This is a genomic window from Agaribacterium haliotis, assembly GCF_002312815.1.
GTDB classification, from domain to species: Bacteria; Pseudomonadota; Gammaproteobacteria; order Pseudomonadales; family Cellvibrionaceae; genus Agaribacterium; species Agaribacterium haliotis.
The window spans coordinates 1-115,343 of sequence record NZ_NKQJ01000013.1 but is presented as its reverse complement, the minus strand read 5'-3'; the positions used below and the strand labels follow the sequence as shown (position 1 = coordinate 115,343).

General features: G+C 51.3%; 110 protein-coding genes and 1 pseudogene (1 of these 111 running past the window's edge). 42 read left to right on the top strand and 69 right to left on the bottom strand.

Going from position 1 to position 115,343, the window contains the following annotated elements; genetic code table 11:
- The 5 genes from CFK45_RS15345 to CFK45_RS15320 all read right to left on the bottom strand — a co-directional run.
- Positions 1–361: the 5' portion of a type IV pilin protein gene (locus CFK45_RS15345; RefSeq protein ID WP_096087353.1), read on the bottom strand. It extends 89 nt beyond the left edge of the window; only the first 361 of its 450 coding nucleotides appear in the window; its start codon is at positions 359–361; its stop codon lies beyond the left edge, outside the window.
- A 4,420-nt stretch (positions 362–4,781) separates the two neighbouring features.
- Complete coding sequence (locus CFK45_RS15335) at positions 4,782–5,444, bottom strand: pilus assembly PilX family protein (protein ID WP_096087318.1); 663 nt, start codon at positions 5,442–5,444, stop codon at positions 4,782–4,784.
- A complete protein-coding gene (locus CFK45_RS15330; RefSeq protein ID WP_096087317.1) occupies positions 5,441–6,583 on the bottom strand; it encodes a PilW family protein in 1,143 nt (380 codons plus the stop codon). Before CFK45_RS15330 ends, CFK45_RS15335 begins: the two co-directional genes overlap by 4 nt.
- On the bottom strand, positions 6,580–7,056 hold the full coding sequence (gene pilV, locus CFK45_RS15325) for a type IV pilus modification protein PilV (protein ID WP_096087316.1): 477 nt from the start codon (positions 7,054–7,056) through the stop codon (positions 6,580–6,582). Before pilV ends, CFK45_RS15330 begins: the two co-directional genes overlap by 4 nt.
- Positions 7,050–7,667, bottom strand: a complete 618-nt coding sequence (locus tag CFK45_RS15320; protein ID WP_158224727.1) for a GspH/FimT family pseudopilin — start codon at positions 7,665–7,667, stop codon at positions 7,050–7,052. Before CFK45_RS15320 ends, pilV begins: the two co-directional genes overlap by 7 nt.
- 211 nt (positions 7,668–7,878) lie before the next feature.
- Here CFK45_RS15320 and CFK45_RS18370 point away from each other — a divergent pair, with 211 nt between their 5' ends.
- Positions 7,879–8,082 carry a hypothetical protein gene (locus CFK45_RS18370; protein ID WP_143247613.1) on the top strand — a complete coding sequence of 68 codons (204 nt, stop codon included), beginning with the start codon at positions 7,879–7,881 and terminating at the stop codon, positions 8,080–8,082.
- On the opposite strand, the gene lspA is transcribed toward CFK45_RS18370, so the two are convergent.
- The 5 genes from lspA to CFK45_RS15290 all read right to left on the bottom strand — a co-directional run bounded on the left by lspA (position 8,068) and on the right by CFK45_RS15290 (position 16,331).
- Positions 8,068–8,637, bottom strand: coding sequence for a signal peptidase II (lspA, locus tag CFK45_RS15310; RefSeq protein WP_096087313.1), 570 nt, complete (start codon positions 8,635–8,637; stop codon positions 8,068–8,070). The two genes, CFK45_RS18370 and lspA, sit on opposite strands and share 15 nt — an antisense overlap.
- On the bottom strand, positions 8,630–11,431 hold the full coding sequence (gene ileS, locus CFK45_RS15305; protein WP_096087312.1) for an isoleucine--tRNA ligase: 2,802 nt from the start codon (positions 11,429–11,431) through the stop codon (positions 8,630–8,632). The genes lspA and ileS overlap by 8 nt, the downstream gene beginning before the upstream one ends.
- A 36-nt stretch (positions 11,432–11,467) precedes the next feature.
- Entirely contained in the window at positions 11,468–12,427 is a 960-nt protein-coding gene (gene ribF, locus CFK45_RS15300) for a bifunctional riboflavin kinase/FAD synthetase (protein WP_096087311.1), read from the bottom strand.
- Between the two features lie 111 nt (positions 12,428–12,538).
- On the bottom strand, positions 12,539–14,161 hold the full coding sequence (murJ, locus tag CFK45_RS15295) for a murein biosynthesis integral membrane protein MurJ (protein ID WP_204378492.1): 1,623 nt from the start codon (positions 14,159–14,161) through the stop codon (positions 12,539–12,541).
- Between the two features lie 121 nt (positions 14,162–14,282).
- Positions 14,283–16,331: a hypothetical protein gene (locus tag CFK45_RS15290; protein ID WP_096087310.1), complete on the bottom strand. Its 2,049-nt coding sequence runs from the start codon at positions 16,329–16,331 to the stop codon at positions 14,283–14,285.
- A gap of 77 nt (positions 16,332–16,408) precedes the next feature.
- Here CFK45_RS15290 and CFK45_RS15285 point away from each other — a divergent pair, with 77 nt between their 5' ends.
- On the top strand, positions 16,409–16,768 hold the full coding sequence (locus tag CFK45_RS15285; protein WP_096087309.1) for a group I truncated hemoglobin: 360 nt from the start codon (positions 16,409–16,411) through the stop codon (positions 16,766–16,768).
- Between the two features lie 857 nt (positions 16,769–17,625).
- Here CFK45_RS15285 and aceF read toward each other — a convergent pair.
- From aceF to CFK45_RS15265, 3 genes are all read right to left on the bottom strand, one after another.
- Complete coding sequence (aceF, locus tag CFK45_RS15280) at positions 17,626–19,530, bottom strand: pyruvate dehydrogenase complex dihydrolipoyllysine-residue acetyltransferase (protein WP_096087308.1); 1,905 nt, start codon at positions 19,528–19,530, stop codon at positions 17,626–17,628.
- 10 nt (positions 19,531–19,540) lie between these two features.
- A complete protein-coding gene (gene aceE / locus CFK45_RS15275; RefSeq protein WP_096087307.1) occupies positions 19,541–22,195 on the bottom strand; it encodes a pyruvate dehydrogenase (acetyl-transferring), homodimeric type in 2,655 nt (884 codons plus the stop codon).
- A 376-nt stretch (positions 22,196–22,571) separates the two neighbouring features.
- Complete coding sequence (locus tag CFK45_RS15265; protein WP_096087305.1) at positions 22,572–23,672, bottom strand: AI-2E family transporter; 1,101 nt, start codon at positions 23,670–23,672, stop codon at positions 22,572–22,574.
- Between the two features lie 241 nt (positions 23,673–23,913).
- Between CFK45_RS15265 and CFK45_RS15260 the strand changes: the two genes are divergently transcribed.
- Positions 23,914–25,359, top strand: coding sequence for a M48 family metalloprotease (locus tag CFK45_RS15260; protein ID WP_096087304.1), 1,446 nt, complete (start codon positions 23,914–23,916; stop codon positions 25,357–25,359).
- A 154-nt stretch (positions 25,360–25,513) separates the two neighbouring features.
- Complete coding sequence (locus CFK45_RS15255; protein ID WP_096087351.1) at positions 25,514–26,374, top strand: UDP-2,3-diacylglucosamine diphosphatase; 861 nt, start codon at positions 25,514–25,516, stop codon at positions 26,372–26,374.
- A 28-nt stretch (positions 26,375–26,402) separates the two neighbouring features.
- Here the strand turns inward: CFK45_RS15255 and CFK45_RS15250 are convergent, their stop codons facing one another.
- The gene (locus tag CFK45_RS15250) at positions 26,403–27,209 is read right to left on the bottom strand and encodes an ion transporter (RefSeq protein WP_096087303.1); all 807 of its coding nucleotides are present in this window, start codon (positions 27,207–27,209) and stop codon (positions 26,403–26,405) included.
- Positions 27,210–27,295: 86 nt separating this feature from the next.
- On the opposite strand from CFK45_RS15250, the gene yciH reads away from it, so the two are divergent.
- Positions 27,296–27,622, top strand: a complete 327-nt coding sequence (yciH, locus tag CFK45_RS15245; RefSeq protein ID WP_096087302.1) for a stress response translation initiation inhibitor YciH — start codon at positions 27,296–27,298, stop codon at positions 27,620–27,622.
- 98 nt (positions 27,623–27,720) lie between these two features.
- Entirely contained in the window at positions 27,721–28,260 is a 540-nt protein-coding gene (locus CFK45_RS15240) for an energy transducer TonB (RefSeq protein ID WP_096087350.1), read from the top strand.
- Positions 28,261–28,272: 12 nt separating this feature from the next.
- On the opposite strand, the gene CFK45_RS15235 is transcribed toward CFK45_RS15240, so the two are convergent.
- From CFK45_RS15235 to CFK45_RS15160, 16 genes are all read right to left on the bottom strand, one after another.
- Positions 28,273–28,758 carry a PilZ domain-containing protein gene (locus CFK45_RS15235; protein ID WP_204378491.1) on the bottom strand — a complete coding sequence of 162 codons (486 nt, stop codon included), beginning with the start codon at positions 28,756–28,758 and terminating at the stop codon, positions 28,273–28,275.
- Between the two features lie 100 nt (positions 28,759–28,858).
- Positions 28,859–29,431, bottom strand: coding sequence for a ribonuclease HII (rnhB, locus tag CFK45_RS15230; protein WP_096087301.1), 573 nt, complete (start codon positions 29,429–29,431; stop codon positions 28,859–28,861).
- Positions 29,432–30,577, bottom strand: a complete 1,146-nt coding sequence (lpxB, locus tag CFK45_RS15225) for a lipid-A-disaccharide synthase (protein WP_096087300.1) — start codon at positions 30,575–30,577, stop codon at positions 29,432–29,434. It lies immediately after the preceding gene.
- Between the two features lie 6 nt (positions 30,578–30,583).
- On the bottom strand, positions 30,584–31,366 hold the full coding sequence (gene lpxA, locus CFK45_RS15220) for an acyl-ACP--UDP-N-acetylglucosamine O-acyltransferase (protein WP_096087299.1): 783 nt from the start codon (positions 31,364–31,366) through the stop codon (positions 30,584–30,586).
- 9 nt (positions 31,367–31,375) lie between these two features.
- Positions 31,376–31,813: a 3-hydroxyacyl-ACP dehydratase FabZ gene (fabZ, locus tag CFK45_RS15215; protein ID WP_096087298.1), complete on the bottom strand. Its 438-nt coding sequence runs from the start codon at positions 31,811–31,813 to the stop codon at positions 31,376–31,378.
- Between the two features lie 47 nt (positions 31,814–31,860).
- Positions 31,861–32,886 (bottom strand): UDP-3-O-(3-hydroxymyristoyl)glucosamine N-acyltransferase, encoded by a 1,026-nt coding sequence (lpxD, locus tag CFK45_RS15210; protein WP_096087297.1) that lies wholly within the window; start codon positions 32,884–32,886, stop codon positions 31,861–31,863.
- A gap of 11 nt (positions 32,887–32,897) precedes the next feature.
- Entirely contained in the window at positions 32,898–33,410 is a 513-nt protein-coding gene (locus tag CFK45_RS15205; RefSeq protein ID WP_096087296.1) for an OmpH/Skp family outer membrane protein, read from the bottom strand.
- Between the two features lie 24 nt (positions 33,411–33,434).
- Positions 33,435–36,098 (bottom strand): outer membrane protein assembly factor BamA, encoded by a 2,664-nt coding sequence (bamA, locus tag CFK45_RS15200; RefSeq protein ID WP_096087295.1) that lies wholly within the window; start codon positions 36,096–36,098, stop codon positions 33,435–33,437.
- A gap of 34 nt (positions 36,099–36,132) precedes the next feature.
- Positions 36,133–37,488: an RIP metalloprotease RseP gene (gene rseP, locus CFK45_RS15195; RefSeq protein WP_096087294.1), complete on the bottom strand. Its 1,356-nt coding sequence runs from the start codon at positions 37,486–37,488 to the stop codon at positions 36,133–36,135.
- A 91-nt stretch (positions 37,489–37,579) separates the two neighbouring features.
- A complete protein-coding gene (locus CFK45_RS15190; RefSeq protein WP_239923713.1) occupies positions 37,580–38,395 on the bottom strand; it encodes a phosphatidate cytidylyltransferase in 816 nt (271 codons plus the stop codon).
- Entirely contained in the window at positions 38,388–39,122 is a 735-nt protein-coding gene (gene uppS / locus CFK45_RS15185; protein WP_096087292.1) for a polyprenyl diphosphate synthase, read from the bottom strand. Before uppS ends, CFK45_RS15190 begins: the two co-directional genes overlap by 8 nt.
- 8 nt (positions 39,123–39,130) lie before the next feature.
- Entirely contained in the window at positions 39,131–39,688 is a 558-nt protein-coding gene (frr, locus tag CFK45_RS15180) for a ribosome recycling factor (protein WP_096087291.1), read from the bottom strand.
- Entirely contained in the window at positions 39,688–40,437 is a 750-nt protein-coding gene (pyrH, locus tag CFK45_RS15175) for a UMP kinase (protein ID WP_096087290.1), read from the bottom strand. Before pyrH ends, frr begins: the two co-directional genes overlap by 1 nt.
- Positions 40,438–40,577: 140 nt before the next feature.
- On the bottom strand, positions 40,578–41,450 hold the full coding sequence (gene tsf / locus CFK45_RS15170; RefSeq protein WP_096087289.1) for a translation elongation factor Ts: 873 nt from the start codon (positions 41,448–41,450) through the stop codon (positions 40,578–40,580).
- An 85-nt stretch (positions 41,451–41,535) separates the two neighbouring features.
- On the bottom strand, positions 41,536–42,285 hold the full coding sequence (gene rpsB, locus CFK45_RS15165; RefSeq protein WP_096087288.1) for a 30S ribosomal protein S2: 750 nt from the start codon (positions 42,283–42,285) through the stop codon (positions 41,536–41,538).
- Positions 42,286–42,578: 293 nt separating this feature from the next.
- Positions 42,579–43,502, bottom strand: a complete 924-nt coding sequence (locus CFK45_RS15160; protein ID WP_158224723.1) for a lysophospholipid acyltransferase family protein — start codon at positions 43,500–43,502, stop codon at positions 42,579–42,581.
- Positions 43,503–43,841: 339 nt separating this feature from the next.
- On the opposite strand from CFK45_RS15160, the pseudogene map reads away from it, so the two are divergent.
- The 17 genes and pseudogenes from map to CFK45_RS15070 all read left to right on the top strand — a co-directional run.
- Positions 43,842–44,627 (top strand): annotated as a pseudogene (gene map / locus CFK45_RS15155) (type I methionyl aminopeptidase); the annotation flags it as partial.
- A complete protein-coding gene (locus tag CFK45_RS15150) occupies positions 44,627–47,323 on the top strand; it encodes a [protein-PII] uridylyltransferase (RefSeq protein WP_096087285.1) in 2,697 nt (898 codons plus the stop codon). The pseudogene map and the gene CFK45_RS15150, both read left to right, overlap by 1 nt.
- A complete protein-coding gene (dapC, locus tag CFK45_RS15145) occupies positions 47,323–48,516 on the top strand; it encodes a succinyldiaminopimelate transaminase (protein WP_096087284.1) in 1,194 nt (397 codons plus the stop codon). Before CFK45_RS15150 ends, dapC begins: the two co-directional genes overlap by 1 nt.
- On the top strand, positions 48,516–49,187 hold the full coding sequence (nth, locus tag CFK45_RS15140) for an endonuclease III (protein ID WP_239923712.1): 672 nt from the start codon (positions 48,516–48,518) through the stop codon (positions 49,185–49,187). The genes dapC and nth overlap by 1 nt, the downstream gene beginning before the upstream one ends.
- A 311-nt stretch (positions 49,188–49,498) precedes the next feature.
- Positions 49,499–50,302 (top strand): gluconate 5-dehydrogenase, encoded by an 804-nt coding sequence (locus CFK45_RS15130; RefSeq protein ID WP_096087282.1) that lies wholly within the window; start codon positions 49,499–49,501, stop codon positions 50,300–50,302.
- A 117-nt stretch (positions 50,303–50,419) separates the two neighbouring features.
- Positions 50,420–51,766 carry an ABC transporter substrate-binding protein gene (locus tag CFK45_RS15125; RefSeq protein ID WP_096087281.1) on the top strand — a complete coding sequence of 449 codons (1,347 nt, stop codon included), beginning with the start codon at positions 50,420–50,422 and terminating at the stop codon, positions 51,764–51,766.
- A gap of 73 nt (positions 51,767–51,839) precedes the next feature.
- The gene (locus tag CFK45_RS15120) at positions 51,840–52,184 is read left to right on the top strand and encodes an ArsC family reductase (protein WP_096087280.1); all 345 of its coding nucleotides are present in this window, start codon (positions 51,840–51,842) and stop codon (positions 52,182–52,184) included.
- A 20-nt stretch (positions 52,185–52,204) separates the two neighbouring features.
- Positions 52,205–53,230, top strand: a complete 1,026-nt coding sequence (dapD, locus tag CFK45_RS15115) for a 2,3,4,5-tetrahydropyridine-2,6-dicarboxylate N-succinyltransferase (protein WP_096087279.1) — start codon at positions 52,205–52,207, stop codon at positions 53,228–53,230.
- Between the two features lie 176 nt (positions 53,231–53,406).
- Positions 53,407–54,543: a succinyl-diaminopimelate desuccinylase gene (dapE, locus tag CFK45_RS15110; protein ID WP_096087278.1), complete on the top strand. Its 1,137-nt coding sequence runs from the start codon at positions 53,407–53,409 to the stop codon at positions 54,541–54,543.
- On the top strand, positions 54,540–55,019 hold the full coding sequence (gene moaC, locus CFK45_RS15105) for a cyclic pyranopterin monophosphate synthase MoaC (RefSeq protein ID WP_096087277.1): 480 nt from the start codon (positions 54,540–54,542) through the stop codon (positions 55,017–55,019). The genes dapE and moaC overlap by 4 nt, the downstream gene beginning before the upstream one ends.
- Position 55,020: 1 nt before the next feature.
- Positions 55,021–55,272 (top strand): molybdopterin converting factor subunit 1, encoded by a 252-nt coding sequence (moaD, locus tag CFK45_RS15100; protein WP_096087276.1) that lies wholly within the window; start codon positions 55,021–55,023, stop codon positions 55,270–55,272.
- Position 55,273: 1 nt separating this feature from the next.
- The gene (locus CFK45_RS15095) at positions 55,274–55,720 is read left to right on the top strand and encodes a molybdenum cofactor biosynthesis protein MoaE (protein ID WP_096087275.1); all 447 of its coding nucleotides are present in this window, start codon (positions 55,274–55,276) and stop codon (positions 55,718–55,720) included.
- Entirely contained in the window at positions 55,721–55,987 is a 267-nt protein-coding gene (locus CFK45_RS15090) for a hypothetical protein (RefSeq protein ID WP_096087274.1), read from the top strand.
- A gap of 126 nt (positions 55,988–56,113) precedes the next feature.
- Complete coding sequence (locus tag CFK45_RS15085; protein WP_096087273.1) at positions 56,114–57,223, top strand: EAL domain-containing protein; 1,110 nt, start codon at positions 56,114–56,116, stop codon at positions 57,221–57,223.
- Between the two features lie 154 nt (positions 57,224–57,377).
- The gene (locus CFK45_RS15080; RefSeq protein ID WP_158224722.1) at positions 57,378–58,445 is read left to right on the top strand and encodes a polyamine ABC transporter substrate-binding protein; all 1,068 of its coding nucleotides are present in this window, start codon (positions 57,378–57,380) and stop codon (positions 58,443–58,445) included.
- Positions 58,446–58,451: 6 nt separating this feature from the next.
- Positions 58,452–60,833 (top strand): putative bifunctional diguanylate cyclase/phosphodiesterase, encoded by a 2,382-nt coding sequence (locus CFK45_RS15075; protein ID WP_096087271.1) that lies wholly within the window; start codon positions 58,452–58,454, stop codon positions 60,831–60,833.
- A gap of 55 nt (positions 60,834–60,888) precedes the next feature.
- A complete protein-coding gene (locus tag CFK45_RS15070) occupies positions 60,889–61,224 on the top strand; it encodes a type 1 pili tip component (RefSeq protein ID WP_096087270.1) in 336 nt (111 codons plus the stop codon).
- A gap of 42 nt (positions 61,225–61,266) precedes the next feature.
- Here CFK45_RS15070 and mazG read toward each other — a convergent pair whose 3' ends face one another.
- Genes mazG through cysM form a run of 3 tightly spaced genes read right to left on the bottom strand, consistent with a single transcriptional unit; the run spans position 61,267 to position 65,273 of the window.
- Complete coding sequence (mazG, locus tag CFK45_RS15065) at positions 61,267–62,091, bottom strand: nucleoside triphosphate pyrophosphohydrolase (RefSeq protein ID WP_349677402.1); 825 nt, start codon at positions 62,089–62,091, stop codon at positions 61,267–61,269.
- Between the two features lie 2 nt (positions 62,092–62,093).
- On the bottom strand, positions 62,094–64,337 hold the full coding sequence (relA, locus tag CFK45_RS15060) for a GTP diphosphokinase (RefSeq protein WP_096087268.1): 2,244 nt from the start codon (positions 64,335–64,337) through the stop codon (positions 62,094–62,096).
- Positions 64,338–64,379: 42 nt separating this feature from the next.
- The gene (gene cysM, locus CFK45_RS15055; RefSeq protein WP_096087267.1) at positions 64,380–65,273 is read right to left on the bottom strand and encodes a cysteine synthase CysM; all 894 of its coding nucleotides are present in this window, start codon (positions 65,271–65,273) and stop codon (positions 64,380–64,382) included.
- Between the two features lie 118 nt (positions 65,274–65,391).
- On the opposite strand from cysM, the gene CFK45_RS15050 reads away from it, so the two are divergent.
- Entirely contained in the window at positions 65,392–68,205 is a 2,814-nt protein-coding gene (locus tag CFK45_RS15050) for a response regulator (RefSeq protein ID WP_096087266.1), read from the top strand.
- Between the two features lie 2 nt (positions 68,206–68,207).
- On the opposite strand, the gene recO is transcribed toward CFK45_RS15050, so the two are convergent.
- From recO to rpoE, 9 genes are all read right to left on the bottom strand, one after another.
- On the bottom strand, positions 68,208–68,906 hold the full coding sequence (gene recO, locus CFK45_RS15045) for a DNA repair protein RecO (protein ID WP_096087265.1): 699 nt from the start codon (positions 68,904–68,906) through the stop codon (positions 68,208–68,210).
- 2 nt (positions 68,907–68,908) lie between these two features.
- Entirely contained in the window at positions 68,909–69,808 is a 900-nt protein-coding gene (gene era, locus CFK45_RS15040; RefSeq protein ID WP_096087347.1) for a GTPase Era, read from the bottom strand.
- A complete protein-coding gene (gene rnc / locus CFK45_RS15035; protein WP_096087264.1) occupies positions 69,795–70,502 on the bottom strand; it encodes a ribonuclease III in 708 nt (235 codons plus the stop codon). Before rnc ends, era begins: the two co-directional genes overlap by 14 nt.
- Positions 70,474–70,899, bottom strand: coding sequence for a DUF4845 domain-containing protein (locus CFK45_RS15030; protein ID WP_096087263.1), 426 nt, complete (start codon positions 70,897–70,899; stop codon positions 70,474–70,476). The genes rnc and CFK45_RS15030 overlap by 29 nt, the downstream gene beginning before the upstream one ends.
- A 117-nt stretch (positions 70,900–71,016) precedes the next feature.
- Entirely contained in the window at positions 71,017–71,880 is an 864-nt protein-coding gene (gene lepB, locus CFK45_RS15025) for a signal peptidase I (RefSeq protein ID WP_096087262.1), read from the bottom strand.
- A gap of 43 nt (positions 71,881–71,923) precedes the next feature.
- Complete coding sequence (gene lepA, locus CFK45_RS15020) at positions 71,924–73,723, bottom strand: translation elongation factor 4 (RefSeq protein ID WP_096087346.1); 1,800 nt, start codon at positions 73,721–73,723, stop codon at positions 71,924–71,926.
- 118 nt (positions 73,724–73,841) lie between these two features.
- Complete coding sequence (locus CFK45_RS15015; RefSeq protein WP_096087261.1) at positions 73,842–74,273, bottom strand: SoxR reducing system RseC family protein; 432 nt, start codon at positions 74,271–74,273, stop codon at positions 73,842–73,844.
- A gap of 12 nt (positions 74,274–74,285) precedes the next feature.
- Positions 74,286–74,900, bottom strand: coding sequence for a sigma-E factor negative regulatory protein (locus CFK45_RS15010; RefSeq protein ID WP_096087260.1), 615 nt, complete (start codon positions 74,898–74,900; stop codon positions 74,286–74,288).
- Between the two features lie 138 nt (positions 74,901–75,038).
- Positions 75,039–75,623, bottom strand: coding sequence for an RNA polymerase sigma factor RpoE (gene rpoE, locus CFK45_RS15005; RefSeq protein WP_096087259.1), 585 nt, complete (start codon positions 75,621–75,623; stop codon positions 75,039–75,041).
- A gap of 210 nt (positions 75,624–75,833) precedes the next feature.
- Between rpoE and nadB the strand changes: the two genes are divergently transcribed.
- Positions 75,834–77,450 (top strand): L-aspartate oxidase, encoded by a 1,617-nt coding sequence (gene nadB / locus CFK45_RS15000; protein WP_239923708.1) that lies wholly within the window; start codon positions 75,834–75,836, stop codon positions 77,448–77,450.
- 26 nt (positions 77,451–77,476) lie between these two features.
- On the opposite strand, the gene CFK45_RS14995 is transcribed toward nadB, so the two are convergent.
- On the bottom strand, positions 77,477–77,821 hold the full coding sequence (locus tag CFK45_RS14995; protein WP_349677401.1) for a protein YgfX: 345 nt from the start codon (positions 77,819–77,821) through the stop codon (positions 77,477–77,479).
- A 75-nt stretch (positions 77,822–77,896) separates the two neighbouring features.
- Positions 77,897–78,151, bottom strand: a complete 255-nt coding sequence (locus CFK45_RS14990; protein ID WP_096087256.1) for an FAD assembly factor SdhE — start codon at positions 78,149–78,151, stop codon at positions 77,897–77,899.
- Between the two features lie 121 nt (positions 78,152–78,272).
- Here CFK45_RS14990 and ygfZ point away from each other — a divergent pair, with 121 nt between their 5' ends.
- Positions 78,273–79,181, top strand: a complete 909-nt coding sequence (gene ygfZ / locus CFK45_RS14985; protein ID WP_096087255.1) for a CAF17-like 4Fe-4S cluster assembly/insertion protein YgfZ — start codon at positions 78,273–78,275, stop codon at positions 79,179–79,181.
- Between the two features lie 64 nt (positions 79,182–79,245).
- On the top strand, positions 79,246–80,079 hold the full coding sequence (locus CFK45_RS14980; protein ID WP_096087254.1) for an HDOD domain-containing protein: 834 nt from the start codon (positions 79,246–79,248) through the stop codon (positions 80,077–80,079).
- Between the two features lie 62 nt (positions 80,080–80,141).
- Here the strand turns inward: CFK45_RS14980 and ung are convergent, their stop codons facing one another.
- The 3 genes from ung to prfB form a co-directional block, all read right to left on the bottom strand.
- Positions 80,142–80,840, bottom strand: a complete 699-nt coding sequence (gene ung / locus CFK45_RS14975) for a uracil-DNA glycosylase (RefSeq protein ID WP_414630757.1) — start codon at positions 80,838–80,840, stop codon at positions 80,142–80,144.
- Positions 80,837–82,339, bottom strand: a complete 1,503-nt coding sequence (gene lysS, locus CFK45_RS14970) for a lysine--tRNA ligase (RefSeq protein WP_096087345.1) — start codon at positions 82,337–82,339, stop codon at positions 80,837–80,839. Before lysS ends, ung begins: the two co-directional genes overlap by 4 nt.
- Before the next feature lie 177 nt (positions 82,340–82,516).
- Positions 82,517–83,612 (bottom strand): peptide chain release factor 2 gene (prfB, locus tag CFK45_RS14965; protein WP_096087252.1). Its coding sequence is split into 2 segments (ribosomal slippage): positions 82,517–83,539 and positions 83,541–83,612, totalling 1,095 coding nucleotides; the frame shifts between segments, so codons are not numbered across the junction.
- Positions 83,613–83,768: 156 nt separating this feature from the next.
- Here prfB and CFK45_RS14960 point away from each other — a divergent pair.
- Positions 83,769–84,545, top strand: coding sequence for a response regulator (locus tag CFK45_RS14960; RefSeq protein WP_096087251.1), 777 nt, complete (start codon positions 83,769–83,771; stop codon positions 84,543–84,545).
- Between the two features lie 97 nt (positions 84,546–84,642).
- On the top strand, positions 84,643–84,870 hold the full coding sequence (locus CFK45_RS14955; RefSeq protein WP_096087250.1) for a 4-diphosphocytidyl-2C-methyl-D-erythritol kinase: 228 nt from the start codon (positions 84,643–84,645) through the stop codon (positions 84,868–84,870).
- Between the two features lie 46 nt (positions 84,871–84,916).
- On the opposite strand, the gene recJ is transcribed toward CFK45_RS14955, so the two are convergent.
- The 10 genes from recJ to ffh form a co-directional block, all read right to left on the bottom strand.
- Positions 84,917–86,653 (bottom strand): single-stranded-DNA-specific exonuclease RecJ, encoded by a 1,737-nt coding sequence (gene recJ / locus CFK45_RS14950; RefSeq protein WP_096087249.1) that lies wholly within the window; start codon positions 86,651–86,653, stop codon positions 84,917–84,919.
- A gap of 340 nt (positions 86,654–86,993) precedes the next feature.
- Positions 86,994–88,391, bottom strand: coding sequence for a threonine synthase (gene thrC / locus CFK45_RS14945; protein WP_096087248.1), 1,398 nt, complete (start codon positions 88,389–88,391; stop codon positions 86,994–86,996).
- Between the two features lie 15 nt (positions 88,392–88,406).
- Complete coding sequence (locus CFK45_RS14940; RefSeq protein WP_096087247.1) at positions 88,407–89,720, bottom strand: homoserine dehydrogenase; 1,314 nt, start codon at positions 89,718–89,720, stop codon at positions 88,407–88,409.
- A gap of 145 nt (positions 89,721–89,865) precedes the next feature.
- Positions 89,866–90,633: a DsbC family protein gene (locus CFK45_RS14935; RefSeq protein ID WP_096087246.1), complete on the bottom strand. Its 768-nt coding sequence runs from the start codon at positions 90,631–90,633 to the stop codon at positions 89,866–89,868.
- A 42-nt stretch (positions 90,634–90,675) separates the two neighbouring features.
- A complete protein-coding gene (gene xerD, locus CFK45_RS14930; protein WP_239923706.1) occupies positions 90,676–91,599 on the bottom strand; it encodes a site-specific tyrosine recombinase XerD in 924 nt (307 codons plus the stop codon).
- Positions 91,600–91,691: 92 nt separating this feature from the next.
- Positions 91,692–92,048 (bottom strand): 50S ribosomal protein L19, encoded by a 357-nt coding sequence (gene rplS / locus CFK45_RS14925; RefSeq protein WP_096087245.1) that lies wholly within the window; start codon positions 92,046–92,048, stop codon positions 91,692–91,694.
- Positions 92,049–92,092: 44 nt separating this feature from the next.
- Positions 92,093–92,869 (bottom strand): tRNA (guanosine(37)-N1)-methyltransferase TrmD, encoded by a 777-nt coding sequence (gene trmD, locus CFK45_RS14920; protein WP_096087244.1) that lies wholly within the window; start codon positions 92,867–92,869, stop codon positions 92,093–92,095.
- A complete protein-coding gene (gene rimM / locus CFK45_RS14915; RefSeq protein ID WP_096087243.1) occupies positions 92,862–93,416 on the bottom strand; it encodes a ribosome maturation factor RimM in 555 nt (184 codons plus the stop codon). The genes trmD and rimM overlap by 8 nt, the downstream gene beginning before the upstream one ends.
- Before the next feature lie 12 nt (positions 93,417–93,428).
- A complete protein-coding gene (rpsP, locus tag CFK45_RS14910; RefSeq protein WP_096087242.1) occupies positions 93,429–93,677 on the bottom strand; it encodes a 30S ribosomal protein S16 in 249 nt (82 codons plus the stop codon).
- Between the two features lie 236 nt (positions 93,678–93,913).
- Positions 93,914–95,314 (bottom strand): signal recognition particle protein, encoded by a 1,401-nt coding sequence (gene ffh, locus CFK45_RS14905; RefSeq protein ID WP_096087241.1) that lies wholly within the window; start codon positions 95,312–95,314, stop codon positions 93,914–93,916.
- A 164-nt stretch (positions 95,315–95,478) separates the two neighbouring features.
- On the opposite strand from ffh, the gene CFK45_RS14900 reads away from it, so the two are divergent.
- Together CFK45_RS14900 and CFK45_RS14895 are read left to right on the top strand one after the other, a co-directional pair.
- Positions 95,479–96,261 (top strand): cytochrome C assembly family protein, encoded by a 783-nt coding sequence (locus CFK45_RS14900; RefSeq protein WP_096087240.1) that lies wholly within the window; start codon positions 95,479–95,481, stop codon positions 96,259–96,261.
- A 69-nt stretch (positions 96,262–96,330) separates the two neighbouring features.
- Complete coding sequence (locus CFK45_RS14895; RefSeq protein ID WP_096087239.1) at positions 96,331–97,641, top strand: HlyC/CorC family transporter; 1,311 nt, start codon at positions 96,331–96,333, stop codon at positions 97,639–97,641.
- Positions 97,642–97,666: 25 nt separating this feature from the next.
- On the opposite strand, the gene CFK45_RS14890 is transcribed toward CFK45_RS14895, so the two are convergent.
- Entirely contained in the window at positions 97,667–98,221 is a 555-nt protein-coding gene (locus CFK45_RS14890) for an NUDIX hydrolase (protein ID WP_096087238.1), read from the bottom strand.
- Positions 98,222–98,499: 278 nt separating this feature from the next.
- On the opposite strand from CFK45_RS14890, the gene CFK45_RS14885 reads away from it, so the two are divergent.
- The gene (locus CFK45_RS14885) at positions 98,500–98,832 is read left to right on the top strand and encodes a DUF3135 domain-containing protein (protein ID WP_096087237.1); all 333 of its coding nucleotides are present in this window, start codon (positions 98,500–98,502) and stop codon (positions 98,830–98,832) included.
- 24 nt (positions 98,833–98,856) lie between these two features.
- Here CFK45_RS14885 and CFK45_RS14880 read toward each other — a convergent pair whose 3' ends face one another.
- Positions 98,857–99,168, bottom strand: coding sequence for a YqfO family protein (locus tag CFK45_RS14880; RefSeq protein WP_096087236.1), 312 nt, complete (start codon positions 99,166–99,168; stop codon positions 98,857–98,859).
- A 64-nt stretch (positions 99,169–99,232) separates the two neighbouring features.
- Here CFK45_RS14880 and CFK45_RS14875 point away from each other — a divergent pair, with 64 nt between their 5' ends.
- A complete protein-coding gene (locus tag CFK45_RS14875; protein WP_096087343.1) occupies positions 99,233–100,072 on the top strand; it encodes a 6-carboxytetrahydropterin synthase in 840 nt (279 codons plus the stop codon).
- A 50-nt stretch (positions 100,073–100,122) separates the two neighbouring features.
- Here the strand turns inward: CFK45_RS14875 and CFK45_RS14870 are convergent, their stop codons facing one another.
- Positions 100,123–101,853, bottom strand: coding sequence for a bifunctional protein-serine/threonine kinase/phosphatase (locus tag CFK45_RS14870; RefSeq protein WP_096087235.1), 1,731 nt, complete (start codon positions 101,851–101,853; stop codon positions 100,123–100,125).
- 92 nt (positions 101,854–101,945) lie between these two features.
- Positions 101,946–102,782 (bottom strand): formate/nitrite transporter family protein, encoded by an 837-nt coding sequence (locus CFK45_RS14865; protein ID WP_096087234.1) that lies wholly within the window; start codon positions 102,780–102,782, stop codon positions 101,946–101,948.
- 493 nt (positions 102,783–103,275) lie between these two features.
- On the opposite strand from CFK45_RS14865, the gene CFK45_RS14860 reads away from it, so the two are divergent.
- From CFK45_RS14860 to CFK45_RS14850, 3 genes are all read left to right on the top strand, one after another.
- Entirely contained in the window at positions 103,276–103,635 is a 360-nt protein-coding gene (locus CFK45_RS14860) for a hypothetical protein (protein WP_096087233.1), read from the top strand.
- Between the two features lie 423 nt (positions 103,636–104,058).
- On the top strand, positions 104,059–104,427 hold the full coding sequence (locus CFK45_RS14855) for a Tse2 family ADP-ribosyltransferase toxin (RefSeq protein ID WP_096087232.1): 369 nt from the start codon (positions 104,059–104,061) through the stop codon (positions 104,425–104,427).
- 8 nt (positions 104,428–104,435) lie between these two features.
- Entirely contained in the window at positions 104,436–104,705 is a 270-nt protein-coding gene (locus CFK45_RS14850) for a hypothetical protein (RefSeq protein WP_096087231.1), read from the top strand.
- 94 nt (positions 104,706–104,799) lie between these two features.
- Here the strand turns inward: CFK45_RS14850 and CFK45_RS14845 are convergent, their stop codons facing one another.
- Positions 104,800–105,120, bottom strand: coding sequence for a hypothetical protein (locus tag CFK45_RS14845; protein ID WP_096087230.1), 321 nt, complete (start codon positions 105,118–105,120; stop codon positions 104,800–104,802).
- A 107-nt stretch (positions 105,121–105,227) separates the two neighbouring features.
- Positions 105,228–105,551: a helix-turn-helix domain-containing protein gene (locus tag CFK45_RS14840; protein ID WP_096087229.1), complete on the bottom strand. Its 324-nt coding sequence runs from the start codon at positions 105,549–105,551 to the stop codon at positions 105,228–105,230.
- 93 nt (positions 105,552–105,644) lie between these two features.
- Between CFK45_RS14840 and CFK45_RS14835 the strand changes: the two genes are divergently transcribed.
- Genes CFK45_RS14835 through CFK45_RS14825 form a run of 3 tightly spaced genes read left to right on the top strand, consistent with a single transcriptional unit; the run spans position 105,645 to position 107,190 of the window.
- A complete protein-coding gene (locus CFK45_RS14835) occupies positions 105,645–106,079 on the top strand; it encodes a hypothetical protein (RefSeq protein ID WP_143247612.1) in 435 nt (144 codons plus the stop codon).
- A gap of 20 nt (positions 106,080–106,099) precedes the next feature.
- Positions 106,100–106,753 (top strand): hypothetical protein, encoded by a 654-nt coding sequence (locus CFK45_RS14830; protein ID WP_096087227.1) that lies wholly within the window; start codon positions 106,100–106,102, stop codon positions 106,751–106,753.
- The gene (locus CFK45_RS14825) at positions 106,753–107,190 is read left to right on the top strand and encodes a hypothetical protein (protein WP_096087226.1); all 438 of its coding nucleotides are present in this window, start codon (positions 106,753–106,755) and stop codon (positions 107,188–107,190) included. The genes CFK45_RS14830 and CFK45_RS14825 overlap by 1 nt, the downstream gene beginning before the upstream one ends.
- Positions 107,191–107,213: 23 nt before the next feature.
- Here CFK45_RS14825 and CFK45_RS14820 read toward each other — a convergent pair whose 3' ends face one another.
- The 5 genes from CFK45_RS14820 to CFK45_RS14800 all read right to left on the bottom strand — a co-directional run bounded on the left by CFK45_RS14820 (position 107,214) and on the right by CFK45_RS14800 (position 112,030).
- On the bottom strand, positions 107,214–107,540 hold the full coding sequence (locus tag CFK45_RS14820; protein ID WP_096087225.1) for a hypothetical protein: 327 nt from the start codon (positions 107,538–107,540) through the stop codon (positions 107,214–107,216).
- On the bottom strand, positions 107,540–107,803 hold the full coding sequence (locus CFK45_RS14815; RefSeq protein WP_096087224.1) for a hypothetical protein: 264 nt from the start codon (positions 107,801–107,803) through the stop codon (positions 107,540–107,542). Before CFK45_RS14815 ends, CFK45_RS14820 begins: the two co-directional genes overlap by 1 nt.
- A gap of 254 nt (positions 107,804–108,057) precedes the next feature.
- Positions 108,058–110,931 (bottom strand): BT4734/BF3469 family protein, encoded by a 2,874-nt coding sequence (locus tag CFK45_RS14810; RefSeq protein WP_143247611.1) that lies wholly within the window; start codon positions 110,929–110,931, stop codon positions 108,058–108,060.
- Between the two features lie 366 nt (positions 110,932–111,297).
- Positions 111,298–111,513 (bottom strand): hypothetical protein, encoded by a 216-nt coding sequence (locus tag CFK45_RS14805; protein WP_096087222.1) that lies wholly within the window; start codon positions 111,511–111,513, stop codon positions 111,298–111,300.
- A gap of 145 nt (positions 111,514–111,658) precedes the next feature.
- Entirely contained in the window at positions 111,659–112,030 is a 372-nt protein-coding gene (locus CFK45_RS14800; RefSeq protein ID WP_096087221.1) for a hypothetical protein, read from the bottom strand.
- Positions 112,031–112,505: 475 nt separating this feature from the next.
- On the opposite strand from CFK45_RS14800, the gene CFK45_RS14795 reads away from it, so the two are divergent.
- Positions 112,506–113,054: a recombinase family protein gene (locus CFK45_RS14795; RefSeq protein ID WP_096087220.1), complete on the top strand. Its 549-nt coding sequence runs from the start codon at positions 112,506–112,508 to the stop codon at positions 113,052–113,054.
- Between the two features lie 3 nt (positions 113,055–113,057).
- Here CFK45_RS14795 and CFK45_RS14790 read toward each other — a convergent pair whose 3' ends face one another.
- A complete protein-coding gene (locus tag CFK45_RS14790; protein WP_143247610.1) occupies positions 113,058–114,017 on the bottom strand; it encodes a hypothetical protein in 960 nt (319 codons plus the stop codon).
- A gap of 414 nt (positions 114,018–114,431) precedes the next feature.
- Between CFK45_RS14790 and CFK45_RS14785 the strand changes: the two genes are divergently transcribed.
- Together CFK45_RS14785 and CFK45_RS18365 are read left to right on the top strand one after the other, a co-directional pair.
- Positions 114,432–114,896, top strand: coding sequence for a hypothetical protein (locus CFK45_RS14785; RefSeq protein ID WP_096087218.1), 465 nt, complete (start codon positions 114,432–114,434; stop codon positions 114,894–114,896).
- Between the two features lie 205 nt (positions 114,897–115,101).
- Positions 115,102–115,335 (top strand): hypothetical protein, encoded by a 234-nt coding sequence (locus CFK45_RS18365; RefSeq protein WP_143247609.1) that lies wholly within the window; start codon positions 115,102–115,104, stop codon positions 115,333–115,335.
- Positions 115,336–115,343: the final 8 nt, after the last annotated feature.

Genomic DNA, 115,343 nt, shown 5'->3' with positions numbered 1-115,343 from the left:
TGCTGTCGTCAAACTGCGCTTTGCCGCTTGTCGCTGTTGCTGTTAACACAAAACACGCCCCAGCATTGGCGCAACCGGTCGCCCCCGTCGCCGTGCTGGCGCTTAAGGTGTAATAACCTTCGCTTGAGCTGGTCGACGCATTGAGATTGGCTAAGTTATCGGTGTACTGTTTCTCGCGAAAATAGTACTTTTCCTGCTCAGCCGCGAGCTCGGTCAGGCTCGCTTTGGCATCGGCGCGGCGGGCCTTTTGGCTAGAGCCGCTAAACGCACCGAGCGCCAATGACGCGAGTATTGCAATCATCGCCACAACAATCATGACTTCAATCAGGGTAAAGCCCGAGTTCTTTTGATATTTATCCATGCCAATTACCAGTTAATTATAATTTCTCGCCACGATACCCTGCCTGTCGCCGCCCCGGCCGTATCGGGCTGAACCACTTTCAGATCGCCCAGGCCCCCTTGAACAACCGACTTGCCTTTTAAGAAACTCACATCTCGTACCAGGCCCATCGCGATAACATCGCGACGGCTCGCAAGTTCATGCCCGGCAAGGGTTGTTGTATCGGTTGTCCCGGTTGCTGCGAATGGCGCAGCCGTGCCGGTGCCAAAGTGCACCAGGTTTAAAAACGAGTCGCCAAAAGGCGTGCAACTATCACCAGTACCAACGTATTCGGTAAAACCGACGCTGACCCCAGTACTATCTGAACGGCCAACATGCTTGGCTTTGGTATCGGCAAAATCCAAAGCCCAACCCGGACCGTTTTTAATCGCGTTTCTAAGTTCAACAAAATTGCCTGGGCTATAGGTCGTACCAGAGACTGAAATATTTGGCGTGCCGCCTGCACCATCGTAAATAGGCCCATTTGTCTTGCCTTCAACAAACTCAACGTGAATATCGCTGACATCGGCCATATGTGTCGCATCAACACTCGTACGAATTTCAGGATCATAAATACCGAAATAAGATTGCTGTGTTGCACTTAAATTATCATCCGGCACATAAAATCGGCCGGTACCGGTAAATAGCCATTTCTCACCGGCAATGTTTAGGGCGTGAGCTTGACCAGAAAAAGGTTTGCTGACATTGGCCAATATACGTGTCGCACTTGCAGCGCTCACAATGCTTGAACCTGTGCCAAGGCTAAGCTTCATTAAGCTGCCCGTTGGGTTTTCTTTGGTACCAGAGACTGTGCCAAAATAAACTTCGTCATCTTCAAAATCACCGTCCCAATCGGCCGAGGTAAAGTCGCCGGTAAACGCAGTGACTTCTGAACTGAGATCTAAATACTCGGCGCCGCTAAAGCTGACCAATTCTTTTTTGTTTAAATCAAAGGCGAATATTTTTGCACTCTGATCGCTGACAGCGTCTTTGAGTGCAAGCTCCTGGGCACTGGCATCACTGCCATAGGGGCCACTGCCCAACACCAAAAACCAACCGCGATTTTGAAAAACACCGTTATCGTCTTCAATACGTGATTTAACTAAAGCCGGCCGGGTTGTCGCAAAGCCCATCTTAGGGTGGGTAAATTCTGCAAGTAACGACGGCTCTTTTTCTGGGTTAGTTACGTCAAAAACTAAGTAAGAGGAGCCCGAAGTAAAGTCATCGCTGGTATCTACATCCGTATCGCTATCGGGGTCAAGCGTAAATGGTGCACCGCCAAAACGCAGGCCGACAACTAAAATCGTCCCCCAGCCGCCGGGGTGATCGGCGTCATCGCTAAAAATATTGACATCAAATGCTTGCGGTATGCCATCGACATAATAAACATGGGGGTAATTGGGGTTCGGCAACCACTGTAAGTGCGGCAATACATTGGCTGGCACATAGGCCCATAGCTCTGAACCAAGCGGATGCGCCGTCGCAGAACTGCCGCTTAACGACTTAACATAACCGTTGCCCGTACCTGTTGAGCTGCGGCTTAAAAAGCCGGCATTAATCGCGTGCAGCATGCCATCGTTGGCACCGACATAAACAACCTGACGGCGATTCTGATACTGCTGAACATAATCAACATAACTATCATCGCCATATAAGTTGTAATAATTATTTTCAAAGCCGGGCGTTCCGACAACAAGTGGCGATGAGGTAACAATATCGCCAATTAACCAAGGCCTCAACACACCATCACCTTGGTAATCAAGTGTACGCGAACGAGCGCCAGTTAAACCCTCTTCACCGCGAATGTAGTTAACTAAATCCTGAGCGCGGGCACCGGTGCTGCTGTCCAAACCCAATAGACGAAAATGATCGCTGGCACCGCCGACATTGGTAAAGACAGTTTCATCAAAGTCTGCGACTTCAGATGCTAAAATAACACCGTCTTTATCGGCATCAATGCCAGTGATAATATGCCGGCCGGTATTCGCCAACGCACCGTAAGCGCGCTGAGTTTTCACATCTGAAATCACCGCAAGCTGATCGCGAACATTCCATATTGTTTTTAAATCTTCGAGGCTAACGTCGGTTTCAACGGCTGTTGTAGCAACCGTTTTACCGTTGTCGGAAGTGGTATAGAGATCGGCTGTTGCGTAATTTTCAACTTCGTGAATAACAAAACGTACAACTCGATCGGCGGTGGTCAGCAAGCCATTGCCATCCGTGTCTTCGCGAATATTGTCGTGAGCATCAACAAACAAAGAATGTAAAATGCCCAACCACTTGGCTTGATTGCCGTTGGAGTCCATCGCCTCGGCTTTATACATCGCCTGTACAACCATGGCTTCACCACTTGAGGTATTGGCAATTACCCCGGCAGCAGAACTTGCGCGCAGGTGCGCCGCAACGGAGTTAAAGGTATCTTCCAAACCTTTTACTAACAGCGCGGGCTGATTTGCCAATGTATAGGTGTCGGGCTCACAGTCTTCGTTGGCATCCCACTCATCGGTTGAGCCACAGTAGTTTGAACTGGACGGGTCGGCGCTGTCGCGGTTGCCGGTCGGTGCATTGCCATCGTGCGGATCGCCATCACCATTTTCATCAATAAAACCACCGTATTTTGCCGCCATCCACAGCGGGTTGTTTTCGCGCATAGGCGGGCTGCTGGTATATTCTTGCGTATCGACAAAGAAGGTTCGCACCGTTTGATCGCCGTCAAAATCGTCGCGCACATCATTCATATTGGCGTAATACGCAAGGCCGCCAACATACCAGCCGTTGCCGCTGCGCCCGCGAGTTTGATCACCTAAATTGCCCGCATAAAAATTTTCGAGCGTGCCGATGCTATCGGTTTCATCTGCCACCTTAATATCGGAATCGGCATTGCTCGGCTCGTTGCTTTCACCATCGCCAAGCAGAGAGCTTGAATTTAGTTTAATGCTTGAGCCCGGCAAGGTATTGTCGGCGTGGGCAAACTGATCGCCCACCGCAACCATATAGTTTGGCTGACAGGCATCGAGCACCGGATCATCCCAATCTGCAGCATCATTTATAACCGGAAAATTATCTTTTTCCGCATTACTTAAACCCGAGCTGTATTCCGGCGTCGGACCTAGATTTTTAATATAACGAAGGCCCTCATAAAATAGCTCGCCAACCGGGTCATTGCCTTTATATTTTTCGGAGCCGAGGCCAAAGCTGTTAATGTAATTTAATATACCGCTGTTATTTACGCCCTGGCCAACATTCTGCAAAGCATCCGGATCAAAGACTAGTTGGCCATACTCATTCACTTCGGCAGCCGGGTTAGTGACCAAGTCACCGTTGTCATTGGGCATCTGATAACCGATGTACTTTGCGTTCGCACGCAGCACACCGCCATCAATAGCCGTACCATTTTTAGCACTGTAACTGGTTAAAGCAAAGCGCATATTTTCGGCGTTGCGCTGCATAACCCCTTCGGGCTTGTACCAGGTGTTAGAGCCGTCTGTATATTCACGGCAGTTGTCTTCAATGCCAACACTGCTATCACACACTTCAACAACAACATTGTAGGTGCCTATTGTTGAACCATCACCGCTGTAAAAACGCACTCGGTTGGCATAGTTGCCACCGTTGTACACACTTAGAACGTCTGTATCAAAGGGTGTTACCGTGCGCGGGTCGATAGCAAACACACGGCTGCCTTCGCTATTACTGTTGGTATAACCATCTTTACTGATGGCTTTTTTGCGGAATTTCCAGTCACCGTAGCGATGCGTGCGAGTCAATAAGGTCATCGCATTCGCACCGACGGTATCGGTTAGACGTGCGCCGCCGGTCATCGCCCGGCGAAACTGATCAAGCGCCGTCATCGTTGACCAGTTTAAAAAGTTACCGCTGAATAACCCCGAACATTCATGTTTATCATTGGTTGCACTAACTGGCTCAAAAAAGTGCGGTTGCGGTTGAGTTGACAGGCCGTGACCATCGCCGCGATAGGGCCCGGTAGCCTCTTGCTCGCTATTGCTATCGGAAGCAAAGGTCGTGCTGTTGTAAACGTAACATTTTTTCGGATCAAAATAACCGATATAACTAAAGTCCGGGTCGTAACAAAGGCCGATCGATTCCGTACTGCCGCTATTATTTACATCCAAATTTTCCAGGTCATAACAGGGTGTATGATTTAAATCCGCATCAAAATACCCAACCGCACTATCGGTATAAGCATTTTCTTGCTGAGTCAGCTCAACCGACAAGCTGATCNTCACAAATGGGTCTGTGGTATCGACCAAAAAAGGCGGGATAACAGAAAAATCGGAGGCACTGTAGGAGGCGCTGTGTACCATCACAGGCTGCAGCATAAACACACTTAATACAAAAGCGCTGGCATTAATTTTCAATTTGCTAAACATTCTCAGCCTCCTTAAATTGCATTGACACGTGCAACAGATTGCACCATAACGCGAGATTTACCATCCTTGCTCTCAGCGAGCACGGTATAACGATAAAGCGCCACACAGTTATTTGGTGAAGCACTTTCACACACCAAACTATCGTTGGCATCCATATCGGTATAACAGAGGAATTCGGCTATGTATTTGGGCTGCTCAAAACCGGGGTAGCCCGAAATCGCTACGGTTTGATGGCGGCTGCTTGTCTCCCACACAGCCAAATCGCTGCGCACCCAAAATGGAAGCGGCGGATCTGTCGGCACCGGGTTTGGTATCACACTGCAGTCGGGAGCTTGATGGCCGGCCGTTGTTGAATAATAACCGTTAAAACACAAGCCTCCTGTGCAACTGCTGTCAAAACAATCGGCAGAACCGGAGCTGCAGTCGCGCACTTTATTGGCCAGATGACCGTTCTGACTAAAATCATCTTCTATCCATTCCAGTGCAGATTCAGCCAGCTTAAAAGCCTGCTGTCGGTTCTGGCTATATGTCGCCATTTTTAATTGAGTATTGCTTGAGCGCACACTTGAAAGCCCAAGCAAAGTCATAACTAATAAAATAATGAGCGCAACAACAAGGGTTGCGCCTTGCTGTTGCGACAAAACCGGAAGCTGTAAAGACGTTGATGTTTTCATGAACAGGCCTCCGTACGATTGCGAAGCGCAACAGTGGACGTAACACGCTGGCGCAAATAACGATCGTTATAGGTAAAACCCCCGCCCAGATCGACAGAGGTATTACTTGGATACACCTCGGATTTAGAGCGCAAAATAAGTGAGACTCTCGCCGCCATCACTCGATTCCAGCCTATCCAGCTCGAAGCGGCGTCAGCCTCACTTTTAGTAATCTGATCGGCGCTGTAATACCTGTCGATTTCACAATCGCTGTCGGTTGCATTGGTATCCACCCCATAAATCACCTGCATATCTTCAACACCAGGCAAAAAAGCCTGAGCCTGCGTTGTTGCGCTCGAACTTGTTGACTGCAGCACCACACGGAATAGTGTTGGCATGCCATTTAAATCTGAGTTTGCAACAAAAAAACCGGAAGACTTAAATTTCATAATGGCCGAACCCGGCCCGTACTCTAAACCGTGTACATTATTGGCAGGTTCATTTGGCCCACCGCAACTGTAGTTGCCGCCGGTGCTGCTCGCCGACAGCGCTTTTTTACAGTTGCCCGGCACCATGGAGTTACTTTTTGAGTGATTCAGATGTGCAGGATTATTTGAATTGGGCCCGGTCATTTGAAATGCGGCCATATGGCTGCAGTCGGCATTGGCGATCACTAAAACCTCACCTTTGTTAAAAGGCTGGCTACCGTTTAAATGTATTGTCGCCGACGCCGGCACGTGTGAGCTGACCTGAGTACTGTCGTCGCGCTCACCGCGATTGACAATCAGCGCATCGGTGCCACTTAAGATCGAAGAAAATTCAGACGGTAAGTTGGGCGCCGACGATTCATAACCACGAATACCGTTGGTTTGAAACATCCAATCATCGTCGTCATCGGTTGCATTGAGTGTGTTTGTCATCGAGCCTTGCTGATTGCAACCAAAATAACCCGCCTGACGCAGCTCATAACCAAGTTCGTCGACAGCAAAACGTGCGTTTTCCTGTAGGTACGCAACTTCCTGCTCAAATAAAAAGGCATCTTTGCTATCGACCATGACTTTGACCACACCGCCGAGGATAAACACCCCGATGGCCATAGCCACCAGTAACTCAACCAGCGACAAACCGGCACTGCGCGTAAACGTTAACTGAGTTTTCATAGTCTAAACCCCACATCAACCTGCTCAAGATCGCCATCGCCGTCGCGCTCAATATCCACACGAATGGAAATTAAGTACTCCCTGGTCGCACCCGAACGGCTAATTTGCGCATCGGCCTGAGGTAGGGATTTTTTTAAGTCATCCAGCCACAAGTTCAGATCCCAGGCGGCGAGCTGCTCGGCCGTACAAGCCTGGGTTGAGCAATCTGTCGCCGAGCTAACGGAAGTGCCAAAGTCCGTTAAATAACTGTCGGCGACATCTTCATTAGCCGTCATACGCTCCATTAAATCCCAGGCTAGATTTGTCGCCTGGCTGTAGGCGTAAGCCTGTTGATTTAATTGCAGTGTCGAGTTTTGCAAGTTCAACAAACCGAGCATGCCTATGCCCAGCACCAACACGGCCACCATTACTTCAATCAGGCCAACACCGCACTGCTGTTTAACTAAGGGAGAAGGGGGCGTAGCTATCAGCATGAGATATCTGCTCCATTTATGGCTTCGTGAATTCCGTTACTGTCCTTGTCTCGCGACCCAACTGCGCGCCCAGTTAGCTCCACAAAAATAGCGCGAGCAAATTTGGCATCGTCGTCCGGCTCACAAAAAAGAATGCTCGCCTGCTCATCATTTTTGCTTGAAAGCAGATAGCCGCGCTGAGAAAAGCTCACACTAACAATGTTGTCGCCACTCGGTTCGTCTTGCAGATCAATGGAATTATTAGACTTAGCGTCAAATATCAGTACGAGCTCTTCACTCCCCTCTAAACTGCCGTTGGCGGCATTGTCAGATGTTGTACCGCTGGCATCATCGACAAAAATCAACCAGCCGTTAGACCAGTCATCGCTGTCGGCGCAGGTTTCCGTATTGGCAGCTTTGGCGCATACACTGACAACGGTATTGCCCTCGATTGCCTTGTTTCTTGCGACACTTAAATCCGCAAGCAGGCTGCGCTGATCGGCCTGGATGCGATTTTTCTTTAAGAACTGACTAAAAGAAGGCACGGCGATACCGAGCAAGATCGCTGCCATACTCATCACTACCAGCAGCTCTATCAATGAAAAGCCGCCCTGCCGAGTTTTAATTATCATTATTGCCTCTCCTCCTGAGGTGATCGCCACAGCAAATACCATTAGGCTTAAAGCAAGCCTAGCCCGCGCGAGGAGAACAGCTAGGCAATGTAGATTAGCGGTGACTTAACAAGAGTGAGCGGTACAACCAACAAATGTGCGCATACACAGCTAGCACTATTTGTTTTAAGAAAATTTATTAGCCCAATGAATACGCTATTTATAAGCGGTATTGGCAGCTGACAAAAAAGAGCCTTCAGCAGAAAGAGAGCCTTCAGCAGAAAAAGAGCCTTCAGCAGAAAGAGGGCCATCAGCAAAAAAAGAGCCTTCAACAGAAATAGAAGGAAAGAGAAAAACTAAAAAGAGGGGGGAAAGCCCCTTGAATACAGCAAGAGGCTTAGAAGAATGGGAATTAAAGCCCTTAGCTCTTAGCTGATTTAGATAAGAACAAACCGTCAATCAGCAACAAAGCCGCACCAACACAGATGGCTGAATCGGCAATATTAAACGCCGGCCAGTAATAACTGCGCCAGTAGACTTCAATAAAATCGACAACATAACCGAGCAATACTCGATCGTACAAATTGCCGATTGCCCCGCCGAGCACCAAAGCCAAACCGAGCACTTCCAAACTTTTTTGGCGGCCGATGCGCCAGATCCATATGCACAAAGCAATACTGATCACAAAAGCCAAAGCAGACAGCGGCCAGCGCTGACCGCCGTCAATATTGTCAAAGATACTGAAAGCCACACCGTAGTTGTAGCGCAGGGTAATATTAAAACCCGGCGTAACAGCGATGCGCTCTGCGTACTCCAGCCCGGCAACAGCCAGGTGTTTTGTCCACTGATCCAGCAAAATAATAATCAGCGCAATAACAAACCACAGCCACGGCAGATACTTGTGTAAAGCGGGAGAGGGCTGAGACAAACTCAAACCGGGCCCCGCTGCACTTGCGCTGGCCTGCGTTTTTGCATCGGCATGTTTAGGCATAATTTCGTTTCTCACCTTCACCGTCGATATTTTCTACACAGCGGCCACATATCTCTTCGTGCCCCGCGTGTGTACCTACGTCATCGCGATGGTGCCAACAGCGCACACATTTGGGCGCCTCGGTTTTGTTGATCTTAAGCTTAAGCCCGTCAAGCTCCGTCGCATCAGCATCAACCGCGTCAGCTAAAGGCTTAACGACGGCGCGAGAGGTAATTAAAACAAAGCGCAGCTCATCGCCAACTTTATTTAAACTCTCTGCCAAAGCCTCATCACAATACAACTCAACTTCCGCTTCGAGTGACTTGCCAACATCGCCGGCATTTCGCTTTTCTTCGAGCGCTTTGTTTACCGCTGTTTTTACATCGGCAAGTTTTGCCCAAAACGCATCGTTAAGTTCATCGTTTGTGTCTAGCTCAGGTAAATCGAGCCACTGCTGAACAAACACTTCATCACCACTATAACCCGGTAGTGCCTGCCAAATTTCATCGGCGGTAAAACTTAAGATCGGTGCGATCCAGCGCACAAAAGCCTGGCAGATATGATACAGAGCCGTCTGCGCTGAACGGCGCGCATGGCCATCGGCTTTGGCCGTGTACTGCCTGTCTTTGATAATATCGAGATAAAAACCACCCATGTCGACAATACAGAAGTTGTGCAGCTTCTGGTAAATCAGATGCAAGTTGTAGTTGTCGTAACACTCGAGAATTTCTTTTTGCAACTTCGCCGCACGGCCAACCGCCCAGCGATCCAGAGCCACCAACTGATCGTTGGCAACAAGATCCGTTTGCGGGTCAAAGCCACTCATATTGCTCAGCATAAAACGCGCAGTATTGCGTATGCGGCGATACGAGTCGGCCGTGCGCTTTAAAATTTCGTCGCTGACACTCATATCGTTGCTAAAGTCGGTCGCAGATACCCACAGGCGCAACACATCGGCACCGAGCTCGTTGCAGATTTTCTGTGGGCTAACGGTATTGCCCAGCGACTTCGACATTTTTTTACCGTCGGCGTCAACAGTAAAGCCGTGCGTCAATACCTGTTTATACGGCGCACTGCCATTGATGGCCATCGCTGTTTTTAGCGAGCTTTGGAACCAGCCGCGATGCTGGTCCGAACCTTCGAGATACAAGTCAGCCGGATACGCCAAATAATCGCGCTGCTTTAATACACTAAAGTGCGTAACACCGGAGTCAAACCAAACGTCGAGGGTATCAGTTACTTTGTCGTAGTTCTCAGCCTCAGCGCCGAGCAGGGCCTCGGGCTCAAGATCAAACCACGCATCCATGCCCTCTTTTTCAATTAAGAGTGCAACTTTTTCAATCAACTCAGCCGTCTGCGGGTGCAGTTCCTGAGTTTCTTTGTGCACAAATAAACAAATCGGCACACCCCAGGTTCGCTGACGAGAGATACACCAATCAGGGCTCGCATCAAGCATCGAACGTATGCGCATTTCACCCCAGTCGGGGATCCACTGCACGTTATCGACACTGTTTTTAACGCTGTTCAACAGGCCATTTTTTTCCATACTGACAAACCACTGCGGAGTCGCACGGAAAATCAACGGCGTCTTGGTTCGCCAACAGTGGGGAAAGCTGTGCTGGAATTTTTCCTGGTGCAAAAGTGCGCCTTTTTCTTCAAGCAAGGCAATCACTTTTTCATCAACTTTGTAAACGTGCTCACCGGCAAAGATTTCTACACTGTCGCGGTACTGGCCGCCTTCATCGACGTAGTTCAGCGTGCCGATACCGTATTTACTGCCGACGACAAAGTCATCCATGCCGTGATCGGGCGCGGTGTGCACACAGCCGGTACCGGCGTCGGTCGTGACGTGCTCACCGAGTATCACTGGGACCTGACGCTGGTAAAATGGGTGCTGCAGAACAAGCTGTTCTAATTTGGCGCCGACAACTCGGCCAACGACTTCGGCGCTGTCGATCTCACTGCGCTTGAGCACACTTTCGTACAGCGCTTCGGCCATCAGCAGGCGCTCGTCGCCAACTTGAACAACAACGTAGTCGATCTCGGGGTTAACACTGACCGCCTGGTTGGAAGGCAAGGTCCACGGCGTGGTTGTCCAAATCACAACACTAACCGTGCCGTGGCCATCGAGGCCGTCAATACGGCTAGCTAAGTCGGCTTGATCCACCGCGGCAAATTTTACATCGATGCTAAACGATGTTTTATCCTGGTATTCAACTTCCGCCTCAGCCAGAGCTGAACGGCCGACCACCGACCAGTAGACCGGCTTAAAACCTTTGTGCAAATGACCGTTTTCGGCAATTTTGCCGAGCGAGCGCACGATATCGGCTTCGGTTTTAAAATCCATCGTTAAATACGGATTTTCCCACTCACCCAAAACACCGAGGCGAATAAAGTCCTTCTTCTGACCGGCCACTTGTTTGCTGGCGTAGTCGCGACATTTATTGCGGAAAGTTTTGTGATCAACTTTAACACCGGCCTTGCCGACCTTTTTCTCGACATTGTGTTCGATAGGCAGGCCGTGACAATCCCAGCCGGGCACATAAGGCGCATCAAAACCACTTAAAGTGCGAGCTTTAACAATAATGTCTTTGAGAATTTTATTAACCGCGTGACCGATATGAATATCACCGTTCGCGTACGGAGGGCCGTCGTGCAAAATAAATTTTTCGCGACCGGCACGGGCCTTGCGAATGCTCTCGTAGAGTTTTTTCTGATCCCAGGCCTTGAGCATTTGCGGCTCGCGCTGGGCGAGATTGGCCTTCATCGCAAAAGATGTGGTTGGCAGATTCAGCGTCGCTTTGTAATCGCTCATAATTTGACGTTCTAATTTCAGGTTAATACGTAGTTTTTATATCGTGCGCCGGGCAAAAAATGCTCTCGCGGCGTCGGCATCGAGGCTTATCTGTTTTTTTAAGCTTTCGATACCATCAAATTTTTGTTCGTCGCGTATTTTGTACAGATAATTCACTTTGACAAACGCGCCGTATAAATCGAGCTTGTGATCCAACACGTGCACCTCGAGTCGGGCCTTGCTTTTGCCGTCGACAGTCGGCCTTGTGCCGACATTGGCAACGGCGTTGTAATATGTTCCCGCAAACTCAAGCTCTACGGCAAAAACACCCTGCAAGGCAATTTTGCGTCTGGCCAGAGCGACATTCGCGGTTGGAAAACCAATGCTTCTGCCGAGCTGCTGACCGTAACTTACGCGGCCACAGTTGCTGTAAGCTCGGCCGAGCATCAAGCTGGCCTGCTCAAGCTCGCCGTTGGCCAACAGTGCTCGCAAACGAGTCGAGCTTATGCGTTCGGCCTCGTGTTCGTGTGTCTGGGTATCACTGACACTAAAACCAAGTTCGCGGCCACGGGCCTGTAAAAACGCAAAGTCACCACTGCGATCACAGCCAAAGCGAAAGTCATCACCGACAATCAAAGCTCGGCACTGTGCGGCCTCAAGTAAAACTTTCTGCACAAAATCTTCCGCGCTCAGGGCGCGCAAGCTCGCATCAAACTTCAGACACAACACTCTGTCTATGCCCTGCTCTGCGAGCGCCGCTACTTTTTCGCGCAGGCGCATCAATCGGGCCGGCGCCAGCTCCTTCTGAAAAAACTCATTTGGCTGGGGCTCAAAGATAATGGCCAAACTCGGCAGCGCCAGGGCTTGAGCTTCGGCCTTCACCCCTGCCAGCAACTGCTGGTGCCCCAAGTGTACGCCGTCAAAGGCGCCTACCGTAACCACGTGAGCGCCGAGCGCCGAGCTGGTTAAGGCTCGAACACCGCGGTAAAAATCGATTTTTGCTTGTGGGCGCTGCATGCTGTGGCCGTATCAAAAAGCCGCCAAGTATACAGCAGATGGGGCCTGGAAGTGCACAACACAAGCTCAGCAAAGGCAAAATTGCACACGCCGAGCGTGCAAACTAAGTACTCAGGCAAGCGGGCGCAAATGTCGGGGCCTCATGCCACTTAAAAACAGCGCCGCGCCGTAGCAAGCGAGACCAACAACAACCAACAGGGCAAGCTGGGAACTGCGCTGCAGCCAACTGAGCAACTCGTAGTCACTTTGCTGCTCAAGCACTAACAACAACGCCGCAGCCATCGCCAACGCAGCAAACAGCAAGCGCGCCCCAAATACCGGCCAGTGCGCGCCCATTGTTAAAACACCGGCTTTTTTCAGGCCGCGATAGAGCAAGAATGCATTGAGCATTGCCGAGCCGCTTGTCGCGAGCGCAAGGCCAACGTGGCCAACATTCCACAACCACAACAAGGGCAATACAAAAGCAAAATTCATAAACATGTTGGCCACCATCGCAATAATGCCTATGCGCACCGGGCTCTTCATATCCTGGCGACTGTAGTAAGCACTTGCCAACACCTTGATCAGCATAAATGCACACAAACCCAGCGCGTAGGCCTGCAAGCTCAGCGCAGCCATATTCATATCGTGGGCCTGCATACTGTTGTATTGAAACAAGGTAAAAAGCAGCGGCTTGGCCAGTAGCACCAGCGCCAGCGTTGCCGGCACGGCGATTAACAAGACCATTTGCATGGCCCACTCCAAGGTCGGCCCAAAACGGCCGTCATCGGCGCTGTGCTGGCGGCTCAGGTTCGGCAAAATAACGGTTGCGATGCCTACCGCAAATACACCTAGAGGCAGCTCGATCAGGCGGTCAGAAAAATACAGCCAACTGATACTGCCATCGACCAAAAACGACGCCAAAATCGTATCGAGCGTCAGGTTAATTTGACTCACCGACACGCCAAACATCGCCGGCGCCATCAATTTAAGTACTTTTACCACCTGCTTGTCTTTCCAGTCGACCTTGGGCCTTGGCAACAGCGACAGCCGAGCTAAAAACGGCAACTGCAGACTCAACTGCAATACACCAGCAACAAACACGCCCCAGGCCAGAGCGTAGACGGGGCGCTCAAGGTGAGGACTTACCAACGCTGCAGCAGCGATTAGGGCGACATTCAGAAATATGGGTGTCAGTGCCGGAACGGCAAAGCGGTCGTAGCTATTGAGAATACCGCCGGCAAAACCCGTCATAGAGATCAAAAACAAATACGGGAAGGTAATTTTTAACAAATCGGAGGTCAGCCAAAACTTATCCCACTCAGCTTTGGCAATAAAACCCGTTCCAAAAATCGCCGCTACGCCAGGCGATGCCACTACCACCAAAAGTGTCAGCGCCAACAGGCTCAGCCCCAAGCAGCCAGCCACCCTATCGACAAAATGCTGCACGGCCGCGTGCGTACCGTTTTGTCTAAGCTCGCTGAGCACCGGCACAAAAGCCTGAGAAAAAGCGCCTTCGGCAAATAGCCGGCGCAGGAAATTTGGCACTTTAAAAGCGACATAAAAAGCATCCGCATCACCGCCAGCACCGATAAAGCGCGCCAGCAGAATATCGCGCACAAGCCCAAGCACGCGCGAGAGCATGGTCATGCTAGAAACGATTGCGCTGGATTTAAGCAAGCCGCGCTTGGGCTTAGCCGGCCTGCTCGCGGCAGGCTTTGAATCGGGCTTGGGGGCGGACGGTGTATCAGACAAAGGGCGTACTCACAGGCCAGGAGGGCTCACTAGTTCAGCCAGTGAGCGGGGCAAAAATTTGCTCGCTATTGTGCTTAGCTACAGCGGCATTAGCAACGCCGGATTAAAAACAGCAAGCGCCTTAAGGCGGCAGACCCGCCGTACCAAGAGCCCAAGACAAGCGCTCGATCTGGGCTTGAGAACTGTTCGGAAAGGCCTGAAAAAAATCTCGCTGACGATAATTAAGATGCTGTTTTTTTGCCTCAGCCATATAACGCCGAGCTTCAGCATCGCGCCCGGCAAGTGACAGCGCCGCTGCAGCGATCGCATAGATATGGAAGTGGGCATTCGGCTCCAAAGTCGCCGCCACCGCGACGTCTGCAGCCTCACGGTATTGAACAAGAGACATTAAAGCCAGCGCCCGACTCGCAACCATTGCAAACTTCAAAGGGTCAAAGGGGCTCAGCCGCTGAGCTCGCGCCAATTGTTGTAGAGCCTTTTCGGGCTCATTGGCGTGAACCTGGATAAAGCCCTTGGTGTAATAACCTTGAGCAAAACTGCTGTTTAAGTCCAGAGCCCGCTCGATACCGAGCAAAGCTGACTTGTGCTCCGAGCTCAAAAACAACGTGCGAGCCAAAGACCAGTAAGCAAAATAATCCTGCCCATCACAGCAGATCGCCTGCTTAGCGCTCGACATCGCAGCACTAACAGCAGGGCTTCTTAGCGAAGCCTTCTGTTTGGCATTAGCCTCAGATTTTTCCAGCGCAAGAAAAGCCTGCTCAAAGTGGATTAAGGACATACCGGCATGAGCCCGCGCAAAATCAGGCTCCAAGCTCAAAGCTCGACTCAAATAAGCCTGAGCCATTGCCAGGTGCTGAGGCTCGAAACGAAAAGCGTGCCACAGGCCAACATGGTAGAGCTGCCATGCGTTCAGATCGCCCAAGGCATAGGACTTCAGTTTTTCATATTCACAAGCGCCCAGTTCGGGCTCCAGACGACTGACTACCATCGATACCAGCTCATCCAAAGCAGTAAAAAACTCACAACAATCCAGGCCGTAACTATCAGACCACACCAGCCGCCCACTTTGAGCATGCACCAGATTAACCTGAAGACTGATTTCGGCCGCATAACAACAGAGCTCGCCGCTCAGCAAATAATCGGCATTTAATAACTTACCCAGATGAGCGGGGCTTAAATCGGAACCTAAAAACCGCAAAGAAGAAGCGGTAGAAATAACTTCAAGCGACTTTAAGTGCGACAGCTTTGAGGCCAAATCACTCGCCAAACCTTTGGCAAGCACAGCAGCGGGCTCATCGCCGCTGCTGGAAAACCCGAGCAAGGCCAAAGAAGGCTTAGCGGTTTCATGTACCGAAATATCGGGGGCAATAATCGTAGGCTCAAGCTCAATGGCTCTTAGGTCCTGCCGCTGCTCTTGCGGCTCTCCATCCTCCACTTTTTCCAGCCCCAACCAAAGCGCATCGAGCTTAACAATGTCTCCACCCTGCCCCGCGCAAAAGCTCCTTAGCCGCTCAAACTCCTGCCGTGCAGCCTTGCGCCCCCGATGTAACAACAGACAACGCAGCAGCTTAAGTATTAGTTCGTAGGCAAAGGGTTCCAAAGCCAGATACTGACGAGCGTAGAGCTCAAGCATCGGATTCTTGTCAGTGAGCTCGCTGCAAATGGCCTGCAGAACCTGCAGGCGAAACTGGCGCAAGCGACTGCGCTCTGACTCCAGCCAAAGCTGGTAAACATAGGCTTTTTCGAGGTCAAACTCAGAAAGCTGGGCGAAACTCAGGTCGAGATTCAGTTCAATAAGCTGCGCTAGATTTAGACCCTTGAGATCGCTCGGAAGCTGGCAAATATCAATGCCCACCATCTCGCGAGCAAGGCCGATGCGCTCACCCTCGACGATAAAGGCATCACTCAACACGGACTTCAACTTCGAAAGCGCCCAGCGCAACTCGGCCCGAGGATCCTTAGCTCCCTCCCAAAACACATTGGCCAGTAACTCGCGCCGCTGAGGCTTGGAATTAAGCGCTAGGTAAACCAGCAGCGCCCGAGCCTTGCGACTTTTCGGAAGCTCTAAAGCGCGGCCGCTCTGCTCCAGAGCCACAGGCCCGAGCAAACAAAGCTTATAAGCACCGTCTTCCGCCAAGTCAAACTCTCCAGGCTCAATTCCCACGCCCATTACAACGCTCGTTACAACGCCTATTTCAACGCTTCAGATCTAAGCTGCCACATATCAAACAAGCAGAGGGCAAACTCATGACCGCCAGCTTATATGAACGCCTTGGAGGCAGCGAAGGCATCACCCGCATTGCCAGTGATGTAGTAGACCTCCACCTCGACAATCCAGCTGTATCCCCGCGCTACTCTGCTTCAAATATAGAAAAACTGAAGCACGGCGCCGCAACTTTTTTCATCACCGCCACCGGTGGCCCCGCCGTCTACGAAGGCAAAGACATGCTCGCCACCCACAAGGGCATGAACATCAATGCAACCGAATATATGGCCGTCCTCGATGACTGCCTTGCAGGGCTTGAGCGCAACAACATTGGCCAACGAGAGCAAGAAGAGGTTTTATTTGCTCTATACGGGTTGAGAAAAGAGATCTTGGCGGTTTAGCCCAAACCTCAAGGCGAACACTTATTTAGAGCCCGCTTTGGTGGTGGCAGCAGGGCATCAGGGCACGCTCTAGACTCCCTGTGCGCTATGCGGTCGCTCCCGGCGACCGAATACCCTTCAACCCTACTCCCACCACCAAAGCTAAGTGCCAAGCCCAAGCATCCACCACGCCCCACCTCATCAATACACCTATTGCGCGCGGGACAATGAAAAGAACTCAGCGAAAGAGCTGGGCCTAACAGATCTATAAAAATCTGTTCCACTGGCATACCCGAGGCAAACCACAACTCTCACAGAACCACCAAACCCTCTTCTACATACTCTGCAGAAATAATTCAGACAAACACTCTCCGAAGAGGAAAGTAGTAACAACTAGCTGTATAGCACTGAGCCCCGGACCAGAGAAAGGTGTGAGGGGTAGTTTGCCGCCGGGAGCGGCAAGACACAAAGCTCTCGGAGAGTTTTGATCCGCAATAGCGTCCGTAAGAGTGAGGGCAGGAAGCCCGAGAGATAACCGCATAGGGATATCCCGAGCGTGCCCCGAGGGCCTTTCCTTGGGCTTGGGCGATCAGGTCAAATAAACACGAAGGTAAGATTAGGGCAGGCCGCCGTTCCCGCGCATCCATGCGCTACACGGCATACAACCGCCATGGACGGCGGAAGTGCAAATATTGCATGGAGCAAATACTTGCCCTACATCCTGTAGGCGAGCCAAATTTCGCTCCCGGCGAATTTGACATGCGTGCTTCCATGCACACCGCCGCTCCCGCGCTTCCATGCGCTACACGGCATACCCACATCCTGTAGGCAAAAAAAACGGGCCAAGCGGCCCGTTTCGATTCTTTAGCGTGTTGCGATTAGAGCAACAAGCGGCGTACGTCACCCAGTACCGTGCTGAGGAAGGTCAGGAAGCGACCTGCGTCAGAACCGTTTACTGCACGGTGATCGTAGCTCAGGCTCAGAGGCAAGGTCAGGCGAGGCTCAAACTCTTTGCCGTTCCAGACCGGCTTCATCGCCGCTTTACTTACACCGAGGATGCCGGCTTCAGTGGTACTTACCATTGGCGTAAAGCCAGTACCGCCAATTGGGCCGAGGCTTGAAATGGTGAAACAACCGCCCTGCATTTCGTTAGGCTTGAGTTTGCCGTCGCGCGCTTTACCAGCCAGCTCAATCACTTCCTGAGCGATCTGGTAAATGCCTTTCTGGTCGACGTCACGAATAACAGGAACCATCAGACCGCGAGGCGTATCCACTGCAATAGCGATGTGGATAAACTTCTTCTGAATGATGTGCTCACCGTCGTTGTGCATCGCAACATTAAAGCTAGGCTCAGCTTGCAGAGCAGCGGCAGCCGCTTTAATGATGAACGGCAGAGGCGTCAACTTAACACCGGCTTTCTCTGCTTCAGCTTTCATGCCCTTACGGAAGGCTTCAACTTCAGTAATGTCAGCGTCGTCGAACTGAGTTACGCGAGGAATGTTGAGCCAGTTGCGGGTCATCGCTTCAGCGGTGAGCTGCTTGATCTTGCTCATCTTCTGCAGTTCGATTTCACCGAACTGAGAGTAGTCAACCTCTGGAGGCGTCGGGATACCCGAGCCGCCAGTAACTGCAGCAGAACCGGCAACTTTCACGTCGCCCTGCATAACGCTCTTAACAAAGGCTTTAATATCGTCTTTGGAGATACGACTGCGAGGACCAGTGCCAACAACCTTGCTCAGATCTACGCCCATTTCACGAGCGAGCTTACGAGAAGCAGGGCCTGCGTAAACTTCAGAACCGGCAGAGCTGATCTCTTGTGGCGAGCTCTCTACAGTGCGGTCGTGACGCACGGCTTGTGGCGCAGCATGACCAACCTGAGGCGCGGGTGTCGCACCGGCCGTGACAGGCGCGGGCGCCGCAGCAGGGGCCTGTCCTTCGGCCATCATTGAGCAAATACGATCGCCCATTGAGACCTTGTCACCCTCTTTGATCTGCAGAGACAGAACCTTACCCGAAGCAGGCGCAGGCACTTCCATAGACGCCTTGTCGCTCTCGAGAACAATCAGAGAGTCGCCTTCAGCAACTTCGTCACCTTCGGCAACACAAACCTCAATAACATCAACAGCTTCGGCGCCACCGATATCGGGAACGTCGACAGCGAGCTCGGCACTGGCGGCGGCCGGAGCTGGTGCAGCGGCGGCTGGCGCTTCGGCAGCAGGAGCCGGTGCTGCGTCTCCACTTTCCAGAAGCAATACTGCATCACCCATAGATACTTTATCGCCTTCTTTCAGTGCGATGCTGACAACTTTGCCGCTCGCAGGAGAAGGAATATCCATAGACGCTTTATCAGACTCGAGCACAACAAGTGAGTCGCCTTCGGCAACTTCGTCGCCAACAGCAACACAGATCTCGATAACGTCAACACCTTCAGCGCCGCCGATATCGGGAACACTAACAGGCAGCTCAGCACTGGCTGCAGCCGGGGCAGCGGCAGGCGCTGGAGCGGCGGCCGGAGCTTCCGCTGCAGGCGCTTCTTCAGCAGCAGCGCCAGTCTCAACTTCGAGGATCAGGTCACCTTCGTTTACTTTGTCGCCCTCTTTAATGCTAAGGCCAACAACCTTGCCCGCTGCCGGGCTAGGAATATCCATCGAAGCTTTGTCGCTTTCGAGTACGGCGATGGCGTCATCAACCGCAATCTCATCACCAACAGCAACACAAACTTCAATGACATCTACGTTTTCCGCGCCGCCAATATCGGGCACGGTAATTTTTTCAATTGCCACAATGTGCTCCTTATACGCTCAGCGGGTTGGCTTTCTCTGGGTTCAGGCCGTATTTCTTAATAGCCTCTTCAACAACATCCGCTTTGATATCACCCTGTTTAACCAGCGCGTTCAATGCGGCAACAACAACGTAAAAGCGGTTAACTTCAAAGAAACCACGCAGTTGCGCACGCGTGTCAGAGCGACCAAAACCATCGGTACCGAGAACGGTGTAGTCACCCGGAACGTACGGGCGAAGCTGCTCTGAGTGAACCTTCATGTAGTCAGTAGAGATAATGAACGGGCCGTTGGCCTTTTCCAAAGCAGTCGTCAAGTAAGGTACTTTCTGCTCTGCCGTTGGGTTCAAACGGTTCCAGCGATCACACTGCTGACCATCGCGAGCCAGCTCGTTGGTCGAAGTTACAGACCACACGTCACTTTCCACACCGAAGTCTTCGCGCAGAAGCTCGGCAGCGGCTTCAACTTCACGCAGAATGGAACCTGCGCCCAGCAGCTGTACTTTCTTCTTCTTGACGTTTTTCTTGCCTTCAACAAGCTTGTAAATACCCTTGATAATGCCCTCTTCGGCGCCAGCAGGCATTTCGTGATGCTTGTAGTTTTCGTTCATCGTAGTGATGTAGTAGAAAACATTGTCTTTATCGGCGTACATGCGCTTGAGACCATCAGTGATGATCACAGCCAGCTCGTAACCGTAAGTTGGATCGTAGGTAATACAGTTAGGGATGGTGTTCGCAAGCAGGTGGCTGTGGCCATCCTGGTGCTGCAGACCTTCACCGTTCAGCGTGGTACGACCAGCAGTTGCACCAATCAGGAAGCCGCGCGCCTGAGCGTCACCGGCCAACCAGGCCAGATCGCCAATGCGCTGGAAACCGAACATCGAGTAGTAGATGTAGAACGGAATCATTGGCTTGCGGTAGGTGCTGTAGGCGGTTGCCGCAGCGATCCACGCAGACATTGCACCGGCTTCGTTAATACCCTCTTCAAGGATTTGACCTTTTTTGTCTTCCTTGTAGTACATGATCTGATCGTGATCGTGCGGGGTGTATTTCTGACCGGCAGAGCTGTAGATACCCAGCTGACGGAACATGCCTTCCATACCGAAAGTACGCGCTTCGTCCGGAACGATAGGCACTACTTGAGCACCGATTTGCTTGTTCTTAGCCAGGGTCGACAGGTAGCGAACAAAGCTCATCGTCGAGCTGATTTCGCGGTCGCCGGAGCTCTTAAGCAGGGCTTTAAAGTCGTCCAGAGAAGGCACATCCAGAGACTCAAAGTCGTGGTGACGCGCAGGCAGGTAACCGCCGAGAGCCGTACGGCGCTCTTGCAAGTACTTAATTTCAGGGCTATCTGGAGCAGGACGGTAATAAGGAACATTTTTCAGCTCTTCATCGCTAACCGGAATTTCAAAACGGTCGCGGAAAGCTTTGAGGTCATCGTAACCAAGCTTCTTGACGTTGTGCGCGATGTTGGCAGACTCGCCGCCAGCGCCCAGGCCGTAGCCTTTAACGGTTTGCGCAAGAATCACGGTAGGCTGACCTTTGGTGGTGGTCGCCGCGTGGTAGGCTGCGTAAACCTTCTGAGGATCGTGACCACCGCGCTGCAGCGCAAAGATCTCGTCGTCGCTCATGTCTTTTACAAGCTCGAGCAGCTCAGGGTATTTGCCGAAGAAGTGCTCGCGAGTGTAAGCGCCACCGTTGGCTTTAAAGTTCTGCATCTCGCCATCACAGACTTCGTCCATGCGTTTTTGCAGCAGGCCGGTCTTGTCTTTTTCAAGCAGAGCGTCCCAACCTTTACCCCAAACCACCTTGATCACATTCCAGCCAGCACCGCGGAAGACACCTTCAAGCTCTTGCATGATTTTGGCGTTACCACGCACAGGGCCATCAAGACGCTGCAGGTTACAGTTGATCACAAAAATCAGGTTGTCGAGTTTCTCGCGGCCGGCAAGAGAAATCGCGCCCAGTGATTCCGGCTCGTCACACTCACCGTCACCGAGGAAGGCCCATACTTTGCGGTCGCCGCGCTCGGCCAGACCACGCGCGTCCATGTACTTCATGACGTGCGCTTGGTAAATAGAAGTAATAGGCCCCAGACCCATCGATACAGTTGGGAACTGCCAGTAATCCGGCATCAACCACGGGTGCGGGTAAGAGCTCAGGCCCTCGCCATCCACTTCGCGGCGGAAGTTGTCGAGCTGACCTTCATCAAAGCGGCCCTCTAAATAAGAGCGCGCGTAGATGCCCGGGGCGATGTGGCCCTGGAAGTATACGAGATCGCCCGAACCGTCTCCGGTGTCGGCTTTAAAGAAGTGGTTAAAACCCACATCGTAAAGCAGGCACGAAGAAGAAAAGGAGCTTATGTGACCGCCGAGACCGTCGTCGTTGTCGTTGGCGCGCACCACCATGGCCATCGCGTTCCAGCGAATCAGCGCGCGGATACGGCGCTCTAAATAAGCGTCGCCGGGCTTGTGTGGCTCATCTTTAACAGGAATGGTGTTGGCATAGGGTGTAGTAATCGCCGAGGGCAGGCGTACACCTGCACTGGTAGCTGTATTCGCTAGCTGAGAGAGCAGGAAAGCCGCTCGATCAGAACCGTTGTGACGGATTACGGATTCGAGCGCCTCAACCCATTCCTGGGTTTCAAGCACGTCAGTTTCATCTAGCATTTAAGCCTCCTAAGTTCAGGCTGGGTCTTGTTCCCCAGTGTTTATGTTGCTGCTCGTCGAGGCGAGTATTGGCATCGACGAACCTAATGCACCCACTTTTGGTGGATTTCGCTGTAGCGAAACTAGCCTGTTTGCTGACAGCGATGAAATAAAAAACCAGCCAAGCGCCGGCTTGCTTACAAACATTGCTCAGAGTGATCAAATTGCAACCATGGTGCTGCTTAATCACACAGTTGTTTCTGCCCCAGTAAAAGGCGACACGATTCTACACAGCTGCCGGGTGTTTTGCCAGCCAACAGATCAAGCGCCAGCTAAAGAAAGCCCAAGGAAAAGAAGCGTTCTGCACCCAAATGTAGCGTAATTCGGCGAACGGGTTTTAGGCTAGGTCCACTTCGTCAGCATCGAGCTCTGCGCTTTGCTCACCCGGTGGCAGCCGCGTCGGCCAGGCATTGATCACCGCGTTGACAAGGGTCGCCAGCGGAATCGCAAAAAATACCCCCCACAAGCCCCAGAGCCCACCAAATACAAGCACGGCCAGAATAATGGCCACCGGATGCATTTTGACCGCTTCAGAGAAAAGTAAGGGCACCAACACATTGCCATCGAGGGCTTGAATAATGGCGTAGGCAAGCAACAGATAAAAGAAATCCGAGCTCCAGCCCCACTGAAAAAAGCCAATAGCAGCAACCGGAACCGTGACTACCGCTGCACCAATGTAGGGCACAAGTACACTCAAACCAACTACCACACCGAGTAACAGGGCGTACTTCAAACCGAGCACCCCAAAACAAATGGCCGATACGCCGGCAACAATAACAATTTCAATAAACTTACCGCGCACATAGTTGGCAATCTGCAAGTTCATCTCTGCCCAGATCTGCGTCATCACCGGGCGCTTGCGCGGCAACATCGAGCCGAGCCAGCGCAGCATCAAATCGGCATCTTTCAGAAAGAAAAACACCAAGATAGGCACAAGTACCAGATAAATAAGCACAGAAATTAGAATCGGGATCTGGGCAAGGGAAAATGACAGCACCACCTGCCCGGCCTCGCCCATGCGCTTGTGCAAGACGCTGATTAAGTCATTGACCTGAGTTTCACTAACCAGCGCCGGATAGCGCTCTGGCAGCAGCATAAGCAAGCTTTGACCTTCCGCCAACATACGCGGCGTTTCGCGCACCAGATTATTCGCCTGCTCCCACACCACAGGTACGATATAGACGAGGCCAATTAACATCGAGCCGGCGAGCAATACAAAGGCCAAACTCACCGCAATACTGTGACTGACCCCCCACTGTGTCAGCCTCGCCACCACGCCTTGCATCATAAAGGCGATAATCACCGCTGTGATCATCGGCGCGAGCACACCACCGAGCTGGATAACCACTAAAAATCCGACCACCAACAACACCGCGACCAGCACAGCCTCTTCGTCGGCAAAATAGCGTTCCATCCAGTTTTTAAATACGGTCAACATAAATTAGCTTTGACTCCGGTTAAGCTCTTCGTAGATCATGAGCACAGCAATATATTGCAGCGTAAATTCAGCAATTAACTAGCCGGTTGTGATAACCCGACACAAAAACAAACTGCCATTTTGGGAACCCTCTAGCGGCGCCCAGGTCAAAGCCCGAACGACATAAGGAAGATTAGACGCTGTACAGGCCGCCGATTATAAGCGCATAGCCACACGCCATGTAACAGCAACTCACCGTATTATGCTAAGCCGCACGATAGTACAGATTATCAGCCTACTTTTTCTGAGCGTTGGCTCGGCCAGCACTGTGTTGGCAAAAGACCTAAACTTGCCCGATCTCGGCGGCGCCAGCGGCGGTTTGATCAGCACCGCTCAGGAATACCAGCTCGGCCAGCAGTGGATTCGTGTGTTTCGCTCGCAAACCCGTACCTCCGGCGATGCGTTTTTGCAGGACTACACCGAAAACCTTGTTAAATCACTCGCCAACTACAGTGAGCTCAGCGACAAACGCCTGGACATCATCGTTGTTGAAAACCCAACACTCAACGCCTTTGCCGTGCCCGGCGGTGTGATTGGCGTCAACACCGGCCTGTTTAACTACGCCGAAACCGAGCAGCAGTTTGCATCGGTAATGGCCCACGAACTCGCGCATTTGAGCCAGCGCCACTTCGCCCGGCGTATCGATGAGCAAAAAAACAATAGCATTCCCAATATTGCCGCGATGATCGCCAGTATCTTAGTGCTGGCCACGGCGGGCGGCGACGCCGGTGTCGCCGCTATTGCCACCGCCCAGGGCGTTGCTATTGATAAGCAGCTCAGTTTTAGCCGCGACATGGAAAGAGAGGCGGACCGGGTTGGCATGGCAACCATGGTCAGAGCCGATATGAACCCCTACGCGATGCCCGACATGTTTGAGCACATGCTGCACGCGTCTCGCTTTCAGCGCCGCCCACCTGAGTTCTTAATTACCCACCCGCTTACCGAAACTCGCGTCAGTGACGCCAAACTTCGCGCCCAGCAGTACCCGCGCAAACACGAGATCGTTAGCGACGATTACCAGCTTGCCAAAGTCCGCGCTGAGCTAGCCGTTGAGAAAAACCCCGCGGCTGCATTAAAACGTTATCAAGGTGAGCTGAACCTGCGCAGTCGGCCCGAACAGGTCGCGCGCTATGGCTTGGGTTTGGCGCAGCTTCGCGCGCGCAAATACCAAGACGCACTTAAAAACTTCGATATTCTGGTAGAGCAAGACCCCAACCGCATTCACTACCTGGTTGGCCAGGCTCAGGCCCTCGGTGAGCTCGAGCGCCATGAGCAGGCGCTTGAATCTCTCGAAGCGGCGCTCGATGAGCGGCCAAACAACCACCCGCTGAATATGGCGCTGGCCGAACTTTATCTGCAAAGTGGCGACTACGACAAAGGCGAGGCTCTGCTCAAAGCACACAGCAAGCGCCGCCCAAAAGACGAACACGTCTGGTATCAGCTCGCTGAAGCTCACGGCTTGGCAGGCAATATTCTCGATGTGCACACCGCAAGGGCCGAGTACTACGTGCTCAATGGCATATACAGCAAAGCCGAGAACCACCTGCGCAGCGCCATGCGCATGCTTGAGCCCGGCGACAAACGCCGTATCGGCATCGACGAGCGACTCAAAGATATTCAGCGAATGAAGCGCCAAAGTTTGATTTAGCGCGCAAGCGGCTCGCCCGAGCCGCCCTGCCCCAGTGAATACAGGGCTTTGTGCTGACAAGGCCTCCGGCGACCAAAGACTGCAGCGCCAAGCTGTCACCAAAGCGTCAACTTCTGTTCACAAAAGCATCATATGCAACGCCAATACTGCGCCTATGAATGCAAGCGCGACCCCAAGCCCCCGAACTAGCCCGGCGACACCTCACTACCGAAGTGTCTTTATTTCCGACGTGCATCTTGGCACCAAAGACAGCAAAGCCGGTGAACTTAACGACTTTTTAAAAAGCCACCGCTTTGAACAACTCTATCTTGTCGGAGATATTTTCGACGGCTGGCGCATGCGCTCGGGCATCCACTGGCACAAAAGCTTTAATCGCACCATCAGCCGGGTATTAAAGCTCAGCAAAAACGATGTGCCGGTGTATTACATTACCGGTAATCACGACGAGTTTTTGCGCAAGTTTGCCAACAGCCACTTTGAGAATATTCAACTGCTCAATCGCAAAGACCATATTTGCGCTGACGGCCGGCGCCTGCTGGTAATACACGGGGATCAATTTGAAAGCGTGACGCACTGCGGTCGCCTGCTCAAGCTGATCGGCGACAAAGGCTACGACTTTTTAATGTTTATCAACCGCTGCCTAAACCGCGCTCGCACTCGTATGGGCTGGGGTTTCTGGTCGTTTTCTGCCTACCTGAAAACGCATATCAAACGCGCTAAGCGCTATATCAATGACTACGAATACGCCGTTGCCCACGGCGTTAAACGCCAGGGTTACGACGGCGCGATTTGCGGCCATATTCACCAGGCTGCAATGAAAAAAGTCGACGGCGTTGACTATTATAATACCGGCGACTGGGTCGAGAGCTGCACCGCCATTGTTGAACATATGGATGGCAAAATGGAGTTAATCCACTGGCTTGAACACCCTCTGCGCCTATCTTTGCAACAGGCCAAAAAACAAAAACTGCGCGCCAAGAAAAAGCGCGCCAGTGTTGAAGCGCAGCCGAGCTAAGGCAGCTAAGCCTAACGAAAACAGGTGTTTACAGTCGTTCACCACAGTGCAAGCAGTGGCGCGCATGCGCTTCATGACCGCTGCGCTCACAGCTGCGACAAACTCTGCGCTGCCTGTCGCGCTGCATTTCCTGAGTCAATTCTGCTGTGAGAATGCCCGTCGGAACAGCAATAATCGAATAGCCTGTCAGCATCGCCAACGACGCGATAAATTGGCCAAGGCTCGTCTGCGGAGTAATGTCGCCATAGCCGACCGTAGTAATGGTAACGATGGTCCAATAGACACTTTTTGGAATAGAGCTAAAACCGTGCTCGGGGCCCTCAACCACATACATCAGCGAACCAAAAATCACCGCCAGAATAACAACCGAAAAGAAAAACACCATAATTTTTCGGCGGCTCTGCAGCATGGCTCTGAGCATAACATTCGCCTCACTCAGATAGCGCACAAGTTTAAGTATGCGAAAAACTCTGAGTACACGCAGCAAACGCACAATCAGCAAATAGTTAGCACCGGGAACAAACAAACTTAAATAGCTCGGCAGAATCGATAGCAAGTCGATCACCCCGTAAAAACTTCGCGCATAGCGCAAGGCCTTCGGCGCGCAGTAGAGGCGCAGCAGATATTCAAGGGTAAAGATAAATGTGAACAGCCACTCGGCCGCCCTTAGAACACGGAGCATTTCGCCCGGCAATGCGCTGAGACTTTCAATCATCAGCACCAAAACACTGCTGATAATCAACACGATCAAGCAGATATCAAACAACTTACCGAGTTTGCTATCTGTGCCAAAAATAATCTCGTATAAGCGCTCTTTAACTGGCTTTGCTGACATTTGGGCCTCAATCAAGGATTTCGGGGCAAACTGTGCTTAGGCATCGGCCTGTGCGAAAATAGCGCTCCACTTTAACGGACTCGCGTATGAGAGACAAAAATAGCCGCCTCGTATACAGCACAGAGCAAGGCAGAATTAAACCGGCAGACAGCCCCAAGTCCGCCCCCAAAGGCGACGGCATCATTCGCATCAGGCGCGAAAGCAAAGGCCGCAAAGGCAAAGGCGTCAGCCTCTGTGAGGGTTTTGAGCTAGACGAAAAAAGCCTTAAAGCATTGGGTAAAGAGCTCAAGCAGGCCTGTGGCAGCGGTGGCACCGTTAAAGCCGGCGTCATTGAAGTACAGACCGACCAGCGCGACAAGCTTAAAAGCATACTCGAAAACAAAGGTTATACCGTCAAACTAGCCGGCGGTTAAACCCGCCCGCTAGCTCAACAAACGCCAATTCTGGTTCAATAGTTGCAAACTTGCTGAAAACGACAAAATTTCGTCGCCAAGCAATGGAGCACATCGATATGAACAGCGTCGACTACGGGCAGTTATTCGGCAGCGGTCTCTTACTTGCCATGGGGGCCGGCTTGAGTTTTTTTAGCCTTTGGGCCGCACAGTGGTGGCGCGCACGCCAAGACCCCGCTCATCAAGCCAGCGGCCTGCGGCGCAGAATAAACTTGCTTGAACAGATCAGCTCCGATGTCGGCGCAGTGAACCACAGTTTTGCCAAATATTCAGCGCTGGTCATTGAAAGCACCCGCTTTGGCAAACGCTGGCCACCGGCGCGCAAACAGGAGCTCGAACGAATAAACTCAGAGCTTGTGCAGGAATTTCATAAACTCGCCGAAGCCGAAGCCAAGTTATTAATGCTCGGTGAAAAAACCATGGAAAAAACCCTGAGACTCTACGGCGCCAAAATCGCACTGTTTCGCAAGCAGGTGTATATCGGCCGCCAGGACATCAGCGAACAAGAAATCGCCGAATTAAAAACCTCTATCTTGACGCTCAGAGAGCAGTTTTATGACTTGCTCAGCCGCCGCTACGACAAATTACTGACGGCCTAGTAAGTAAACACGCTAGTGCGGTGGGAAATCCGCCGCATATTTTGCCACCCACTCATTCGCTGCTTCTTCACTGCTTAAAAAGCGCCCTTCGCAGGCGGCGATGGAATGGCGGTAGTGCTCGATGTAACACACCTGCTCGACCATACGCACACTAAACGCCGAGCTGTTATCGTCAAAACTGAGGCCTACCGTATAATAATCCGCTTCCGGGCGGCACCAGGCCACTTGACCAACCGCTTCGAACGGCGGCTGCTCTATCGGAATACTTATATGCAGCTGCGCGCCCTCGGGTAAAGCCACATGGCTTTCAAAACATACCCCGCCGCGGCTGACATTGATCATCGATGCGCGCTCACCTGTGCGGCCACATTCAATCACATCAACTTTGACGGGAATAGAAGACGGGTGCCGGATAAAGCGACGCATCAGCACATCGTGGTCACTATCAAGCCTTGCGGCTGCACTCACTGAAGTAATAGGATTATTGAACTTGTCCATACATCTACCCCCGGCGTAAAACTCGCATACTCAAGCTATAGCTCAGCAAAACGACTCTGCCCAGTTTTTACTAGTGATGTAAGGGAATAAACACGCGAAGCTAAAACAGCTCTTGTTGTAAGAACTTCTTTACCGGCGCATAAGAGCGCCGATGGATGGGGCTGACGCCGAGTTCGGCAAGCGCATTTAAGTGTGCTTTAGTTGGATAGCCCTTGTGTGAGGCAAAACCATAACCGGGGTATTTCGCATCAAAAGCCTGCATTTCCCTATCGCGCGTTACCTTGGCTAAAACGGACGCGGCACTAATTGCCGCCACTTTGCCATCACCCTGAACGATAGCCTCGCTCGGATAAGACCACTCGGGTAATTTATTGCCATCGACTTGAACAAAATCAGGCTGCGGCTCCAGCGCCTGTACTGCACGCTTCATCGCCAGCAGCGACGCCTGCAAAATATTGATATCGTCAATTTCTTCAACGCTCGCGCGCGCAACACTCCATGCCAGCGCCTGCTGCTTGATTTCATCAAATAAACGCTCGCGTTTTTTATCGCTAATTTTTTTTGAATCGTTAAGGCCATCAAGTTCAAACTGCGGCGGAAGAATGACCGCTGCGGCGACGACATCCCCCGCCAGCGGCCCGCGACCAACTTCATCAACACCTGCAATTAACACTTAGCGAGCCTCAAAATGTTCAGCGATCGCTCGCGCCGCGCTGGCACTGGCATCGCGGCGCAATTCCAGATGCAAAGCGTGAAAAAGCTGTTTTAACTCAGCGCTTTCACGCTCGCTCAGCAAGCGCTCGGCTGCGCCGACAATATTCTCAACAGTGGCTTGATCTTGCAGCAGCTCGGTGGCAACTTCTTTAGCGGCCAATAAGTTTGGCAAACCAACCCACGGCACTTTTACTAAGCGCGACAATATTGCCCAAGTCAGCGGTGGCCATTTGTAGCAAATGAGCATGGGCTTCTTTAATAACATCGCCTCGAGAGTCGTGGTGCCCGAAGCCATCCAAACGCAGTCCGCTGCGCTCATACATTCATGGCTGTGACCGAGCTCAAGACGAATATAGTCTGGCAGTTGACCATCAAATATTTGCAGCACCTGATCGTAGCGGGCCTGGTTGGCAGCTGGCAAAACAAAAAACAACTCGGGGCTTCGCTGCTTTAATTGCGCCGCGGCATTAAGCATCAGCGGCAATAAAAAACCAACTTCCATTGCACGACTGCCGGGCATCAGCGCAACAATCTGCTGTTTATCTGTCAACTTCAGCTGCTCTCTGGCCGCGCGCTGATCTGGTTCAAGCTCAAACTTATCCGCTAATGGGTGGCCGACAAAAGCAACCGGGACATCGTGTTTAACATAAAAGTCTTTTTCAAAAGGCAATAAACAAAGCATCAGATCGACACTTTTTTTAATACCTTTAATGCGGCCCTGGCGCCAGGCCCAAACAGACGGGCTAACGTAGTGCACGGAAAAAATACCGAGTTTACGCGCGGCTTTTTCAAGCTTTAAATTAAAATCAGGGGCATCAATGCCGATAAAGATATCGGGCTTGGTTTGTTTGAAACGTTTTTTTATACCGCTCAACATGCCGAGCAGTTCGGGTAAGCGCTTTAAGGGCTCAACAAAGCCCATCACCGCTAAGCGTTCCATTTCATAGTGAGAAACAAAACCCTGCGCCTGCATGCGTTCACCGCCGATACCGTAAAATTCTGCATTGGGGTAAATTTTACGCAGGGCTTGTATAAGACCGGCACCGAGTAAGTCGCCGCTTTGCTCTCCGGCAACCAGCATTATTTTTTTAACTGGCTTAGGCATAAAAAATTAACGCACTATGCCGCGCTGACTGCGCTTTAAACTATCGAGCAGCAGAGCGAGCTTGTCGCACGCTTGTGGTTGTGCCTCAAGCTCGGCAATTGCCTGCTCAAGAGTCAAACCTCTTCGATACACGGTTTTGTAAGCGGCCGAAAGGCGTTTAATTTCATCTTTGCTAAAACCGCGGCGCTTCAAACCTTCGATATTTATGCTGCGCGCCTCAGCCGGAGCGCCATAAGCTAGCACATAAGCGGGAACATCTTTGCCAATTGCCGTGCCCATGCCGGTAAATGCGTGAGCCCCAATTGAACAAAACTGATGCACTAAAGTAAAACCGCCAAGAATAGCCCAGTCATCAATATGAACGTGCCCGGCAAGTGCTGTGTTGTTGACCAAAATACAGTGATTGCCAATCACGCTGTCGTGACCGACATGCACATAGGCCATAAGCAAGTTGTCGTGGCCTATGGTTGTTTCTGCGCGATCTTGCACCGTGCCGCGGTGCAGGGTGACACCTTCGCGAATAATATTGCGATCACCAATCACCAAGCGCGTCTGCTCGCCTTTGTATTTAAGGTCAGGCGTATCTTCACCAACCGAAGAAAACTGATAGATACGGTTGTCCCGGCCAATATGGCAAGGCCCTTTGATCACCACGTGGGACTCAACCACGGTGCCAGCATCGATGTGCACACCTGGGCCTATATAGCTCCAGGGGCCAACACGAACATCGCTTGCAAGTTCAGCTTGCTTATCGACAATGGCCGTGGGGTGAATCAGAGCGTCGCTCATAAGCGTTCTTTACACCTTGCGATCAGCACACATAATGGTTGCCGACGTAACCAGCTGGTCATCGACCTTAGCTTCACATTCAAATTTCCATATACCGCGCTTTTCCGACAGAATTTTACATTCAAAATATACGCGGTCACCCGGCACGACCTGACGCTTAAAGCGAACTTTATCTATACCCGCAAACAGGTAGATAGAACCGTCATCGGGTGTCTTATCCATGGTTTTAAAACCGAGCACGCCACAGGCCTGCGCCATGGCTTCGACCAGCATCACGCCGGGAAAAACCGGAAAGTGAGGAAAGTGCCCCTGAAAAACCTCTTCATTCACACTGACATTTTTATAGGCGAGTATACGCTTGCCTTCTTCGAGTTCTACCACGCGATCAATCAATAAAAACGGGTAGCGGTGAGGCAGGTATTTACGAATTTCAACTATATCCATCATCGGACTGAGTTCCCAAAAGCTAGCTGAGCCGCCTGCGGCGGATCGAATTAATTGTTTAATTGTTTTTCGAGCTCTTTGACTCGATTAAAAAGTTCATCCAGTTGGCGTATGCGCACAGAGTTGCGCTGCCAGGATTTAATATCTTGCAGAGGCGGCGTGGAGGCAAAGTGCCCCTTTTCCCGGTTGCCGCGGGTAACGGTCGTACCGCCGTGAAAATAACTGTCGTCGGCGATGCTGATATGCCCATTAATGCCAACCATGCCGGCGATCTGGCAACGCTTGCCGATGCTTGTACTACCAGCAATACCAGTGCAACCGGCAAGAGCGGAAGCTTCCCCGATTTTAACATTGTGGGCAATATGGACTTGGTTATCGATGATCACACCGTCTTCGATAACTGTATCGCCAAGCGCTCCGCGGTCTATCGAGGTGTTGGCACCAATTTCAACTCGATTGCCAATCACAACCCTGCCTATCTGGTGGATTTTTGTCCAACCAGCTTCACTTGGAGCAAAACCAAAGCCATCTGCACCAATAGTCGTATTTGCGTGCACCGTGACATCGTCACCAAGCTCAACCTGGTGATAAATAACAACATTGCTAAAAATAAGCGAGCGAGCGCCGATTTTACTTTCGTCGCCGATGCAGACACCGCTGTAGAGTTCGGTGTCATCGCCGATCACTGCGCCGGCACCAATTACACAATTTGCGCCGATCGCAACGTTGTTGCCAATAACCGCAGTGTCATCAACAACAGCGCTAGCGTGCACTCCGGGAGAGCGTTTTGTTCGACTTGCAAACAGGGCACTCAACTTGGCGTAGCACAGATATGGTGAGGCGGAAATTAATTTGTTGCCGGAATAAAGTTTTGCGTCGGCTTCACTCAACACCACCGCGCCGGCACGAGTTTCGGCCAAGCTCGCGGCGAACTTCGACGATGATAAGAAACTAATATCGGATTGACGAGCAGTGTTCAAGTCAGCCAAACCGCTTAACTTAGTACAAGCCTCGCCCTCCAGGCGAGCATCAAGCAAAGCGGCAAGCTCCTCAAGTGTATAGGACTTGCCGTTCATAAGACGCCTCGTTATTTAGCTTGAGCTTTATTTAGCTCGGCGATAACTTTGCCAGTAATATCTGCAGCCGGCATCGATACAATTGTTGTATCTTTGCGCAAAATAATATCGATGTCTTCGGCCTTAACCAAAGCCTCAAGAATACCGGGCAGCTGCTGCTGACCCTGAGCCAAGAGACCTTTTAACAAATCGTCATTCTCTTTTTGAATTTTTTGCACAACTAACTGAAAGTCGGCCTGAACAAATTCGATCTGCTTGCGATGCTCAAGTTTTTGCTCATCACTCCAGGTTAAACCTTTAGATTCCGCCTCTTTTGCCAACGCCTCAAGGTCTGCCTTTAAGCCTTCTGCTTCAGCAACCATTTTTGAGTACTCGGGTTTTTTCTGCAGATCTTGCATGCGCTTTTTAGCTGCATCGGTCTGCATAATCGCCTGCTGAGGATCAAAAACAACGACTTTGCCTGCAAAACTAAGCGGGGCAATAAAAAGTAACGCGGCTGCGCACAAAGCTTTTGTTATTTTCATACTGGTATCTCTAATTCTAAGTAGTTAAAAGCCAGCACCAAAGGTGAACTGGAATTTTTCGGTGTCATCAAATTCAGTCTGGTTCAGCGGCAGAGCATAACTAAAGGTCATCGGCCCCATACCTGAAATCCAAGTAAACCCTAAACCGTAGGACGAAGCCAAATGATTAATATCGGGCTTAAAGCAATTTGCCTGAGTATCCCGGCAGTAAGTCGAGAAAGTATTACCCGCATCAACAAAGGCGGCCAACTGCATCGAGCGGCTGTCTTCGATAAACGGGATAGGCATAATCAGCTCGGTGCTGAATTCTAACAGGACATTACCACCAATCGTATTGTTACGAGTCGCATTTGCATTTTCAGATTGCAGCATCAGCTTGTCGTATCTGCAGCCAAACGGGGCATCTGCGGCAGGCGTTGGGTCGTCACATAAGATATAAGCTTGCCCCAGGCTTTCACCAGGACGGTCAATACTGCCGTTCCCATTTAAGTCTTGCCAGCCTGCCTCAGTCACATTGTATTCCGCAGAAAATGTACCGCGCGGACCGAGGGCGTTTTTCTCAAAGCCCCGCACAGAACCAAAGCCGCCTGCGTAGAAGTTTTCGAAAAACGGCAACTCATCCATAGAGCCAAAACCATTGCCGTAACCAAGCGAGGTTTTAAAGCGCAATACAAAGTCGCGGGTAATAGGCTTAAAGGCTTGAGCATCGTAATAAATTTTGTAGAACTCAAGCTCTGATCCCGGCGCAGTTGCTTCCAAACGCAGGCTCTGGGAGCTACCGCGTGTCGCCAGGATGCCGCGATTCAAGGTAAAGCGATTCCAGCCGAGGTCAAACTTTGCGTAATTAAATACATGACCGTACTTATCAATAAAACCTTCTTCACCACTAAAGACATTACCAAAGCGATCAACATATGCCCCATCATCCATAAAAAGCATGCTTTCGTCGATTGGCGACGTCGGTAACTGATACTCGCCACTGGGCCGGTTTAACCAGTCACTGCGATTGACATAAACCAACTGAGCAAAGTCCTTAAGATAAGGGCTGCGACGAATCTCCTGCGGCGTGTACTCTCCAGTGGTAATGGTTTGGTGCTCAAAGTTCAAACCAAAATCGAGGCGGCTCACTTCTGAAACGGGATAACCAAAGCGCACGCCCAAACCAAAGGTATCGGTACTGTAGTTTGCGACAGCAAACGATTCCGTATCCCGCGTGCGGTAATAAGCATTAAAACCGCGGCTGACACCATCGGGAGTAAAATAAGGGTCTCGATACGAGAGATTGTAAGCTGTTTGGTAGGAGTTCCTGTTGACGCCAAAGCTCACTTCTTTACCGGTGCCCATCCAGTTTTTCTGACTGACATTAACACCTAGATTTAAACCACTGTATTGGGCATAACCAACACTTGCGCTAATAGAACCAGAGGGCTGCTCTTCAACGATATACTCAACGTCGAGCAAATCGTCGCTACCGGGAACATCGTTAGTGTTGACATTCACCTGCTTAAAATAGCCAAGCCGCTCAAGCCTCACCTTGCCCTGCTCAATACGCGCATTCGATGCCGAGGAGCTCTCCATCTGGCGCATTTCACGGCGCAGCACTTCGTCAGAGGTTTTGGTATTACCACTAAACTCGATACGGCGAACATAAACACGCTTGCCCGGGTCAACAAAAAAAGTTAGATCAACCGTTTTGCTATCGCTGTCTTTGTCAGTCAAACCTTCGACCTTGGCGTTGGTATAACCGGCGTTGCCGAGCAGAGTGGTTATATACTCCGACGTGGCGTCGAGCCTGGCCTGGCTATAGGTATCGCCTTCGCGCAAAAGAATCAAGCGGCGCACGCTGGCCTCGGGCAGAACCGGGTCGCCGCCGACATCAACCTTAGAGACGGTATAAATATCGCCCTCACTGAGATTTAAAGTGATATAAACCGAGCGCCGGTCGGGGCTGATGCTGACCTGGGAAGAAACAACAGAGAAGTCCAAATAACCCTGGTCGAGATAAAATGACTCAAGCCTTTCAATATCACCGGTCAGTTTTTCTTTGGCATATTGATCGTCACTCGAGAAAATCGTGGTCCACTTGGCGGTCGTCAGTTCAAACAGTTTCATCAACTCGTCGTCGCTGAAAACTTTATTGCCCACAAAGTTGATATGGCGAATTTTGGCCGACTTGCCTTCGTCGACATCAATCTTGATATCGACCATATTGTTGGGCAGCTCCGAGACCTTAGCGTCCACCGAGGCGCCGTAGCGAGCCTGGGCGATATACGTGCGCTCGAGTTCACGGGCGATGCCCTGCAGTTTTTGCCGCTGCAGGATCTCGCCGACGGCAATATCGTTATCCGACAAAACCTCTTCAAGCTGATCGTCTTTGATCGCCTTGTTGCCGTCAAACTCTATCGATTTGATTGCCGGGCGCTCCTGCAAAATGACAATCAACACATTGCCTTCGCGGGCCATCTGCACATTGGCAAAAAAGCCAGTCGCAAACAAACTTTGGATGTTGTCGCGAATATCCTGACTATCGACAGTATCCCCCACTTGCACACTCAAAGCGGCAAACACCGGGCTCGCCGACACGCGCTGCAGGCCCTCGAGGCGAATATCGGAGATCGTAAAGCTGACAGCCAGAGCCTTGGTGCAGAAAAATAAGGGCAGCAGGCTTAAAAATACGCGTTTTAACACAGAGCGAAACCAGTTCTTGTTCTTAGTACAGGCCTTAAAGGCGCAGAATATCGTTATAAAAGGCAACAACCATTAGGCACATCAACACAGCCATGCCCGCCTTGTAACCGATCAGTTGAGCTTTTTCCGACAGAGGACTGCCCTTCACCCACTCGGCCAAGCAGAAAAGAATGTGACCACCATCCAGAACCGGAATTGGAAGCAAGTTCAGCACGGCCAGCACCACGCTGACATGGGCCAAAAACGACATAAAGGCCCAAAAGCCATACTGCGCTTGGTCGGCGGCCACTTTAGCAATGCCAATAGGGCCACTCAAGTTTTTTATGGAGATTTCAGCGACGAGCAGCTTCTTCAGCGATATAAAAACAAAGGTGGTGGCCTCCCACGTTTCACCAAAGGCAGCGCCGAGCGCCTCGAGCGGGTTATAGCTAACCAAACGGCGCATATGCTCGGGCATTGCCGGCAGCTCAACACCGATGCCCGCATAGCCGTAACTAAAGCCGTCTTGATCCAGTTTCTGATCGGGCAGCAAGGCCAGGCTCACAGGCTCACCGTCGCGCTCGACAACAACATCTAACGGCTTTCCTGGGTGGCTTTTGATGAGCTCAACCCACTGCTCCCAGCTCGTCAGCGGCTCACCGTCTGCGGCAAGTAGCTTGTCGCCAATCTCAAACCCGGCGCGCTCGGCAGCGCCACCGCCTAAAACCTGGCCAACGGTTCGGCCCAGAGGCGGGTAATAAAACTGCAAACCCAGCGCCTGCAAAGGTTGGGGCTCTTCGATATCGTTCAGCCAATTTTGAATGCGTATTGGACTTTCGTAAGTCAGGCCGTCCTCGCTGTAGCGCGCACTAATTAACAGCTCGCCACTTTCACCAAGGCGCTTGAGCAGCGCTAGGCGCACATCGCGTCGCCCCGGGGTAAGCTCACCGTCGACAGCAACAATTTCCTGACCCGCCTCGAGCCCCGCCTGCTGCGCCAGTGAGCCCGCTTTAACCTCACCTATAACCGGGCTGTAGACCACCGTGCCGTGCATCAGCAGCGCCCAGTAGAGTACAAAAGCAAGAATAAGGTTGGCCGCAGGCCCGGCAGCGGCAATAGCTATACGCTGGCCAACGCTCTTTCGGTTGTAGGCGGCGTCAAGCTCAGCTTCATCAACCGGCGCCTCGCGCTCGTCAAGCATTTTTACGTAACCGCCAAGAGGAATTGCGCTCAGCGCAAACTCAGTACCTTTTTTATCAGTGAACGCTAACAAGCGCGGACCAAAACCGATGGAAAAACGCAAAACCTTGACGCCACAGCGCCGCGCCACATAAAAGTGACCAAACTCGTGTATCGCAACCAATATACTGATTGCCAACAAAAACCACATGACAGTTGTCAGAAAGGGCACCTAGCATCTCCCGGCAAAATAGAGACCCGTTCCCGCGGGTCGATTCTGAGCAATTTTCCTGAGACCAGTAAACAAAAATAAAAGTTCCCAGTTAGTTTGTATTCAACAGCATTAGAACCAGCACTGGCAGCGCTGCAACAATACCGTCGAGACGATCGAGAATGCCCCCGTGACCGGGAAGGATGGAGCTGCTGTCCTTAATTCCGCGCTCGCGCTTCATCATGCTCTCAAGTAAGTCACCGAGCACACTGGTCGCGGCAACCGGGACGATCAACACCAGCATCTGCACAGCAGAAAAACCGAGCAAAAAGACGCCGTAAGCCCCACCGAGCAAGACCGAAAGCAACAGTCCACCCCAGACCCCTGCCCAGGTTTTGCCGGGGCTTACATTCGGGGCCAATTTGCGCTTACCCAGCGCGCGTCCGGCAAAATAGGCCCCGATATCGGCAGCAGCGACCAACAGCAGAGCAAAGAAGATCAGCGCCACGCCGTTGTCTTGCTGGCGCAACCACAACACCGCCATCCACGCGGGAATAAGTACCAGCGCGCCGAGCACGGCTCGCACTGGCAGCGGCCGCCACAAAATCGCACTCGATGGATAACTCTGCACCCAGAGCAAAGCCACGGCCCACCACAAACAGGCGAGCAGCATTAAGCTCTGCATAAGTGCGTGATTTTGGCCCGCATCGAGCACAATCAATAGGGCAACAGCAATTAGCGACAAGCCAACAACATACACAAGACGAGCGGCCAGAGCTTTTATACCGCTTAGATTGGACCACTCCCAGGCACCGATAATAAATACCGCGGAAATAGCGACACAAAACCACTGCCACGGCGCAAGCAGCAACAGAGACATAAACACCGTCATCATTAACACGGCGGTAATTACACGCTGCTTAAGCACCACGGGCCTCATTTTTTAGCTGGTCAGAGGTTTTGCCAAAACGGCGTTCTCGGCCGTAAAAACAATCAATTGCCTGGCGCAAAGCCTCGGCGCCAAATTCAGGCCAGAGCACAGGGCTAAAAAATAACTCGGCGTAGGCGGCTTGCCAGAGAAGAAAGTTTGAAATGCGAGTCTCTCCGCCAGTGCGGATCAACAAATCAAGCTCGGGCAAGCCCTGAGTGGATATATACGAAGCGAGTTGCTGCTCACAAATATCGTCCGGCTTGAGCTCACCGACCTGCACTTTCAGGGCAAGCTGCTGGGCAGCGTTGGCGATATCCCAGCGACCGCCGTAGTCGGCGGCAATGCACAGAGTTGCGTCACCGTCACTAGCGATGGCCTCAGCATCGTTAATAGCTTTGAGCAATTTTGCAGAAAAGCGCGCTCGATTGCCGATAACCTTGAGCTTAACGCCCTCTTTTTTTAGCTCGCGCGCTTCTTTTTTTAAGTAGCTGTAAAACAAGCCCATCAGCGCCTCAACCTCTTTCGGGGGGCGGCGCCAATTTTCAGAACTAAACGCAAACAGCGTCAGCGCCTCGACCCCTTCGGCCCGACACGCTGAAAGTACATCGCGAATGCGCTCGACACCAACCTTGTGGCCAGCGATACCGGTGCGCCCCTGCTGTTTAGCCCAGCGGTTATTGCCATCCATAATGATGGCGACATGGCGCAGCTTTTTTTCACTCACGACAGGCCTTAGATTTCCATCAGGTCTTTTTCTTTGGCAGCCAGAGCTTCGTCTACCTGAGCGACATACTTATCAGTAATCTTCTGAATATCGTCTTGAGCGCGACGCTCGTCATCTTCGGAAATTTCTTTCTCTTTGAGCAGATCTTTGACCTGACCGAGCGCATCGCGGCGAATATTGCGAATCGCAACTCGCGCCCCCTCAGCTTCAGACTTGGCGTGCTTGATAAAGCCCTTGCGCGTCTCTTCGGTCAATGGCGGCAGCGGTACACGAATGAGCTCGCCGGTCGTCGCAGGGTTCAAACCCAGGTCACTTTTCATAATGGCTTTTTCAATCTCCGGCACCATGCTCTTATCCCAAGCGCTGATGCTGAGTGTGCGCGCATCGAGCACACTGACGTTGGCCACTTGGCTAAGCGGGCTCTCGGAACCGTAATAACTCACACTAATACCGTCGAGTATGCTCGGGTGAGCGCGACCGGTGCGAATCTTATTAAAAGCCACACCGAGACTCTCAATGCTCTTGCTCATGCGATCCTGAGCTTCTTGTTTGATGTCATTAATCATTAGTTTTTATCCTCTTCGATCTTATCTTCTTCAATAAGCGTGCCCTCGTCTTCACCGACAACGATGCGCAGTAACGCACCGACTTTGTCCATTTGGAAAACGCGCACTGGCATATTGTGATCCTGGCAGAGGCAAATCGCGGTTAAATCCATGACACCGAGCTTTTCAGACAGCACCGTGTCGTAACTCAGGCGGTCGTATTTGGTTGCTGTTGCATCTTTCATTGGATCGGCGGTGTAGACGCCGTCTACCTTAGTTGCTTTAAGCACTAACTCCGCCTCAACTTCAATCGCGCGCAGACACGCAGCGGAGTCGGTAGTAAAGAAAGGGTTGCCGGTACCGGCAGAGAAAATCACCACCTCGCCATTTTCCAGCAGGCGGATCGCTTTGCGGCGGTCGTAGTGCTCGACCACTCCGCTCATGGGGATCGCGCTCATAACGTTGGAGCTGATATTGGAGCGCTCGAGCGCATCGCGCATCGCCAACGCGTTCATTACTGTGGCGAGCATGCCCATGTGATCACCGGTCACACGATCGAGCCCGGCAGCGCTGAGCGCGGCGCCGCGGAACAAGTTACCACCGCCAATCACTAGCCCAACCTGTACACCAATGCCCACCAACTGGCCGATTTCCAGGGCCATTTTATCGAGCACTTTAGGGTCTATACCAAAACCCTGATCCCCCATTAATTGCTCACCACTTAATTTGAGCAGAATGCGTTTGTACTGACGATCACGGGTGGACGGCATCGACTTTCTCCTTCGTCTTAGGCGTTAGCGCTGAAAAAAATTTGGGGGATTCTAACAGCAAAAAGGCGGAATAGATATTCCGCCTTTTTGCCAGAGGCGCAGCCCGAAGGCACGCCTGATCAGACTTTAAACAAAGCTTATTAAGCTTTAGAAGCAGCTACCTGAGCGGCAACTTCTGCTGCAAAGTCTTCCTCTTTCTTCTCGATGCCTTCGCCTACTTCGAAGCGAACCACAGAAGCGATCTCGCCTCCAGCACCCTTAACCAGCTGACCAACAGTTTGATCAGGGTTTTTAACAAAAGGCTGCTCTACCAGGGAGTTCTCTTTCAAGAACTTCTTAATACGGCCACCCATCATTTTCTCAACGATCTCAGCAGGCTTGCCTTCCATATCCGGCTGCGCCTTGATCACATCTTCTTCTTTTTTCAGAACGTCGGCAGGCATATCTTCGGGGCGAATAACCTGAGGGTTCGAAGCCGCAACGTGCATTGCAACATCCTTCGCCACTTCAGCGGAACCACCTTTGAGCTCAACCAGCACAGAAATGCGGTTGTTCGAGTGCGTGTAATCTGCAACGACACCCTCGCTAGCCTCAACCAGCGCTACACGACGGATACCGATGTTCTCACCGATTTTTTGCACCAATTCCTGACGCTCGGTCTCAAGCGCATCGTCAACCAAAGCTTCCACAGACGCCGCTTTTTCAGCAAAAGCCTTGTCGGTAACTTTGTTTACAAAAGCGAGGAAGCCGTCATCGCGGGCGACAAAGTCAGTCTCAGAGTTAATTTCTAAAACCACACCGTAACTGCCATCTTCGGCAACTTTAGCGGCAACAACACCGTCAGCCGCAGTGCGGCCAGCTTTTTTAGCCGCTTTCAGGCCGGAAGCCTTACGCAGGTTTTCGATAGCCAGATCGACGTCGCCGTCGGTCTCTTTCAGAGCTTTTTTACATTCGAGCATGCCCAGACCGGTACGCTCACGCAATTCTTTAACTAACGCTGCAGAAACTGCCATTCGTTGAGTCCTCTAAATAGTGCAAAGAAAAATCGACAGGCTGGAAGCTTACCGCTTCCAGCCTAAGAGATTGTGACAATTTGGCTTATTCGCCAGCCGCTTCCTGGGCGTCGTCAACTTCAACAAACTCATCTTTGTTGGGCACTTCCGCAGAGGCGGCTTTACCTTCAAGACAAGCGTCAGCCATCGCGGCCGTGTAGAGCTTGATCGCACGGATAGCATCGTCGTTACCAGGAATAACGTAGTCGATACCCTCTGGGTTGCTGTTAGTATCAACAACACCAATAACTGGAATACCGAGCTTGTTAGCTTCCTGAATGGCGATACGCTCGTGCTCAACATCGATAACAAACAGAGCGTCGGGCAGGCCACCCATATCTTTAATACCGCCAATAGACAGCTCAAGCTTGTCCATCATGCGCGTGCGCATCAGAGCTTCTTTTTTGGTCAGCTTTTCAAACGTACCGTCAGAGGCCTGAGTTTGCAGATCGCGATAGCGACGAATAGAGGCGCGGATAGTTTTGTAGTTAGTCAGCATACCACCCAACCAGCGGTGGCTAACAAAAGGCATACCGGCGCGCTCAGCCTGCTCTTTAACGCTCTTACGAGCGGAACGCTTAGTACCAACAAACAGTACCTGCTTCTTCTGAGAAGCCATTTGCTTAACGATTTCAAGCGCTTCGTTAAACTTAGGTACAGTGTTTTCGAGGTTGATAATGTGGATCTTGTTACGCGCACCAAAGATGTATTGACCCATCTTTGGATTCCAGTAACGGGTTTGGTGACCAAAGTGGACACCGGCATTGAGCATATCGCGCATGCTTACTTGTGGCATAGTTCTTACCTTAATTTAGGGTTAGTTCTTCCACCTACCGCGCCGGCCCAACCCAGCCTGTGCAAATTTTGCAACAAAACAAGGCACCCAGTGCACAACGCATAAAGCAGGTGTGTGATTAGCCCGATCAAGTCGGGGCGCGCTTTATACCACAGACAACAGTAAAAATGAAGCGCAAGTACCGCCATCGCCAAACCAGCAAGCCGTGGCAAAGCAAAAGAGCATGCCAGCAGGCACCAAAAAAACCGAGAGAGAGACAAGCTTCAACTGAGCAGGCTGCAAAGCGCCGCCAACTAGGAATAGTCGCGGCGCGAACCGTCAGGCTGGTGCTTATAACGCTTAATGCACCACCAGTATCGAAAGGGCTGGGGCTCAAGCATCTTTGCAATCACCTCGTTAACCCGCGCGGTATCCGCCTCGACATCTTTAGTTGGAAAGTTGTCCAAGGCAGGGAACACCTTGCCGCGAAAAGCCAGCGTATCTGGATCGCGGTAGTAGACAAACGGTACAACCGCAGCCTTACCAGCCTTGGCCAGGCGCGAAATAATCGTCGTTGTGGCTGCGGGCTCATCCATAAAATTTACAAAAACCGAACCCGGCCCCTTCACCTCTATATCAGCCGGATACCAGACCATGCCTTTTTTGCGCAGTGTCGACATAACTGCGCGCTGGTCGGTCGATGAAACAATGCGGTCACACAGGCGCGTGCGCTTGAGTTCGAGAAAACGATTAACAACCGGGTCGGAATCCCGGTAAGTCGCAATCACTTCACGGCCGCCAGAACCGAGCTTTTTCATCAGGATGCCTTTGGTATCGATGCTGCCGATATGAATCAAAATCACCAGTACACCCTTATCGCCGGCAAGGGCTCTATCCCAGTGTTCCTGCCCTTCGATTTCAAAGCGCCCGTCGACAAATTTGTCGGGATCGTTAAACCACAAAAAGAAGGTTTCCATAATGGAAATACCGAGCTCCAAACAACTTTGCTTGACCGCCCGACGGTAAAACTCATCACTGCGCCCTTTCATCGCCAAACGCAGATTTACCTCAGTAGTGCGCCGGGTTTTGCGACTAAACAGATAAAAGCCCCAACCCAAAATACGCCCCAGAAACAACAGACAGGGGTTCGGCAATCGCGCCAGTAACCAGAAAAAAAACAGCACCAGAGCCAAAGCCAGATACTTCGGGTGCAGGTAGCGTTTATCGAATATAAACATCGTTTGCGTAAGCCAGTAAAACAGTGCACGCATTTTTAGGTAAAGACAGGCAAGCGTCAATGCCACCGCCCCGGCCCGCCTTGCTATCTCGCCCATAACGCCCTGAAGGCGGCGCCTGCAAGCAGAGCCCCCCGCGGCTTTAACAACTAGCGCGCCGCCGAATCATCTACCCAGACACACCGAGCACAGCCGCTTCTGTTGGCGCCCTAGCCCTCACAAGCCTGAAATCACAGCTCGACACACAGGCAAAGCACCGCCTTATCCCGCTGCGGCAAACACCTGGCTTTTGGTTTAGAATAGCGCCCATTTCCGGGCCTCAAGGCCTACAGAACCAAGCGAGCACACAGGAAATCCATGTCCGTTATTATCAAGACCGCCGAAGATATCGAACACATGCGCACGGCCGGGCGCATGGCCGCAGAAGTACTGGAGATGATCGGCGAGCACGTTGTAGCCGGCACCAGCACCGCCGAAATTGACCGCATCTGTCACGCCTACATCGTCGACAAGCTCAAGGCCATTCCTGCGCCGCTGAACTACAAAGGTTTTCCTAAGTCGATATGCACTTCGGTTAATCAGGTCGTCTGCCACGGCATCCCATCTGAGAAAAAAATCCTCAAAGAAGGCGACATCGTCAATATCGATATCACCGTGATTTACAACGGCTACCACGGTGATACCAGCCGCATGTTTTATGTCGGCAAAGTGGCCCCGCACGCGGCGCGCCTGTGCAAAGTCACTCAGGAGTGCCTCTACAAAGGCATAGCCTTAGTGCGCCCGGGGGCCCGTCTCGGCGACATCGGCCAGGTCATTCAGGCTCACGCCGAAAGCAACCACTACAGTGTGGTGCGCGAATACTGCGGCCATGGCATCGGCAAAGGCTTTCACGAAGAGCCTCAGGTGCTGCACTACGGCCGCAAAGGCAGTGGCCTCGAGTTAAAAGAAGGCATGTGTTTTACCATCGAGCCGATGATCAATGCCGGCAAGCGCCACACCAAACTCAAAGGCGACCAGTGGACGGTCGAAACCAAAGACGGCCGCCTTTCGGCTCAATACGAGCACACCCTTGCAGTGACCAAGGACGGCTGTGAAGTACTCACCGCCCGCTCCGAGGAAAGCTTTTAATGCACGTCGACACCATCCCCCACTACGCTTGCCAGCCGCTGAGCTTTAACCAAAAGCAGTTTCGTCAAAAGCTGCGAAGCAGCGCGCCCATTCAAGCGTTTAAAGACGCCATCAGCGGCATGAATTCGCATTTTGAAATGCGTTTTCGCGAGGGGGGCAATATTCGCTCACTGATCGAAGAGCGCGCCGCATTTATTGATGTTGTTCTGCACTACGCCTGGTACAGCCACCGCTGGGACGACGACGCCTGCCTAATGGCGGTCGGCGGCTACGGCCGCGGCGAGCTGCACCCACACAGCGATATCGACATCCTGATTTTATTTGGCAACCAAGTCGGCGATAAATACAACGAGCAACTGCAGGCACTGGTCACTTTTTTATGGGATATCGGCCTGGAAATTGGCTCGAGCGTGCGCAGCATAGAGCAGTGCATCGATATCGCCGAGCAAGACATTACCGTCGCGACAAACCTGCTCGAGTCGCGCCGCATCGCGGGCAACGACGCGCTCAGAGATCAACTGCAGCGCGCTACAGGCCCAGAGCAGATGTGGCCACTGAAAGCTTTTTTTAAAGCCAAGTGGGCCGAGCAAGTCGAGCGCCACAACAAACACAACAACACCGAGTGCAATTTAGAGCCCAATATTAAAAACGCCCCCGGCGGCCTGCGCGATTTACAAATGATTAACTGGGTCGCCAAGCGCTATTTTGGCGTGCGCACCTTGCGCGAGCTCGAAGGCCAGGACTTCTTTACCGAGCGAGAGTTTGCCATGCTGCGCGCCGCCGAAGAATTCTTATGGGCGGTTCGCTTTGGCCTACACCTGATCAGCGGCCGCGCCGAAGAGCGCCTGCTGTTTGAATACCAACGCGAACTGGCCAGGCTCTTTGGCTACGAAGACAACGAGCTCAGCCTCGGTGTCGAGCGTTTTATGCACAAGTACTACCGCATTGTTATTTCACTGCGCGAGCTCAACGATGTATTGCTTGGCTGGCTCGATGAGAAAATTAACTACCGCGACGGCCAGCATAAAATCCAGCCGTTGAACGAACGTTTTCAGTTGCACGACAATTACATCGAAGTGGTGCACAGCAAAGTTTTCGATCTACACCCATCAGCCCTGCTAGAGGTTTTTGTGCTGATGGGCAACAACCCGAGCATCAGCGGTATAAGGGCATCAACCATTCGTTTGATTCGGGAAAAGCGCGTTTTAATCGATGACAAATTTCGCCAAGATGCGCTGAATAAAGCGATGTTTTTGCAAATTTTTTCTATCAGTTACGGCCTTGTCACCCAGCTTGGGCGCATGAAACGCTACGGTGTATTAGGCCGCTACTTGCCGGCATTTGGCAAAATTACCGGGCAAATGCAGCACGACCTATTCCACCGCTACACGGTTGATGCGCACACCTTATTAGTTATTAGAAATATGCGCCGCTTTACTCAACCGGCCGAAGAGAAACAGTTCCCGATCGCCGCGACGATCCTGCGCCACCTCCCCAAACCTGAACTGCTGTATATCGCTGGCCTTTTTCACGATATTGCCAAGGGCCGCGGTGGCGATCACAGCGAGCTCGGCGCCATCGATGCGCTTGAGTTTTGCCAGAGCCACGGCTTGAGCGGCAAAGAGAGCCGCCTGGTGGCATGGCTGGTCGAAAAACATTTGTTGATGTCTTATGTCAGCCAGAAAAAAGACATCAGCGACCCCGATGTTATTCGCGATTTTGCCATTGCGGTGGGCGATCAGGGGCGCCTTGACCACCTGTTTGCGTTAACCGTTGCCGACATGTGCGCAACCAACCCGGAGGTGTGGAATACCTGGCGGGCAAGCCTGATGCGCCAACTCTATACCGAGACCAAACGCGCACTGAGGCTCGGCCTCGAAAACACCGTCGACAAGCAAGAGCTGATAGAAGAGACACAAAGCAAAGCGCTGGCCGCTCTCACAGCCAGGGGTATTAGCGAAAAACAAGCCTGGCAATTTTGGCAGGATATGGGCGACGAATACTTTATTCGCGAAAACCATGTTGATATCGCCAATCAAACCGAAGCACTAAGCAAACACAACAGCCCCGCCCCACTGATATTAATTAGTGAAACCACCGACAGAAAACTCGAAGGTGCAACCCAAATATTTATTTGGGCTCGGGATGCGCGCCATGTCTTTATTGCGGCAACAACTTGTCTGGCTCAGCAGGGCCTAAATATTCAAGACGCCAAAATTTATCAAAGCGCCTCGGGCCACACGCTCGATACGTTTTACGTGCTCAACGAAAACTTTGAGTTTCTCGGCAACGACAGCGAACGCTATCAAAAAATTCACGACGCACTGCAGCAAGAGCTCGCTTTAATCGGTGAATACAGTGACATTGTCAAACGCCGCACGCCGCGAGAGCTAAAACAGTTTAGCACCCCAACAAGCACAAGCATGAGCAATGACATCGTCAGCGGCTACACCGTTCTCGAAGTCATCAGCCCCGACAGGCCCGGCTTTCTAGCCACCATTGCTCAGGCCTTTATGGAAGAAGACATTATCGTTCACAACGCGCGCATAACAACACTCGGGGAGCGTGTTGAAGATGTGTTTTTCATTACCGATGTCGATGGCAACGCTCTCAGCGACGTTGAGCGCTGCGCTGAGCTGCAAGATAAAATTCGCCGCCGACTCGACCGTCAAGTTAGAAAAGAATTAGCCAGCTGATGAATCCAGATTTAAACCTGCTTCAACCCTACCCGTTTGAAAAATTAAACCAATTAAAAGCGGGTATTACCCCAAAGACTAATGCGGCGCATATTGCACTGTCGATAGGCGAACCCAAACACAGCCCACCGGCATTTGTTCTGGAAAAGCTCGCGGCCGAGCTCGGCCGGGTCAGCAACTACGCGGCCACCAAAGGTTTAACAGAACTTCGCGAAAGCATAAGTAGCTGGGCTTGCCAACGCTTTCAGTTGAAAGCCCTCGATGCACAGACAGCTATTTTACCCGTTAACGGCACACGCGAAGCTATTTTTGCTTTTACCCAAGCCTGCATTGATCGCAGTGCAAGCTCAGCAAAAGTGTTAATGCCGAACCCGTTTTATCAAATTTACGAAGGTGCTGCTAAGCTCGCCGGCGCCGAGCCCGTATTTTTGAACTGCCTCGAGCAAAACGCTTTTATTCCGGACTTTGACAGCATCGATGAAAAAACTTGGCGAGACTGCCAATTACTTTTTTTATGCAGCCCGGGCAATCCCACCGGAGCGGTGCTTAGTAGCGACACGCTTAAAAAGCTGATTGCACTTGCAGATAAATACGATTTTATTATCGCCAGCGACGAGTGTTATTCAGAACTTTATTTTGATGAAAATAAAGCGCCAACTGGCTTGCTACAGGCCTGCGCCGAATTGGGCCGCGACGACTACCAGCGCTGCGTGGTATTTCACAGTTTGAGCAAGCGCTCTAATCTTCCCGGGCTGCGCTCAGGTTTTATTGCCGGTGACAGTGAATTGATTCAACAATTTTTGTTATATCGAACCTATCACGGCTGCGCCATGCCTGTTCACACACAACTGGCCAGCATCGCCGCCTGGAATGACGAAAAACACGTATTGGCCAATCGCGAACTCTACCGACAAAAATTTGCCGCCGTGTGCCAAACACTTAACGGCGTGCTCGAGGTGAAACAGCCGCCTGCCAGTTTTTACCTTTGGCCTAAGACGCCTATCGACGAACAGGAGTTTGCCCGGCGCTTGTATCAAGAGCAAAACGTCACCGTGCTGCCTGGTTCCTACTTGGCTCGGCAGGCAGACGGGCTCAACCCCGGCTGTGGTTATGTGCGCATGGCCCTGGTTGCCACACTGGAAGAATGCATTGATGCCGCCGAGCGTATTTGTCAGTTTACTCGGAGTTTATAGTGAGCGAGCAGCGCAATTTATTAAAAAAAGAGCGGGTTGCCTACATACTAAAAACACTGCAAGCGCTATATCCTGAGCCGCCGATCCCGCTCGATCACAAGGACGCCTACACCCTGCTGGTAGCAGTACTGCTCTCTGCTCAGTGCACCGACGAACGCGTCAATCAAATCACCCCGGCACTGTTTGCATTGGCCGACAACGCCTTTGATATGGCAAAAAAAGACGTAGAGCAAATCAGGGAAATTATTCGCCCCTGCGGCCTGAGTCCACAAAAAAGCAAAGCGATAAAAAAACTCAGTGAAATTTTAGTCGCCGAGTACGACGGCGAAGTCCCCGCCGATATCGAAGCGCTTGAACAGCTGCCCGGTGTAGGCCACAAAACCGCCAGTGTGGTGATGTCCCAGTTTTTTTCTGTGCCGAGTTTTCCGGTCGACACCCATATCCACCGCCTCGCTCAGCGCTGGGGTTTGAGCAGTGGCAAAAGTGTTGCCCAGACGGAAAAAGATTTAAAGCGCCTATTCCCCAAAGAGTGCTGGAACGATCTACACCTGCAAATCATTTACTACGGCCGCGAGTACTGCTCCGCTCGCGGTTGTGACGGCCGCAAATGCGATATCTGCCGAAGCTGCTACCCGCTTAGAAAAAAGCCCAAAATCACCCGCAAAGCCTAAAACACAGACAAGTGCTCAGTGCCACAGCTCGGCCACAGCTCGGCCACAGGCAAAGTAACTACAAGGTCATTGGCGTTGAGCACTGCGCGGGTTTTGCAAGCGCTTTTTAGCGCCCAAGTTAATACCGTTCTACAGCGTTGATCCTGATCAAGCCCACCCCCAATAGCCGCACCTGAAGGCGCGCGATTCGTTAAGCTAAGCATCTGGTTCGCAGAGAGCTGCCCGTCCTGGCGCCGCTCAAAAATTAAAACTACAATGCTGCTTGCTCTGCAACCGTGTAAGTTTCAATCAACATGATGGATTAGGCTCCTATGATTAACGAACTTTTTGATTTAAAAGGGAAGGTAGCTCTGGTTACCGGCGGTACTCACGGCATTGGTATGGCTTGTGGCATGCTGCTCGGCAAAGCCGGCGCTAAAGTTGTTATCAACGATATTTTTGAAGACAAGCTCGAAGCCTGTAAAGAAGAATACGCCAAAGAAGGCGTCGACGTTTACACGCTGACATTTAACGTCGCCAAAGAAGATGAGGTTGACGCAGGGATTTCTCAAATTGAAAAAGAAGTTGGCCCGGTTGATATTCTGGTCAACAACGCAGGCATTATTAAGCGTGTTCCTATTTTGGACATGCCGACTGAAGAGTTCCGCGAAGTTGTCGATATCGATTTGGTGGCACCTTTTATTGTTGCCAAACGTGTGGCCCCGAGCATGATTGAGCGCCGCCAGGGCAAGATCATCAACATGTGCTCAATGATGAGCGTTTACGGCCGTCAAAATGTTAGCGCCTACGCCGCCGCCAAAGGTGGCCTGAAGCTGCTGACTCAAAACATGTGTTGTGAGTGGGCCAAGTACGGCCTGCAAGTCAACGGTATCGGCCCCGGTTACATCGCAACGGCACAAACTGCACCTATTCGAGTGAACGGTCACCCGTTTAACAACCTGGTGATGACTCGCACGCCCGCCAACCGCTGGGGCGAACCAGAAGACGTAGGTAAAGCTGCGCTGTTCCTCGCCTCAAAAGCTGCTGACTTTGTAAACGGCCAGGTTTTGTATGTCGATGGCGGCATCATTGCCAACTTCGGTTACGTAGAAGGTGAAAACACCAACGTCGAATAAGCGTAACCCGTTTTAGATCAAAAAGGCTGCTTCTCAGAGCAGCCTTTTTTTGTGCCTTCAGAAAAAGCAGCGCATACTTAGGAAAACTCAACGGAGCCCGGCTCCCAAAAGTCCAGTATGCGTTACGATCTACTCACCGCCAAAGTCCGGAACCTTGCACCGCACTGGACTAGCATCGTCGCTTTAGCGCTGTATTTAACCTTAGTACAACCCCTTTCGGCGCCATTTGCTAGCGCACTTAGCCCGCCCCAAGATCCAGGCAGCACCAAGCAAAAGCGAGAGATTGTTGTTGCAACACAAATATCATACGGCGCTGAACGCGCCATATTCACCCGTTTATTGAATGACTACGAAAAACAACACCCCGAAACCCAAATAACAATACGTTTTTTCAGGGGCGACTATAGCGACAGCATCAATGCGTGGATCCAACAGGGCTCGGGCCCAGAGCTGTTTTACTGGTACAGCGGCGCCCACACCGACCGCCTCGCTCGCGAGGGCAAATTACGCGAGCTGAGCGCCGTGTGGCAAAAGAGCGCGCTCGAAAGCAAGCTCGATAGCTATACCGTCGAAGCCGTCATGTACCAGGGGCGCCCCTACGCCATTCCCGTTTCGTTTTATCCGTGGACTTTTTATTATCGCGCCTCACTATTTGAGAAGTATCAATTGAATGTCCCCCAAAACTGGGCCGAGCTGATAAACGCCTGCAAAGTATTCTCCGCCGAGGGGCGCAGCTTGATTTCGCTCGGCCATGAGAATATTTGGCCGAGCTTAATTTGGTTTGATTATTTAAGCCTGCGCTTGTGGGGCAAAGATTTTTATCTGCGTTTACTTGGCAAAAAAGCACAATGGAACGGCGAAGAAGTGCGCGAAGTACTCGTTTATTTAAAACAGGCCATTGATGCAAAGTGTTTTAACACTCAAAGCCACAGGGAATTAAACTTAGTCAGCGCACTGCCGCGACTGTATCACGAGCGCGCATTGATGCAGTTAACCGGCGCCTACACCCTCGGCAACTTACCCAAATCTATCCGCGCGGATTTTAGAGCGGCGCCCTTCCCCAAAATCAAAGACAAGCTTGCCATGTTCACAGTTGTGCCGGTAGATACCTACAGCGTGCCGTACTATGCCAAGCTCGATGAACACTTGCTGTCACTACTTTCCTACTTGGCCAACCAGGAATTTCAGCTCCAACTAAATATGCCCGCAAGCCGGCTGCCTCCGAATCTTGAAGCGCAGCCCTACATACTCGACGCACTACAGCGCGAAACGTTGAGTTTTATCGACCAAGCACCGCGCACACTTTATTTTGATCGCGAAAGCCACCCTCAGCTGGCCATGGATATCGCCCACGTACTGGTCGATTTTTTTGATAAACCCGACATCGAGTTGACATTAAAGCGCTTAAAGAGCGCCAGCGACGAGTTTTATCGCAAACACCCGGAGTTTGCGCTGGAGTACTGACGCTGCATTCGCGATGACAATTTGCTATGCTTGCCGCCCCTCCAAGGGGCATAAATAAGGCACGCAAAAACCCATGACAAGGCTATACGGCATCCCCAACTGCGACACGGTCAAAAAAGCCCGTCGCTGGCTTGAGCAACAACAGCAAGACGTTGAATTCCACGATTTTCGCAAAGACGGCCTCGAGCTTGAGCAAATTCAAACTTGGCTTGAGCAGGTCGGTGTCGAGCTTTTGCTAAATAAACGCAGCACCACCTGGAAGCAGCTCAGCGACGACGAAAAAGCGCAGGCGCAAACTGCACAGTGCGCAGCGCTATTGCAAGCCAAGCCCACCCTAATTAAGCGCCCGGTACTCGATATCGACGGCGATATCCACATCGGCTTTAAAGCCGAGCTCTATTCACAAATTTTTAGTTAACAGATACAGAGGATCAGGCAATGTACGCACTCGGTATAGGCGTCGGCACTCAAAACTCCAAAGGCGAATGGCTGGAAGTCATGTTCCCACAGCCGCAACTGGCGCCTTCTGAAGCCCTTGGCAAAGCCGTAGCTGAGCAACTTGGCTACGAAGGCGGTAACGCCACAATCGAATTTACCAGCGACAAAGCAGCTGCGCTGGCAGACAGCATTAAGGCGGCCGGCAATGAAGCACTGGCCGCAAGTGTTGCCGCGATGGCCAACAGCAAGCGCCCCCTGCTTGCCGTTCTTCTGGCCGCTGATGAAGCGCCGGCCTCTGTTGGCGAAGTCTACCTGAAGCTGCAATTGATCAGCCACCGCCTGGTTCAGCCTCACGGCCTGAAGCTGGACGGCATGTTTGGCCTGCTGCCCAACGTTGCCTGGACCAGCGAAGGCGCCATCGCCATCGACGAGCTCGAAGCTCGCCAGCTGCAAGCCCGCATTGAAGGCCGTACCATCAGCGTCGACTGTGTCGACAAGTTCCCTAAAATGACCGACTACGTAGTGCCTGCCGGCGTGCGTATCGCCGATACTGCGCGTATCCGCCTCGGTGCTCACATCGGTGAAGGCACCACCGTTATGCACGAAGGTTTTGTTAACTTCAACGCCGGTACGCTCGGTACCTCGATGGTTGAAGGCCGCATCTCCGCTGGCGTCGTTGTCGGCAAAGGTTCCGACCTCGGCGGCGGCTGCTCAACCATGGGTACCTTAAGTGGCGGCGGCAACATTGTTATTTCTGTCGGCGAAGAAAGCCTGATTGGCGCCAATGCCGGTATCGGCATCCCTCTGGGTGACCGCTGCATTGTTGAGAGTGGCCTGTATGTTACTGCCGGCACTAAAATCGCCCTGCTCGACGATCAGAAGAATGTGGTTGAACACGTCAAAGGCCGCGATCTGGCCGGCAAACACGACCTGCTGTTCCGCCGCAACTCGGTAAGCGGTGCGGTTGAATGCCTGACCAACAAAAGCGCCATTGCTTTGAACGACGAGTTGCACAGCAACAACTAAGCTCAAGCAGTCTGGGCAGGAGCCAAGCCATGCGGGCATGGGGCTGGTTAAGCCTCCCCAGACACGCTGTGAACCCATCCCTGGGGGCTCGACTGCCGCTTCCCTGCGGCAGACGGTCTGGTGAGGCTCCACCAGCCCCCTGCTTTGACCACCGAGCCAATTTCTTGAGAACCGCGATGAGTGAATTAAGCCCTACCCTCGAGCTCGCCTGCGAACTGATTCGCCGCCAGAGCATCACCCCCGACGACGCCGGTTGTTCGGCCTTAATGTGTGAGCGCCTAGAAGCCATAGGCTTTAAGGTTGAGCATCTGCGTTTTGACGATGTCGACAACTTCTGGGCCGTTCGCGGTGAAGAAGGGCCAATCTTTGCTTTTGCAGGCCATACCGATGTCGTGCCCACCGGCGATGAAAGCGCGTGGACCCACCCTCCGTTTGAGCCGACCATCGAAGACGGCATGCTCTACGGTCGCGGCGCAGCCGATATGAAAGGCAGCCTTGCGGCGATGGTGACGGCCTGTGAAGACTTTGTCGCCAAACACCCCAAGCACCAGGGGCGCATCGCCTTTTTGATCACCAGCGACGAAGAAGGTGTGGCCATTAACGGCACCGTGAAGGTTGTTGAGTGGCTCGAAGCGCGCAATGAAAAGATTACCTGGTGCCTTGTCGGCGAGCCCTCTTCGACCAATGAAGTTGGCGATGTGATCAAAAACGGTCGCCGCGGCTCACTCGGCTGCTGGATGACAGTCAAAGGCAAACAGGGCCACGTTGCCTACCCCCATCTTGCCGACAACCCGATCCACAAACTGGCACCGGCCTTGGCCGAGATGGCGGCAGAGACTTGGGATGAAGGCAATGACTTCTTTCCGGCAACCAGCTTCCAGGTCAGCAATATGAGCAGCGGCACCGGCGCGACCAATGTCATCCCCGGCACCGTCGAGCTGATCTTCAACTTCCGCTTTTCAACCGAGCTGACCGAAGAGCAGCTGCGCAGTCGCTCCGAAGCCATCTTCGACAAACACGGCCTCGACTATGACTGTAAGTGGGTACTCAGCGGCCACCCGTTTTTGACGGCCGAGGGCAAGCTGGTTGAAGCCGCAGTAAAAGCCATCAAAAGCCAATGCGGCCGCGACACCGAGCTGAGCACCGCCGGCGGCACTTCCGACGGCCGCTTTATCGCACCCACTGGCGCACAGGTATTGGAGCTTGGCCCGGTCAACGCCACCATCCACCAAGTCAATGAATGTGTGAAGGCGGCCGATCTCGATCTGCTCAGCGCCACCTACGCCCAGATCCTTGAGGAGCTGCTTGCATGAGTGAATTTACCCACTTAAATGAGCGCGGCGAAGCCCACATGGTCGATATCAGCGGTAAAGCGCCGAGCAAACGCGTAGCCCTGGCCCAGTCTTCAATTCAGCTTGGCGAAGAAGCCTACACCCTGCTGGTCGAAGGCAAGCACAAAAAAGGCGATGTTTTTGCCGTGGCGCGCATTGCCGGTATCCAGGCCGCAAAACGTTGCAGCGACTTGATTCCTCTGTGCCACCCGCTTATGTTAAGCAAGGTCAGTGTCGACTTTGACAAAGACGGCGATACTCACACGATCACCGCCATTGCCCGCTGTGAGCTCGAAGGCAAAACCGGCGTAGAGATGGAAGCACTGACCGCCGCCTCGGTCGCTACCTTGACCATCTATGATATGTGCAAGGCCGTCGACAAAGGCATGCGTATCGTCAATACCGAGCTACTTGAAAAACACGGCGGTAAAAGTGGCAGCTGGGCACGCGAGGGCTGATATGACCATCTCCATTCTCTATTTTGCCAAACTGGCCGAGCTGCTTGGCCGCGATGAGGAGAAGCTTGAGCTCGCCAGCAGCCTGACGGTGGCCGAGCTTAAAGCACTGCTCGGCGAACGCGGCGAGCAGTGGCAAAAAGCCCTCAATGACAGCGGCACTCGCTGCGCAGTGAACCAGGAGATCGCCCAGGCCGATACCGCCATCACTGCCGGCGCCGAAGTGGCCTTTTTCCCTCCGGTCACAGGCGGCTGAAATGATTCGGGTTCAACGGGAGGACTTCGACGTCCAAAGTGAATATCAGGCTCTGCTCCAGGCAGACAGTAGTGAGCGTTTCAATACCGGTGCTGCAACCATGTTTGTTGGCCTGGTGCGCGACTTTGGCGACAGCAAGGCCTTCGAACTCAAACACTACCCGGGCATGACCGAAAAAGTGCTTGAGCGCATCGAAACCGAAGCTCGCAAACGCTGGCAGCTGCTTAGTGTGCGTATTATTCACCGGGTCGGCCCGCTGAGCCCCGCAGACCAGATTGTGTTTGTCGGCGTTAGCAGCCGCCACCGCGCCGACGCCTTTGCCGCCTGTGAATACCTGATCGACCTGCTGAAAAACCAGGCCCCGTTTTGGAAAAAAGAAGGTGAACACTGGGTCGAAGCCAAGCAAAGTGATGCCCAGCGTGCTCTGCGCTGGATGGACAGCCGGTAAATGCCCTGGCAGCGCCTAAAAAAAGCCCTGCATCGACACTACCTCGCCCCCGAGCACAAGGTGTTTAAACGCTGGCGCGACGGGTTTATTTATTTTTGTGTTGGCCTTGCCAGTATTTACATGGCCAATATCTATATGCAGCATTCCCTCGAGCAAGAATTAATCAGCCTCGCCGGCTTGCTGTTTGTCGGGCTCGGTTTTTTTATTGCAATGGGCGCCTATATACGCCTGTTGATATCTCGCTTCCTGCGTTTTTTTAAACGTTGAAATCGCTACAGAATTTCAAAACCAGAATACCCAAGCGCCCGGCGGCAAACGGCATAAACAAAAACTGGCGAAGCCCCACCGCGCAGACAATACTGGTAAAACTGCTCATTACCAGCAAAGCACGCTATGGCCACTTGGTACCTCGAAGGCTATTTTGATAGTGAGGGCAGCCTGCAGCGCCGCCCTCTACTTCACTTTCCCATCGTACTCGGGCGCGAACGCAGCCTCGACTGCTGTATTCAGGCGGCCAGCATCAGCCGCCAACACTGCGCCATTGAACTTATCGCAGACAAACTACAGATCGAAGACTTAAATAGTCGCAACGGCACCTTTGTCAATCGCGAACGAATAAGCGCTCTCACCAAGCTCAATCACGGCGACGTTTTACATCTTGGCGATCTGGAGTTTCGCCTGATCGAAGAACAGCAGGAAAAGCGCGACCCAGCCGGCAGTGACGAAACCAGCATGCTGAGCATGAGCAAGCTCAGCGAGCGCTTCCCCTGCGGTATTCACGACCTCGAAGAATTAATGGCGAAACGCCAAATCGAACCGGTATATCAGCCGATAGTCGATGCCAAAAGCGCCCGGCGCTGCGGCAATGAATTGCTCAGCCGCAGCACAAATGCCAACCTGAGCCCAAGCCCCATCGAACTCTACCGGCTCGCAGAGAGCTTTAGCCTCGAAATCGAGCTCAGCGAACTGATGCGCGACATCGGCGTCGAAACCGCGGCAAAGGCCAGGCTCAACGGCGAACTCTGGCTCAATACCCACCCGGCCGAACTCAAAGACATCGACCGCCTGCTCAGCAGCCTCACCCAACTCAAGCAGCGCCACCCCAACGTTCAGCTATTACTTGAGATCCACGAGCAGGCGATTACCGATGATTTAAGTGCTCTTTCTTACCTTAAACAGCAGCTAAACCAACTGGATATGCGCTTGGCTTTTGACGACTTTGGTGTCGGTCAGAGCCGTCTGATAGAGCTTGTCGAAGCCAAACCCGACATTATCAAATTTGATCGCGTATTAATCGCCGGGCTTAAGCAAGCGGGGCTGGAGCGCCAGCAGTTAGTTCAACACCTGGTCGAACTGGTTAAGTCTCTACACATACTAACCCTCGCTGAAGGGGTTGGTAACCTGGATGAATATCAAGCGTGTGCAGCACTCGAGTTTGAGTTGTACCAGGGCTTTCACTTCTGCCGACCGCAAAAAATAAGTTATTTCCAAACCCACAACTAAGCCAGGACCTGTGCTCAACGTGCCTAACAGCCTAAAAACTCAGGCTTCAACAGAGCCGCATTGAATTAGTGTTAACAGGCCCTGGAGCAGCGGCCGGTATTTGAGCATCTATACTGCTAGCTAAGGACCTACTCTACTGCAAAAGGAAATCCGCTTGCCCCCTTACAACCTGCGTCACATATTGAGCCTTGCTTGTTTCTGCCTGGGCTGCGGCTTTTGCCACGCAGATACGCTGCATATATTGACCTGGGAAGACTATCTCAGTGAAAAGACCGTCAACGCCTGGGAACAACACAGCGGCCACTCAATCAAACAGCTCTATTTTGACAACGACGAGTCGCGCGACAGCCTGCTAATTGCTCCGCAGGGGCAACAGATAGACCTGGCCATTGTCGATGAAAATGTCTCAAACTTATTTGGCGAGAACAGTGCGTTTGTCGCCGTAAAAGATTATCCCGAGCTAGATATGCTGCGCCACATTGACCCGCAATGGAGCGAGCGCTGCGGCGCCTATTCCACCCCCTATCTCTGGGGAACACTGGGCCTTGCGTGGCGAACAGATAAGCTCGAGCGCAAACCGACAAGCTGGGACAGCGTGCTTAGAGCTGACGCCGATACTAGCGGCCATATCAGCCTACTCAAAGACGCCGTCGACAGTTTTGCACCGGCGTTGTTAAGCCTCTCTGAGGACATCAACACCGGCAATCGCGACCTGCTGCGAAGCGCTTTTGAACTCACGCGCAAAGCCTTGCCCTCAGTACTGACCTTTGAGTACCCGATTAGTTTTCTAAAATCTGAGCAGTCAAAAGAAAGCGCGGACAAACTCTGGCTGGCCATGGCTTACAGCGGTGACCAGCACGTTTTAAATAAAATAGCAGGCGCGCAGTTGTGGGCTTACAGCGTGCCCGACGAGGGCAGTATTTTGTGGATAGACTGTTTTGCCGTGCTCAGTCGCAGCCGCCAAAAGGCGCTAGCTTTTGACTTTTTAAACTTCATAAACCGGCCTCAGATTAACGCTGAAAACTCAGAAGCCATCGGCAGCCCCACGAGTAACCTCCGCGCCCAGGCGCTGCAAAGCGCAAGTTTTCGCAACGACAGCGCGATCTACCCGCCCCCTGAGATTATTCAGCGCAGTCAACTTGCCAAGCCGCTGAGCCATGAAAATATGCAAATACGCAGCCGCATGGCCAGCGCTTTGTTAAAGATTCACTCCGCGCAGTAAGTCATCATGAATCTAAGAAAAAAGTCGTTTTTAATTATCGTCCCGATCATTGCGACATTTTTCTTGCTCGCCAGCGCCGTTGTATATCAATTGCAGAAAACCCAAATTGAAAAGCTAGAACGAAATCGGCTGAAACTGGCACTTGCCGAACTCGACACCCTCTACAACCAGTACAACAGTTTCTCTGAAAGTTATCTGCACAGCATTGTCGCCCAAGGCAAACTGCTGCAATACCTAAAAGCCGAAGACAACCGCTACCGCCGGATAGCTTTGGTCAGCAATATAGAACGAGAGCTGCACAGCTTTAATAAACACCAGAGTAACTACCTGAGTTTGACCTTAGCCCGCATTGAACCCAGAGCTGAAATTGTTGAATATATTGAATTCAGCGAAGACCCTTTTTCAAAGCTGCCGCAGGCGCTAAGAGACAGAGCTTTAGAATTTATCGAAGACAAAAACGCAAGCAGCAGCCAGGCATTGCTTGAACCTCACCGGCTGCTGCTCAGTTTTAGTCAGTTGATCGACCCGGCAACCCTCGAAGCGCCGATAAGCAGCCAGCGCCAAAGCGCCATCAGTGTCACCTTTGCACTGGAACCCACTGACTTTATCAACGAACTCGCCCGCTATCGCCACGAGTTTAAAAGCGACATTAGGTTTTCATCAGAAGCTCCGGCTGGCACAGCCGCGATAGAAAGCATACAACTCGACCAGCATTTTTATCTTATTGCGCCGTGGAACAGCAGTATTTTAAATCAACGCTTACACCCAACGCGCATCAAGTTGATAGCAATATCTGCGCTATTTTTAATTAGCTGTATTGTATTGATGATCTATTTTATCAGTGCACACATCACCAACCCGATAGCCTCCCTGGAGCAGGCCATTGCCGATGCCAAATCAAACCCCGATACCGGCTTGCAACTAGAAACTAATCGCGACGATGAAATAGGCAGGCTCGCAAAACAGTTCAACAGGCTCTATACCGACCTAACCAAGGCTTTTCACAACAGCAACAAGTTGTTGCAGACAGACCACCTAACGGCCATTCACAACCTCTACCAACTTAAACGACAATTTCGCGACAAATTAATCGATGCGCGAAAAAATAAACAGCGAGTACTGTTTGCCTATCTAGATCTAGACAATTTCAAGTTTGTCAACGACAGATATGGGCACGATATTGGCGACAAAGTACTTATTGCGTTTAGTGAAAATATCCAGGAACTGCTGCGCGAACTCTACCCTACTACCGCAAATGAACAAGTGCCCTGGACTTTTGGCCGTATCGCTGGCGACGAGTTTGGTTTAGTTATTACCGGCTCGCCCGAACAAGATGAAATCAACAATTTAGTTACATCAGTACTCAGCCTTTTTGACGGCGGCTTTGCATTGTTTAACGGTCGCTATCCCATCAGCGTCAGTGTTGGTTTAGCGCTTTACCCAAGAGACGGTAACACACCGTCGGAACTTATATCCAATGCCGATACCGCGATGTATTCGAGCAAGCGCCTCGGGAAAAACCGCCACTCTTTTTATTCCGCGGCAATTGCCAAAAAAATTAGGCGCAATAACGAAGTTGAATCGGAACTCAAAAACGCCAACTTTGATAAAGAATTACAACTTGTCTATTTGCCAATTGTGGCCTGCGACGACCTCAGAATTTGGGGCTTCGAAGCACTGCTGCGCTGGCACTCGCCAAATCTCGGCCCGGTAAGCCCGGCTGAATTTGTACCAATCGCTGAGGCTTGCGGCTTGTTTGAACAAATCGATACCTGGGTACTCGACAACGGTTTTGCAGCCTACGAAAGCATACGCCGAGAACTCGGCTACAACTTTGTACTCAGCCTGAATTTGAGCTCGGCGCAAATCACTGTAAACCGTATTCAAGAGCATATATTCAGGCTCGTCAAACAACACCAAATTGACAGTAAACGCATACAGTTTGAAATGACAGAAACAACCGGCGCAGAGTTCTGCCGAGGCACAGAGGGCCTGCTAAAAAGCATTAACGATGCCGGTTTTCTTCTCGCCATCGACGACTTTGGCACCGGCTACACCTCGATTCAACAGCTGATCGAATACCCCGTCTCGACCATCAAGTTCGACAAAAGCCTGCTCGACTCCGTTGGCCTGGACGAACACCGAGAAATACTGCGGCCGCTGATTGAACTTTGCCAAAACCAGGGCATGTCCGTTACCGTCGAAGGCGTCGAGAGGCGCGAGCAATACGAATACCTAAAAGCGCTTGGCGCCGATCACCTGCAGGGTTTTTTATTCAGCCGACCAATAACCTTCGACGGCATGACCGGAGCGCTTGCTGCCTACGATAAAAAACGTCAGCGCCTTCTGCAAAGTGGCGCCAGTGACGTTCAATTGAAACAACTCTAAGCTACAATAATTCTATATACTATGTGTGTAGGCAAACTACTCGAGAGGGAAGCGTATGACGATTAAAGAGCTCGCTGGCCTTTGGCAAGATCACGCAAAAGGCGAACTAACGGAAGAAAATTATTCAGTTAAGTTGACCCTGGAAGACGCCGCAAAAATAGCTGCGCTTTCCGACATGTACCCACTTCGAACCCAAGAACAGCTTATTAGTGAGCTGCTGTCCGCCGCGCTAGCTGAACTAGAGCGCAGCTTTCCTTATATCGCCGGTAAAGAGGTGGCCATGCTCGATGAATTTGGCGATCCAATCTACAAAGACACTGGCCCAACGCCAGCTTTCCAGGCTCTAACCAGAAAGCATTTAAATCACTATCGCGAAGCGGCAAATACTTAATTGAACTAAAACGGTTAAGCGCAGGCCAAAGAGAGCGCAAACTTAATGCTCTTTAACGGCAAGCTCTGCTTTGGCCCGCTGCCAAAACTCATCGAGTTGCGCTTCATTGTAGTCAGCAAACCGGCTGCCCTCAGGCAATAAACTTTCCATTTTTTCAATGCGCTGTTCAAATTTTATATTGGCGCAGCGCAGGCTTTGATCGGCATCACAGCCGAGTTTTCGCGCGACATTTACCGCCGAGAACAAAATATCGCCCAGCTCGGCCTGCACCCGCTCATGCTTTAATTCTTTTTGCTGCAGTTCGGCTTCTAACTCATCGAGCTCGGATCTCATACGAGTGATGGCATCGCTGACAGCGCTGAAATCCATGCCCGCTTTGGCAACACGTTTTTGCAGCTTCTGCGCGCGCTGTAAGGCAGGCAACGCTTTGGGTACGTCGTCGAGCGTCGCCTGCAGCCCCTTGGCCGCGCGCTCAACCGCTTTAATCTGCTCCCAGCGCTGGCTTATATGCAGTGCCTGCTCATCGCCGCCAGGACTGCGCTCGCTCTCTAAGCTGCCGTCGGGAAAGACATGAGGGTGGCGGCGCAGCAGTTTTTGCGTTAACTGATTAACGACTTGGTCAAAGTCAAAATACTGCTGCTCGGCACCGAGCTGGCTGTAAAACACGATTTGAAATAGCAAATCACCAAGCTCTTCGCCGAGGTGGGCCCAATCCTCTCGCTCAATGCTGTCGACAACTTCATAGACCTCTTCGATGGTGCTCGGTGTAATTGAGCGAAAATCCTGTTTTAAATCCCAGGGACAGCCCGTATCCGCCTTGCGCAAGCGCCGCATTAAATACAATAAGTCATCAATGCTGTAAGCCATAATCAGTCCTTGCGCCGCACAGACCAGATATTTGGCAGCTGATTAATACGCGCAAGTATTCTCGACAAATCCTGTAAGTCCGTTACCTCAACCGTCAACATCATATCCACGGTGTGCTTTTTCTTATTTGAAAACGTCTGCATTGCACTGACATTAATACGCTCGCGGTCCAACAAGGTGGTGATGTCTCTGAGCAAGCCGTGGCGATCAAAGGCCTCTACCTCAATCACGGCCGAGTATTTTTCACTCGGCTCTTCAGCCCAGTCAACGGCGATCACACGCTCTGGCTCATCTTCGATATGGCGCAACAAATTACTGCAATCCTGGCGGTGAATCGATACCCCCCGGCCGAGGGTGATATAACCTGCAATTCGCTCGCCCGGCACGGGTTTACAACATTGAGCGATATAAGAAAGCAAGTTGCCAACACCGTCGATATAAACGTCGGCGCCGCTGTGACTGTCACTGACCTTGCCGACAATATTGACGACAGGCTCAACATCTTTATCGCGGTTGAGCATGCGGTTTGCCGCGTCGATGACCTTCTCAACACCGAGATCAGCAACGCCAACTGCGGCATATAAATCGTCGAGCCCCTTTAAATTTAAAGACTTAGCTAGCGCGTCAAAATCAAAGTTTTCAAGAGCAAGGCGGCGGAACTCGTGATCGAGTAACGCGCGGCCGTCGGCGATATTCTGATCCCTATCTTGCAGTTTGAACCAGTGCTGCAGGCGGTTGCGCGCTTTGGATGTGGTGATATAGCCCAAGTTGCTGTTGAGCCAGTCACGACTGGGGTAAGCGCGGTTGGCCGTCATGATCTCAACCTGGTCAGCCGTGCTTAATGTGTGATTCAACGGCACAATGCGACCATTTATTTTTGCCCCGCGACAGCGCAGGCCAACATCGGTGTGAATACGAAAAGCAAAGTCGACCGGCGTCGCCCCGGGCGGTAAATCAACCACGTGACCGTCGGGCGTAAAGACATAAATTCGGTCCTGCTCTATGCCTTTGGGCAGCTGATCGTCCCAGGCCACACCAATGTCACTTTCCTGCCACTCTATCACCTGGCGCAGCCAGGCAATTTTCTGCTCGTAGCCGGCCTCGCCGTCATTGACATCAGTTTTTTTGTAGCGCCAGTGCGAACAGACGCCGTATTCGGCCTCATCGTGCATGGCGTGGGTGCGTATCTGTATCTCCAGCACCCTATTTTCCGGGCCGTGCACGGCAGTGTGCAAAGAGCGGTACCCGTTCTCTTTGGCGTTGGCGATATAGTCGTCCATCTCGTGCGGAATATGCCGCCACAGCGAGTGCACAATGCCAAGTGCGCCGTAGCAGTCGCGCTCGCTATTCACCAGAACCCGAACCGCGCGGATATCATAGATCTCGGCGAAGCTGACATTCTTGCGCTTCATCTTGCGCCAAATACTGTAGATGTGTTTTGGTCGACCACTGACATCCGCTGCGATGCCCTCTTCGCCTAACTTGCTGCGTATCAACTCAATTACACGCGCGATATAACTCTCGCGGTCCAGGCGCTTTTCATCGAGCAGCTTGGCAATATATTTGTAGTCAAAAGGCTGCAGATAGCGAAAGCTCAGGTCTTCAAGTTCCCACTTAATCTGGCCGATACCCAAGCGGTGGGCCAGCGGTGCGTAAATATCGGAGACTTCCCGCGCAACTTTTTTGCGGCGCTCGGCGTCGGCATTTTTTACCGCGCGTATCGCACAGGTGCGCTCGACCAACTTAATCAGCGCAATGCGCACGTCGTCGACAATGGCCACCAGCAACTTGCGCAGCTTTTCCGCCTGCTCATCGCTGTCGCGCCCAAAGACCTGCTCCTGGCTCTGGCTCGAACGCGCGGTAATCGCCGCCATGCGCCGAACGCCATTGATCAGACTGATAACATCCTCACCGAATAGCTCGAGTACCTGCTGCTCAGTGGCTTTGGCCTCGCGCACACTTCGGTAGAGCACAGCGGCGATAATCGCCTCGCCATCGAGATGCATGTCGGCCAACAGTTCAGCCATGTGCAAGCCGGCGAGAAACGAGGTATTGCCCTCGCCCCAGCTGGTTTCGGGGTCTCCTTGACTCTGCTCGCAGGCGCGGGCAAATTCACAGGCCTTAACAAGCTGTGGCTCATCGACATCGAGTAGCTCGTCGTTTGGCAGCACACGTAGTTGTTGCACCCAGCTGTGAATATCAATATCCGCAGCATCTTCAGGGCTGTTTTCTCTAACTTTGACCATGGGCTCTCTTGTTTTGCTATCAGCGACCTAGCATAGGCCAATTCAATCAAAAAATCCGGCGGACAAATAGCGATCGCCACGGTCGCAGACAATAGCGACAATCACCGCGTTTTCGAGTTTTTGAGCGAGCTCAAGTGCTACCGCGACTGCCCCTCCGGAACTAACGCCGCAAAAAATACCCTCGCGACTGGCCAGCTCGCGCATGCAGTGCTCAGCCATCGACTGACTGACAAGGCGAAGCTCGTCAATATTGGCGTCACTGTATATAGCGGGCAGGTAAGCCTCAGGCCAGCGACGAATGCCAGGGATCGAGGCGCCCTCGTCCGGCTGCAAACCGATAATCTGAATATTCGGGTTCTGCTCTTTCAAATAACGTGAAGTGCCAACGATGGTTCCGGTTGTGCCCATGGAGCTGACAAAGTGGGTGATGTCCCCACCGGTTTGCTGCCACAGCTCCGGGCCGGTGCCACTGTAGTGAGCCAGCGGGTTATCGCTGTTACCAAACTGATCCAGTACCCGCCCCTTACCTTCGGCCTGCATGCTTTGAGCGAGATCGCGAGCACCTTCCATGCCCGCTTCTTTACTGACCAAAATTAATTCCGCCCCGTAGGCTTTCATAGATGCCTTGCGCTCATCGGTGGCGTTATCGGGCATAATCAAGGTCATTTTATAGCCCTTCACGGCCGCAGCCATTGCCAGTGCAATACCGGTATTACCGCTGGTCGCTTCGATCAAACTATCGCCCGGTTTGATATCGCCTCGCGCTTCAGCGCGGCTAATCATCGACATCGCCGGCCGGTCTTTCACTGAGCCTGCGGGGTTGTTACCCTCAAGTTTTAACAGTACATCGTTGCGCTCGGTGCCGGGCAAGCGCTGCAAACGCACCAGTGGCGTATTGCCGACACAATCCTCAATCGTTGTATAGCGTTTGGGCACAGATCCATCCTCAAAGAATTAGCCGCCCATTCTAACAGACGGACCTGCGCTGCAAAAACTGGCCGTAGCGTGCCGAAGCAGGTTACATTAGGCGCTTTTATCTGGGTCGGAGACCAGCATGGCCACAGCCAAAGAAGCCCGCAGCGATAGCACTTTGTGGCAACTCAGTTCCACTGCCGTGGGCATGATTATCATCGCCGTATTTGCCATTGCCAGCGTTTTTTTCCTGCTTCACCAACAGCGCCTCGAAGACATGCTCGCGCGCAGCATTCAGCTCAATGAAATTCTGCTTGATCGCGAGCCACAAACAAGTGCGCCGAGCGCGAGTGATATTGCTCAAGATCTCGAACAGCGCGCCCACTCTCTGCTCGCCATCGACGATTTTATCGCCCTGACCCTGGTCAATGAGCGCGGAGACAAGCTGTTTGAACGCGGTTTGCCGGTGGACAAAAACGACATTGGCCTGCGCTTTATAAGTGAGACAAGCTGGCAGCATCAACAGCAGTTGCACCTAAGCCAAGCCTGGCACAACGCTGACGGCAAACCGACTTGGCTGATCACGACCATAGACAAAACCGGGCTGTCACTGCTCAACCTTCAGTACCTTTTTTTACTGTGTTTAATCGCGCTCGGTATTACCGTATTTGCCATGCTCTATCACCGCAAATTACTGCAGGACATCTTTGAACCGCTGCAAGATTTACTCGAAAGTCTAGATAAAAATAATCGCACTCGAGAAATCAGCCCACTCAATTTAAATCGCCCCGGTATCTTTGCCGGCCTGCTCCAGCGCCTGAACGCCAATATTGCCATTCAGGTTGAAAACGAAATGGAACTGCGCCAGAACATTGAAAACGCGAGCATGGAGCTGCGCGAATCGCTCGAAACGGTCGAAATACAAAATATTGATCTCGACCTGGCGCGCAAAAATGCGGTGGAGATGAATCGTCTGAAATCAGAGTTTTTGAAAAAAACCAGCCAGGATTTACGCACCCCACTTAGCGGTATTCTGGGTTTTTCTGAATTGCTGCAAAAAACCGCTCTCTCAAGCGACCAACGCGACTATATCAACACCATTGAAGAGAGCACCAAAGGCATGCTGACCATCGTCAGCGATATTCACGACTTCTCGCGTTTAGAAAGCGGCAAGTTGCAAGTAGAAAATAAAGCGATGGATCTGCGCCAGTGCATTGAAGAAACCTTGCGCCTGCAAGCTCATTTTGCCGGTGAGCGCGGCATTAAACTCTACAGCCTATTTGATGATGAGATTCCGCAGACACTGCACAGCGACCCGATACGCATACAGCAAGTTGTCGCGAATTTAATTAGCAATACCCTCAAGTTTGAACGCTGCAGTTTTGTGGAGATTTATGCAGAACAGCTCAGCAGTGATGACAGCAGCGTTGAGTTGAGAGTAAATATTCGCTGCGACGGCGAACTTCCGCAGGAACTTGAGAGCTGGCACAGGGATGAAATAGAAACCCAGGTTTATTCCGGCGCGCGCATCGGCCTGTCGATCGCCAAGGGCATCGCTGAACATATGCAGGGAAAAATCGATCTACTTGAACAAGATGAGCTCAGTGGCTTTAGCGTCGAACTCAAACTTGGCGTCGAGCAGGCCGACCATGTACCCAGCAAGTACATCGACGCCAACTTTCAGGTACACGCCTTGGTATTTTCGTCAAATGACCGCGCCTACCGGGAAATTGCCTCGCGCTTGGGCGAGCTCAATATCAACCAGTGGCGAGCTCGCAGCTTTTCGGATATTTTAACTCAAGCCAAACGCTTGCGCGACGAAGCCATTAAACACGCGCGCTACCTGCCATTAGCCGTCATTGAAGCGCAGACCTCCCGGCAAACACTCGATAAAATCCTGTTGCAGCAAACCGTGAAAAGCCTGCATGACGAATTGCAAATTCCAACCGTCGTGATTGCGCCGATGGGCCAGTACGAAGCTGTACAAAAAATATTAAGCAATCACGATAGTTTTATTGCCCAACACCCTTTACAAAGCGCGCGCCTGCGCCGGGGCTTGTTAGATCAACTCGGCGTGGTGCGGTTAAACAAAGGCCTAAGCGCCAACGCCAGCAGCGCATCAACATCAATGCAGTTGTTATTGGTCGAAGACAATGCAGCAAATGCAAAAATCGCGCGCGCCATGTTACAGGATTTTAACGCCACCGTTGACCTCGCGCGCAGTGGCAGCGAAGCGATAGAGCGCTGCCAAAAACAGCAGTACGATCTCGTTTTTATGGATATACAACTACCCGACTTTGATGGCTTTGAGACAACTTTGCGCATACGCCGCCACGAAGCGGGCGAACGTCGCACTCCAATTGTTGCTCTGACCGCAAGAGACATCAAAGAAGAGCGCAGTAAATTACTGCTTGCAGGCATGGATGATTTTCTCAGCAAACCACTAAACAGCAAAGCACTGGGGCGTATTATCGATCGCTGGGTCGTCAGTGCTAAAAGCAAAAGTGCCGCCCCACTTCAACGCCCTGCGCCGCAAACATTAAATGCTCTTAATAACAGCAGCAGCGAAAACCAAGATGCAGACAACGCTGAATTAGTGCTCAGCCCAGTCAATATAAGCGCGAGCTTAAAACTTGCCAAGAACGATAAAAGCTTGGCCCACGACATGTTAAAAATGCTGATTGAAAGCCTCGAAAAAGAAGCTCCGGTCATGCTCAAGGCCTGTGAAAATAACGACATCGACAAACTCTACGAGCTCGTACACCGACTTCACGGAGCTTGCTGCTACTGCGGTGTACCCCAATTACAACCACTTACTAAAAAACTCGACGAGCAACTAAACATTAAACGCAGCTACGAACAGGCCGACATGGACAAGTTGTTTAAACATATAGACGAGCTGCTGCAGTGGAGCAGCGAACACGATTTAAGCGCGCTGTTTTCACCGGCCGATTAATCTCAGCGAAACAGCTCCCTGGCCTTGAGCGGCTCGTGGCCAATTAACTGAGGCAGCGCCAGGCGCACCAGAGCCTTAGCCGCTCGCAAGCTCTCGCTACTCCAGCGCTGCTCAGCAATCGCACCAAGCTGCTCGGCGCTAAAATAGCGAATATCTTTGCGCGGCGCCGAATTGTATTCCGGGCAAAAACCCCGCCCCGGCTCAAAGCGAAAACGCGCGCGGCTATCAGCGATTATGCTGCCATCTGCAGAGCGTTCAAAATCGAGCGCAAAACCAAGCTCGGCAAGCAGACAAAATTCAAAACGGCGCAACAATATTTGTTGTAGTTGCGGTTGTAACTGAACCTCGCTAAGTTTCTGCAGGCTCTCTTCATAAGCTCGATAGAGCAAAGGCTGAGCCTGCTCTTGGGCGAGCGCACGCAGCAACAACTCGTTTAAATAAAAAGCGCAGTAAAGACTCTGCCCGGATAAAGGCGCAGCAGTGGGGCCGCTCTCAACAGAGCGCAAGTTTTTGAGGCCGGATTTACCCGATACATGAACCAGCATAGGCTGGAAGGCCTGCAGAGCTGGCCAGCGCTTGCTCGGCCGTGCAACACAATTGAGAACACCAGTCTCGTAAGAAAATAGGCTGACAAGTTTTTTGCTATCGGTGTAGTTGCGCAAATGGAGAACATAGGCCTGCTGCGCGTCAGAAAAGCCCATTGTCAGTCGTCAAAGCCGAGGCTTCTTAAGGCTCTGTCGTCATCGGACCAACCGCTTTTAACTTTGACCCAAATATTCAACATCACCTGAGAGCCGATCAACGCCTCGATGTCTCGCCGCGCATCAATACCTATCTGTTTGATACGCGCACCGCCATCGCCAATAACTATGCGTTTCTGACCTTCGCGCTCAACCAGCACCAGAGCACTGATGGTAACCAGGCCGTCTTTTTCCTTAAACTGCTCAATCTCAACCGCGCTCTGATAAGGCAGTTCGGCGCCGGTAAGGCGCACCACTTTTTCCCTGACAATTTCGGCACAGAGAAAACGCAAACTGCGGTCAGTGACCTGATCTTCAGGGTAGATATATGACGGCGAGCTCGGCATCAGCTCTTCTAACAGCGTTAGCAGAAGCTCTAAGTTTTCCCGGCGCAGCGCCGACAGCGGCACGATTTCCGCTTTCGGCAGTAAGGCGTTGAGCTTGCTGATATGGGGCAGTAATTCACGCTTGTTGTCGAGCTGATCAATTTTATTGATCGCAACCACAACAGGGATGGAACTACCGCTGAGCTGCTTCGCCACAGCTTCGTCTTCGGCGGTAAACTGATCCTTATCGAGCACAAAAACAATGGCGTCAACATCGGCCAGAGCAGTCGACGCCGTGCGATTCATATAGCGATTAATCGCACTATCCTGGCCTTGGTGTATGCCCGGTGTATCGACAAAAACGAGCTGGGATTTTGCCTCTGTGCGAATGCCAATAATATTGTGGCGAGTTGTCTGACGCTTTTTTGAGGTAATGCTGATCTTCTGCTCGAGCAACTGATTTAGCAGGGTCGACTTGCCGACGTTCGGGCGGCCGACAATAGACACATAACCTGCGCGAATATCAGTTTCCAAGATTTTGCTCCTCAAGATGCTTTAGCGCCAGCGCGGCGGCTTTTTTCTCAGCCTGGCGCTTGCTGCTCGCACGCGCACAAAAGCCCTCGGCCACGGAGGCTATTTTACATTGAACCTCATAAAGTCGCGCGTGATTTTCACCGCTCTCACCAAGCACAGTGTAAACCGGTAAAGCCAGGGCCCGCTCTTGCATAAGCTCCTGTAAGCGTGTCTTTGCATCTTTGCCGGCGTGATCAATATCGAGTGTATCGAGGCGCTGTTGATACCAGGCCAAAACACGTTCGCGACAGCGCTCTAAGCCCGCCTCTTGATAAATCGCACCAATAAGCGCTTCCACGCTGTCGGCAAGAATGGAGTCGCGGCGAAAACCGCCGCTCTTAAGTTCGCCGCCACCGAGTATAATGACGTCACCAAGCTGTTTTTCTCTGGCTATTTCGGCGAGCGTCTCGCCTTTTACCAGGTGCGCACGAAGGCGGCTGAGCTGCCCCTCTTTGGCGCCAGAGAAACGTTCAAACAAAGCTTCGGCAATAATGAAATTGAGCAGGGAGTCACCGAGAAATTCAAGCCGCTCGTTGTTGCGAGGGCCGACACTGCGGTGAGAGAGCGCCAGCTCCAGCTGCTGCTTATCTGCAAACTGGTAGCCCAGGCGCTGCTCGAGCAGGTAGATATCACTGTTTTTTAACTGATTTGCCTTCATCGTCTATTAGATAAGTACAGCATGCATCAGCATTGGACGAGTCTATTTGATTTTTAAAACTCATCACTACATCGACATTGTAAAAAACTGGCACGCGTACTTCGTATTCGTGATTAATAAGTGTTCTGTCTTTGCGACGAACAATGACCATATCCTTTGGGTTTACATCCCTGACGCCATTAATGGTGAAATACGAGCTCAGTTGACTGTAAATTTTGTCCTTGCTCATATCGGCGATATTGGGGTTGTTATTCAGCATCGACTTCATTGCCGATCTCACCCCCATATTGTCGAGGTAACTCGGCCCCATTTTAAACAGCAATGTGAGAAAGAAACCAACAACACCGATGGTTAAAATTAAGCCTGAGGTACTCATTCCTCGTTGACGAGTGAGCATGGGAAACTCCCTAATTGATCAATATCTTGGCCCCTAGTATAGCCCGAAGCGACTGCAGTGAAGCTTGAAACACTTGGCACTGTGGCAAACCGGGTTTTGCCGGCGCAATCGCGCAAACTACAGGCTACCTGCGCGACTAAAGCTTGGCACACTGAAAAAGCTATCCCAATGCATCCATTTAGCCACGGCCTTGCCGACGATATTTTGCTCGGGTACAAACAACCATTCGCGGCTATCGCGACTGTTATCGCGGTTGTCGCCCATCATGAAATAGTGCCCCTCGGGAACCACCCAGCTGCCCTCGCGACTCAAGCTACCGGGAACCGAACACTTTCGGGCCTCGAAGCTTTTATCGCCGAGCTGCTCACGATATACCTGATTGATACCGCGGACATTAAAACACCATTCACCGGGCTTGCTGTATTCCTCGCGCAGCAGCTCATTGGGTACCGGCTCGCCGTTGAGCCAAAGCGTATTGTTGCTGTAGCGAATTTTATCACCGGGCAAACCGATAACGCGTTTAATAAAGTAGCGCTTGTCGCCGGGAGGAAAAAACACCATGACATCACCGCGCTTGGGCTCAGTGATATCAATAACCTTGGTGCGTACTATCGGCAGGCGAATGCCGTAGCTGTATTTGTTTACAACAATAAAATCACCGACTTCAAGTGCCGGCAGCATCGACTCTGACGGAATTTGAAAAGGCTCAAATAAAAATGAACGCACGACAAAAACCAGCGCCAATACGGGGAAAAACGACTTGCTGTACTCAATTAACGTGGGCTCTTTCGCCGCAGCTTCGATCGCGCTTTGATAGGCGACGTGCTCTTTTTTTTCCTCGGCGCTGACCGACGCAAATTGCTGCTCGACACCACTGACGGCCTTGAGCCTATCGGCTCGAAAGAAAGCTAAATCAATCAGCCACACCACACCGGTAAAAGCAGTAGCCAAAAACAAAATCAAAGGCAGGTTCAAATCCATAGAGCGCTAATCTCAGTTGATCGGGAATTATCCAGCGATATGCTTAGTCAGTCTTGAGCACCGCAAGGAAGGCGTCCTGGGGAATCTCCACCTTGCCAACCTGCTTCATGCGTTTTTTACCGGCTTTTTGCTTTTCGAGCAGCTTCTTCTTGCGTGTTACATCGCCGCCGTAACATTTAGCCGTAACGTTTTTGCGCAGCGCTTTAACAGTAGAGCGCGCCACAATTTGCCCGCCGATGGCCGCCTGAATTGCGACATCAAACATCTGCCTGGGGATCAGCTCTTTCATTTTTTCAACCAGAGCTCGGCCTTTGTATTGGGCGTTGTCTTTGTGAACAATCACCGCCAGCGCATCAACGCGCTCGGAATTAATAAGGATGTCCAGGCGCACAAGCTTAGCGGCTTCAAAGCGTGCAAAGCTGTAATCGAGCGAGGCAAAACCCCGGCTTACGGACTTCAGCTTATCGAAAAAGTCCATCACCACCTCGTTCATCGGCAGCGCATAACTGACGGACACCTGGCCACCGATATACTGCATATCTTTTTGCACACCGCGGCGCTCTACGCAAAGCGTAATGACCGAACCGAGATAATCCTGGGGCACAAGAATGTTGACGTCGGCAATGGGCTCGCGCATCTCGTCAATCGAACCGAGCTCGGGTAGTTTTGACGGGTTGTCGACATAGACAACGGAGCCGTCATTGCAGGCCACCTCGTACACCACTGTCGGCGCCGTGGTGATCAAATCGAGATCGTATTCGCGCTCGAGCCGCTCCTGGATAATCTCCATGTGCAGCATGCCGAGAAAACCGCAGCGGAAACCAAAACCCAGAGCGTCCGAGCTTTCCGGCTCGTAAAACAGTGAGGCGTCGTTCAGCGTGAGTTTTTGCAGCGCGTCGCGGAAGTTTTCGTAGTCATCGGAGCTAACCGGGAACAAACCGGCATAGACCTGAGGTTTGACCTTTTGAAAGCCCGGCAGAGCATCTACTTCATCGGAACTGTTGGCGTGCACAATGGTATCGCCGACCGGTGCGCCGTGAATATCTTTAATGCCGGCGACCACAAAACCCACTTCACCAGCGCGAAGCACGCCTGTGTCTTCGCGCTTAGGCGTAAATACGCCGACAATGTCGACGACATGCGCCTTGCCTATCGACTTGGATATGATCTTTTCGCCTTTTTTGAGCTCGCCCTGGGTCACGCGAACCAACGACACCACCCCGAGGTAGTTATCGAACCACGAATCGATGATCAGCGCTTGCAGCGGCGCTTCGTACTCGCCTTTGGGCGCTGGAATTTCGGCAATCAGGCGCTCGAGCACATCTTCAATGCCCATGCCTGTTTTTGCGCTACAGGTCACCGCATCCATCGCATCGATGCCAATAATCTCTTCGATCTCGGCGCTGACCCGCTCGGGTTCGGCCTGCGGCAAGTCAATTTTGTTCAGTACCGGAATGACTTCAAGGTTTTGTTCAATAGCGGTGTAACAGTTGGCCACACTCTGAGCTTCAACACCCTGAGCGGCGTCGACCACAAGCAGCGCCCCTTCACAGGCGGCAAGGGAGCGGCTGACTTCGTAACTAAAATCAACGTGCCCCGGGGTATCGATAAAATTGAGCTGATAGGTCTTACCGTCGCGCGCCTTGTAATTCAGCGTCACGCTTTGCGCTTTAATAGTAATGCCGCGCTCGCGCTCAAGATCCATCGAATCGAGCACCTGCGCTTCCATCTCTCTGTCACTTAAACCACCGCAGTGCTGAATAAAACGATCCGCCAAGGTCGACTTGCCGTGATCGATATGGGCAATAATGGAAAAATTACGTATATGACTTAGGTCTGACACAGCGACATCTTTACTTAGGTTGAGCGAGCAGGCAGGCAGCGCAAGGCGGCCTGAAATCCGGGCGGAGTCTACATCAAAAGCGCAGTTCAAGCTATCGACAGGCTCGATAGCTTGCCGACTAAAGCACCTGCGGGTGAAACAGCGCGCTGTGCTGTTGGCGCCTGGCGTGCAAGCGCACAAACCAGGCACCGATGGCGAGGCCAAATAACGCGGCCAAAGCGCTGAGCCCATCCGAGCCAAACGCCATGTGACTGAGACCGGCGGCAAGCAGCATCAAAACCAGGGGGACAAAATACGCCAATAGCGTCGCCACTAATAAGGCTCGCTCGTCAATGCCGATCTGAACCTGTTCACCGACGCGAAAAATTCGTGTGTTATTGCTGTCTAGGTAGGCCTTGACACTGGTCATGCCCGGCATCAATGCCTCGCCGAGCAGCTTTTGGCCACAGCCATTGCGCGCCGCGCACTGAGCACAGCTACTTTGCTGCTTCGTTTCAACCCAGAGTGCACCCTTTTCTACGGACAGCACCCGGCCCTGCTCAGTTAACATAAATAGCAGCGATTAGCGCTGGGCCTCCTGGCGGGCGGCTTCGAGTTGAGCCTGCTTAAGCATTAAACGCTGCAACTGAGCTCTGAGTTCTGGATTTTGCAGCAGTTCTTGGTTTAAAGCAGCGCGGCTTTGCATCTGCACGTAGTTTGCCGGCACTTCAGAACCGTAGGCATCGGCGCTGACGGTGCGAGCGTGCAGAGCGGGCAGTTCAAAACCGGTAGGCACTACTGCGGTTGAATTGGCCGCTGGGCTCTGATTTGCGGCAACCGCCGCTGTGCCGGCCTCTTCACTGCCCTGCCAATAACTTGCGCCAAATAAGAATGCAAAGGTCACACTGGCGGCAACGGCGGCCTTGCCTGTCCAGCGCTGCCATGCCGGCCCCTGCTGCTCCAACACTGGAGCCTGTTCGTGTTCAAGCGCTTCTCTAACACCGTCGAGCAGAGAAACATCGGCGTAGAGCTCCTGCTTTTGCATAGCCTGCCGAATAGAGGTGTAGCGCTGCCACGTCGCGGCGACTTCGTCGTCTTGCTGAGCGGCCTTGAGAACCCGGCGTAAATCTAACTCGCTGTGCTCATCATCGAGCAATGCCGATAGCGATTCCTTTACGGCTTCATGTGGACCTTTCATACACTTACCTGCTTATTTCTTGCTCTATATTGCATTACACCGCGCTCCAGCGGTCAAATAGTTGGCGCCTGAAATCAATTCTAGGCCGTCTCACCTGCTCTGACCCAGCCGCCGTGACTAAGTTCCCAGGATTCACAATTAATTCACTAAATCGGCAATATTTTTTTCTATCGCCTCTCGCGCGCGGAATATACGTGAACGCACCGTACCGACGGGGCAATCCATAACATCGGCGATTTCCTCATAACTGAGGCCATCGAGTTCGCGCAAACTCACCGCTGCGCGCAGCTCCTCGGGCAGGGCCTTAATTGCCGAAAACACCGCGCTTTCGAGCTGATCGCGCGCCAGCTGCTGCTCGGGCGAAGCGTTGTCGTGCAAAATATCGCCACCGGAATAAGCTTCAGCTTCGCCGGCATCGACGTCGCTTGAGGGCGGTCGGCGACCGCGGCTGATCAAGTAGTTTTTGGCGGTGTTAACAGCAATGCGGTAAATCCAGGTATAAAAAGCAGATTCCCCGCGAAAGTTGCCAATGGCGCGGTAGGCTTTAATAAAAGCTTCCTGAGCAACATCGTGAGCTTCGGCGCTATCGGACACATAGCGCCCCACAATGCTCAAGACCTTGTGCTGATACTTTATTACCAATAAATCAAACGCGCGCTTGTCGCCTTTTTGTACTTTTGCGACTAAATCTTTGTCGGACGCTTGTGCAGCTTGCGCTGTCATGTCGTTTCCATGCCCCGAGTAAAAGGCCGCATTGTGCCAGCTGTCGCCTCGGAAAGGAATAAAACGAGCAAGCTAAGGCCAGCGGCCATTGTTTTTAGAGTGTTAAATTGAGATTCAACAAAACAGCAAAGGTTCCCGCAAGTGCCAGCCAAGCGAAGTTTTTTGTAAATCGCTATAATTCGCGCTTTCTCTAAAAAGCTGGAATATCCATTGAAGTTTGACGTTCTTGTTATCGGCAGCGGCGCGGCCGGGCTCAGCCTGGCGCTTAGCCTTCCCAAACACCTGCAAATCGCGGTGTTGAGCAAAGGTGAGCTCAAAGAGGGCTCGACCTGGTACGCACAGGGCGGTATCGCCGCCGTGCTCGACGACGCAGACAGCATCGAGGCTCACGTCGAAGATACCCTCGCTGCAGGCGGCGGTCTTTGCCACCGCGACGCCGTCGAATTTACCGTAAAGAACAGTAAAGCGGCGATCGACTGGCTAATCGACCTCGGCGTCGATTTTACCCGGGAACAACAGGGCTACCATCTAACACGCGAGGGCGGCCACAGTCACAGACGCATTATTCACAGTGCCGACGCCACCGGCAAAGCCGTGCACACAAGCCTTGCAGATGCCGCCCATGCGTCGACAAATATCGAGGTATTTACCAATCACCTGGCGGTCAACCTCTGTCGCGAAGCCGATCCGATCGAACACAATTACCGCTGCACCGGTGCCTACGTCTTTAACCGAGAACGCGACGAAGTCGAGTTATTCAGCGCCAAAATAGTTGTGCTGGCAACCGGTGGCGCCAGCAAGGTTTACCTCTATACCTCAAACCCAGATGGCGCCAGCGGCGACGGTATCGCCATGGCTTGGCGCGCGGGCTGTCGAGTCGCCAATATGGAATTTAACCAGTTCCACCCAACCTGCCTCTACCACCCAAATGCCAAATCCTATTTGGTCACTGAAGCTCTGCGCGGCGAAGGTGCCAAGCTGCGCCTACCCGACGGCAGCCGCTTTATGCACCGTTTTCACGAGCGCGCCGAGCTTGCCCCGCGCGACGTTGTCGCCCGCGCTATCGACCACGAAATGAAGCGCCTCGGCAGTGACTGTGTCTACCTCGATATCAGCCACAAGCCCCGGGCTTTTCTTGAGCAGCACTTTCCAACCGCAATGAGCCGCTGCGCCCAATTTGGCATAGATATAGCCAGCGAAGGCATTCCCGTTGTGCCCGCCGCCCACTACACCTGTGGCGGAATTATGGTTGACCACCGCGGCGCTACCGACCTCAATTGCCTGTACGCTATTGGCGAGTGCTCATTTACCGGCCTGCACGGTGCCAACCGCATGGCCAGTAACAGCCTGCTCGAGTGCATTGTCTATGCGCATTCCGCCGCTCGCGATATTGCTGCGCGCATCGACACCCTGCCCGAGCCCCAAACGGCTCCAGCCTGGGATGCAAGCCGCGTTACCGATTCCGATGAAGACGTGGTTATTTCTCACAACTGGGACGAGCTGCGCCGCTTTATGTGGGATTATGTCGGCATAGTGCGCACTCACAAACGCCTGGAGCGCGCAACCCACCGGATAAAATTGCTGCAAAAAGAGATTGAGGAATACTACAGCCACTACAAAGTCAGCAACGACTTGATCGAACTGCGCAACCTGGCGATGGTTGCAGAGCTGATTATTCGCTCAGCGAGCCTGCGTCAGGAAAGCCGCGGACTGCACTACAGCCTCGACTATCCTGAGGCCACGGCAGTCGCGAAAGACACCGTTATCGTGCCGCCAAACTTTGCCGGCCAACAAGTTATTGTCGCTATCGATAAAGGCCGCCGCTAACAACAGCAAAAACGCCGGTGCTGTATCTATACGCGCTTTAACGAACGAAAGTGGCGGCGCAGGCGGCAGTAATCGGACTGGCTCATTGAGTTTTGCGTTAAAAATAGACTAAGTGAGTTAACACTCGCCCTTTTACTTTCAAGTTTAATGCAAACAAAAGCCGCGCAGATAAACGGCTCACACGCTAAACGCCAGGGGCTTTGCGCAGCGCTTTGTGCATCGCCATAGACATAGTAGTGGCGACCGTCAAAAACCAAAACACGAATACGGGCAGCCTGGCTAAAACGCCGAAAATAAAAACGGCTAAGCGCAAGCAGAGCAAAAATAATAATTAACAAAAAAAAGAAGGGCCAAACAGGCGCACACAGCAAAAAAAACTCAAAGCCCCCAGTAAAGCCACTAACACGGGAGCCCAGTTTGAGCTACGCAACGGTAACTCAAAACGCTCAGAGTTGCTCGCCGCGAATTCCGGTGTTTTGCAAAATAACTTTAACAATACGCTTGAGCTCATCATCCTCTGGCTCTTCCTTGCCCAAGAACCAAGCAAAAAGCTCGGTGTCCTCACACTCAAGCAAGTCGTGAAAACGCTGCTGATCTTGCGTGTCTAATTCAGTGTAGACATTCTCAACAAAAGGCAGCAAGACCAAGTCCAGCTCTAGCATGCCGCGGCGCGCAGCCCAGCGTAAACGGTGAAGATCCATAGTGTGCACTCCCGACAAAGGGCGCCGATTATAGCCTGCACAAGCAGCGACGCAAACGCGGCTTGGCAGCCGAGTCCGGGCTTTGTAAGCTAGGCGCCCGATCTCAACCTGTGACGCAACAATGTCTTTGACCGAATCCAGTAGTGACCAGAGCAGCTACAGCCCACTTGAACACTATGCCCTGCTGCGCTTTTCCGGCCCCGATGCACGCAGTTTTTTACAGGGCCAGTGCAGCATCGACATCAATAAGATCGGCACTCAAGGCAGCTTTGGCTGCCACTGTAACGCCAAAGGCCGGGTGATCAGCAGCTTTTACGCCGCGCAAGTCGGCGACGACATCATCCTGCGCCTACATCGCGACATCTGTGACCTAGCTGTGCTCGCCTTTAAAAAATATATGATTTTTTCAAAAGTCGAATTGACGATATGTGATGAGCTGCAAGCGGTTGCGGTATTTACCGACGAGCCTGGGCCCAACCGCCCCGCCCTTCACGGCAGTATCACACAAGGCGCCGATATCGCTCACGTTCACCAAATAAGCTCAACGGTGCACGAGCTGTGGCTCAGCACAGAGCAAAGCCAAAAACTTGGGCTGCAGAAAAATAAGCTCGGCGCAAAACTGTGGCAAGCCACACTGATACAGCAGGGCATCGCTGAAATACAAAAAGGCCAGAGCGAAGTTTTTTTACCCCAGGAACTAAATTATCAATTAATCGGCGCTGTCGACTTTAAAAAAGGCTGCTACACGGGCCAGGAAGTGATCGCTCGCCTGCATTATCGCGGCCAGCTAAAAAAGCATATGCGGCGCATCGAAGTTGCCAGCAGCATCGACCTTAACTCGGCCGAACTTTGTGATCAGTACGGCAAAAAAGTCGGCCAGGCGCTGCAGACAGAAGACGGAAGCGGCCCAGTTCAACTGCTGTGCCTGTGCAACGATGAAGCCTATCAAAAAGACGAAATCTACCTAAACGAGGCGCGCGCAGGGCAGCAAAAAGTCCGCTGGTTAAACCTGCCCTATGCTATACCTTAATCTGGACTTGCGGCTTTCCCAGCACTTAGCTGCAAGTATTTCACAGCACTTAGGGAGACCAATAATGAACGCTCTGGCGGAAAAAGTTGCCAAGGAGATTATCGAACTAATCGACAGCGATAAGCTCATCCTGCCAACCATGCCTGAAATGGCGCTCAAGGTACGCGAAGCCTCAGAAGACCCCGATGCATCAATTATGGACCTTGCCAAAGTCATCTCCAACGACGCGGCACTGACGGCGCGAATCATAAAAGTAGCCAATAGCCCGCTGTTTCGCGCACCGCGAGAAATTGAAGATTTAAATATGGCCCTCGGCCGCTTGGGAATGGAGAGCACAGCAAATCTCGCCGCGGGCTTGGCAATGGAGCAGATGTTTCAAGCCACATCGGACAACATAGACAAACGCATGCGCGAAGTGTGGGCTTCATCGAGTGAAATAGCCGGTATCTGTCACGTACTCTGTAAACACTACACCAAATTGCGGCCCGACCAGGCCGCACTTGCCGGGCTTGTTTTCCAAATCGGCGTATTGCCGATACTTTCGTACGCGGAAAACAACCCTGCGCTGCTGCGCGATAGCATCAGCCTGGACATGGTCATTAAGAGTGTGCACCCACAAATAGGCGTAAAAATTTTAACCAGTTGGGAATTCCCCCAAGAGCTGCGCAACGTGCCAGTGGAGCACCTGAACTTCAGCCGCCAACAGGCCGGCTCTGACTATGCCGACATCGTCACCGTGGCCATGTTACAAGCCTGGGCCGGCAGTGAAAGAGTCTCAGATATCGACTACAACAGCGTCACGGCCTTTGCCAGGCTCGGGCTCAACCCCGAAATTGAAAGCGCCGAAGCTGAGGATCTGAGCGAAGAAATGGAAGCGGCGATGGCGCTGTTTTCCTAAGCCCCACCAGCCAAAAAATTAAAACTCAAACAAGCCCAGTTAACGGCATGAGCCCGCCAGATTTACAGCGCGGGCAAAGCCCAATTAATTTCCCGCAAGCCCTGCTGCTGTAAATAATTATTTGCCTGGATAAAGTGGCCATTGCCAAAAAAGCCACGGTAGGCCGACAGCGGAGACGGGTGCGCAGATTTTAAAACAAGATTGTTATGGGCGTTAATTACACGGCCTTTTTTCTGTGCATAAGAGCCCCACAACATATAAACCACGCCCTGGCGCTTAGCATTTAGCGCTTGAACCAACGCATCGGTAAATTGCTCCCAACCCCGACCCTGGTGAGACCCCGCGCGAGCTTGCTCTACGGTTAAGGTAGCGTTTAGCAGCAGCACGCCCTGCTCGGCCCAACTTTGCAAACAACCGTGACCTGGCAGCTGCAGCCCGAGGCTTTGGTTTAATTCTTTAAAAATATTTTGCAGCGAAGGGGGCGCAGGCACGCCGGGCTTGACTGAAAAACAAAGGCCGTGTGCCTGATTGGGCCCGTGATAAGGGTCCTGGCCGAGGATAACAACCTTTACCTTTTCAAAAGGCGTGGAGTTGAGCGCGTTAAAAATCTCGCTACCGGCCGGATAAATTGTTTTCCCCGCGGCCTTTTCCTGTTTTAAAAATTCGCGCAGAGTCTGCATATAGGGCTGATCAAATTCAGCCCCAATTTCATTTAACCAGCTCTGCTCAAGCTTAATTTCGCGCTCAGTCACAGTGCTTATTCCGGGCGCATCGCAGGGAATAGCAGCACGTCACGAATAGAGGGTGAATCGGTTAACATCATTACCAGGCGGTCGATGCCGATACCCTGCCCCGCAGTCGGTGGCATACCGTATTCAAGCGCACGCACATAATCGGCATCGTAGTGCATTGCCTCGTCGTCACCCGCATCTTTTTCGGCAACCTGAGCCTGAAAGCGTTCGGCCTGATCTTCAGCGTCGTTCAACTCTGAGAAACCGTTGGCAATCTCACGGCCGCCAACAAAAAACTCAAAACGATCGGTGACAAAGGGGTCACTGTCGCTGCGGCGGGCAAGCGGGCTCACTTCAGTTGGATATTTCGTGATAAAGGTCGGCTGCTCTAAGCGATGCTCGACGGTTTTCTCGAAAATTTCGATCTGAACCTTACCGAGGCCGTAGCTGTCTTTCAACGGAATACCGAGCTTCTCCGCAACCGCGCGAGCACTGTCGAGATTGTCAATATCCGAGGCGCTGAGCTCAGGATTAAAATGCAGAATCGAGTCAAACACACTCAAGCGAGTGAAAGACTTACTGAAATCGTACTCAACAGATTCGTCTTCGCTCTTAGTCGCTTTAACCGTCGTTGAGCCAAGCACATTCTCCGCGAGCTTACGCAACATATCTTCGGTTAAATCCATCAGATCATTGTAGTCAGCGTAAGCTTGGTAAAACTCAAGCATGGTGAACTCAGGATTGTGGCGTGTCGACAAACCTTCGTTGCGAAAGTTGCGATTAATTTCATACACACGCTCAAAACCACCGACCACTAAACGCTTCAGATAAAGCTCCGGCGCAATGCGCAAATACATATCGATATCGAGGGCATTGTGGTGGGTAACAAACGGTCGCGCCGTCGCCCCACCAGGAATGGCCTGTAGCATTGGCGTTTCAACTTCAAGAAAGTCGCGGCCGTTTAAATAATTGCGAATAAACTGAACAATTTTGCTGCGTAAAATAAACGTCGCACGTACTTCGGGGTTCGCAATTAAATCCACGTAGCGCTGGCGATAGCGAATTTCCTGATCGGTTAAACCTTTGTGTTTATCAGGCAGAGGGCGCAGTGCTTTAGTCAGCAGTTTGTACTGTTCGAGATTGACGTAGAGATCGCCCTTGCCACTTTTGTGCAGAGCACCTTTAACACCGATGATGTCACCCAAATCGAGACTCTTGGCAAATGGGCGCGCCTCTTTGCCAACATAAAGCTGTATGCGACCACTGCCGTCTTGAATCTCCATAAAAGCGCCGCGATTGCGAATCAAGCGCCCCGCAACACTGACAACATTATTTGCCGCTTCAAGCTCTTCTTTGCTTTCTTCGCCGTACTTATCTTGCAAATCCTGGGCTTTATTTTCAGGGCTGAAGTCATTTGGAAAAGCGGTACCGCCACTTTCTTTAGCAGCTTCACGCAGCGCCAATAATTTTTCACGGCGCTCGGCAATTAATTTGTTTTCATCTTGCGCAACAGAATCTTGTTCGCTCATTTTCATCTATCCAAATCGAAGATTGTGGCTAGGTTGAGCAGCGTATTTGTTTTATCAGACAATAATTACCGGGAGCAATTACTTAGCGCCTAAAACCTTAATCCAGGTAAAGGCCAGAGTGTCTGAGAACGCAAATACGATCCTCGACCAGAACGCCAAAGTGGCGTTAATTTACCATTACAAGCCAGCCTTTAGGCTAGCCTCAATAAACTCATCCAGTTTGCCGTCCAATACCGCCTGGCAATTACTGGTCTGTACATTCGTACGCAAATCTTTAATGCGCTGGTCGTCTAACACATAAGAGCGAATTTGAGAGCCCCAGCCAATATCGGCTTTGCTGTCTTCCATCGCTTGTTTTTCCGCGCTGCGTTTTTGCATTTCGTGTTCGTACAACTTCGCGCGCAGCATTTTCCAGGCGCGATCGCGGTTGGCGTGCTGCGAACGCTCGCTCTGACACTGCACCACAATGCCAGTCTCGTTGTGGGTCAAGCGCACAGCTGAGTCGGTTTTGTTAACGTGCTGCCCACCGGCTCCGGAAGCGCGGTAGGTATCTTCACGCACGTCGGCCTTGCTGACATCGATCTCAACGTCGTCATCAATCTCGGGCGAGACAAACACAGAAGTAAACGACGTATGACGGCGGTTGCCGGAGTCAAACGGCGATTTGCGCACTAAGCGGTGAACACCGGTTTCGGTTCTAAGCCAGCCAAAAGCATATTCCCCTTCAAAGCGGATCGTCGCACTTTTAATACCGGCGACATCACCGGCCGACGCCTCTTCAAGCGTGGTTTTAAAACCTTTATCTTCGCCCCAGCGCAGGTACATACGCAATAACATCTCCGCCCAATCCTGAGCTTCCGTGCCGCCGGAACCCGATTGAATATCGAGATAGGCGTTATTCTCGTCCATTTCCCCGCTAAACATGCGCCGAAACTCAAGCTTGGCCAAGTGTGCCTCTAGCCCGCCAACTTCGGCCTCAACATCTTCAACCGCGCCCTCGTCGGCTTCTTCGACAGCCATTTCAATTAAATCGCGACAGTCGGCCACACCGGTATCGAGATCCTCAATTGTCTTAACGACGGCCTCAAGCGAGCTGCGCTCTTTGCCGAGCGCCTGCGCGCGCTCGGGTTCATTCCAGACATCGGGCTCAGCGAGCTCTAGTTCAACCTCTGCCAGGCGCTCTTTTTTCAGAGCGTAGTCAAAGGTACCCCCTAAGCGCTTCGGTGCGCTGTTCAAGGTCGGTCAGTTTATTTAATAGCGGTTGAATTTCCATGAATCTACTTGTCTGGGCCTGCAAAAAGCGCGCATTTTACATGAGCGCCGCTGCCAACTCTATAGACGCAACTTGCAGTGCCACTATCTTTGTCAAAGCCTGTACAGCAATTTGCGATCTAACTAAGCTAAAGGTACACGGAAGGGAGATAGCACGATGGATAACTGTGCGACAGTGCTGAGCATTGATGACAGCCCGAGCAACCAAAAACTACTCAGCAAAGCACTGTCACCCCATTTTAGTTTAAAGCTCGCCGGCAGCGCCTCAGAAGGCATGGCTCTACTGGAGCAAATAAAACCCGAGCTTATACTGCTGGACGTCGATTTACCCGGCCGCGACGGCTATGCGCTGTGCCGTGAAATCCGTGCACTGCAAAACTTTCGCAACACCCCCATCGTATTTTTGAGCTGTTTAAATCAGCCCGAGCACAAACGGCAAGCCTACCAAGCCGGCGCCAACGACTATATTTGCAAACCCTTTCGTTTAGACCTTTTACTCGAACGCCTAAAAAACACCCTTGCCGAACACGGTGGAGCAAGTAACGACAGCGGCAGCGAGGCGACTTGTGATGAACTGTTCACAAGTTTTGCGCTCGCTCAAAAAAAACTGCAAAAGGCCTCAGGTGAAACCGCTAAAGCACAGGTGATTTGTGAAACGCTGCAAGCGCTCGGGCTCGAATTTGCTTTATTGTTACACGGTAAAGACGGTGGCCTGCTCGGCAAGCAGCGCCGCTTGAGCTCGCTGGAGCTTGGTCTGTTAGAAAGCTCTCCAGAGAGCGCTTTAGATAGCCTCAGTGAGGGCTGTAAAGAGCACGGCAAGCTGCTGATCTGCCACACAGCCATACTCAGCATACTGATTCGGGGCTTCCAGAACCTTGAACCGAGCTTTCGCCAGGCTTTAAAAGGTGAACTAGAACATATAAAAACACTTTAAAAACATAGCGTTGCCATACATTCTTGACAACTTACATCATGTAACTACACTAAGACACTGAAAATAATGACCTTGGATAGCAACCTTGGATAGAGGTATGGAATTTCTACCAGCAGACCATGAAGAGTGGTTAGACATGTGGGCCGAGCTCGCAGACTACCCGATGAACAACGGAGATGCTCAGTGTCCATTTATGGGGGCAACATGGGAATACATGGGCTCAACCCCGGACCACCATCATTTTCGCCACGATAAACACCCAGCCAGCGGCGCCACGGAATACGTGTATATCGAACGCCGCCGCAAAGCCATGGGCTGGTTTTAAGCCCGTTTGCTTTAGTCGAGACGGCCACCGGGCTGAAAAAACCCGCTTAAATCGCCTGCAAGTCGTCCACCAGCAGCTGCACACTGCGCCGCCCTCTGAACTCGTTGACATCAAGCTTGTAAACAAGCCTTAAACTTTGCACATCGGGGTTCGGCCACAACTCTAGATCAACACCAAAAGCGATCGCATCCAAAACCAGACCATCGTGAGCCTCGTCAGCCAGCAACATTTTTAAATGCTTGGCGCCAACAATACGCTGCTCCAACAGGCGAAAACGCCCATCAAAGACAGGCTCGGGAAAAGCCTGCCCCCAGGGCCCTGCAGACTTTAACGCCTCTGCGTGAACCAGGCTAAGCTGCTCAGAGCTCAATGGCCCATCCGACCACAGCACCGGCTCCTTCAGCTCGTCAGTCAGGTTGCGCTCACAGACCAGGTCAAAAGCCCTGGAAAACTCTTCCAGCCGCTCTTTGGGCAAACTAATTCCCGCCGCCATTGCATGACCGCCAAACTTGCTGACCAGGCCCGGGTTGGAAGTCGCTACCTCATCGAGCACATCTCGAAGGTGCAAACCGCTGATACTGCGCCCCGAGCCTTTCACTTCAAGCTCATCGGCATCGGCAAAAGCGATAACCGGACGATGCAGGCGATCCTTGATGCGTGATGCAACAATGCCGACAACGCCCTGGTGCCAATCTTCGCGATAGAGGCTCACACCATTTTGGCCCGCCCCGTCTTCGGCAAGCTGCTCGAGATCCTTCAAGGCATCCGCCTGCATGGAGCTTTCAATCGCGCGCCGCTCTTTATTTAACGAATCCAGCTCGGCGGCAACCTCCAGGCTTTGCAACCAGTCATCACTCAGCAAACAGCGTATGCCAATACTCATGTCATCGAGGCGGCCCGCGGCATTTAAGCGAGGACCTATGGCAAAACCGAAATCAGCAGCGCTGACTTTGGTGTGCTCACGCGATGCTACTTTTAACAAGGCCAATATGCCCGGACAAGCGGCACCGGCTTTAATTCGTTCGAGCCCCTGCGCCACCAAAATGCGATTGTTGTAATCGAGCGGCACAACATCGGCAACCGTACCCAAGGCAACCAGGTCGAGAAATATCGCCAGGTTGGGCTCGGCAATCGATCGCTCGGTAAACCAGTTTATCTCTCGCAGTTTTGCCCTTAAGGCCAACATCAGATAAAAAATCACCCCGACACCGGCGAGGTTTTTACTAGGAAATTCACAGCCAGGCTGATTGGGATTTACGATGGCTTCGGCATCGGGAAGGCTTTTGCCAGGAAGATGGTGGTCAGTCACAAGGACTTTAATGCCCTGCGCCTGAGCTGCAGCAACACCGTCGATGCTGGAAATGCCGTTGTCGACGGTGATTAACAGATCCGGTTTGTTTTCACAGGCAAGGGCAACAATTTCAGGCGTGAGGCCATAACCGTACTCAAAACGATTTGGCACCAGGTAGTCAACTTGATAGGCGCCCAGCGCCTTCAGGCCGCGAATGGCCACGGCGGTGGACGTTGCGCCATCGGCATCGAAGTCACCGACAATTAGAATACGTTGCTGGCCTTTTAAGGCTTGAACCAACAGCTCGACACCATCGTCGATGCCTTTCATCAACTTGGGAGAGTGAAGGTGCTTTAAACCATAGTCGAGCCCTTCATCTTTTTCGCCGCGAGCGCGCAATAAGGCTTTAACCAAAGCTTGCGGATCGCGCCTTTCAGCCACACTTAAATTGGTGACTTCATCGGAACGGCGCTTGATGATTTTTTGGCTCATATATTCACGAATATTGGGTGTGAAAAAGGCTCGATACAGCCTGCCGAGACACGCCCCTAGCACCTCTTGTTAACCACAACAAGAGCACATCCATGGGGGCTTCGCTGCAACGTCCATGGCGCAGAGAGCCTCATCAGGCTGCATCGAGCCTTTTCTTCAAACTACCGAGAAACCCCGGAAGTAAAATTTGGCACAATGCTCAATGCCTCAGGCTGGCAGAGCCTAAACAGGCCCTCTGCCGCAGGGATGCGGCGGCGGAGTCCCTAGGGATGGGTTTACGACGAGCCTGTTTAGGCTCTACCGGCCTGAGGCCCGGCACGTAACCAAATCCCAAACTACTTTACGCTCTACAATTCCCCGCAACAAAACTGCGAACCGCTTCGGCATCGTGATCAAGCACTTCGTATTTCTCTTCGCGCTCAAACAAATCTGCCATATGGTGAGGCAGAGCTGGATCTTCAGTTTGACCGGCTTTTTTAACCGCTTCCGGGAATTTAGCCGGGTGGGCAGTTGCCAGACAAATCATCGGTACATCTTTACTGCGACGAGTCTTGCGCGCAGCTTCAACACCGATGGCAGTGTGCGGATCGAGCAGGTATTCAGTTTTTTCGTAAACATCGCGAATCACATCAACCATAGCGTCGTCATCAAGGCGATAAGAGCTAAACAACTTGCGAGCCTCAGCCAATTCAGCCTCACCCAACGTCATTTCGCCCGACTTAAAGTCTTCCATCAACTGGGCAACTTTAGCGCCGTCACGGCCGTGTAACTCAAACAACATACGCTCAAAGTTACTTGAAACCATGATATCCATTGACGGGCTCAGGGTGTGCTCAAGTGCTTTTTTACTGTGGTCGTTGTCGCTAATGCAGCGGTGCAGAATATCGTTGCTGTTGGTTGCGATAACCAGCTGGTCAACCGGCAGGCCCATACGCTTGGCGATGTAACCGGCGAAGATATCGCCGAAGTTACCGGTAGGCACCGAGAAGCTCACCGGACGCGAAGGCGCGCCGAGTGCCAGACCGCAGTAAAAGTAGTAGACGATCTGCGCCATGATGCGCGCCCAGTTAATCGAGTTAACCGCGGCGAGCTGACGGCCTTCAGGCAGGAAGCTTTGATCGGCAAAGCTGGTTTTTACCAAGTTCTGACAATCATCGAAGTTACCTTTCATCGCAATGTTGTGAACATTGTTTTCGATAACGGTTGTCATCTGGCGACGCTGAACTTCCGATACACGCTGGTACGGGTGCAGAATAAAAATGTCGACGTTGTCGCAGTGGCGGCAGCCTTCAATAGCAGCGGAACCGGTATCACCGGAAGTCGCGCCCATGATCACAACTTTTTGATCGCGCTTTTTCAGCACGTAGTCGAGCAAGTTGCCGAGAAACTGCAGGGCGATATCTTTAAATGCGAGTGTTGGCCCCTGAAACAGTTCCATGATCCACTCGTTGTGGCCGGTTTGCACCAACGGAACAATCGCATCGTGGCGGAAAGTCGCGTAAGAGCGGTCGATCAAATCTTTTAAGTCAGCCTCAGGAATTGAGCCTGCAACAAACGGGCTCATTATTTTCAGCGCAAGCTCTTGGTAGCTGAGACCAGCCCAGGAAGCGATTTCTTCTTTGCTGAACTCGGGGATGCTTTGCGGCACATACAGGCCGCCGTCGCTGGCAAGACCGGTCAGAACTACATCTTCAAATTCAAGTGCCGGCGCCTGGCCGCGGGTACTTACGTATTTCATATTCTCTACTCCGCCCTATTTTAGAGCTTCAACACGGATGCGTGTCAGTTCGCCCTCGACAATGTCGAGCGCCTCAATATCTTTGGCGGCTGCGACCATTTGTTTTTCCAGCACGCGGCTGGTCAGCATAATTACCGAAACACTACTCTGGCCTTCGGCGGGCTCTTTTTGAATCAAGGCCTCAATGCTGATTCCGGCCTCACTTAAGATCTGTGCAATCTTAGACAGCGCGCCGGGCTCATCCGCCACAGGCAGGCGCAAATAAAACGCGGTTTCAGCCTCTTCAATCGGCAGGATATTAAAGTCTTGCAGCTTGTTATCGGCAAAGCCGAGTGAGGGCATCATGCTGTCGGTGCCAGCGCCTGCAGCGAGTTGGCGGGCCACGCGCACAATATCGCTGACCACCGCCGAAGCCGTTGGCAAAGCGCCAGCACCAGCGCCGTAAAACAGGGTTGGGCCAACGGCGTTACCTTTGACCAAAACGGAGTTCATCACCCCGTCAACATTGGCAATCAAACGGCTCTCGGGGATCAGTGTTGGGTGCACACGCAGCTCTATACCTTTGCCTTCAACTTTGCGGGCAACACCTAAGTGCTTGATGCGGTAACCGAGCTCATTTGCGTACTCAACATCCATCGGCTCTATCTTACTGATGCCCTCGCAGAAAACACCGTTGTATTGCAGCGGCATACCAAAAGCCAGCGAAGCGAGAATAACCAGCTTGTGCGCGGCGTCGATACCTTCAACATCAAAGGTTGGGTCGGCTTCGGCATAACCGAGCTCTTGCGCCTCGGCCAAGACATCGGCAAAGTCGCGCCCCTTGTCGCGCATCTCGGTCAGAATAAAGTTACCCGTGCCGTTAATAATACCGGCCAACCACTCGACCTGGTTGGCACTAAGGCCATCGCGCAGCGCCGAAATAATAGGAATACCACCGGCAACGGCGGCCTCATAGTTGATGCTGACACCCGCTTCGGCAGCTTTGGCAAACAGCTCATTGCCGTGCTCGGCAATCAGGGCTTTGTTTGCGGTAACCACGTGCTTGCCGTTGGCCAGAGCCTTTTCAACCAAGTCTTTGGCAATGGTGGTGCCACCAATCAGCTCCACCAAAATATCTACATCGGGATCTTGCGCAACAGCAAAGATATCGCGGCTAACTTTGGCCGCGTCCGTATTACAAGCTGGGTTGTCGCTGCGCGCGCCAACATGCGCAACCTGTACCTCACAAAGAGCCCGGGCGTTGATTTCTCTGCGGTTTTCGCTGAGCACGTTAAAGGTGCCACCACCAACGGTGCCAAGACCACAAATGCCGATATTGATGCGTTTCAAAGGGAAGTCCTCGACTTAGTTCAGCGCCGCACTTGCGGCGTGCTGGAGCTGACTTTAGCCCCAAACAAAAAAGGGGCAACCTTACTCAGGCGCCCCCTTTGTGTCAATGTTAGCAAGGGCTTACATTCGCCCTAAGACTCTGTATTTAGTGGCTTTTTACAATTGCAGCCAGCTGCGGAGCGGGCTGATATCCCGGTATCAAAGTACCGTCACTCAAGACTATCGCCGGTGTGCCGCTAACACCCAACTCACCGCCGAGGCGAAACTGATCAGCAACAGCACTGCTATCACACTTGAGCATGGTAATCGGGCGCTGGTTTTTTAATTCGGTCATCGCCTGCTGCTGATCCTTTGCACACCAGGCGGCAAGCATTTTATCGTAAGAACCAGAGCCGATGCCGGCACGCGGATAAGCGAGGTAGTGCACATTGACACCGAGCTCATTCAACTGGGGTACTTCGCGGTGCAACTTGCGGCAATAACCACAGTCGACGTCGGTAAACACATAGATATCTTTGGCGTCTTTTTGCTCGGAGACAAAACTGATCATGGTCTCCGGCTGCAGTTCGGCAATTATTTTGGCGCGCTTGGCATTGAGCTCTTTCTCTCCGAGCTTGCTGACGCCGTTCTCTCCAACCTCATAAATATCACCGACAATCAAAAAGTCGCCGCTGGCAGTGGTGTAGATCAGATTGCCGCCGTTGTAGGTAACGGCGTAGAGCTCGGGCACCTCGGTCTCGCGCACATCTTCAAAACTGAGATCTGGGCGGGCCTGCTTTAATTTGGCAATCACGGCGGTTTTGATTTGTGCCAAGTCGGCCCGAGCCGGCTCTGACTCGGCCGCGCACGCGCCCAAAGGCAACAGCAGGGCAAGCGCACACAGCGAAAATTTCATAGATTTAAATAAGTGCATGGTCGTATCCAATTCCAAGGTGGCGGCAAGTGTATCAAAGCTTTATGCGCGCGGGTGATGCTCAGTATGCAAATTTTTAAGCCGCTCACGGGCAACGTGTGTATAAATTTGTGTTGTTGAGACCGAGCTGTGGCCGAGCAACATCTGCACGGCTCGCAAATCGGCGCCGTGGTTCAATAAATGCGTAGCAAAGGCGTGGCGCAGCGTGTGAGGCGACAGTGCGACTTTTATTCCCGCCTGCCCCGCCCAGTATTTCAGCCGGTGCCAAAAGGTTTGGCGAGTCATCGCCCGAGCTCGACTGCTGGGAAAGAGCACATCACTGCGCTGATTGCCGAGCAAAAGCGCTCGAGCGTGCGTTAAATAAAGCTCGAGCGCAGCCTCAGCCTGCTGGCCGAGCGGCACCAACCTGTCTTTGCTGCCTTTGCCCGTTACCCGAACCACACCTTGACGCAAGTTGATTTGATCCACACCGAGGCTGCAAAGTTCCGACACGCGCAAACCGCAAGCGTAAAGCAATTCAATCATGGCTTTGTCGCGAAGCGCGAGCACATCCTTACACTCAGCCGCCGCTTCAGGTGCGCGCAACAGCGCTTCGACATCGTGCTCGGACAGGGATTTAGGCAGGGGCTTGGGCAACCTGGGGCTTTCGAGCAGCTCGGCGGGGCTCTCGGCAAGCACCGCCTGGCGCACCAGATACTTGTAAAAATTTTTTAAGCAGCTTAAACAGCGCGCACTTGAACGCGCACTGAGCTGTAAGACCAAACTGCGGTGGGCAAAATACGCTTGCAAATCAGCGAGCGAAGCAGAGGTTAAGCTGCCCTCACTATGTGTGCGAAGCCACTGAGCAAAAGCGCTTAAATCCCGTTTATAGGCATCTTGCGTATTGTCGCTAAGCCCTCTCTCGGCCCACAAATACGCGAGAAACTGCTCAATCAACAGTGCATCTTGCTGCTCAAGTGCCACCAAAGCCCAGCCCTTTACAAATTCCAGACATAAAAAAAGCGCTCACGGTGAGCGCTTTTTTAGCGTACAGCAACCTTAATAATAAGGCCGCAAACTTAGTTGAGCTTCTCTTTAATACGAGCCGCCTTACCAGTAAGTTCACGCATGTAGTAGATTTTGCTCTGGCGAACATCACCGCGACGCTTGACAGTAATGCTGTCGACCAGCTTGCTGTGCGTCTGGAAAGTACGCTCAACACCAACACCGTTAGAAATCTTGCGAACAGTGAAAGAAGAGTTCAGGCCGCGATTTTTCTTGGCCAGAACAAAACCTTCAAAGGCCTGCAGACGCTCGCGGTTACCTTCTTTTACTTTGACCTGCACAACAACAGTGTCACCAGTGCTGAATTCAGGGACATCAGCTTTCAGCTGTTCCTTTTCCAGCTCTTGAATGATCAAGTTCTTAGAACTCATGACTAGCTCCTAGTTAGGGTTTAGCACTGTGTTAGCGCTAGCAATTAAATTTTAGTATTACGTTTCCAGGCTTCGAGCAGGGCCTCTTGTTCGGCACTGAGCTGCAAAGCATCCAGCAATTCCGGTCTGCGCTGCATCGTGCGCACCAGGCTCTGCTGCAATCGCCACTGGCGAATTCGTTTGTGGTCTCCCGAAAGCAGTACTTCCGGCACCCTCTGACCCAATATTTCTTCGGGCCGAGTATAGTGGGGGCAGTCGAGCAAACCCGCCTCAAAACTATCTTGCTCCGCGCTTTGTTGATCACCCAAAGCACCGGGCAATTTACGTATCAAGGCGTCGAGCATCACCATTGCCGGCAATTCACCACCGCTTAGCACGTAATCGCCGATAGACCACTCTTCGTCGACGTAGCGCTCAATAAAACGCTCGTCGACACCCTCGTAGCGACCGCAAATCACTACAAGTTTTGTTCGTAACTTAAGCTCACCCACCGCAGCAGTATCGAGCTGGCGCCCCTGGGGGCTCATATAGACCACATGGGCCTGTTCGCGCGAGCACTGCAGGTGCTCTAGCGCGGCCTCTACAGCTTTAATCAGCGGCAGAGTTTTCATCACCATGCCGGGGCCGCCGCCGTAGGGGCGATCATCCACGGTTTGGTGTTTATCCTCTGTAAAACTGCGAGGATTAATACAGTGCAAACTCAACAGGCCGTCACTGATAGCCCGACTACTTATGCCCCAGGCACTTAAGGCCTCAAACATCTCAGGAAACAGGCTAACAACAACAACCTCGAGTCGCTGCGACCGAGCTAAGTCAGTCATCGGCGTCCCAGCTCAAGTCCCAGCTCACCACAAGCACACGGGTCTCGAGATCAACATCCTTTACGTACACATCCGGTACATAAGGAATCAAACGCTCTTTGTTATCGACGCTGCTAGCATCCGCCTGAATCACCAGCACATCGTTGGCACCAGTTTCAAGAAGCTGCTTAACAACACCAATATCCAGCGGGTTTTCGCCGCCGTCTTGTTCAGCTTGCACGCGCATGCCGACAAGCTCATGCCAGTAGAACTCACCCTCTTCGAGGGCGGCAAACTGGTTTTGATCAACATAAATATCGATCAACTTATACGCTTCTGCTGCGGTTCTATCGTCGACACCGACGATGCGTGCAATCCACCCGCCCTTGTGAGGCTGGGCGCGCTCTACTTCGAGCTCTTGCCACTGACCTTGCAGCTTTACACGCCAAGGCGTGTATTCGAATACGTTTTGCTCAGGCTCAGTGAACGACTTTATTTTCAGCCAGCCCCGAAGGCCGTGTACGCCGCTTATTTTGCCGACGCAACTGAACTTGGCTTCGCCGTCCACGCTTGCCTAAACTTAAGCAGCAACAGCGGCGTCTTTGATCAGTTTTTTAACACGATCAGAGACTTGAGCACCTTTGCTCACCCAGTATTCAATGCGCTCGTTGTCCAGACGAATACGCTCTTCCTGGCCACGAGCAATAGGGTTAAAGAAACCCAAACGCTCAATGTAACGACCGTTACGGGCGCTGCGGCTGTCAGTAACATTTACGTGGTAAAAAGGGCGCTTTTTAGAACCGCCACGAGCCAATCTAATGGTAACCATCTATTTATTCCCGAATTAACTTCTGAGGTCTTTCTGTTTTGGATTGAGACCTAACATAAAACAAGGCTCAATCGAGACCACCTTGCGAAAGGCGGCGTATTCTAAAGGAAACATCTGGGCCTGTATAGACCTAATTGATGTTTTTCTGTACTGCTTGTATTTCGGGCTTTTCGGGGCTGTGTTGAGCGCCTTCAGGCACTGAAATACTTAATTGTTCTTCGCTATTCGCGAGGCTATTACTGAGGAAAACCGCCCCCCATAGGAGGCATGCCACCGGGTGGCATTCCACCGCCACCGCCCATCATGCCACCGAGGCCGCGCATCATCTTTGCCATACCGCCGCCTTTCATTTTTTTCATCATCTTGGCCATCTGCTTATGCTGTTTGAGCAGGCGGTTAAGATCCTGAATTTGTGTGCCGGAGCCTGCGGTAATACGGCGTTTGCGCGAGCCACTGAGGATATCCGGGTTGCGGCGCTCCTCCGGGGTCATCGAATTGATAATGGCTTCCATCTGCTTAAATTGCTTGCCGACATTGGCCTGCTCTGCCATTTGCGCCATATTGCCCATGCCAGGCAGCTTCTCGAGCATCGCGCCCATGCCGCCCATATTCGCCATCTGTTGAAACTGGTCACGCAAGTCTTCGAGGTCGAACTTCTGCCCCTTTTGAACCTTTTTAACCAGCTTTTCAGCCTTCTGCTTATCAATTTTCTGCTCGGCTTCCTCGATCAGCGTCATCACGTCGCCCATACCGAGGATGCGCGAGGCGATGCGATCGGGGTGGAACGGCTCTAGCGCTTCTGTTTTTTCACCGGAGCCTAAGAACTTGATCGGCTTACCCGTAACGTGACGCACAGACAGCGCGGCACCGCCGCGGGCATCGCCGTCGATCTTGGTCAGCACCACACCGGTCAGCGGCAGTGCGTCATTAAATGCTTTGGCAGTATTTACCGCATCCTGACCGATCATCGCATCGATAACAAACAAGGTCTCGATCGGGTTTAAGGCCTTGTGCAGATCCTGGATTTCGGCCATCAGCGCTTCGTCGATCGCCAGGCGGCCAGCGGTATCGACTAAGAGCACATCAACTGCAAGTTTTTTCGCCTGGCTCAGCGCCGCGTTGGCGATATCGACCGGCTTTTGATTTTCGTTCGACGGAAAAAATTCGACGTCAACCTCGGCCGCGAGTGTTTCAAGCTGCTTAATGGCCGCAGGGCGATAGACATCCGCACTGACCACCATGACCTTTTTCTTCTGCTTTTCTTTCAAAAAGCGCGCGAGCTTGGCCACGGTGGTGGTCTTACCCGCACCCTGTAAACCCGCCATCAACACGATCGCCGGCGGCTGCTGTGCAAGATCCAGGGTTTCGTTGGCCTCCCCCATCAGCGCAACCAGCTCAGACTCAACAACTTTCAAAAATTGCTGGCCCGGATTCAAAGCGCGGCTCACCTCTTGCCCGACCGCACGCTTGCGCACGTGATTGGTAAACTCTTTTACAACCGGCAGGGCCACATCGGCTTCGAGCAAAGCCTTGCGCACTTCGCGCAGGGTCTCTTGCACGTTGTCGTGAGTAATGCGAGCCTTGCCGCTTATTTTCTTCAGCGTTTTGTTTAAGCGATCGGATAAATTGTCGAACATTGTTCGTAACTGCCTATATATAGGGAAGTATTGCCGAGTGGATAACAAAGTGACCCACTGCACAGAGGCTGCGCAGTATATAAGCTTGCCAAGCTCCAGTGAAGCACCTACTCTTGGCCTCTTGCCCAAAGTCGAACAAACTGAACCAACCACAGGGACGAACCATGGTCACCGGCCTCTCCATTATCTGCTATCTCGCCGCTTGGAGCTTGCTGCTTCTGAGCGCTCGCAGGAAAACGGAGCCCGGCCCAGCCTTTTTTGCACTGTTAGCCCTGGGTTGCTTAAGCCACGCCATTGCTGCGTGGCGGGAAATTATTAGCCCCGAAGGCGTACAGATCGGCGTATTTCAGATTGCCTCGGCGCTGTGCCTGGTTATGAATTTGATTGTGCTGCTGAGCTCTATTCGCCTGCCGCTTATGAAAATTTTCCTGCTGCTGTTACCACTGGCCAGCGCCGCCTCGGGTTCAGCAGCGCTGATCTTCACTGCAGAGCCGCTGGGCCAGCACATCGGACCGGGCGTACTCAGCCATATACTGCTGTCTATCATCGCCTATAGTTTGCTGACCATCGCCACCTTGCAGGCTTTGCTACTCGCCTATCAGCAAAGCCAGCTCAAGGCTCATCACGCGAGCGCCGTGCTAGGGGTGTTCCCCCCTCTGCAGACGATGGAGAGCCTGATGTTTGACTTAGTGCGCGCAGGTTTTGTCAGCCTCAGCCTCAGCCTCGTCAGTGGTTTTATCTTTATCGACAACGTGTTTGAACAACAGCTCAGCCACAAAATGACGTTTTCGATTGTCAGTTGGTTAATCTATGCGGTGTTACTGTTTGGTCGCCACGCCCTCGGCTGGCGCGGCAAAGTTGCCCTTCGCTGGATGATCGCCGGCTTTATTATGTTGATGCTGGCTTATTTCGGCAGCAAATTCGTGATCGAAGTACTGCTCGATTAAGCGCTCGCGCTTGCACCCCCGCTAGCTATACGCCAAGATTCATTTTCTTCACTTCTTCAGGAAACCCCTTTGGACGCCCTCTCGCTCGAACAGTTGTTCGCCATCCTTATTGCCCTGCTCTGTTGTTCCGCTTTTTTTTCCAGCTCTGAAACCGGTATGGTGTCGCTGAACCGCTACCGCCTGCGCCACCTTGTCAACAAGAAGCACAGCGGCGCCTTGCGCGCGAGTAAATTACTTGAGCGCACCGACCGCCTGATTGGCGTGATCCTGATCGGCAACAACTTGGTTAATATTTTTATTACGCTTGTTGCCGGCAAAATCGCCGTCAAGATTTTTGGTGACTGGGAGGTCGGCAACCTGATAATCATGCCGTTTGTGCTGACGCTGGTGATTCTGATTTTTGCCGAAGTCACGCCCAAATCCATTGCCGCGGTTTACCCTGAGAAAATCGCCTTCCCCGCCAGCATGATTTTGCGCCCCCTGCTTACCCTGAGCTACCCGGTAGTCAGGCTTGTGAATTCAGTATCCAACGGTATCAGCCGGATCTTTGGCATGGACCCGAGCACCGCCAGTGGGCTTGCAGACCACCTACACCCCGAAGAGTTGCGCACGGTCGTGGATGAAGCCGGCGAGCTGCTGAACGATCACCACCAGGGCATGCTGCTCAACGTGCTCGACCTGGAAAAATCAACGGTCGAAGATATTCTTGTGCCGCGCAACGAAATTACCGGCATTGATATCGAAGCGCCCATGGACGACGTACTGGCAGTCATTCAGGATAGCGAATACACCATGCTGCCGGTCTACGAAGGTGACATCAACGAGGTGATCGGTATCTTGCACCTGCGCAATATCAGCCGTGTATTGCGCGATAGCGAAGCCGAGCTCACCGCGCGAGGCATACGCAAGCACCTGCATAAACCCTACTTCATTCCCGAGTCGACACCGCTGTCGCGCCAGCTTTTAAACTTTCAGAAAAACAAAGCGCGCATGGCTCTTGTGGTCGATGAATACGGCGACTTGCAAGGCCTGGTCACGCTGTCGGACCTACTCGAAGAAATTGTTGGTGACTTTGTTACCGATGCGGCCGAAGAACAGGATGAGCCCATTACCCTTGTCGGCGGCGGCTGGTTCCGTATCGACGCCCAGGAACTGGTGCGCGATATCAACCGGGAGCTCGGCTGGAAACTGCCAACTGACGGCCCCAAAACCCTCAACGGCGTGATTACCGAATTCCTCGAACACATTCCCGATGCCATCGTCAGCTTTGAGATTGGCAACTACCGCTTCCAGATAGATGAGGTCAGCGATACACGTATCGAGAAAGCGCTCGTGTTCGAGAAAGACAGCGCCAAACAGCACGACGGTGAAGCCGCTTAGCGAGCTCTAGGGCAAACACCGCCAACTACAGCCTTAACTCCGGCGCGCAGTGCCGGCGCTGAAGTTGACCGCCGTAAAACGTGTTGACAAAATCAACCAAAACACGCGCGGTAAAGCCCCATATTTCATAGCCCTGCCAGCGGTAAACGGGCGCCCAGTATTCGCGCCCTCGCGACTCAAATACATGGGTACAACTGCGCTTATCCTCTACAAACAAGGGCAGCGGCGCCCAAAACGCCGAGTCGATTTCTTCAGTGCTCAAACACAGCTCGGCCGAACCAACAAGCTCGACCACAAACGGCAATACCAAGGCGCGGCTTCGCGTGCGCTGCACACCGAGCTCGGCGCGATAGCGAAGCTGGTGCTCTTTCAAGCCCACCTCTTCTTCACACTCGCGCAGCGCTGTGCGATAGAGACTGCTATCACCGATATCGCGCTTACCCCCGGGAAATGCAACCTCACCGGGGTGCTCGCGCATATGTGCCGCCCTTTTGGTCAATAGCACACTGTCTTTGCCTGCTTCGTGGCGAAGCACCAACACGACCGCAGCGTGGGCTTCGCGCGCTGAGAAATTCGTCATAAGCCCTCTCCTGGCAACTAAGCAAACGAGCCTAGGGCGCGCTTTGTGAAGCAGTTCCGCTTATCTAAACTCGACTCAACTATCACATCCTAGCTTAAGCGGCTGATAGTTCTACTTATTTCTACACGATATAACTTCAACGCTACCCATAGCCCACCAGCTTGGGTAGCATCTTTTTACACAAACGTTAAAACATTTTTTTATAAGCACGGCTTGGATATAGGAGATCCTGAGCTAAGGGCCGGAGCGGGCCGCTAGCAGTAAATTGGAGCAATACCATGACATCAACACTTCCGAATCACAGCGAACTCAGCAAGCTCGCCCGCGAAAACCCCGAAGCGCTCGAAGCCTTGCGCCAGCGCGAAATCGATCAATTGATCGCCGGAGCGCCAGCCGAATATCAGCGCCGCCTGCGCGGCCTGCAGTTTCAGATTGACTCAAAACGACAGTTGCACAGCAACCCCATGGGTGCCTGCATTGAGATTTCACGCATGATGATGCAAAGCGTGGCGAAGCTGCGCGAGGCACTCGAGGCCGAGCCCGGCAGCGAAGCCGTTAGCAGCAAAGCCGCCACTGTGCTCAGCTTTAACAGCCGCTCACAGAGCGCCTAGCACTTAGCACCCGCAAGCACCAAGTTAAAGCTGCTCAAGGCGGCACAGGTCATACGCGGGCTCCTCATAAGGGTGAGTTTGTTTTAAGGCCGCCATCACGGCCTTAACCTCAGAGTCTGCACAGACAAGCTCTACCCGCCACTCGTCGACTTTCTCAAGCTTACCCAGCTCGCCAAGATGAGGCTGAGCTCCGGCCAAGGGACGAAACTGCCCCGTGCCCAAGGTCTGCCAGCAGCAGTGCTCGTAGTCACCAATGCGCCCCGCACCGGCATTAAACAGCGCGGCCTTTACCGTCTCCAAGGCGTCTTCTGGCACATAAAAGCCAAGTTTGTACATAGAGTGTTTCTCCAAGCTCGCAATGCGTTACTATAACCAGCTTTTCTCAGTAAGCCGATTTGCCATGCGCCTTTTTGTTGATCAACTCACCAACCTCGATTTCAGCTACCTCGATGCCAAACGCGGCGTAATCGGCGAGACCTGGCTGGCCAGTATTGAACTGCGTGGAGAGCTCGACGAGCAGGGCATGATCTGCGACTTCAGCACAGTCAAAAAACTGATCCGCAATTGGCTCGACAACACGCTCGATCACAAGCTGCTGATCCCCCGGCACTCAAGCGCGCTGAGCCGACTCGAAGACGGTGAGCAGCAAAGCTTTGACTGGCATTGTAGTCGCGGCCTTATCCACAGCTCGGCGCCCGCCGATGCGCACGCCCTGCTGCCTGTAACAGACATCACCCCCGACAGCGTCGCCAACTGGTGCCTGGACGAATTAAAACCGCTGTTTCCAAGCTCGGTGATCGAACTGACTTTGCGCTTTGAAAACGAGCACATCGACGGCCCCTATTACCACTACAGCCACGGCCTGCAAAAACACCTCGGCAATTGTCAGCGAATTGCCCACGGCCACCGCTCGCGCATTGATATTTGGCGCAACGGCGAGATCGCCGAAGACCTAAAACAGGCCTGGGCCAAACGCTGGTGCGATATTTATATCGGCACCGAAGCGCACTGCTCGCAGGACCCCGAACACCAGGACAACCTGTTATTTAGTTATGAAGCCCAGCAGGGCCACTTTTTAATTTCCCTGCCCAAAGAGCACTGCTACCTGATTAGCAGCGATAGCACCGTCGAACTGCTGGCAGAGCACCTGGCCGAACAAATTAAGCTTGCCGAACCGCAGGCGCAAATTCGCGTCAAGGCTTACGAGGGCCTGGCCAAAGGCGCCATCGTCGAGCGCTGACAGCTCTTGGGGCCGCACGAAACTAGCGACGACGAAGCTTTTTCTAGCGGCTAGCGCAATTGAAGGTAGAGCAGGTAAATCAGCGCGGCACTTAGACAAGCAGACAACCCCTGCCAAAACGCCACAGGGTTTCGCTTTAACAGCGGCGGCCTCTCCTGATTCAGAAAAGCCTGGTTCGGGTGGCGCAGATCGCGCAAAAACTCACTGATCACCTCGTAACGCTTTTTGGGCTCTGGGTTCAAAGCCTTTCTCAAGCTGAAATCAACCCAGGCGGGAATTTCCCTATCCTCAGCGAGCACACTGGTATAAAGCAACCTGCGCTGGGCTGCGCGCGTTCTGGCTTTGGCCACATCCGCGCCGTAGGGCAGCCTTCCCGAGAGCATCTGATAGGCAATAACAGCCAGCGAAAACTGATCCGACAGCGCCGTTGTAAACTCTCCGAGAAAACACTCCGGCGCGGTGTACTGCACCGTGCCCAGCACTTCTGAGCGCGTCACCGAAGGCGATATATCTTCAAGCCCAGCGACCCAGGTTGAGCCAAAATCAATGATTTTCACCGTGCCAAAGGCGTCGATCATAATATTGTCAGGCTGCAAATCCTGGTGCAGCATCTCCAGGCGGTGAAAGGCCTGCAAGCCTTTTGCAATTTGCTCAACAATAGCCCTGACCTGCTCGAGGCCCGGCCGGGGGTTGTCGCGCATCCACTGCGCCAGCGTCTGGCCGTCAATATACTCTGTTGCCGTGTAAAAATAGCTTTTCTGCCGGTCGATATCGCAGACCCGAAGTACATTCGCGCTATTCACTCGCCTGGCAATCCACTCCTCAAGTAAAAAGCGCTCGAGGTAGGCCGAGTCGCTCTGCTGCTCGACAGACGGCACTTTAATAACCACCTTGTGTTTAGAGGCGCAATCCTCGGCAAGGTAGACATTGCTGCGGGCGCTGCGATACAGCGAACGAACAATGCGGTAGCCATCAAATTCGACCCGCGCGCGCAGCGGTGGCACAAATGCAAGCTCGCCCAGGGAGCGGTGTATCTCACTGAGCTCGGGTTTTGGCACGGTTTCAATGCGGACAATTTGAAATGTCAGGTTGTCATCGCTGCCGTTTTCAAAGGCCCGCTCAACCACGTTTTTTGCCGCCAAATCAAGGTCGTCGAGATGCCGCTTGCAGATCGAGGCTATCTCGTCGGCCGATAAAAACTCGTAGATACCGTCAGTCGTTAAGATAAAGGTCGAGCCGGTTTTGATGGCGCGCTGCAAGTAGTCCAGCTCCAATAGCTGATCCATACCCAGTGCGCGCTGCAGGTAGTGCTTTTCATCACTTATTTGCACGCGGTGCGCTTTAGTTAAAGGCTCGAGCGAATCGCCGCTCAGCTCATAGACCCTGGAGTCACCAACATGAAAAATGTGCGCAGTGGTGGATCTGAACACAATACCGCTAAAGGTACAGACATAACCTTTGTCTAAGTTGTAGCGAAAATCGCTGCGGCGAGTCTGCGAATACAACCACGAGTTAACGGCGTTTAGCACACACTGAACCGAGTGCTTCACACTCCACGGCTCGGGTGTACTGTAATAATCCTCAAAAAAACCACTCACCGCAGCCCTGCTCGCCTGCTGGCTGACGTCGCTACTGCTAATACCGTCGGCGAGCGCTACAGCAATGCCCTTGCTGTGAATCAGCGCCGAACCGGGCACATGAACACCGTGAAAGTCTTGATTCACAGCCTTACGCCCCTTGGCGCTGTGTTGACCGACGCGAACTGTGAGTAGTCTGCTCATGCTTTTACCCTAAAAAAAACAAAACCCCCAAAGGTGCGCACCTTTGGGGGTTTTTATCAGCCGCTGCAACTATACAAAGCAGCTAGCTGAATTTATGCGTTAATTTCGCTGCCTACATACTTGGGCGTGCGCGCTTTACCTTCGCGCACGTGGGTCAGGTACAGAGGTAGACCAACCAGCAAGAAACCACCAACAAGATTACCCAAGGCTGTTGGAATTTCATTCCACAAGAAATAATCCATCAAGTTAAAGTCACCGCCCATAATCATTGAGAACGGGAACAAGAACATATTCACAATTGAGTGCTCAAACACCATGTAAAAGAACAGCATGATAGGCATCCACATGGCGAAGATTTTAGAGATCGCAGAAGTAGAGATCATCGCCAGCACAACACCCATAGAAACCATCCAGTTACACAGCATGCCGCGGATAAAGATTGTAAACCAACCGAGTATGCCCTGCTCTTTATAGCCGAGTGTACGCGACTCACCGATCGCCGCCACTTTGTCCGCTACCGGCCCGCCGTCAATTTGATAGCCGTAAGTCAAAATAAAAGACGCAAAAAACGCCGTCATTAATGCGCCGGCGAAGTTGCCGAGAAACACCAGCCCCCAGTTTCTGAGCAGGCCTTTCATATCACAGCCCGGGCGCTTGTCGATAAGCGCAAGCGGCACCAGGGTAAATACACCGGTGAGCAAGTCGAACTTCATCAGATACAGCATGATAAAACCGACCGGGAACAACACGGCACCAAGTACTGGGTTACCAGTTTTGGTGATGACGGTAATAGCAAAAAACGCCGCAAGACCAAGAATCGCACCGGCCATCATGGCGCGAATAAAGGTATCTCTTGTAGACATAAAGATTTTTTGTTCGCCGGCGTCAACCATTTTTTTAGCAAACTCGGCTGGTTCAAGATAAGACATCTCGCATGTTCCCCCAAAGGTAAAGTTTTTTCGAACACCTAAGGTAGAGCAAGGCCCTTGCCAACTTCGTTTTTGAGGCCATGTCGTCACCCCCGGCCAAGGCAAATCAGCCCCCGTAACCGCTTGACCCGGCATTAAGCCCCAGCGCGGAGCAGTACACTAATCACACACACCAAATAGGGGCATTTAAAAAAATCAATATGCCCATTTTTCAGACAGGCGTGCACAAATATCAGCACGCGCGCACAAAAGCGCACCACTTCAGCACTCCGCCACCGAATTTAGCGCCAGCCTAAGAATTAAAAAGTAATAAATTGAATTTTTTGATTAATTTCTCGTCTATTACCTATCGAAAGGGCTATAGTAAAAAGCAACCAAGGTGGGCTGAGAGCAGGTGCAAAGGGATAAGCGCTTGTCTGGCACGATCAAGCCCACGCTGACTGGAGCCCTAAAATAAAAATAACCTGACCCAGATCATTCAAAGAGGCGCCAAATGAGATTCTTTAATATCAGCCCCGTAGTAACACTCGCCGTATTTGCGTTAGCGACATTGCACTGTTTTGCCATTAGCGCAGGCATGCAAACCTGGCTGCAACTCGACAGCCTGCTCGCGGCTTTTGTCGCCGTCGCTTTAGTTATTAGCCTGCCATTTGTTTCCACCTGGCTGGCAATGGCCGCCGCCGTCGCCGCGTGGGGCTGGAGCTGGCCTCTGGCCTTTGTTGTTTTTGCGGTGCCCACGACCTTACTGCTGCTCGCAGGTATCTTTAACAAGAACGGGCGCGGAGGCTTGTGGAGCCCCAGAGAAGAAAATGATGGCGACACAACAGCGCTGGCTCAAGCCAATGCAGCCTGAGCACTAATAAAGAAGCACTATCGAACCAAGAAAAGCTTTCAAGCATAAAAAAACCGCCACAAAGGCGGTTTTTTTATAAATGGCGGTGAGGGAGGGACTCAACACCATTTCCCAATTTCGGCGCAAATCGCGGCAGAATCACACTTTTTCGTCATGGTTTTGGTGAATAAAGCGTCATTGTATGTACCTGTGTATGTACTTTCAAGGGTTTTGCGCACCGTATCGTGCTCTAACCGGTGAGCCGTTAACAGTCGAAGTAATGGACGTTGACCGCTATGGGTGCGGAATCTGCCAGAACCCCCATCAAAATGACGTTATCGGCGTCATCAAAAAATCAACCTGTGAAGCAATTCCTGTGATGTTCGTCACACTGGTTTACAATCCGGCGGTTGCACGTAAAATCTTAAATAATGGAATAACCACATGAACGAGAAGCTATATCTTACCCAAGAAGATTTGTATCGGTTCGGTAACGCCACTTCCAGCCGCATTAATCGTGTCAGGGTTGGCGAAATCAATACAACGGAACAGAACGGCATCACGATGATCATTGCTAATGATAAGGGTGTAAGCCTGTTCAATGAGGAAGGAATGAGGCGCAGTCCTTTAACGGGCTGGGTATGGGAAATCAAAAGTAGAACCGCAATTCCGCAAGGACTAAGGTTGGTTCAAAAAGGCTCGAAAGGTCATCACATGTTGGTGCCGGTTAAGAATATGCCCCTGTCTCAATACATTAGCCTACTTGAGCAAATGGCTATCCACTGTCAAAAAGTATTTAAAAAGGCTGTATAGGTTTCATTATGGAAAGTTTAAATTTATCGCTTGATCAAAGTTCATTCAATCTGATTTGGCGTTCACTCCATGCCAGAGAAAAAGAATTGCTAAGCATAGTCGAGAATTTTGGTGATGATTCTGACGAGGGTGCAGACGCACTAAACGATATTGTGGCATTACGCCTTTATATTGATGAACTCAAGGAACAGGCTGAAAAGGTGTTTTCAGATAAGAATGCTTTTATTCTCGAAGATATACAGCTGGAAGTTGGCACTATGCATGTGGTGAAAAACTGATAGCAATCTACAGTCATCCGTGATGCTTACAGATTCATCACGGATGATCCCCAATACATGCAACCGGTAAAGCTGTTATTTTTTGAACGGCAAGTTAATCCACTTTTATTTTAAGTACGCTTCCAAGCAATTTATAGTATTCCTTTCGGTCCCTTGGGTTTGGCAGTTTGTGACAGGCATAGGAAAGAGCATAAAGTGCATCTGATTCAGATATTTTTCCAGCATCAACATGCTCTGCCAGTTTTTCATCGTATATTTCTTGAAGTTCGTTATAATCACCACACTGACCACAGGCTACTTTTTCGTTGTCGCCTTTACCCTGTGGATGTTCATCTTTGTAATCAAACTGTTTATTAATATCTTCGATTGACTTTAAGCCTGTATATTTTTTACGAAAACTATCGAAGTTGTCCATGATTTCTCCAGTAAGTTGTGGTGCTAAAGCTGTAAGGGTAGCTTATAAAAACAGCACTCGCCAAAACCGAATGTCACAACCTCCCATTTCACGGCATAAACATTCAATCACTTTACCTTCTCAATAATCTTCAAAATCTTGTTTTTATCGGCTTCACTCAGCCTTACAAAGCCCTCAATGACCTTAGCCAAGTCATCCTCTTCACAATACAAATAAGGTACGGGCACATCCAAGACAGCGCACAGCTTCTTTACCGTGTTCATATCAGGGCGATGCTTACCGGTCTCATATTGATTCATTCGAGCACTGGCACCAGATTCATCAAAACCGGCTTTGATGCCGAGTTCTTTCTGACTGAGGTCTCTGGACATACGCACCTGCTTTAGTCGCCGTGTAAAGGTATTGATTGACTCAGCTCCAAGATTGTTCATGAAGCTAAGATTCTCTTAGTTTACGTCAAAGCTGGATACTAAGGAATCCTTAGCATAAACTAAGGGGTTCTTAGCTGAAAAGGAGGTAAAGCCTTGAAAATTGTTCGATATTTAATCGCTCCTGTAGTGATTGCCGCCATCACTGCTTGTACTGATAGCGGTGTAACTTCTACATCAAGGTTTGATCGTGAATACGGTGCATTGATTGCCCAAGGCATTCAGGAAACCGTAGATACTGAAAAAGATGGCATGTTTCTAAGCTGGGTAGCGTTAACCAAAGCCCAAACAGGCTTGGAATTAGGTGAATATGCTGTGCAATGCACCGCTCACCTGATGGCATACGCTGGTGGAGATGTCCCCGAAAACGTCAAAGCCATGATGATTGAATACAAAAAGGATTCTGATGTTTTTAAAAACGCTGAACAAGTAGACCAGCTTGGCGCTATTCAAATTTCTGACTTGGTGGAAGGAAAAATATTGCATTGCCTTCGAGCGGGTAGCCTCGATTGCTGTAGCTCACAATCATAAATTACGCAGAAGGATAAACCATGAATAAATCACTATTATTGGCGGTCGTGCTTGGATTTTCGACAATGCCCTGTCTGGCATTTGAAATAGAATCTTTCGAGGTTCTTGGAATTAAAGTGGGTGACAGTATTGAAGTTGTTGAATCGAAAATCGCACCACTGATGCCGGACCAAGAAACCAAAGAAGCGGATAATCCAGAATCAATTTTTCCCTACAACTACGACAAATTCACATGTGGAAAAATTGAAGTTGGAAAATATTCCTGCACTGGAAGTTACTACGAGAAGAGTAAAGAAACCAATTCTTTTCTTAGAGATGAGAAATTCAAATCGGTTTTTAATGATAAAGGCGAATTGTATATGATACGCCATGACTATACCGCAAAGGTTGCCGACGATTATGAATCATGCAAAAAAATAGTCTCTGAATATATAGCTGGTTTGGTAAAAATGTCGGGTAAATATTCTGATACGTTTGATAAGCGTAGTATGTCATCGGTGAAATATACAGACCATTACGCGAACTCATATTATTGGTACGACTCTCGAAACAAAAAAGACAACGTTAGCTTAATGGTTGGATGCTCACAGGATGGTGGTTTGATGAAAGAACTATCAATATATGCGCCCTCATATAAAGCCAAGAAAAAACCGGTCAAGGCTGAAATACGATAATGGCGTTTCTCGATAGGATACAACTCGAAAATTCAGAACTGGTATCCACTGATGCAGACTTGATGACCGTCTACACGCTGGTGCAAAAATATTGGTCTGACTATCCGTTCCCCAATCCTGAAACCGAGTTAGACAGAATCGAGCGTGAAGAAAGTGTGATTAAAGTTTTCGCTGATGGTGTTGAACGCGGTCGAAAGGTTGAGGTCTGGCTCAATGTCGCAAAAGTCGATGACGGTGTGGAAATATGGTCTGCCATTGAATATCCATCAAGTAAATTCTGGTGGACGGTCTGCATTGTCGGCATTCCGTTTGGCTTTGGGCTTGGTTTACTCGGTGTGTTCTGGGTGTTGGATACTATGGCTGAAAAGCCCAAGGAACCTTTGCAGCGATTCGAAAAGGTGGTTGAATTTGTTCGAACCAAACTGAACGCCAAGTAATTTTAAGGGGCTGTATGCCCCTTTTATTCCCTCAACATTCTATCTTTTGCCATTTTACGCTCATCATCGGGTAATGCTGAGTGCAAAATGTATCTGCAATTTTTCTTGACCGTCTGATTGATAAACGCTTCGTCAATGGCATGGTGTAGCGATTCTATGATACTTGGATCAACATCTAAATTTCTTTCGCGTTGGTCTATCCAGTTTTTCACGAATGGAAACATAAGGGCTTCGAGAAGTTCAGCTCGTGAGCAACTCTCGATCTCAGACAGAGCAAGAAAAAGGTTGTGTAATTCCGGGCGTAAATGTGTGACGGTCAGATTTTTATGCTTGGGTTCGGCGGCGTCCATTATTCGCCCCGCTGTTCTTTCGAAAACTGCGCGAAGGATTTAAATTGGTGCGTTGGCTTACCCGATTGTTCACGCTCATCAATTTCCGAATCAACGTAATATTGATTCAATTCCATTGCTTCGTCGATTGTTCCGGGCGCTATAGTTTCCCGAACTTTATACTCGATGATTGGGCGCAATCGGCTGAGGATTGATTGCTTTGCACCTTCGATAAATTTGTTTTTTTTAGCTTCGATTGCTTCTTCTGGGAATGCTTCTGACATTTTTTTCACCTCGATTTTTTGGTTGTATCAGTATTTAGTTGAGGTGTGAAAAGACGGTTTTGGAACCATGCTAAATAATGACTGCAACCGCTGCGTTCTTGCCAGTCCCGGTGGTTGCACAGTGAGAGTTTTGGGCGGCTCCCTCCGTCCTTGGTTGGCGCTCACTGGTTGAGAGATATGCTTTACCGCGAAGTTGTGTATGTCTCTCGGTGAAGCCCTCACGGTTCCGTGTCCTTACCGTGGGGGCTTTATTTTTATGCGGGTGTTATCGTGACCGACATGGCATTAATGCCTTCCAAATGTGCCAATAATTTAGACTCATCACTAATAAAATATTGTGCTGTCACTTGTTTGTAATTTTTCTTATATTCGACCACATACAACGGTATTGATTTCGCGATGTAGCTAACCAGTTCATCACGATTGTTTCTAACTCGCGAGGTTGAAAAATACTCTTGCAATTCCTTATTGCGATTTTTGCAAAAGCCTTTTTCTTGAATAGCCTGTATTGCCGGGTCTGAATCCAAATCAAAGAATCCCGTGACCTCAATGTCTGAACCTAAGCTTTCGTTCGAGAAAATAAACACATCTTTGGCTTTACCATGTATTAACCGTGCCCGACCAACTGCCTGTATGGTTTCTGATTCGACAAAATGTCGTTTTGCTTCCCGCATTCTAAAGTCAGTATAAACGCGGTTATTTACGCTCAAATTATTACCACCCTTCATTCTGACAGCACGATCAAAATAGGTTTTGTCGGTATCACTTTGACCGAATACAGCAATGCTGTTTTTTAATATTTCCGATTCATCATAAAGATGACGACCAATAACTAACACGCAATCGCAGTTTTCAAAGTCATTAATACCGCGAAGGCTTCCAAAATGGGTAAAGGTGTTAGCGCCAACCTGTTCAGCTAACCACTGTGAAAAGTTGCCTTCAATATCGGGCACCTTCATATAGGATATGATTCCAACATTCTGGTATTTGCTGCACATTGATTGCAGTGACTTTACAAATGCGGTTAAGAATTCCGAATCAGACAACGCCTTTTTAGTCACCGTAGAATTACATTGAAAGACATTGATGTCGGGGTTTTGCTTAACCGGTATTTTATGAAACTCAGTTTTCAATACCGACTTAACAACCGACTGACTGGCAGTTGCATCTAAAAACAGTTTTGGAACATTGCGGTATTTCGAATTAATGGATTTCGACCAACTGCACCAAAGTTGTTTATTGTGTATATACAGTCTCGAAAGATAGGTTTCATTTTCAGACTCAACGAATTTATACAGTTGTCGCAATACGGGTGAATCCGGGTTTTCCTTTAAACTCTTTTTCTTTATCCCGCGCACGTAGGCTTTCCGGTCGGTCATGTATTGGGCTTGGGTGCGCTTTTCGTTACCGGCTTTCATTTGCTGGTAATCACTAACAATCTCTTGCTTGTTTCGTAATGCAGATTCACTAAGCGATTCGCCGCCAAGCACATCATTTAAAATATTTCGGACTGAACTATAGTCGGAGTCGAGTGCTTCAAAGTCACTGCTGGTATGGATACAATTTTCGTCAACAATCACATAATCAGGCTGCCAGTAATGTTTTCCTGCTTTTCCATTCTGGCGGTCTATCTTTCGCGGTTCACCCCTTAGTGTTCCATATTGGAAACGTGATGGCATGTTGTATAGTTCAGCATGTGTCATCACACGCACGGAATAATGAACCTTGTTAAACTGCTCGATATAGCTGCATGTGCCATACATGTGGCATGAATGATGGCTGCAAATGTTCGCAGGTATATCAATCTTGGTTTTTCGGAAATATTCGAGGTTAAGCGGATTATCGCAAAGCCGATCCCTACCTTTGAGGTGAAGTATTCCAGAACCAAAATCAGATTTATACTGTTCCGCCAATTTATGATCGGGAACCAGAATCAAAATTCTCGGCTTTCTTCGATCACCAATTGACAACCGTCTATGCTTTGGTGTTTCGTTTGGTTTAAGTAGGTTTTTAATGGTTTTGATAACCTCAGTGGTTTTACCCGAACCCGTTGAAACATTAATGAATTTCGATTGCTTGGTTTCAAAGAATTCCGATACTAACTCGCGCAATTCTTCCATGGCTTTATCGTGGTCAACCATTGGCGCAAATTGGTAATCTGTTGGCTTAGGTTTGAGTTTACGTCTGGCTCTGCCGGTCACTTGTTTGGTTTGATAGCCGTGTTGCTTGGCAATGTTTATCAGCGTTCCAATGTGACCACCAGCATTACCGCGTGAAATAGCATTTAACTGTGAATGTAGGTCACTATCCAGTTTTGACGGGCTTTCAACGCACCAATGTGATTTGAGCAATTCAATACCGTCATATCCAAGGTGCTGGAATACCGCAAAGTTTACACCCCGTCTTTCATCCCAATTCATTGTAGTGGGAATGTAGGTCAGCAATTCGCGGATAAATTCGGCGGTGATAACCTCGGTTGAGTCGGTGGCGATGATTTCCGGCTGTGTATATACGGCGCGGTCATTTACTGCCAATGGTGCGGCATCTGGATTGTAAAAAGCAGTGGCATCGTGTGAGAGAAAGCAACCGTATTTGATGTGTTGCATACAATCATCAAATTTGACTGACAATTGCAGCCAATTCACCACCAGTTCATAGGCGACTTTATAGCGGTGTTTGACTATTTCGTTACTCTCATCATCGTTGCGGCAAAAGTCGGTCATGATTCCGAATTTCAAACCATTGCGGGGCGACTTGAAACAATAGGCGGTTTCGGTCAATGATTTGATTTTGGTTTGAACCACATCAAGGTCAATTCCGGGGTTGTCCTTTGTATCAATGTCAAACTGGATAATGCCGGTTGGCTCCGCGTTGTCGCCAAAGGCGTTTTTACCGTAAAACCGCAATGTGGGAATCATGAGCGGTAGTTGCTTTTTTAATTCGGCGGCATGGTCATCACCAGAATGTTTAATCTGGCTTACCAATGCTTTCAGGCTTTCACCTTTGATTTGCTCGATGACTTCCGATAGTGGCTTGTGAACTGCATAGGAATCGCCGGGGTGGTCGAGGTGCGTTACTATCACTTTCGACCTCCTGCCGCTTGGCGCGGCGCTGGGGCTGCGCCCCACAACAGAATCCTATGTGAAAAAAATCTGCAAAAGATGCACACTATGTTATAGAGATGATAATAAGTAAGTGTGCATCTTTTGCGGATTTCCGCATTCACACCAACGAAGGGGCGAGGCGAAGCCGAGACCAAGCCCAAGGGGCTTGACCATTGGTTTAATACAGGAATTACCGGTATACGGTCAAAAAGTAGGTCTGAGAGAAAGGCTAAATAATAGTACATTATCGGTTTCCATTTTTTTCGTGTTGGTTTCCATGATGTAAATGACCTCAGTTTGATTCAGTAGCATGTTTTAATAGTGGTCGATTCTTTGTTGTTTTTAGTGAAGTGACGAAATGCCCGGTTGTCAGTCAGCAACCGGGCTTTTTTATGCCTTGTTATCGGTAAGCGCGGCACCAGTTGGTAGCGGTGCGTTTAATGCGTCACGAATCGTTTCAAGAGTCAATTCTTTGCTCATAAAATTTCTTAGCCCGGCTTCGACCAATCTACTCGCCGGTATACCGCTATAGTCGCTCAACTCTCGAATTTGTCGCGCCAGAGGTATTGATATTGAATAGCTTTCTTTTTGCTTTTTAATTGCCATTACTCTTACTCCGAAAATTAGGGTTCTTACTACTATTTATCTCCGAGCGAGTTTATCCCCGGTCGTTCAACCGTAAAAATTTGGTTTTGAGTGATTTACCCGGTCAACACACTGCCAACCGGGTTAGATGGCGGCTATACCGCGTTCAAGCAACCTGTGGCTTGAGCCAGTCCATACCGTAGGGCTTCAGCTGCTCTCTGATGTACCGGTCAGTAGCCTCAACACATGTGTTATACAGTGCCACTACTGTGGGGTCGTCCTTCTCGAATCCCATGGCGAACAGGGCAACGATTCGGTATTCCGCTTGGGTGAGATCGCCTACAAAGTCATTGAATTGGTCTGAAATGTTCGAGCCTTGCCGTAGTTCGGCACCATATTGGTGAGCGAATATGTAGAGTTCTGATAGTTCAGTGCGTATAAACAGAGGTTCGGCTATGTCGTCATCTGTGAGCAGGTCTGTGAACCACTCGCGTAGGACGGTGGGGCTTAAAAGTCTTTCTGATAGCTGAGTATTCATCCTGTATTACCTCGGATGTAGTGTGCTCATAGTGCTGCTGTGAGCGCAAAACGCCCCAGCCATCACAACTATGATGTTGACTAATTTACCACCAATCACAATGTGGGTCAATAAAAAATACAATAAAATCAATAAGTTATAGTTGAATCAATTCAACATCGTGGAAAATCAATGACTTACGGTCGTAAATTATAAAAATCTATCGAACTTGATGTCTTGATAGGTAATTAATTTAATAAGTGCTAATTCCAAAAGCCTATATACCAATGAGTAATTCAACCGGGTTGGGTTCCTAAAATCCCACGGTAGCCCGGTCGATTGCTCACATTCAGATAGTTGACGCCACATGGAAGTGGCACCTGATCCCCAACACCTCTACCGTCTCAAATTGTAGACTTTATGAGTCATTAGCTTTTCAATGTCTCAAGTTATGTCTTATAATAGTTGTATCATTACCTTTAAGAGATTGTGAGACATGGCAATTGTAGGTTATGCACGGGTGAGTACCACAGGGCAAAAGCTGGATGTACAACAAGACAAGCTCAAGGCTTACGGCTGCGAACGAATCTTTAAAGAAAAGCTGTCAGGCACCACAGCACAGCGTCCACAGCTTCAGGAATGTCTCAGGTACGTTAGAGAGGGTGACACCCTTGTAATCACCAAGCTCGACCGTCTGGCGCGTTCTACGCTGCACCTCCACACTATCGTTGACGACCTCCAATCACGGGGTGTTCAATTCGTGGTGATAGACCAGCAAATTGACACCAGTACACCTACCGGCAAATTAATGTTCACTATGCTGGGTGCCATAGCCGAATTTGAAACAGCGTTACGGCATGAGCGACAAATGGAAGGAATCGAAAAAGCGAAGAGTAGCGGTGTTCAGTTTGGTCCTAAATCGCGGCTTGATGACTCACAGATTGACGAACTCAAATCCAAACGCGAAGCCGGGGTGTTGATCAAAGATTTAATGAAGGACTACCGATTGAGCAAGGCGAGTGTGTACAGATATTTGAAAGAGTAAAGCCTAATCGTCCTTACTCGCCACATAATCATGATATGAACAAAGCCCATTAAAGTGTTGCTCATCAATGCTTAGATCATTTCCGCAAACGGCGCATTCTGTGTATTCCAGTGTATACCCGCAATTCACACAGCACCCTTCGTGAAAAATATAGGTTGCTTCACCACACTCCAAACACTCAGTATTAGGCGATTCGCCGCTATCCATGAAGAACGCATGAGAAATCATATCCATATACTCGGTAACGCACTCTACCAAAATGTCTGCAAATAAAAATTCATGTGAGCAGGACGCACAGCGTAGATGTATGTCTGGTAACTCATCGCCCTCATTAATCGCTTGAATTAAATCAGAATTGCATTGCGAACAATTAAGCTCACACAGTGATTCTTTGACCGTCTCATACTTCCAGTTTACATTCTGGAAAGAGTCTTGGCACAGCTTGGTTTGAGAGTCGTAAACGTCACTTACGAACAACATTGTAGACCAGCATTCTTCACCAAATAATTTTCCGGGGTCTTCCTTTAAAACCCGCGAAGTAAAATCATGAATAAGCACGAATGCCTTAGCGAGTAGCTGTTCAATTTCAATTGGCTTAACATCTGTATAGTAGTGTTCAATATTATTTCTCAACTCGATAATGCTTCTGAGCATTACATCTTTATCTTTTTCGAATTCAATTCCAAAATCCTTGAATCTGGTTTTGATCGTATGAACATCAACGGTATTTTTTCCTATCCCCTTAAATACTATTTCCCCACTTTGTTGAACTGGCTTGAGATTCTGCTTCAGCAATAAGTCTTTATCGTAGTCAGGTGAGAGTCTATGCAGCATTTCCTTGTACAGTAGCAACAATCCAGACACAACGTTGCGCATGGAAGATAGCAGCCTATTGGGTTCGCCGTTTTCATAGTCTTCAACACCTACTTGGATGGCTGCTACTGCATTGTTCAATATAGACACGACTGTTTCCCCGATAGTGGCTTATGGCGATTTTAACTGAACTTGACGAAATCTACAGTCAATAGCGGCGGGACAATGTTTCACGGTCTCAAACTGGGGAGCCTTCAAGACTAACCCCTTGTATTCACCTTCAACACCACGGTTTTCTGGTTTTAGCCAAAAAAATTATCTGAGGAATGCCGCACCCGAAAATACCCCCAAAAATTGAAGAAAATATTCTTCTGAAGAATCTCCACCCCAAAAGCCCAATATCACCCGTTTTTTTCACCGTTCCCGCACCATTCGCCATCATTTGACCGCCATTTCGAAATTTATCTGAGGAAAAACGCAATTTTTCCCAGTTTTGAAGATTCTACGCCTCACGCCGTGCATATATACCAGTAGATAACAATTAATCTTCAAGAGGAATTAAATATGGCTCATTCACCACTCGATGGTCGAACTACCGACGAATACACATCCAAAATTCTGGAACTATTCAAAGCAAGTGAAATTGATTCAATCAGCATTGATGCCGGTGGTACAGGGTATTCGCCGGGTGACAGTATCAATGTAATTGGGGATGGCACCGGGGCATCCGCCGAAGTGGCTACTGTGGATGGCGGCGGTGGCATCACTGGAATCACCATTACCAATAGCGGCTCAGGCTATTCATATGCAGAAGTCACCGCGCCGGTGAACGATGTTGAAAACGATACCCCAGCAGAATTAAGTGCAACCGTCACGCTCGATTTATTGAATGATATGGTTGCATTTGATGAGGATGACCAGCAAGTAGACCGGTTGAAGCAAGTTTTCAAAACTTCAATGACTACGTTGGCATTGAATGAGAATCAAGCCACGTTAGTTCTTGCGGCACTAATCGGGTTGCCATCATGAACAGCTACACATTGATGGTTGAATCTGCGGCTAAGCGGTTAGATAGCCATAGCAAAAAATATCTGGCTTCCGTATTGGCGGAACATAGCCGGGTTTTTGTGACCAACCAAATTAATCAAAGGTTGTACACCAGCAAATACCGTAGCAGTGAAGAGAAGCAGGTATTGCAACACTGCCAACGGCTCTTAATGGATGGGTGGCAACCATGACACCAGATCAAACCAAAACATTTGTTGACGAATTGATAGCTGAATATAAGCCTCAAACACACGCCCAATGGCAAGAATTATTGCGGCGGCTATCGGCTATGAGCAACAAATCTACAAAGCCGGTAACTCAATCTGATTTGAGGAATGGCTATGCAGAGTTAAAAAATCGTTACCGTATTTGGATGAATAAGCAATCTATTTCATTACCAAATGGGGGTTCTTTCGAATGATTAAAAAA

What these genes read in the sequence shown, in the direction of transcription:
- CFK45_RS15335 (WP_096087318.1), bottom strand. Translation starts at nt 5,444, where the DNA reads ATGAAAACATCAACGTCTTTACAGCTTCCGGTTTTGTCGCAACAGCAA.
- CFK45_RS15330 (WP_096087317.1), bottom strand. Translation starts at nt 6,583, where the DNA reads ATGAAAACTCAGTTAACGTTTACGCGCAGTGCCGGTTTGTCGCTGGTT.
- pilV (WP_096087316.1), bottom strand. Translation starts at nt 7,056, where the DNA reads ATGCTGATAGCTACGCCCCCTTCTCCCTTAGTTAAACAGCAGTGCGGT.
- CFK45_RS15320 (WP_158224727.1), bottom strand. Translation starts at nt 7,667, where the DNA reads ATGATAATTAAAACTCGGCAGGGCGGCTTTTCATTGATAGAGCTGCTG.
- lspA (WP_096087313.1), bottom strand. Translation starts at nt 8,637, where the DNA reads ATGCCTAAACATGCCGATGCAAAAACGCAGGCCAGCGCAAGTGCAGCG.
- ileS (WP_096087312.1), bottom strand. Translation starts at nt 11,431, where the DNA reads ATGAGCGATTACAAAGCGACGCTGAATCTGCCAACCACATCTTTTGCG.
- ribF (WP_096087311.1), bottom strand. Translation starts at nt 12,427, where the DNA reads ATGCAGCGCCCACAAGCAAAAATCGATTTTTACCGCGGTGTTCGAGCC.
- CFK45_RS15290 (WP_096087310.1), bottom strand. Translation starts at nt 16,331, where the DNA reads ATGGGCGTGGGAATTGAGCCTGGAGAGTTTGACTTGGCGGAAGACGGT.
- CFK45_RS15285 (WP_096087309.1), top strand. Translation starts at nt 16,409, where the DNA reads ATGACCGCCAGCTTATATGAACGCCTTGGAGGCAGCGAAGGCATCACC.
- aceE (WP_096087307.1), bottom strand. Translation starts at nt 22,195, where the DNA reads ATGCTAGATGAAACTGACGTGCTTGAAACCCAGGAATGGGTTGAGGCG.
- CFK45_RS15265 (WP_096087305.1), bottom strand. Translation starts at nt 23,672, where the DNA reads ATGTTGACCGTATTTAAAAACTGGATGGAACGCTATTTTGCCGACGAA.
- CFK45_RS15260 (WP_096087304.1), top strand. Translation starts at nt 23,914, where the DNA reads ATGCTAAGCCGCACGATAGTACAGATTATCAGCCTACTTTTTCTGAGC.
- CFK45_RS15255 (WP_096087351.1), top strand. Translation starts at nt 25,514, where the DNA reads ATGAATGCAAGCGCGACCCCAAGCCCCCGAACTAGCCCGGCGACACCT.
- CFK45_RS15250 (WP_096087303.1), bottom strand. Translation starts at nt 27,209, where the DNA reads ATGTCAGCAAAGCCAGTTAAAGAGCGCTTATACGAGATTATTTTTGGC.
- yciH (WP_096087302.1), top strand. Translation starts at nt 27,296, where the DNA reads ATGAGAGACAAAAATAGCCGCCTCGTATACAGCACAGAGCAAGGCAGA.
- CFK45_RS15240 (WP_096087350.1), top strand. Translation starts at nt 27,721, where the DNA reads ATGAACAGCGTCGACTACGGGCAGTTATTCGGCAGCGGTCTCTTACTT.
- CFK45_RS15235 (WP_204378491.1), bottom strand. Translation starts at nt 28,758, where the DNA reads ATGGACAAGTTCAATAATCCTATTACTTCAGTGAGTGCAGCCGCAAGG.
- lpxB (WP_096087300.1), bottom strand. Translation starts at nt 30,577, where the DNA reads ATGCCTAAGCCAGTTAAAAAAATAATGCTGGTTGCCGGAGAGCAAAGC.
- lpxA (WP_096087299.1), bottom strand. Translation starts at nt 31,366, where the DNA reads ATGAGCGACGCTCTGATTCACCCCACGGCCATTGTCGATAAGCAAGCT.
- fabZ (WP_096087298.1), bottom strand. Translation starts at nt 31,813, where the DNA reads ATGATGGATATAGTTGAAATTCGTAAATACCTGCCTCACCGCTACCCG.
- lpxD (WP_096087297.1), bottom strand. Translation starts at nt 32,886, where the DNA reads ATGAACGGCAAGTCCTATACACTTGAGGAGCTTGCCGCTTTGCTTGAT.
- CFK45_RS15205 (WP_096087296.1), bottom strand. Translation starts at nt 33,410, where the DNA reads ATGAAAATAACAAAAGCTTTGTGCGCAGCCGCGTTACTTTTTATTGCC.
- frr (WP_096087291.1), bottom strand. Translation starts at nt 39,688, where the DNA reads ATGATTAATGACATCAAACAAGAAGCTCAGGATCGCATGAGCAAGAGC.
- pyrH (WP_096087290.1), bottom strand. Translation starts at nt 40,437, where the DNA reads ATGCCGTCCACCCGTGATCGTCAGTACAAACGCATTCTGCTCAAATTA.
- tsf (WP_096087289.1), bottom strand. Translation starts at nt 41,450, where the DNA reads ATGGCAGTTTCTGCAGCGTTAGTTAAAGAATTGCGTGAGCGTACCGGT.
- rpsB (WP_096087288.1), bottom strand. Translation starts at nt 42,285, where the DNA reads ATGCCACAAGTAAGCATGCGCGATATGCTCAATGCCGGTGTCCACTTT.
- CFK45_RS15160 (WP_158224723.1), bottom strand. Translation starts at nt 43,502, where the DNA reads ATGTTTATATTCGATAAACGCTACCTGCACCCGAAGTATCTGGCTTTG.
- CFK45_RS15150 (WP_096087285.1), top strand. Translation starts at nt 44,627, where the DNA reads ATGCACGTCGACACCATCCCCCACTACGCTTGCCAGCCGCTGAGCTTT.
- dapC (WP_096087284.1), top strand. Translation starts at nt 47,323, where the DNA reads ATGAATCCAGATTTAAACCTGCTTCAACCCTACCCGTTTGAAAAATTA.
- CFK45_RS15130 (WP_096087282.1), top strand. Translation starts at nt 49,499, where the DNA reads ATGATTAACGAACTTTTTGATTTAAAAGGGAAGGTAGCTCTGGTTACC.
- CFK45_RS15125 (WP_096087281.1), top strand. Translation starts at nt 50,420, where the DNA reads ATGCGTTACGATCTACTCACCGCCAAAGTCCGGAACCTTGCACCGCAC.
- CFK45_RS15120 (WP_096087280.1), top strand. Translation starts at nt 51,840, where the DNA reads ATGACAAGGCTATACGGCATCCCCAACTGCGACACGGTCAAAAAAGCC.
- dapD (WP_096087279.1), top strand. Translation starts at nt 52,205, where the DNA reads ATGTACGCACTCGGTATAGGCGTCGGCACTCAAAACTCCAAAGGCGAA.
- dapE (WP_096087278.1), top strand. Translation starts at nt 53,407, where the DNA reads ATGAGTGAATTAAGCCCTACCCTCGAGCTCGCCTGCGAACTGATTCGC.
- moaC (WP_096087277.1), top strand. Translation starts at nt 54,540, where the DNA reads ATGAGTGAATTTACCCACTTAAATGAGCGCGGCGAAGCCCACATGGTC.
- moaD (WP_096087276.1), top strand. Translation starts at nt 55,021, where the DNA reads ATGACCATCTCCATTCTCTATTTTGCCAAACTGGCCGAGCTGCTTGGC.
- CFK45_RS15095 (WP_096087275.1), top strand. Translation starts at nt 55,274, where the DNA reads ATGATTCGGGTTCAACGGGAGGACTTCGACGTCCAAAGTGAATATCAG.
- CFK45_RS15090 (WP_096087274.1), top strand. Translation starts at nt 55,721, where the DNA reads ATGCCCTGGCAGCGCCTAAAAAAAGCCCTGCATCGACACTACCTCGCC.
- CFK45_RS15085 (WP_096087273.1), top strand. Translation starts at nt 56,114, where the DNA reads ATGGCCACTTGGTACCTCGAAGGCTATTTTGATAGTGAGGGCAGCCTG.
- CFK45_RS15075 (WP_096087271.1), top strand. Translation starts at nt 58,452, where the DNA reads ATGAATCTAAGAAAAAAGTCGTTTTTAATTATCGTCCCGATCATTGCG.
- CFK45_RS15070 (WP_096087270.1), top strand. Translation starts at nt 60,889, where the DNA reads ATGACGATTAAAGAGCTCGCTGGCCTTTGGCAAGATCACGCAAAAGGC.
- mazG (WP_349677402.1), bottom strand. Translation starts at nt 62,091, where the DNA reads ATGGCTTACAGCATTGATGACTTATTGTATTTAATGCGGCGCTTGCGC.
- relA (WP_096087268.1), bottom strand. Translation starts at nt 64,337, where the DNA reads ATGGTCAAAGTTAGAGAAAACAGCCCTGAAGATGCTGCGGATATTGAT.
- CFK45_RS15050 (WP_096087266.1), top strand. Translation starts at nt 65,392, where the DNA reads ATGGCCACAGCCAAAGAAGCCCGCAGCGATAGCACTTTGTGGCAACTC.
- recO (WP_096087265.1), bottom strand. Translation starts at nt 68,906, where the DNA reads ATGGGCTTTTCTGACGCGCAGCAGGCCTATGTTCTCCATTTGCGCAAC.
- rnc (WP_096087264.1), bottom strand. Translation starts at nt 70,502, where the DNA reads ATGAAGGCAAATCAGTTAAAAAACAGTGATATCTACCTGCTCGAGCAG.
- CFK45_RS15030 (WP_096087263.1), bottom strand. Translation starts at nt 70,899, where the DNA reads ATGCTCACTCGTCAACGAGGAATGAGTACCTCAGGCTTAATTTTAACC.
- lepB (WP_096087262.1), bottom strand. Translation starts at nt 71,880, where the DNA reads ATGGATTTGAACCTGCCTTTGATTTTGTTTTTGGCTACTGCTTTTACC.
- CFK45_RS15015 (WP_096087261.1), bottom strand. Translation starts at nt 74,273, where the DNA reads ATGTTAACTGAGCAGGGCCGGGTGCTGTCCGTAGAAAAGGGTGCACTC.
- CFK45_RS15010 (WP_096087260.1), bottom strand. Translation starts at nt 74,900, where the DNA reads ATGAAAGGTCCACATGAAGCCGTAAAGGAATCGCTATCGGCATTGCTC.
- rpoE (WP_096087259.1), bottom strand. Translation starts at nt 75,623, where the DNA reads ATGACAGCGCAAGCTGCACAAGCGTCCGACAAAGATTTAGTCGCAAAA.
- CFK45_RS14990 (WP_096087256.1), bottom strand. Translation starts at nt 78,151, where the DNA reads ATGGATCTTCACCGTTTACGCTGGGCTGCGCGCCGCGGCATGCTAGAG.
- ygfZ (WP_096087255.1), top strand. Translation starts at nt 78,273, where the DNA reads ATGTCTTTGACCGAATCCAGTAGTGACCAGAGCAGCTACAGCCCACTT.
- CFK45_RS14980 (WP_096087254.1), top strand. Translation starts at nt 79,246, where the DNA reads ATGAACGCTCTGGCGGAAAAAGTTGCCAAGGAGATTATCGAACTAATC.
- lysS (WP_096087345.1), bottom strand. Translation starts at nt 82,339, where the DNA reads ATGAGCGAACAAGATTCTGTTGCGCAAGATGAAAACAAATTAATTGCC.
- CFK45_RS14960 (WP_096087251.1), top strand. Translation starts at nt 83,769, where the DNA reads ATGGATAACTGTGCGACAGTGCTGAGCATTGATGACAGCCCGAGCAAC.
- CFK45_RS14955 (WP_096087250.1), top strand. Translation starts at nt 84,643, where the DNA reads ATGGAATTTCTACCAGCAGACCATGAAGAGTGGTTAGACATGTGGGCC.
- recJ (WP_096087249.1), bottom strand. Translation starts at nt 86,653, where the DNA reads ATGAGCCAAAAAATCATCAAGCGCCGTTCCGATGAAGTCACCAATTTA.
- thrC (WP_096087248.1), bottom strand. Translation starts at nt 88,391, where the DNA reads ATGAAATACGTAAGTACCCGCGGCCAGGCGCCGGCACTTGAATTTGAA.
- CFK45_RS14935 (WP_096087246.1), bottom strand. Translation starts at nt 90,633, where the DNA reads ATGCACTTATTTAAATCTATGAAATTTTCGCTGTGTGCGCTTGCCCTG.
- rplS (WP_096087245.1), bottom strand. Translation starts at nt 92,048, where the DNA reads ATGAGTTCTAAGAACTTGATCATTCAAGAGCTGGAAAAGGAACAGCTG.
- trmD (WP_096087244.1), bottom strand. Translation starts at nt 92,869, where the DNA reads ATGACTGACTTAGCTCGGTCGCAGCGACTCGAGGTTGTTGTTGTTAGC.
- rpsP (WP_096087242.1), bottom strand. Translation starts at nt 93,677, where the DNA reads ATGGTTACCATTAGATTGGCTCGTGGCGGTTCTAAAAAGCGCCCTTTT.
- ffh (WP_096087241.1), bottom strand. Translation starts at nt 95,314, where the DNA reads ATGTTCGACAATTTATCCGATCGCTTAAACAAAACGCTGAAGAAAATA.
- CFK45_RS14900 (WP_096087240.1), top strand. Translation starts at nt 95,479, where the DNA reads ATGGTCACCGGCCTCTCCATTATCTGCTATCTCGCCGCTTGGAGCTTG.
- CFK45_RS14890 (WP_096087238.1), bottom strand. Translation starts at nt 98,221, where the DNA reads ATGACGAATTTCTCAGCGCGCGAAGCCCACGCTGCGGTCGTGTTGGTG.
- CFK45_RS14885 (WP_096087237.1), top strand. Translation starts at nt 98,500, where the DNA reads ATGACATCAACACTTCCGAATCACAGCGAACTCAGCAAGCTCGCCCGC.
- CFK45_RS14880 (WP_096087236.1), bottom strand. Translation starts at nt 99,168, where the DNA reads ATGTACAAACTTGGCTTTTATGTGCCAGAAGACGCCTTGGAGACGGTA.
- CFK45_RS14875 (WP_096087343.1), top strand. Translation starts at nt 99,233, where the DNA reads ATGCGCCTTTTTGTTGATCAACTCACCAACCTCGATTTCAGCTACCTC.
- CFK45_RS14870 (WP_096087235.1), bottom strand. Translation starts at nt 101,853, where the DNA reads ATGAGCAGACTACTCACAGTTCGCGTCGGTCAACACAGCGCCAAGGGG.
- CFK45_RS14865 (WP_096087234.1), bottom strand. Translation starts at nt 102,782, where the DNA reads ATGTCTTATCTTGAACCAGCCGAGTTTGCTAAAAAAATGGTTGACGCC.
- CFK45_RS14860 (WP_096087233.1), top strand. Translation starts at nt 103,276, where the DNA reads ATGAGATTCTTTAATATCAGCCCCGTAGTAACACTCGCCGTATTTGCG.
- CFK45_RS14855 (WP_096087232.1), top strand. Translation starts at nt 104,059, where the DNA reads ATGAACGAGAAGCTATATCTTACCCAAGAAGATTTGTATCGGTTCGGT.
- CFK45_RS14850 (WP_096087231.1), top strand. Translation starts at nt 104,436, where the DNA reads ATGGAAAGTTTAAATTTATCGCTTGATCAAAGTTCATTCAATCTGATT.
- CFK45_RS14845 (WP_096087230.1), bottom strand. Translation starts at nt 105,120, where the DNA reads ATGGACAACTTCGATAGTTTTCGTAAAAAATATACAGGCTTAAAGTCA.
- CFK45_RS14840 (WP_096087229.1), bottom strand. Translation starts at nt 105,551, where the DNA reads ATGAACAATCTTGGAGCTGAGTCAATCAATACCTTTACACGGCGACTA.
- CFK45_RS14830 (WP_096087227.1), top strand. Translation starts at nt 106,100, where the DNA reads ATGAATAAATCACTATTATTGGCGGTCGTGCTTGGATTTTCGACAATG.
- CFK45_RS14825 (WP_096087226.1), top strand. Translation starts at nt 106,753, where the DNA reads ATGGCGTTTCTCGATAGGATACAACTCGAAAATTCAGAACTGGTATCC.
- CFK45_RS14820 (WP_096087225.1), bottom strand. Translation starts at nt 107,540, where the DNA reads ATGGACGCCGCCGAACCCAAGCATAAAAATCTGACCGTCACACATTTA.
- CFK45_RS14815 (WP_096087224.1), bottom strand. Translation starts at nt 107,803, where the DNA reads ATGTCAGAAGCATTCCCAGAAGAAGCAATCGAAGCTAAAAAAAACAAA.
- CFK45_RS14805 (WP_096087222.1), bottom strand. Translation starts at nt 111,513, where the DNA reads ATGGCAATTAAAAAGCAAAAAGAAAGCTATTCAATATCAATACCTCTG.
- CFK45_RS14800 (WP_096087221.1), bottom strand. Translation starts at nt 112,030, where the DNA reads ATGAATACTCAGCTATCAGAAAGACTTTTAAGCCCCACCGTCCTACGC.
- CFK45_RS14795 (WP_096087220.1), top strand. Translation starts at nt 112,506, where the DNA reads ATGGCAATTGTAGGTTATGCACGGGTGAGTACCACAGGGCAAAAGCTG.
- CFK45_RS14785 (WP_096087218.1), top strand. Translation starts at nt 114,432, where the DNA reads ATGGCTCATTCACCACTCGATGGTCGAACTACCGACGAATACACATCC.
- CFK45_RS18365 (WP_143247609.1), top strand. Translation starts at nt 115,102, where the DNA reads ATGACACCAGATCAAACCAAAACATTTGTTGACGAATTGATAGCTGAA.